This is a genomic window from Sphingomonas gellani, assembly GCF_900110035.1.
In the GTDB taxonomy this organism is placed as follows: Bacteria; Pseudomonadota; Alphaproteobacteria; order Sphingomonadales; family Sphingomonadaceae; genus Sphingomonas; species Sphingomonas gellani.
The window spans coordinates 110669-222594 of record NZ_FOCF01000005.1 but is presented as its reverse complement, the minus strand read 5'-3'; the positions used below and the strand labels follow the sequence as shown (position 1 = coordinate 222594).

The following is a 111926-nucleotide window of genomic DNA, read 5'->3' as shown; positions in this document are numbered from 1 at the left end:
ACGCGTCCCACTTTCTTTTCCCGGATGCAAAGAGGTCCGTCACCCGTGGCCAAATCTCCCGTTCGTGCCGCCGCAGAGCCGCCGATCCCCAATCGCGAGCGTCCTGCCGAGCCGCAGCCCTATCAGGCGTCGAAGGACGAACTGCTCGATTTTTACAAGCACATGCTGCTGATCCGCCGTTTCGAGGAAAAGGCGGGGCAGCTGTACGGCTTGGGCCTGATCGGCGGCTTCTGCCACCTGTATATCGGCCAGGAAGCGGTCGCCGTCGGCCTGCAGTCGGCGCTGAACGGCGACACGGACTCGGTCATTACCGGATACCGCGACCACGGCCACATGCTGGCGTACGGCATCGATCCCAAGGTCATCATGGCCGAGCTGACGGGGCGTGCCGCGGGCATCTCCAAGGGCAAGGGCGGGTCGATGCACATGTTCTCGACCGAGCATAAGTTTTATGGCGGCCACGGCATCGTCGGCGCGCAGGTGTCGCTGGGCACCGGCCTGGCCTTCAAGCACAAGTACAGCGGCGACGGCGGCGTGTGCCTGGCCTATTTCGGCGACGGCGCGGCCAATCAGGGCCAGGTGTACGAAAGCTTCAACATGGCGCAGCTCTGGGGGCTGCCGATCATCTACGTGATCGAGAACAACCAGTACGCCATGGGCACCAGCGTCAATCGCGCCTCGTCCGAGGACCAGCTGTACAAGCGTGGCGAAAGCTTCCGCATCCCCGGCATCCAGGTGGACGGCATGGACGTGCTCGCCTGCCGTGGTGCGGCGGAGGAGGCGCTGGCCTGGGTCCGCGCGGGCAAGGGCCCGATCATCCTGGAGATGAAGACCTATCGCTATCGCGGCCACTCGATGTCCGACCCGGCCAAGTATCGCAGCCGCGAGGAGGTGCAGTCGGTCCGCGACAAGAGCGATCCGATCGAGCACGTCAAGAAGCTGCTGAACGAGCAGGGCGTGGCCGAGGACGAGCTGAAGACGGTCGAGCAGGCGATCCGCAAGGCGGTGAACGAGGCCGCCGATTTCGCCGAGCAGACCCCCGAGCCCGAGATGGGCGAACTCTATACCGACGTGCTGGTGGAGCGTTACTGAGATGCCGATTTCGATCAAGATGCCGGCTCTGTCGCCGACGATGGAGGAAGGCACGCTCGCCAAGTGGCTCGTCAAGGAAGGCGACCAGGTCAAGTCCGGCGACATCATGGCCGAGATCGAGACCGACAAGGCGACCATGGAGTTCGAGGCGGTCGACGAAGGCACGGTGTCGAAGATCCTCGTAGCCGAGGGTACCGACAATGTGAAGGTCGGCACCGTGATCCTGGAACTCGCCGGCGAAGGTGAAGCGACCGAGGCGGCCGGCGGTGAGGACGGGTCGCGCGCGGGCGAGGACGCCAACGTGAAGACCAAGGAGGATCAGCCCGCCGACGAGGCGCCGCCCGTTCCCGAGAGCAACACGCCGCACAAGGTGGAAACCGGCGCGCGCCAGCTGTTCAACGCGGCCAGCCACGATGCCGAGGTTGCGGACCCGGAAGTGCCCGAGGGCACGGAGATGGTGAAGACCACCGTCCGCGAGGCCCTGCGCGATGCGATGGCCGAGGAAATGCGAGCCGACGAGCGCGTGTTCGTGATGGGCGAGGAAGTCGCGCAATATCAGGGCGCGTACAAGGTCACCCAGGGTCTGCTGGACGAGTTCGGCGACAAGCGCGTGATCGACACGCCGATCACCGAATATGGCTTTGCGGGCATCGGCACGGGCGCGGCGATGGGCGGCCTGAAGCCGATCGTCGAGTTCATGACGTTCAACTTCGCCATGCAGGCGATCGACCACATCATCAACTCGGCCGCCAAGACCAACTACATGTCCGGCGGCCAGATGCGCTGCCCGATCGTGTTCCGCGGTCCTAACGGGGCGGCGAGCCGCGTCGGCGCGCAGCATTCGCAGAACTACGGTCCGTGGTACGCCAGCGTGCCCGGCCTGATCGTGATCGCGCCTTATGACGCGGCGGATGCCAAGGGCTTGCTGAAGGCCGCGATCCGGTCCGAGGACCCGGTCGTGTTCCTGGAAAACGAGCTGCTCTACGGCCGCAGCTTCGAGGTGCCGAAGCTGGACGACCATGTCCTGCCGATCGGCAAGGCACGCGTGATGCGCGCGGGCAAGGACGTGACGATCGTGTCCTATTCGATCGGTGTCGGCATCAGCCTGGAAGCGGCGGAAACGCTGGCGGGCGAGGGGATCGAGGCGGAGGTCATCGACCTGCGCACGCTGCGCCCGCTCGACAAGAAGTCGGTGCTGAAGAGCCTGGCCAAGACCAACCGCCTGGTCGTGGTCGAGGAAGGCTGGCCGACCTGCTCGATCGCGTCCGAAATCGCTGCCTTCGTCATGGAAGAGGGCTTCGACGATCTCGACGCGCCGGTGCTGCGCGTGACGGACGAGGACGTGCCGCTGCCGTACGCGGCGAACCTGGAAAAGGAAGCGCTGATCAGCGCGGCCAAGGTGGTCGCGACGGTGAAGAAGGTCTGCTATCGCTAAGAGGTGGCAGCGAAGCGCCCGTATGCCGGCGCTGGATCAACAGGTGGACGGGGTGACCCCCGCCACCTTGTAGACGCCGTCCGGATGGGTGGCAGATGATCCAGAGCCGGCGTCGCTGCTGAGGTCGCGACGGTCGCGCACGGACATGGACGCGATCTCCACCATGTCGGCTGCGGGCGTCCAGCGTGTCGATATGAGCGGCTTGTATCGGTAATAGACCTCCACGAACATGGTGGCGTTGTCGTCCAGGGCCGTAACTTGGCGACTGGCAGGCCCTATTCCGCTGAGGTCCGTGGCGCCTGCGACTCCGTAGCTGGAACTGTGGATCTTGGTCCCGTAGCAGCGCTGCCAGACAATCTTGAACTTCCCCGACGTGTTCGGGTTCGCCATCGGCTCCAAATCCGAAAGAATGACGCGGCCGTTGGTTTTCAAGTCAAGGCCGTTGGAAGCCAGCTGCGAGCCCACGAACAGGTCGTTTATGTCGCTTTCGCTGATCGTCTTCGCGACCAGCGGGGAGCCGGTGCCGATACGCGCCGCATTGTCCGCGATCTGTAACGCCAATTGACTGATGCGCATCCGGGTAGTCGCGTAATTTGCGAGCTCAGCGCCGCCGAGCGACAGCGTCACGAACACGGGCAGGACTATGGCGAACTCGATCAACGCCACGCCGCTATCGGACGTGCATATCCGTCCGAGGAAACGAGACATCACGGCGCCTTTCATGGGCAGTTCAGCACGGTCGTGCCGATCGTCGATTGTTCCGAGTAAGGCTGGTTCTGGAGAACGGTCTTGGCCACTATCACCTGGTCCGCAGGCACGTTGATGAAGTGGTTGAGCGGCAGCAGGCGGGCATAGCGAGCCGTCACCGTGTACACCGTCTTGTCCTTGGCACCGCCCTGTGCGCCGTTACCACCATCAGAATCCCACATCTTGTTGTTGTTGGCGTCGACATAGGGCTCATTGTCGTCACACCGACCATCGCCGTTGGTGTCGGTATAGTCCTCCGGCGTCTTGTTGGATGCAGCGGCAAAAGTGCGGTACGATCTTCTTTCAAAGCTGACCTTTGCCTTATTCATCAACATCAGGACTTGTCTCTCGACCTTCTTGTCCAGCGCCGCCTGTATATCAGGTGTCGCGGTTTCAAGGCCACTGTCCCGTGCTGTCTTTTGGACGATGCCTTGCAGCGCCGCCTGAAGGTATAGCGTGTGAGCGATGTCGAACGAGCCAACCAGGAAAAGGCACATGACCGGCGCAACGATCGCAAACTCTACGATCGTGATCCCACGCCGATCCGATCGTAATCGGCGCGAGAGCGTTGGAATCTGGCGCATCAGTTGGTCAGCCGCAATTGTGAGATCTGGTTGGCAATGGATCGAAAAGTGTTCTGAAGATCGGCCTGATTGCGAGCCGCAAAGTAACGATCGGTGGTGGCGCACTTCTTCATCATGTTCTCAATGGTCGCATTCTTCTGACCAAACCAGATGACCCAAAGCGTGATCTGTTCGTTCTTGATCCGCGTGCACAGCGCCTGAGTGCGGGCGTTCACCTGTTCAGTGAGCGTGCCGGTCGTGGTGCAACCATCCGTCGGTACGATCGAGGGATCCGTCTGGCGACGATCGTACCAAGCCAGTCCATAAGCCTGGTAGTTCATCACCGAGGTGCAGGCGTCGCCGTCCGTCATGAAGATCATGTGCCGCTGGATCTCGCCTCCCTGCGGCGTGTATTCGTTTTCGGACCGGAAGATGCCGGTAGGCCACATCAGGCGCGCGCCCCATATCAGGCCGATGTCATGATAGGTGTTGCCACCCGCGGACAGGCTGTCGACATAGGAGTCGAACTGATCGGCATCCCCCCATTTCTCAAGCTTGTGAGCCGCCGTCGGGCAGTAATAGGCTTCACCGGAGTATCGCTGGTAAAAATTGGTGACGGTATCCAGCGTGTAGCTGCCACTGTTGTCGTAACTGTTGCGACGTGGATAGATCACGCTGGGCAACGCCGGACCCCATTGCGTATCCACGTTGCCAGTCGGCGCGCTCTTCAGATCCAGATCGAGGGCGCCGTCCGGAATGGGGTCGTAGCTGTCCTGCCGCACCGTGCGGCGCTCCTCGATGCAGCCATCCCATTTAGCGGCGACGTTGGTTCCGTTGTCGCCGACCGGTAAAACGACGCTGCTGTTCCAGTTGCTGCCGTTCTTCAGGCCCGATACGTTGAGTGTGACCTGCTTGTAAGCCCATGCGCTGAAAGGGAGCGCCCCCGAGCCGTTCGACGAAGCGCGGTCGTAATAGGATCGCCTCTCCACGTTACGCTGTTGCGACTGGAGGCGGCACGCATTGTTGGTCCAATAATATCGAAAATCGACCTGAATATAAGGGGCGTAGGCACGCCATGACGTGGACGTTTCGCTGTCCGGCCACGACGTGGGATTTCCGTTCGCCGTGTAGGTGTCATCGGGCGGCGTGGTCCCGTTGCAGTCTGCCTTTGCAGCGTTGATCGTGGCGCCGGTGCTGACCCAGCCGGACCAGCTTTTCCCGTTGCGTAGCGTCAGGCCGTCATAGCTGTTCCATGTACCATATAGCGTGGCCAGCTCCCGCGATTGGTACGGCCATTGATCGGCTAACCATTCTGGCTTCAACAGGTAACCGACGCGGACGTTGGTAGTATATGGCACGAAGCCGAAGCGAACCTGTACCTGGTCGCTAAGGCCGCCAGATGGTGCGCCGCCCACACACTCTTCGTCGGTGTCCTGGCGTGCGACGATCTCGTAGAAGCACTTGACGGCCGATCGCAGGGCCTGGATCTTTGTCTGGCTATCGCTCGATACCGCCTTGTCGCCCATCGACCCTGTGTTATCGAGCACGAACATGACGTCGGTGTTCGGCAGGCGCATTTCCGCCTCGCAGCTGACAGCCAAATTCACCGAGCGGGCGCCGATCACGCGGGTCAGGGTCATCGGCAGGTCGGCAGAAGCGGTGCCTGTCACCTTACCGGCATTCTCGGCAAAGCCGCTCTTGAGGTTGCCGCTGCCATAGGAACCGGTCGCGAAGTTGGCCGCAAAGAACTGGTTGGCGACACCGGCCGGCATATTGTTGCCCTGCGACCACTGCCCTCCGCCCATCGCCTTACGCCCGGCCAGTGCGGCGGCATCGCACGCGTGTTGCAGCCGGGTCTTGGTCAGGTACATGCGCGCGACATCAATGCCGCTGCCCACCATGCCTGCGAGTGGGATCAGTGCTGCCGCCATGATCGCCAGCGTGTTCCCTCGCGTGTCGCGGGCGAGGCGGGTCATGAACGAACGCGGACGTTCTTCGCAGCCGGTCATGGAGTTCGCGTGTCCTGATGCTAACGGGGTCAGGACACGCCCATGCGCCACCAATGGGTAATTGCTGCTGAAGTGCTATGGTGAATGTCGGAGTAACCTTCGTGTCCGAGCTACCGATTATCCTCGCCTACGCACCTCCGCCACATCGGGAGGCTTTTGAAGCGTTGCTGTCCTTGGACGCGACGCTGGCCGGCATCCTGCGCTCGACCAGAGAGCCGCTGGTCGGGCAGATGCGGCTGACGTGGTGGAATGACGCGCTGCTCCGGCTCGACAACGGGCCGCCACCCGCCGAACCGACCCTCGTGGGCCTAGCGGCGGAGGTGTTGCCATGCGGAGTCAGGGGCGCCGATCTCGCCCGCATGACGTCAGGCTGGGAGATGCTGCTGGTCGAGCCGCTGACCGAGGCCGAGCTTGTCGCGCATGGCGAGATGCGTGGGGGCGGACTGTTCGACGTAGCCGCCAGGACGCTCGGCGGGACGATCGCAGAGGTGGCCTTGGCCGGGCAAGGCTGGGCACTGGCGGATGTTGCCGGCAATCTGAAGGACGAGGCGTTGGCGCAACGTGCGCGCGACCTTGCGGCGGGCCGGTTGTCGCAGGCGTTCGGCCGCCGCTGGCCCAAGCCCTTGCGCGCACTGGGGGCGCTGGCGCTGTCGGCGCGCATGACGCTGGCCGCCAATCCGCGCCCCGCCGGTCACCCGCTGCGTGTGGCGCGGTTGCTGCGATTCCGGCTGACCGGGCGCTGAGGCTCAGGCCATACCCAGATCGGCCGGCCCGAACGCGTCCGGAAGCAGGTCGGAAACGCGGTAGCTGCGGATCGCGTCACCGACCGCCGCGCCGCAATGCACGGGAAGGTCGCGGCCGCTCATCTGTGCCGCTTCGTTCAGCACCTGGCGGCAGCGACCGCACGGGCTGACCGGGGAGGTGCCGGTCGGCCGTCCGTCCGCATCCATGGCGCCGCCGATCACGCCGACCGCGACGATCTCCCTCAGCCGGCCCGCGGCGCTAGCCGTCGCCACCGCCACCGTTTCCGCGCAGAGCGACAGGCCATAGCTGGCGTTTTCCACATTGGCGCCGGTCACGATCGTGCCGTCCCGCATCAACAGCGCCGCACCGACGGCGAAGCGCGAATACGGCGCGTGGGCGTTCAGCGCGGCCTGACGCGCGGCTTCCACCAGTTGGGTCGCCTGGACCGTGTCCTCGCCCTGCATATCCATGCTGTCCTTTTCCATCATGGCGCGACCACGTCCCAGTTCACCGGGCCTTCCACCCCATCAATCCGGCGGACGTCGCTGGCCCGCCACATCCGCCAGGGCCGGCCGGCATAGCCCGGCTCCATGCCGTTGCCCATCACCCAGATCGGTCGGTTGACGGCGCTGGTCAGCTGGTATTCGCGTTCCGCGGCGCGTGACACGCGCACGATCACCGGCTTGCCCGCATGCGTCTCCACACGGGTGGCGAAGCGCCTGATCGCGTCGAGCAGCGCGGCGCGGTCCGGATGTGCCGCGCAATCGTCGCGCAGATCGATGTCGACGGCCGGGGGCAGGGCGTCATCGGTGCGGGGCACGAAGGTATTGAACGCGTCCGCCTGATCCTCCGCAGGCTCGCAGAGTGAAAATAGATGCACCGCGCCGCGCCTCAGCCCCGCCTCGGGAAGGGCTTCCCAGTCGCTCTCGAACTCGGCTTTGCGCTGCCGCGTCCCGGCGGTCGCGGCCAGGTAGGCGAAGTCGGCGCCCGCCGCCCTGACAAAGCCCCACTCGATCCGCTGCGACGTCATGGGCAGGTCGATGCCCTGCAATGCGAAGCGTTGTGTCGAGGGGCGCCAATGCACGGCCAGCGACCAGCCGACCATCCCCAATATCGCCAGAACGGCAAGCAAGGCCGCCGGCTTCCAATACCGTGTCACTCTTATCCCCGAATGTGCAGCGCGCAGATCAATGTGAACAAGCGGCGCGCGGTGTCGAAATCGACCTCGATCTTGCCCTTCAGCCGCTCCTGGAGCAGCTCGGCGGCGTCGTTGTGGATCGCGCGACGCGCCATGTCCACCGTTTCGATGCCCTGGGGCGTCGCCTGGCGGATCGCCTGGTAATAGCTGTCGCAGATCGCGAAATAATCGCGGATCGGCCGCCGGAACCGCCCCAGGGCCAGGATCAGCGTGTCGAGCAGCGTGCCGTCACTGCGGCTGATCTGGATACCCAACCGGTTCTCGACGCACCCGAGCTTCAGCCGGTACGGCCCGGCATAGCCGTCTCCTTGAGCCTTTTGCGGGGCGAAGCGGTTGTTCTCGACCAGATCGAACATGGCGATCCGCCGCTCCTGCTCGACATCGGCGGAGCGCCAGCCGATGCTGTCCTCGTCCAGCTCGACCGCGATGATGCGGGGATCGCTCATGGCGGTGGACTAGGCCGGATGACGCCTGCGGACAAACATTCTCGTTACCCTGTTTCGTCGGCAGGCCCGCTGGGCGTAAGGACGGGGTCATGGCAACCCTTGCATTCCCGACTCCCGCCGCCGCCGCCGAACCGCAGCAGCTTCCCCGCAACGTCGAGGCGGAGGCCGCGATGCTGGGCGCGATGATGATCGACAATCGCCTGGCCGACGACCTGATCGATCGGCTGGAGCCGGCGCATTTCTACGAGCCCGTGCATGGCCGGGTCTTTGCCGCGATCAAGACGCTGCGCGGCAACGACATGCTGGCGACCCCGGTGACGCTGCGCCCGATGTTCGACGCGGATGAGGCGATGAAGGAGTTGGGCGGCCCCGCCTATCTGGCCGGCCTGACCGGGTCGGGCGCCGGGCTGATCGGCGCACGACAGTTCGCGACCCAGATCTACGACCTGGCGCAGCTTCGCGCGCTGGTGACGGTCGGGCGCACGCTGGTCGAGCGGGCGATGGACACATCGGAGGAGGTGAACCCGCGCGCCCAGATCGAGCTGGCTGAGGAGGCGCTGTACAAGGTCGCGGGCGACGGCGGCGCCGAGAGTGCGGTCAAGACCTTCGCCCAGGCGACCACCGCCGCGGTGAAGATGGCGGAGCGGGCGCTTAATTCCGGCGGCAACCTGTCGGGCGTCACCACGGGACTCGATTCGGTCAACGCGAAGATCGGCGGCATGCACCATTCCGACCTGATGATCCTGGCGGGCCGTCCCGGCATGGGCAAGACGTCGCTGGCGACCAACATCGCCTTCAACGCGGCACGGCGCTGGATGCGGGATATGGCGGACGGCATCGCGCCCAAGGACTCGGTTGGGGCGAAGGTCGCGTTCTTCTCCCTCGAGATGAGCGCCGACCAGCTCGCGACGCGTATTCTGGCCGAACAGTCGCGGATCAGCTCCGAAAGCCTGCGCATGGGCAAAATCAGCAAGCAGGAGTTCGCGCAACTCGCGGCGGCGGCGGCGGAGTTGGAGAACCTGCCGCTCTTCATCGACGATACCGGCGGCTTGTCGATCAGCGCGCTGCACACCCGCGTCCGTCGGCTGCAACGCCGCCACAACAACGAGATCGGTCTGGTCGTGGTCGACTACCTCCAGCTGCTGACCGGGGGCGGCAAGGGGTCGGAGAACCGCGTGCAGGAAATCTCCGAGATCTCGCGCGGGCTGAAGACGCTGGCCAAGGACATGAACGTGCCGGTGCTGGCGCTGTCCCAGCTGAGCCGCGCGGTCGAAAGCCGCGAGGACAAGCGCCCGATGCTGTCCGACCTGCGCGAGTCGGGATCGATCGAGCAGGACGCGGACATGGTGTGGTTCGTGTTCCGCGAGGATTATTACACGGCACAGCGCGAGCCGAAGCGGCCGATGGAGGGCGACGAGCACAAGGTGTTCGAGGATCACGCCAAATGGGCGAGCGACATGGAGCGGGTCTATGGCCTGGCCGAACTGATCGTGGCCAAGCAGCGCCACGGTGCGACGGGCAAGGTCGTGCTGAAGTTCGATCCGACGATCACGCGGTTCAGCGACTACGCCGGCTATTGAGGCGGAGCAGGGCGAGGCATGGGATGCGGAACCCCTGCCTCGCCGTACCCTCTAGCGGAAGGTGGGCGGGAACGCATCCCGCCTGATCGCATCAGGGCTGACCCGTGCCGCCCGCCGCGCCATAGACCTGGCCGGTGGCGAAGCTGGCGTCGGATGCCGCAAGCTGGACATAGATCGACCCGAGTTCGGCGGGTTGGCCCGGCCGGCCAAGGGAGGTGTCGCCACCGAATTGTTGCAGCTTCTCCGCCGTCGCGCCGCCCGCTACCTGTAGTGGCGTCCAGATCGGACCCGGTGCCACGCCGTTGACGCGGATACCCTTGGGGCCGAGCTGCTTCGCCAGCGACTTGGTGAAGTTCATCATCGCCGCCTTGGTCATCGCATAATCGACCAGGTTCTCCGATGGGTTGTACGCCTGTTCGGACGTCGTCTGGATGATGGCGGAACCGGCGGGCATGTGCGGCAACGCGGCCTTCGTGATCCAGAACGTCGCATAGATGTTGGTCTTCATGGTCGCATCGAAGTCGTCGCTGGTCAGTTCGGCGAGCGACTGGCGCTGCTGCTGGCGACCGGCATTGTTGACCAGGATGTCCAGGCCGCCCAGTTCCTTGACCGCGCGGTCGACCAGCGTGCGGCACCATTTCTCGTCGCGAATGTCGCCGGGCAACAGCACCACCTTGCGGCCCGCCTGCCGGATCAGGTCCGCCACTTCGCGCGCGTCGGATTCCTCTGCGGGCAGGTAGCTGATTGCGACATCCGCCCCCTCACGCGCGAAGGCGATGGCGGCGGCGCGGCCCATGCCGGAATCACCACCCGTGACCAACGCCCGTCGCCCATTGAGGCGGCCGGACCCCTTGTAGCTGATTTCGCCATGGTCCGGACGCGGGGTCATCTTGGATGCGAGACCGGGAAAGGGCTGCATCGCCGTTTTGAACGGGGGCCGCGGATATTTGGTGGTCGGATCGACCAGCGCCGCCGGTGCCGTGCCGGTCATGCCCTGACCGGTCGCCGCATCGGTCAGCCCAGCCGCGGCCAGACCCGCCGCCGCGCCGCTCATGACCGTGCGTCGCGACACGCCGTTATTGTCGTCCGTCATGTTCCAGTCTCCCTCGATTGCGGTGGCAACGAGCGAGACCGGGGGCGGTTCAACCGTTTGATGTTTGTAAGCTTTTCGGCGCAACCGGCTGATGGATGCCGCACTCGATCTTGCCGAACCCACGCCACCGGCCAGCACGCGGGTCCTCACCGGGGGCGACGGGGCTGGTGCACGGCGCGCAGCCGATCGACGGATAGCCGAGCGCCTCCAGCGGATGGCGCGGCAGGTCGTGGGCGGCGAACCACGTGTCGATGTCGCCACGGCTCCAGTCGGCGAGCGGGTTCAGCTTCAGCCGGCCATCCTCCATCTCGAAGCGGGGCAGGGCGCGGCGGGTGCCCGACTGGAACCCCTTTCGACCGGAAATCCAGGCGGCAAATGGCCGCAGGGCACGGGCGAGCGGCTGCACCTTGCGGATGTCGCAACAGCCATCCGGGTCGTAGCCATGGCGCTCTCCCGCCGGATCGCGTGCGGCGAGAACGGCCGGATCGGGCCGGAACACGCGCACGTCGGTCAGGCCGAGCCGCTTCACCAGCGTATCGCGATAGGCGAGCGTCTCGGGGAACATACGCTCCGTATCGGTGAAGATAACCGGGGTCGCGGGGTCCGCCAGTGCCACCATGTGGAGCAGCACCGCCGACTCGGTCCCGAACGACGACACGGCAGCAATTCGGCCGGCCAGATCGCCGGTCAGCAGCTCGGCGAGCATGTCCGGCGCGGACACGCCGGCAAAGCGCGCCTCCAGCGCCGCCGGATCGAACGCGGGGGCGGTGTCGATGCGGTCGACGGCGCGTGCGGCCTCAGCCATGGCGACGCTTCCACACGGGCACCGCCGCATCGGCCGCGGTCTGGTAGCGGAGATCGTAGCGATCGAGGCTGCGGCGCAGCGTGGCGGCGTCGATCTCCGCCTCCGGTACGAAGCTGTCGAAGCCACACCGGCGCATCAGCGGCAACTGGTCGACCAGCACATCTCCGGCGGCGCGCAGTTCCCCGTGATAGCCAGCCTCACGCAGGATGCTCGCCGCCGAATAGCCGCGTCCGTCGCGAAACGTCGGGAAGCTCACCTCCACCAGCGCGATGCGATCGAGATGGTCGATCAGCGCGCGCGCGTCGTCGCCCGCCTCCAGCCTGACGGCGGTGGCATTGGACTGGCCGGCCAGAAAGGCGTCCAGCGTGACCGCCGGCTCGTCATGCGGCTCATCGTCGCGGAAACGTAGTTGCGGCTCTGCCGCGACGCTCGTCATATCCGGATCAGCCATAGATCGCCTCCTTGAACGGCGCGAAGCCGACGCGGCGGTAGGTATCGAGAAAGCGCTCCCCCTCGACGCGCTCGGCGAGGTAGCGGTCTGTGACGCGCTCGATGGCGTCCACCACGCCGTCCTCGTCGAAACCGGGACCGGTGATCTTGCCGAGCGACACATCCTCCGCGCCCGACCCGCCGAGCAGCAGCTGGTAATTCTCCGTGCCTTTCCGATCCACGCCCAGAATGCCGATATGGCCGGCATGGTGGTGGCCGCAGGCGTTGATGCAGCCGGAAATCTTCAGCTTCAACTCGCCCAGTTCACGCTGCCGGCCGCGATCGGCGAAGCGGGCCTGGATCTTCTGCGCGACCGGAATCGACCGGGCGTTGGCCAGCGCGCAGTAATCCAGCCCGGGACAGGCGATGATGTCGCTGATCAGGTCGAGATTCGCCTCCGCCAGCCCGGCGCCGCTCAGCGCCTGCCAGATGGCATGCAGATCGGCCTTGCGGACATGGGGCAGGACGATGTTCTGGGCATGGGTAACGCGCAACTCGTCAAAGCCGTAGCGCTCCGCCAGGTCGGCCATCAGGTCGATCTGGTCTGCGGACGCGTCGCCCGGAATGCCGCCGATCGGCTTGAGGGAAATGTTGACGATGGCATAGCCCGGCTGCTTGTGCGCGGCGACGTTCTGATCCAGCCACACCGCAAAATCCGGGTCGCTACGGTCGACCGTATCCGGCGCATCGGCGTCGAACGCGGGTGGCGCGAAGAAGGCGGTGATCCGCGCCAGCTCCGCCGCCGGCGGGTCGATGCCCAGCTGCTTGACCAGCGAGAACTCTTCCTCGACCTGACGCCGATATTCGTCGGCACCGATCTCGTGCAGCAGGATCTTGATCCGCGCCTTGTAGATGTTGTCGCGCCGGCCATAGCGATTGTAGACGCGCAGGGCGGCTTCCAGATAGCTCATCAGGTCGTCGGCCGTGACGAAGTCGCGGATCAGCGACGCGATCATCGGCGTACGGCCCATGCCGCCGCCAACGAAGATTCGGGCACCGAGCACGCCGTCCTGCCGGACCAGCTGGATGCCGATGTCGTGCAGCCGCATCGCCGCACGATCCTCATCGGCCGCGATCACCGCGATCTTGAACTTGCGGGGCAGGTAGCTGAATTCGGGGTGGAAGGTGGACCATTGCCGGATCAGCTCCGCCCAGGGGCGCGGATCAGCCACCTCATCGGCTGCGGCGCCGGCATATTGGTCCGAACTGATGTTCCGGATGCAGTTGCCGCTGGTCTGGATGGCATGCATCTGGGTGGTCGCCAACTCTGCCAGGATGTCGGGCGTGTCGTCCAGCTTGATCCAGTTGAACTGGATATTCTGACGCGTGGTGAAGTGGCCGTACCCGCGATCGTATGTCCGCGCGATATGGCCCAGCATCCGCATCTGGCGGCTGTCCAGCGTGCCATAGGGCACCGCGACGCGCAGCATATAGGCGTGGAGCTGCAGGTAGAGGCCGTTCATCAGCCGCAGCGGCTTGAACTGGTCCTCCGTCAACTGGCCCGACAATCGGCGCGCCACCTGGTCGCGGAACTCGTCGACACGCGCGTCGACAATCGCCTGATCATATTCGTCGTAGCGGTACATCAGCTCGTCATTCCGACGCGGCGGGCGATCCGGGGATCGGGGTGCCGCGCTGTGAGGGTCGGGACGCGGGGAGGGTATGCCATGGTCATATGACCCAGCTGCCGGCGTTCGGATCGGCGGGTTTCAGGGTCAGGTCCGGGCGCACGGTCGGGCCGAGTGCACGAATCCGATCCTTGATATGCGCGGGGCGCGGGCCCTCGGCGGTGGGCGCGGCGTCGATGACATAGGCACCGACCACGCGGCGCACGCCCTCTTCGGCGCGAGCGATCGCCTCACCGTCGGTGGCGACGTCGGCGGCATCCTCGACATGGCGCGACCAGGTGGAGCCGGTCCACCAGATCACGTCGCCGCTGCCCAGGTCGTTGCCGGTCAGGATCTTCATGCCGACAGGCCCTCCGCAACGCGCGCCCAGCGGGCCAGGCGATCCTGTGCATCGGACAGGGTCACGACCTCTCCGACCACGATGATCGCCGGGCTCTGCACCCGGTCCCGCTCCACCATGGGCCCGAGATCGGCCAGCAACGTGCGGAGCGCGCGGTGTCCCTCCAACGTGCCCTTTTCCAGTACGGCGACGGGCATGTCGGGCGCGACGCCATCCGCCATCAGCTTGTCCGCGATGGCGGTTGCGGTCGCGACACCCATGTAGATCACCAGCGTGCGGCCCTGGCCGGCCAGGCCCGACCAATCCTGTTCGGACAATCCCTTGCACTGGCCGGCGACGAACGACACCGCCGAGCTGTGGTCACGGTGGGTCAGGGGCAACATCGCCTCCGCCGCACAGCCTAGCGCCGCCGACACGCCCGGGGTCACCTCGACCGGCAGGCCGGCCGCGCGCACCGCCTCAACCTCCTCCCCGCCGCGACCGAAGATGAACGGGTCGCCGCCCTTCAGCCGGATCACGATCGCGCCCGTCTTCACATGGGCGACGATCAGCGCGTTGATCGCCTCCTGCGGCAGGGTGTGGCGCGCGCGTCGCTTGGCGACGGAGATCCGCTGGGCGCTGGCAGGGGCGAGGTCCAGTACGCGCGGGTCGATCAAGCCGTCATGCACGACGACATCGGCGCGTTTGAGTGCTTCCACCGCGCGCACGGTGAGAAGTCCGGGGTCGCCGGGTCCGGCGCCGACCAGGATGACGCGGCCGCGCTGGGCGGGATCGAGCAGGCTTGCCATGCGAGCCGAATGGGCCACCCGCGCATCCGCCGCAATCGACCGTTGCTTGGGCGCGGCCTAGCGCGGCTTTTTCGCGGACTATGCCTCGCGCAGGCCGATGCCGATGGAAGCGCGCGCCGCATCCGCCTCGTTCGACACTACCGGAAAGGCGCAATAGTCGGCCGCGTAATAGGCGCCGGGCCGGTGGTTTCCCGACCAGCCGACCCCGCCAAAGGGCGCCTTTGACGAGGCGCCGTTGGTGGGCCGGTTCCAATTGACGATGCCCGCGCGGACATTGGCCCAGAAGCGGTCGTACAGCGCCGGCGTCTGGCTGACCAACGAGGCGGACAGGCCGTAGCGCGTCGCGTTCGCCTCCTCGATCGCGTCGTCGAAATCCTCGCGGCGCGTGATCTGCAGGATGGGTCCGAACAGCTCCACATCGGGCCGCTCCGCCATGTCGGTCACGTCGATCATCGCCGGCAACAGGAAGGGACGCCCCTCCACCGGGCGCTCCAGATGGCGGATCGGCCGTCCACCACCCATCATCAGCGCCAGGAAGCTTTCCGTTAGCAGTTCGGCGGTTTCGTTGTCGATCACCGGACCCATGAAGGGCGCGGGGTCGGCATGAGGCTCGCCGACGATCAGGCGACGCATCACCGCATCCATCGCCTCGATCAGCGGATCGGCCAGCCGTTCCTGCACGATCAGCCGACGCGCGGCGGTGCAGCGCTGCCCGGCGGAGGTGAATGCGGACTGGATCACCAGCACGGCGGCGGTGTGCAGGTCCGGCGTGTCCCACACCACGATCGGATTGTTGCCGCCCATCTCCAGCGCCAGGATCTTTTCGGGCCGGTCGGCGAACAGGCGGTTCAGTGCCAAGCCGGTGCGCGAGGAGCCGGTGAACAACAGGCCATCGATGCCGCGATGGCTGGCCAGAGCCTTGCCCTCCGCCGGCCCGCCGATCAGCAGGCGCACGCACGCTTCCGGCACCCCTGCCGCGTGGAAACACTCCACCAGGAACGCGCCGGTGGCCAGCGTCTTTTCCGATGGCTTGAAGACCACCGCGTTTCCGGCGAGCAGCGCGGGGACGATGTGGCCGTTGGGCAGGTGTGCGGGGAAATTGTACGGCCCGAGAACCGCCAGCACGCCATGCGGCTTGTGACGCAGCGCCATGCGGCTGCCCATCGGGGAGTCGAGCCGACGCTGCGCGGTGCGGTCGGCATAGGCGGTGACGGAGATGTCGACCTTCGCCACGACGCTGTCGACCTCCGACCGTGCTTCCCACAGGGGCTTGCCCGTTTCGCGCGCGATCAGATCAGCGAACGCCTCGTGCCGCTGCCGGACGACATTGGCGAAGCGGCGCAGCGTCTCGACCCGGAACGCCAGCGGACGCGCGGCCCAGCCGGCCCAGCCAGCGCGGGCGGTGGCGACCTCCGCGTCCACGTCGCCCGCCCGGCCGCGCCAAAGGATGGCGCCGGTTGCCGGTTCTTCCGAAATCAGTTCAGGCACCTGCTTCCCGCTCCCTGCCGTCGGTGACCCGACCCTGCAGTCGCCGCTTGCCCCAATCGCGCGTCCGTGACCAGCGGTCGGATCAAACCGCCAGCGCCGCTCCCATGGCGCGGATCGCCGCGACCTTGGCATGGAAGGGGGACCAGTCGTCGCGCTCCGCGATCGCGGCCCAGATCGACTCGACCTCTTCGATCAGCATCGAACAGGGCTCTCCCGACCAATAGTCGCGTTCCCGAGACTTTCTCGGCGTGAAGCCTGTCATCGCGTCGCGCACGTCGGACCACGCGTCGCCATAGCTGTCCGGCAGGGTGCCCCCAAAGGCGTCGAAGAAGAAGCGATCGAGCCGGGCATCGGTCGTCCGCAGCGTCTGCTCCACCGCGCGCACAAGCCGGCGGTCTTCCTCTGCGTCGCGAGAAGTCAGGCCCAGCCGCCACAGCAGGGCGTCGGCGAGAGCCTGCTGAAACCGTGCGGGAAACGCCTCGAGCAGCGCGATCAGCGGATCACTGTCCGCGATCAGGCGCAGCGACGCGGCAAGCTGCATCACGTCCCAATGGATCGCCTCCGGCTGTCGGCCGAACGCGTACAAACCGGCATGGTCGAAATAGGCGGCGGTGAAGGCGGGGTTCCAGGTCGGTGCGAACCGCCATGGTCCATAGTCGAAGCTTTCGCCCGTGACGTTGATGTTGTCCGAATTGAGCACCCCGTGCACGAAACCGGCCGCCAAGTACGACGCGGCCAGCCGGGCCGTGCGGTCCACGACCAGCTCCAGCAGGCGCAACGGATCGTCGCTCTGCTCGCCGTACAGCTCACGGAGAACGTAGCCGACCAGCCGGCGCATGCCCGCCTCATCCTGATGATAGGCCAGCCTCTGGAAGGTGCCGATGCGGACATGCCCGTGGCTCATCCGCACCAGCACCGCCGACCGGGTCGGGGATGGCTCGTCGCCGCGCTCCAGCGCCTCTCCGGTCTCGATCAGCGACAGGGTGCGCGAGGTGGACACGCCCAACGCCTCCAGCATCTCCGTCGCCAGCACCTCCCGCACGCCGCCCTTCAGCGTCAGTCGACCGTCGCCGAAACGGCTGTAGGGGGTCTGTCCCGAACCCTTGGTGCCCAGTTCCAGCAACCGGCCGCTCGCGTCGCGAAGTTGCGCAAAGGAAAAGCCGCGACCATCGCCCAGATCGGGGTTGTACTGGCGGAACTGATGGCCGTGGTATCGCAGGGCGAGTGGCTGGGGCAGCGTCTCCGGCAACGGCGCAAAACTGGCGAAATGCTCGACCCACTCCCTGTCGTCCAGGGTGTCCAGACCCACCTCCGCCGCCGCGCGGCCGTTGCGGAAACGTAAGGTGGCCTGCGGAAACGTCGCGGCCGCAACTGGGTCGTAGAAGCCGTCGCCCAGCTGGAGCAGGGCGGTGGCCGGACGATAAGCTTGTGGGTGGGCGGGCATGCGGTGATATGGGGCGGCCGATCGGGGGCGCGCAACCATGTCTGATTTCGAAAGCCGGTTCTGGAACCATGACGGGCTGAAGCTGCATTTTCGGGATTATGCCGGACCGGCCGCCGGCGTTCCGGTGCTGTGCCTGCACGGGCTGACCCGCAATGCGCGCGACTTCCATGATCTGGCATGCCGGTTGGCTGCGGGTCGGCGCGTGCTGGTGCCCGACTTCCGGGGACGCGGGCGTAGCGAGCATGCCCGCGATCCGCTCAGCTATGTTCCCGGTTGTTACCTGGGCGACATCCGGTCGCTGCTGGCGGAGCAGGGAATCGGGCGCTTCGGCGTGATCGGCACATCCATGGGCGGCATCGTCGCCATGCTGCTCGCGGCGGGCGGAGCGCCGATCGCGGCGGCGGTGCTGAACGACATCGGCCCGGTTATCGAGCCGGCCGGGCTGGCGCGGATCAGGGGCTATGTCGGACGTGCGTCGAGCTTTCCGACCTGGATGCATGCCGCGCGTGCGGTGCAGGAGGCGAATGCCGATATCTACCCGCATTGGGGATTGTCGGACTGGCTGGCGATGGCGAAGCGGTCGTACCGGCTGACGGGTGCGGGGCGGATCGTGCTCGACTACGACCTGAAGATCGCAGAGCCGTTCCGCGGCCAGGCCGACGCGGAGGCGCCCGATATGTGGGCGGCGTTCTCCGCCCTGGGCGATGTGCCGACCCTGATCGTGCGCGGGGCGCGTTCCGACATATTGAGCCGCGCGACGGCCGAGCGCATGGCGGCGAGCCTGCCGCGTGCCGATGTGCTGACCGTGGCCGATGTCGGTCACGCGCCCATCCTGTCGGAGCCGGGTGTTCCGGAGGCGATCGATCGGGTGCTGGCCATGGCCGATGGTGATAGGGGCGACGCATGACAGCGCCTGTCCGCATCCTGCACCTTCATTCCTCCTTTTCGCTCGGCGGCAAGGAGGCTCGTGCGGTTCGGCTGATGAACGCCTTTGGCGACCGGGCGCGGCATGTGATCGTCTCGGGCGTGCCGGACGCCTTGGGCGCGCGGGACGCGATCGGCGGGGACGTGTCCTATGAGATCGCGCAGAATCCGCCCGCGTTGAAGGGGAAGCCATCGGTCGCCCGGTTCGAGGCGCTGGCGCGGTTCATGCGTGGGTTCGACCTGGTGCTGACCTATAATTGGGGCGCGATCGATGGCGTCATGGCGCGGCGGGTGTTCGGGGCCCGCGCGGGGTCCGGCCTGCCTCCGCTGATCCACCATGAAGACGGCTTCAACGAGGATGAGGCCGGCGGTTTGAAGCGGGAGCGCAACCTGTACCGTCGCATCGCCTTGCCGGCCGCGCACGCGCTGGCGCTGCCATCGGAGACGCTGGAGGCGATCGCGCTGAACGTGTGGAAACAGCCACCCGCGCGGGTGCGGCGCATCCCGAACGGCATCGACACCGCGCTCTATGCGGCGCGTCCCGATCCGAAGGCAATACCGGGGCTGGTGCGGCGAGAGGGAGAGGTGGTGATCGGCACCATCGCCGGCCTGCGTGCGGTCAAGGACCTGCCGCTGCTGGTGCGCGCATGCGGCGGGCTCGCCGGCAAGTTTCGGCTGGTGATCGTGGGAGAGGGGCCGGAACGCGACACGATCGCGCAGGCTGCCGCGGCGATGGGTATCGCCGATCGGCTGGTCATGCCAGGCTTCCTGGATCGGGCCTATCGCTATGCCGGGCTGTTCGACATCATGGCGCTGTCGTCCGCGTCGGAGCAATTGCCGATCGCGGTGGCGGAGGGGATGGCGGCGGGCCTGCCGATCGCGGCGGTGCCGGTCGGCGACGTGGCGCGCATGGTGGCGCCGGAGAATGTGCCCTTCATCGCCCCGTTCCGCAGCGAGATAAAGCTGCGCGATGCGCTCCAGCCGCTGATGCGGGATGCGGCGCTGAGGCGCCAGGTGGGCGCCGCGAACCGGGCGAGAGTGGTGGCGGAATTCGATTCGGCCACCATGATCGCGCGCTACAAGAGCCTGTATGAGGACGCCATGGGACGGCCCGGCGCCCTGGGCTGATCGCCTATTTCGCTGGTTACGCGTCCCTAATCCGCTATAGCGGCGGGTAGTTTCGTCCAAAAGGTGACCCTTTCGTGTTCAAAGGCCTGAAGCCCATCATCTACAACGGCCGCGAGGTCTGGCCGCTGGTCGAGGGCGGCAAGGGTGTGGCTGCGACCAACCATGCTTCCGCGGGCGCGTGGGCGGCGGCGGGCGGAATCGGCACCGTGTCGGCGGTGAACGCGGACAGCTACGACCCCGAAGGTAAGATCATTCCTCAGATCTATCGTGCGCTTACCCGGCGGGAACGGCACGAGGAACTCGTCGAATATGCGATCGAGGGCGCGGTCCAGCAGGTGAAGCGCGCCTGGGAGATCGCGGGCGGAAAGGGTGCGATCAACATCAACGTGCTGTGGGAAATGGGCGGCGCGCAGCGGGTGCTGCATGGCGTCCTGGAGCGCACGCGCGGGCTGGTGGCGGGCGTGACCTGCGGCGCGGGCATGCCGTACAAGCTGTCGGAGATCGCCGCCTCATACCAGGTCAGCTACCTGCCGATCGTCAGTTCGGGCCGTGCGTTCCGCGCCCTTTGGAAGCGGGCTTATTCCAAGGCGGCCGAGTGGCTGGCGGCCGTGGTGTACGAGGACCCGTGGCTGGCCGGCGGCCATAACGGCCTGTCCAACGCCGAGGACCCTTTGCGTCCCGAGGATCCGTACCCCCGCGTCAAGGCCCTGCGCGAAACGATGCGGGAGGGGGGTATTCCGGACAGCACACCGATCGTGATGGCGGGCGGTGTCTGGTACCTGCGCGACTGGAGCGACTGGATCGACAATCCAGAGCTTGGCCAGATCGCGTTCCAATATGGGACACGGCCGCTGCTGACGCAGGAAAGCCCGATTCCCGACGAGTGGAAGCAGCGCCTGCTCGGGATCGAGGAGGGCGAGGTCCTTCTTCATCGCTTCTCACCGACCGGTTTCTATTCGTCAGCGGTACGCAACCCGTTCCTGCGCAGCCTGGAGGCGCGGTCGGAGCGCCAGATCGCCTTTTCCACGCAGGAGGCGGGCGACCACGTGTTCCAGCTGGACGTGGGCGTGAAGGGCAAGAACTTCTGGGTCACGCAGGGCGACCTGCTGCGCGCGCGCGAGTGGTTCGGCCACGGCTTCACCATGGCGCTGAAGACGCCGGATAACACGCTGGTCTTCGTGACGCCGGAAGAGGCGAAGGTGATCCGAAAGGATCAGGCGGACTGCATGGGGTGCCTGTCGCAGTGCCTGTTTTCGAGCTGGGCGGACACCGAGACCAACTCGACGGGCCGCCTGGCCGACCCGCGATCTTTTTGCATTCAGAAGACTTTGCAGGACATCGCGCATGGCGGTGATACCGAGCAGAACCTGATGTTCGCGGGTCATGCGGCCTATAATTTCAAGCGGGATCCGTTTTATTCCAATGGCTTCGTGCCCACGGTGAAGCAGTTGGTGGACCGCATCCTGACCGGCGACTGAGGGTCCGTTTCGCGAAAGGGTTAGCCTGTCGTTCACCCCTTTCCTTGACACTGTCGAAAGCAACTTGGCGGATGATAGGTCAGGAGGGGTGACACATGGCTGATCTCCAACCGAATGGGCGGGCGTTGCGGGCCGCCCGGCGCCGAAAGCTGTTCCAGCCGGCCGAGTTGCGGCACGGGGATATGACGCAGCGCGTGCACCTGCTCGATCTCTCCACTTCCGGCGGCCTCGTGCACATCACCGCGCCGCCCCCCGCCGGGGCGATCGTGACGATATCGTGCGGACCGCTGAGCCGCTCGGCGCGTGTCGCCTGGAGCGCTGAGCGTCGGATCGGTGTGGCGTTCGTGCGGGCCCTCAGCGACCGAGAGCTTGAGGCGGTGATTGGCCGACCGCCCACTTCGGCAGGCGAAACGGTCATGCGTTCGCTCGCAGTCTGAAACACGGCTGTCGCACCGGCGAAGGCCTCCGAATGCCCCTCAATCCCTCTGAAGAAAACGGGTCAGCCGGTGCATCAGCGATGCTTTCGCGGGCGCGGCCTCGTTTGTTAGCGGCGAGCAATCCTCCGGCTCATAATCCTGATGGGACAATTCGATCATCAGGCTGGCGATGCGCGGTTGCAGTTCCTCGCCGTCGGGTGGCTCGAACGTCGAGCGCAAGGACCGACCGATCGGGTCCAGTCGCCCGTCGTTCGAGGGGTGGAACTCGTCATGCGCCGTGTGGAAGCCATCGTTCATTGCACACCTGCCTGTGCATGAAACGACAAAGACGCTGACCGGTTTCGAACTAAATCAAACTTGGGTTAGGAACGACGCCGCCATTTCAGCGGCACAAGGCTGCATTGGCTATCAGACCCAGCCTTCCAGCACCTGATCGGGCGGCCGGTGTCCATCCGCCCAGGCGCGGATGTTGGCGATCACCTTTTCACCCGTCGCCAGCCGTGCCTCCACTGTGGACGATGCGGTGTGGGGCAGCAGGATGACGTTTTCAGCCGCGAGCAGTCGGGGGTCGATCAGCGGCTCGCGCCAGTACACGTCCAGTGCCGCCCCCGCCATTCGACCGTTCTGCAACGCGTCGATCAACGCCTCCTGATCGATGATCTGCGCGCGCGCGGTATTCACCAGAAAGGTATGCCGGCGCAGCAGAGCCAGGCGACGCGCATCCAGCATTCCTTCCGTCTCGGGCGTATGCGGTGCATGGATCGACAGGATGTCCGCCTCCGACATCAGCGCATCGGGATCGGGTAGCCAGCGCGCGTGCAGCTCCTCCTCCAGGGCGGCGGGCAGCCTGCGTCGGTTGTGGTAGCAGAGCGACAGGCCGAACGCGCGTGCCCGTCGTGCCACCGCTTGCCCGATGCGGCCCATGCCCAGGATGCACAAGGTCTTGCCCGCGATGCGATTGCCCAGCATCGCGCCCGGTCGCCAGCCCGTCCAGCCGCCGCTGCGCGCCAGCCGCTCGCCCTCGGCCAGGCGTCGCGGCAGCGCCAGGATCAGCGCCATCGCCATGTCGGCGGTATCTTCGGTCAGCACGCCCGGCGTATTGGTGACCACAATGCCGCGTGAACGCGCTGCGCGCAGATCGATGTGATCGACGCCGTTGCCGAAATTGGCAATCAGGCGCAGGTCCGGGCCGGCACTGGCGATCAGATCGGCGTCGATACGGTCGGTGACGGTCGGAACCAGCACGTCGCACGCTGTCATGGCGTCCGCCAGCTGCCGCCGGTCCAGCGTCTGGTCGCCGCGATTGTTCGTGGTTCGGAACAGAGCGTCCAGCCGATCCATCGTCGCATCCGGCAGCGCGCGCGTGACCATGACGCGGGGCCGAAGGCGCTTTGCTGCATCGGTGCCGGAGGACGTGTCCGCCATGGGGCAAGGCTTGGCTTAGCCGGCAGGCTCCGTCAACGGTGTTGACCGTGCCAACCTGCGCGCTACGGCTTCGTCCACAGGGAGTTTTCGATGTCCAGCGTTGTTCGCCTCGTCGCCGGCATGCTGCTGTGCGCAGCCCTCGCGCCACAGGCGGATGCGGCGGCATCCAAGAAACAGCCGCCCTATTTCGGCTCGATCGCCGCCGGACGGGCGCGGATGCGGACGGGCCCGGCGCGCACCTATCCGGCAAGCTGGCTGTACCAGCGTGCGGACCTGCCGATCCGCGTGGTTGCGGTGTTCAAGGAGTGGCGCCGGGTGGAGGATCCGGATGGCACGCAGGGCTGGATGCAGGCCAACCTGCTGAGTGAACGGCGGACCGCCGTGGTCCGCTCGCCACAGCCGATCCCGATGCTCGATCGTCCCACGCCAGGCGGACACGTCATGTGGCGCGCCGCACCGGGCGTCGTCGGCCGGATCAGCGAGTGCGGCAACGGCTGGTGCCGAATGGACGTGAAGGGGCAGGCAGGTTTCGTCGAGACGAGCGGCCTGTGGGGCGTCGATGCGGGCGAGACGCTGCCTTGACGCCCGCCTGCCCGGGAGGGCGAATGCCCGGTCGTGCCGGGCATCCATGAACCGGCTAGCGCATCAACTCCACCGCCATCGCGGTCGCCTCGCCGCCGCCGATGCACAGCGACGCCATGCCCCGCGACGCGCCCTTGCTCTCCAGCGCCGACAACAGCGTGGCGATGACGCGCGCTCCGGATGCGCCGATCGGGTGACCGAGCGCGCAGGCGCCGCCATGGACGTTGACCCGTTCCGGATCGAGGCCGAGGTCGTGGATCGCAATCATCGCCACGGCCGCGAACGCTTCGTTCACCTCGAACAGGTCGACGTCATCCTTGCTCCAGCCCGCGCGCTCCAGCGCCTTTGTCATGGCGAAGACCGGGGCGGTCGTGAAACGGGCCGGCTCATGCGCATGCGCGGCCGACGACACGACGCGAGCGATCGGCGTCAGGCCCAGTCGATCCGCCACGGATGCGCGCGTCATGACCAACGCGGCGGCCCCGTCGGAAATGGACGAGGCATTGGCGGCGGTGATCGTGCCGTCGCGTGAGAAGGCAGGCTTCAGCGTAGGGATTTTCGCGACGTCGCCGCGCGCGGGTTGTTCGTCCAGCGCCACCAGATCGGCGCCCTTGCGACCGCGGACTTCGACCGGCACGATCTCCCGGTTGAAGCTGCCGTCCTGCTGCGCGCGCTGCGCACGGGTCAGGCTGCGGATGGCGAAATCGTCCATCGCCTGACGGGTGAACTGGTATTCCCCCGCGGTTTCCTCGGCGAAGGAGCCCATCAGCTTGCCCGGCTCGTATGCATCTTCCAGCCCGTCCAGGTACATGTGGTCGTACAGCGTGTCGTGGCCGATCCTGGCACCGGCCCTGTGCTTCTTGGACAGGAACGGCGCGTTGGTCATGCTTTCCATGCCGCCCGCGACCAGCAGGTCCACCGATCCTGCCGCCAGTGCATCCGCCGCCATGATCGCCGCCTGCATGCCGGACCCGCACATCTTGTTGAGCGTGGTCGCCTCCACATGGGCGCCAAGGCCGGCCCTGATCGCGGCCTGGCGCGCGGGCGCCTGTCCCAGGCCGGCGGAGAGGACGCAACCCATATAGATGCGCTCGACATCCTCGGCGGAAACGCCGGCCCGCTCGACCGCGCCACGCACCGCGGCGGCGCCCAGGTCGGTCGCGGACGCGCCCGCCAGAACGCCTTGGAACGACCCCATCGGGGTGCGGGCATAGGACAGGATGACGACGGGATCGGCGGCGGACATGAGGCTCTCCGAGAAAATCTGTCGATGATCTAGGCGGCGGCACGGTCGTTTACAAACGCCCCGCATGTTGCCGCGCCCATCCGCCGTCACTAGACGGCAAAGGCGATGCATCCGCTCGATCTGTCCGGTTCCACGGCGCTGTGGATGGTCATGCTTAGCATCGGCGGTGCGATCATCGGCAGCTTCGTCGCTGCGCTCACGATCCGATGGCCAGAAGGCCGATCGGTGATGCTGGGCCGTTCGTCATGCGATCATTGTGGGCATGTGTTGCGGGCGCGCGACCTGGTGCCTCTGCTGAGCTGGCTCGTCCTCAGCGGCCGTTGCCGCGACTGTGGCGGCGTCATCGATCGGCGGCACGTGACGATTGAGGTGGCGGCGACGGCGATCGGTTTGGTGGCGGGGATGGTGTCGCCCGATCTGGCGGGTCTTGCGGGCGCTGTATTCGGATGGATGCTGCTCGCGCTCGCGTGCCTCGATCTGGCCGCGCTGTGGTTGCCCGATCGACTGACCGTGCTGTTGGCGGTGACGGGTCCGGTCGCGGGCGTGTTCGGCCTTGCCCCGACGCTTGAGGATCGACTGATAGGAGGTGTGGCGGGGTTTCTGGTGCTGTGGTCGGTGGGATGGGCCTATCGCCGGCTGCGTGGGCGAGAGGGGCTTGGCGGCGGAGATCCGAAGCTGCTCGCGGGCATCGGCCTCTGGCTTGGGTGGCGGCTGTTGCCGGGGGTCCTGCTGATCGGAAGTGCGCTGGGACTGGGCGTCGCGATTGGTCTGTCGGCGAAGGGAAGGGCAGTCGGGCGCGACACGCCGTTGCCATTTGGCGCGTTTCTGGCGGCTGCGGCCTATATAATGTGGGTCGCGACGACGTGGGTGCGCCTCTTCGCCGCATAAGGGAAAATGGCTCTTATACAGTATGTTGTAGGGCAATGCTATTAAGCTTCGCTAAGTTCTTAGCACATGGCATCAAGATCATGGGATTGCCGAGCCAGGGTCAGACGTGAGGAGCAATGTCGGTTCTGGGTGGTGTTTTGGTTAGTCAAACGGTTAAAGGTTACCTGCGACATCGTCTTGTCCGGCCTTCGGAAACCATGCCGGGCACCGGACGTTGCAGTTTGGCGGGGTGAGTCGAAAACGACCGCTCCCGAAAAGGGATCGATTGCTCTTGGCTGGTTCTCACCGTCGTCACTACTGGCTCGCCGTCGCCCTGATGGGTGCCGCGCCGGTACACGCGCAGCTTCAGCAGCCGGGCGTCGCCCCGGCGAGAGGACCCGATGCGCCAAAGGCGGATCCTTCGCAGCAGTCGGCAGGGTCGACCGGCCAAGCGGCCGACCCGCAGGCGCCGATCGTGCCCGACAGCGAGTTTTCTGCGGCGCTGCCCCCGCTTTCCGGCGACATCAACGCTCCGCTCGAGCCAATGGATATGACGGAGCGGCCAGAGCAGAGTGCTGCCCAGCCGACTGCCGCCCGGCCGAATGCCGCCGTGCCGGCCGCGCAAACATCGACCGACGCCGCCCTGGTCCCGGTCGGGCCCGAGGATCCGCAGCTTGCGCAGCCGCTCACGCCGCTGGCCAGCTTCGACTCGACGCCGTTGCAGACCGCCGCCGCCGTCGAGGGCAAGGACGCACCGCAGATCCGGTATGAAACGGTCGTCAAGGGCCTAGACGCGCTGGACCTGGATGCACGATTCAAGGCCCTATCCGCCCTGCGTGAAGGTGGCGGCAAGGCGGCGAATGCGACCCAGGTCGCGGCTCGTGCGCGCGAGGACGAGCAGCTTGCCGTGCGGCTGATGAAGTCGCTCGGCTATTACGATGGCACGGCCACGTCCGTGATCGAGCAGAACCCGGCCAACTCCGGGCGCCTGCGCGCGATCGTCACGGCGTCGCCGGGGCGTTTGTACACGCTGAGTTCGGTCACGGTGCAGGCGAACCAGACCGTGCCGGCCGACCTTGTCCGGCGTGAGCTGCCGCTGAAGGTGGGCGATCCGATCCAGGCCGATCGGATTCAGGGTGCCGAGGCGAATGTCAGCCTGAAGCTGCCCCAGCAGGGCTATCCCTTCGTGAAGGTGGGTGAGCGCGACATCCTGTTGGAAGATCAGTCGCCTCAGGCGACGGGCGCCTACACGTTGCCGGTCGACACCGGCCCGCGGTCGTCGTTCGGACAACTCACCACCGCCGGTGATCCGGTGTTCGACCTGGATCACCTGAACGTGTTCCCGCGCTTCAAACAGGGTGAGTTGTACGACAACCGCCTGGCCGACGACCTGCGCGATGCGCTGGTCGCGACCAGCCTGTTCAACGGTGTGTCCGTTGTGCCGCAGCGTACCGGCCGTCCCGGCCCGGACGGCACGGAGCAGGTCGACCTGCTGGTCACGCAGACTCGCGGTCCGGCAAGGAGCCTGTCGGGGGAGGGCGGCTATTCGACCGGCCAGGGCCTGCGGCTGACCGGGTCATGGACCCATCGCAATCTGTTCCCGCCCGAGGGGGCGCTGATCGGCTCCGTGGTGGCCGGCACGCAGCAGCAGGGCCTTTCGGGCACGTTCCGCCGATCGAATGCAGGCAGGCGCGACCGGACGTTCACGGCGATCGCATCCGCCGACCACACGAATTACGATGCCTTCAATGCGTTCACCGGGACCTTGTCCGCGCGCTGGAGTTATGACTCCACGCCCATCTGGCAAAAGCGCTTCACCTATTATTATGGCGGTGAGATCGTCGGCACGAACGAGAGCGTGTACGATTTCGACCAGGGCAAGCGCGTTCGCCGCACCTATGGCATCGCCGCCCTTCCAGGCCAGGTGCAGTTCGACACGTCGGACAATTTGCTCAATCCGACAAAGGGTTACCGCCTAAAGCTCAACCTGTCGCCAGAAAGCGCGGTGGGCGGTGGCGGGTTCCATCCGTACGCACGAACCATGGTCGAGGCGACCTACTATTACGGTGTCAGTCCCAGCCTGGTGATCGCCGGGCGGGCGCGCGCCGGCGGGATCTTCGGCATCGATCGCGACGATCTAGCCCCGTCGCGGCGCTACTATGGTGGCGGCGGCGGGTCGGTGCGTGGCTATGGCTATCAGCGGCTCGGGCCGTTCGATCCCAACGGCGACCCCGTCGGTGGGCGCAGCCTGAACGAGTTCGCGCTGGAAGCCCGTTACCGGTTCGGCAATTTCGGGATCGTGCCGTTCGTGGATGCCGGCAACAGCTATGAGTCGAGCCTGCCTAAGGGCTCCGATCTCAGGTTTGGCGCGGGTATTGGTGGTCGATTCTATACAAACTTCGGGCCCTTGCGGGTCGATGTTGCCACGCCGCTGAACAAGCGTCCCGGTGACGGTCGCATCGCCCTTTATATCTCGATCGGACAGGCATTCTGATGGCGGATGTGTTCGCACCCGAACCGGAGCCCGCCGGCGAGACTGTCGTGGTCGTCGATCGCCGGCCCTTGTGGCAGCGCATCCTAAAATGGATCGCGATCGCCCTTGTCGGGCTGTTGCTGCTGATCGGCGTGGTGCTGTTCGGGATCAACACCGATCCGGGCCGCAGGTTCGTGGCGGACCAGATCGGCGGATACACCACCGCATCGGGGCTGAACATCAAGGTCGGGCGCATCGACGGGTCGCTATATGGCCGCATGGTGTTGAGCGACGTGCGCGTCGCGGACACGCGAGGCGTCTTCGTGACAAGTCCGAAGCTGGCGGTGGACTGGCGTCCGTTCGCCTTTGCCCGCAACCATGTTGACGTACGCGAACTCGACGCGCCGCTTATCACGCTGACCCGCAAGCCGGTGTTGAAGGCGACGCCGCCCAGCGACGAGAATGCGCCGCTGCTGCCGGACATCGACATCGACGTGAACCGGCTCCGCGTCGGGCGCCTGGTGGTCGGACCGGCGGTGACCGGGCAGAAGCATGTGGTCACGATCGCCGGCGCGGTGCACATCGCCGACCGGCGTGCCCAGGTCACCGCGGATGCGACCGCCCTGATCGGCGCTGGGATCAAGGGCGGCGACCGGCTGAAGCTGGCCATCGACGCCGTTCCCGACGCCAACCGGCTGACCGCCGACGTGAAGCTGACCGGCCCGACCGGCGGCGTCATCTCCACACTTGCCGGCTTCAAGGCTCCCTTCGCGCTGTCGATCGACGGGCGCGGCGACTGGAAGGCGTGGAACGGACGCGCGGTGGCGACGCTGGGCGGCGGGCAGCTTGCCAATTTGGGTCTGTCGGCGCGCAACGGCCATATCGAGGTGCGCGGCTTCACCAAGCCCGGCCTGTACCTGGAAGGGCCCGTCGAGCGGCTGACCTCGCCGCAACTGGACGTGGCGCTCGACACGACGCTGGGAGAGCGGGCTGCGGACACGCGCCTGACGCTGCGCTCTTCGGCGTTGAGCGTGGACGCCGGCGGCATGCTGGATCTGGCGAACAGCCGCTTCGGCAACTTCGCGGTCGATGCCCGGCTGCTGACGCCGGGTGCGATCGCCCCGAACCTGCGCGGGCGCGACGTGCTGGCGCGCGTGGTGCTGAACGGTGCGTTCCAGACGCCGACCGTGGATTACAAGGTTCGCGCCGGCCTGATCGGCTTTGGCGAGATGGCCGTCGAGAACGTCTATGCCGAGGGGCTGGCGCGCGTGAATGCCGACCGCATCCTGGTGCCACTGCATGCGCGCGCGCGTCGCGTCGTCGGGTTGAACGCGGCGGTCGGAGGCCTGGCGAACAACGTCCGGATCGACGGCGACCTGGCGATCTCCATGCCCAACATCCTGTCGGACAATCTGCGCATCCGTTCCGACAACATCGACGCAACCGCGATCGTGGTCGCGAACGTCCAGACCGGGCGCTACACCGGCGCGCTGAAGGGGCGGATCAACAATTACCGCGTCGACAGTATCGGCATCATCAACCTGCAGACCGATGCGAAGCTGGTGCCGGGTCCAAACGGTGGCTTCGGCATCACCGGTCGGGTCGTCGCGCGGACGTCTCAGCTGTTCAACGAAGGCGCGCGTAACTTCCTGGGCGGCAACGCGATCGTGCGTGCCGATATCGGCTATAGTCCGGAAGGGATCGTGACGTTCTCCGGGCTTCGCATGAATGCGCCGAAGTTCCGGATTACGCGCGGCAGCGGCCGGTACAATCCCGCCAACGGCGCGGTGCTGGTCGATGCGGACGCCTATTCGAGCGAATATGGCCCGGTCAGCGCACGCGTGACCGGTACGCAGACCGCGCCGGTCGTCGTCGTTCGCGCCGCGCGCCCGGGCGTGGGCGTCGGTTTGTCCAACGTGCAGGCGCGCATCGTCGGACGCAACGGCGCGTATGCCGTGACGGCTACCGGCGGCACCAACTATGGTCCGTTCAGCGCCGACGTGCTGGTCAGGCCGGGCGCGCAGCTGGCGGTCGATATCCGCCGCGTCGTGTTCGCGGGCATCGCGGCAAGCGGCCGGGTGGTGCAGACCGCCGCGGGTCCGTTCGCCGGAGGGTTGCAGTTCGCAGGGCAGGGCCTGTCGGGCAATGTCCGGCTCGCGGCACAGGGCCGCTATCAACGGGCCGACGTTGCGGCGCGCGCCTATAACGCGACCATCCCCGGGCTTGTGGACTTCACAATCGGCCGGGCGCTGGTGAACGCCAGCCTGGTCATGTACCCTAACGCGCCGCAGATCGTCGCCGACGCGCAGGTCGCGGACACCCGCTACGGTCCGACGGTCATCGAGGCGGCGCGGGCGAAGATCAACTACGTCAACGGACGCGGCACGGCGCAGGCGCTGCTGACCGGGTCGAGCGGCGTGCCGTTCCGCGTTGCTGCGAACGCGCAGCTCGCCCCCGGCAACTATCTGGTCGCGGCGCAGGGGCAGGCGAACGGCATTCCGTTCCGCACGGTCAATCCGGCGCGGATCACCGGTGCGGGCGGCGGTTACAAGCTGGCGCCGACCCGCATCGATTTTGGCGGCGCAAATGGCGGCTCCGTGCGCGTGGCCGGCGCCTATGGCCGTGGCATGCAGTTGCAGGCGCGGCTCGACCGGCTGGACCTGGGCTTCGTGTCGGCGTTCATGCCGGGGCTGGGACTGTCGGGTAAGGCGACGGGTAGCGTCGACTTCAATCAGGCGAACGGCACCGCGATGCCGGTGGCGGACGCGCGCGTGACCGTGACCAACTTCCAGCGCACCAGCCTGGCCACCGTTTCGGAGCCGGTCGACATCGTCTTCGCAGGACGACTGGGCGAGGGCGGTGCCGAGGCACGCGCGCTGGTGCGCAACGGCACCAGCGTCATCGGTCGCATGGTGACGACGCTGCGGCCGGTCGCGGCCAGCGGCGGATCATGGACGACGCGGCTGATGGGCGCGCCCCTGGCGGGCGGCATCCGCTACAACGGCCCATCCGCCGTCCTGTTCAGCCTGGGCGGCCTCGCCAACCAGCAGCTGAGCGGGCCGATCGCGGTCGCTGCGGATTTCTCGGGCCGTGTGTCCGAGCCGCGCTTCACCGGCCTGATCCGTGCGGACAACCTGACCTATGACAACGAGGTGTACGGAACTCGGCTGTCGCAGATGCGGATCAACGCGCGGTTCAACAACGATCGGCTGGAGCTGACCCAGTTGCAGGCGCGGGCCGGTGACGGCACCGTGCAGGCACAAGGCACGGTCGGGCTTTCGGCTGCTGCCGGCTTCCCGATGGACCTTACCGCAAAGCTGGACAACGCCCGGCTGGCAAAGAGCGACGCGCTGTCGGCCACCAGCAGCGGCACGTTGCACGTTACGAAGAACGCGAGTGGCGGCCTGATCCAGGGCGACCTCAACATTCCGGAGGCGCGCTACGAGATCATCCGGCAGGGTGCCGCCGAGGTGCCGGAGCTGACGGGCGTGCGGCGTCGTAGCCAGATACGCCCGGCCCGGTCGACCGACCGCCCGGCACCGCCGGCTCCGACAGGCGTGTTCAAGCTCGATATCCGGGTGCGCGCGGAGAACCAGCTGTTCGTGTCGGGCATGGGTCTGGAATCCGAGTGGGAGATGGACCTGCGGATTGGGGGCACCAGTGCGGCGCCGCAGATCAGTGGCGGGCTGGACCTGGTGCGCGGTACCTACTCGTTCGCGGGCAAGCGGTTCGACGTGAACCGGGGCCAGATCCGCTTCCGTGGTGGCGCGCTGACCGATCCGGACATCAACATCCAGGCGACCACGACGACCAACGGGATCACGGCGACGATTTCCATCACCGGCACGGGTCAGCGGCCTCAGATCGCCTTTACCTCCACGCCCGCCCTGGCGCAGGACGAGGTGTTGAGCCGGCTGCTCTTCGGCACCAATCCGGAGAATCTGTCGGCGACGGAGGCGATCCAGTTGGCATCGGCGCTGAACTCGCTACGCGGGTCGGGTGGTGGCGGGTTGAACCCGTTGGGCAAGCTGCGCTCGGCGACCGGGTTCGATCGGCTGCGCATCCTTGGCGCCGATGAGGCCACGGGACGCGGAACGTCGCTTGCGGCGGGCAAGTACCTGACCAACAACATCTATGTGGAGGTCATCACCGATGCCCGCGGCTTCACCGCGACGCAGCTGGAGGTGTCGTTGACCAAGGCGCTGAGCGTCCTGACCTCGACGGGATCGTTCGGCGGCTCCGACGTTCGCCTGCGCTATTCGAAGGACTATTGAGGACGGCGGCGAGCCTCGGCGCTTAGGTGCGCCAGGGGACTCGCCGTCCGGATCTGTCGTGTGCCGGGATAGTCATCTCACCTAAGTGTGAGGCGCCGTTGCGTGGGCCTTTGCGCGCTTCTCTGCTTCGGGAACGCGATCCTCCGGCGTAGGTGGCTCTCCTTCGATGAGCGCAACTCGGCCTTGAGCCCCTTGGCAGGCGATGCCCTACCGGTCACCTTCCCCGACCCTGGCGTCGGCCTGTGACCAAGACGCTCGCCCCTCCCGTGAACCTCGACCGCGCCGTCCGTCGCATTCTCTCGAAACGGATGGACAAGGGGCTGGCGTCCGCCCGCAGGATGCCGGAAGAGGCGAAGAACACCGGACGTGTCGGGCGCGCCGCATGAAGGATCAGGGATGAGCGATCACAAGCAGGACCAGCCGTCCGGCACCGACACGAGCAACGAAGCCGAGGATCGGGGCTCGAAGGGCAACAACGGTGCAGGCGAGGGTCACGACCGCTCCGACAAGAAGGACGAGGACGGCGACCAGGGCGACGAGGAAGACGGTGACGACGGCTCGGGCAAGAGCGACGAGACCGACGACGACGACGACGACGACGACGACGACGACGAGAAGGACAAGAAGCCGTCCCTCTTCAAGCGACCGCTGTTCTGGATCATCCTGATCGCGGTCGTCGCCGCGCTGGTGATCGGCGGCACGCTGTACTGGCTGCACGCGCGGCAGTTCCAGAGCACAGACGACGCCTTTGTCGATTCGCATATTGTGCGGATCTCGCCGCAGGTGGCCGGACAGTTGGTCGCGGTCGCGGACATCGATAACCGCCATGTGGACGCCGGGCGTCTGCTCGCCGTGGTGCAGCCGACCGGGCCGGAGGCGCAGCTGGCCGAGGCACAGGCCGGCGTAGTTCAGGCTCAGGCGCAATATGGTCAGGCGCTCGCCCAGGTCGACGCCGCGCGCGCGACCGCACGGCAGCAGCAGGCCGCGTCGCGCGCGCCGCTGGCTGCCGCGATCAAGGCGCAGCAGGACCTGGCCCGGTACGAGGCGCTGTTGCGCGCCGATCCCAGTGCCGTCGCCGGCCAGCAGCTGGATCAGGCTAGGGCGGCTGCGCGTCAGACTGCCGCTGATGCCGCGGCGGCTCGACGGCAGGTCGACACGGCTCGATCGCAGGTGGATGTCGCGGCGCGCGGTGCGCGTGCAGCAAGGGCCGGCATCGCGACGCAGCGGGCGCGTGTGCAGCAGGCGAATGTGACCTTGGGCGACCTGCGCCTGCGCGCGCCGGTGTCGGGACAGGTGGTCAATCGTCAGGTGAACCTCGGCAGCTATGTCGCGCCGGGGACGCAGTTGATGGCGATCGTTCCCGACCGGGTGTGGATCACCGCCAATTTCAAGGAAACCCAGCTTGCCGAGATGAAGATCGGCCAGCCGGTCACGATCAAGGTCGATGCCTTTCCGGACGTGGAGTTCCACGGTCATGTGGACTCGATCCAGCGTGGTGCCGGCCAGGCCTTTGCCGTGCTGCCGCCGCAGAATGCGACGGGCAATTACGTAAAGGTGGTGCAGCGTGTGCCAGTGCGGATCGAGTTCGATCGCGGCCCTAACAACGATGCTCCGGATCCGCGCCGCTATCCGATCGGCCCGGGCATGTCGGCGGTGCCGACGGTGAAGGTGCGCTGATGGCCGCGACCGGCGCGGCAAAGGGAAAGCGAAAGGCAGCCTCGGCGAAGGGCGGCGGGGGCGGGGGCTGGGACGACAGTCGCTCCGCCGCCGGGCGGTATTCCCCCTGGCTGATCGTCGCGATCATCTCGATCCCGACATTCATGGAGGTGCTGGACACCTCTATCGCCAACGTCGCGCTCGACCATATCGCGGGTGGCCTGTCGGTTTCCAACGATCAGGCGACCTGGGTGTTGACCAGCTATCTGGTCGCGAACGCCATCGTGATTCCGATCTCCGGCTGGTTGTCCGATGCGATCGGGCGCAAGCGCTATTTCCTGATCTCCATCGCGCTGTTCACCGCGTCGTCGCTGGCCTGCGGATTGGCGCCCAACCTGTCGACGCTGGTGATCGCGCGCATCCTGCAGGGCATCGGCGGCGGGGGCCTCGCCCCGGTGGAGCAGTCGATGCTCGCCGACACGTTTCCGCCCAAGCAGCGCGGCATGGCGTTCGCCGCCTTCGCCATCGTGGTCGTGGTGGGACCGGTGCTAGGTCCGACGCTGGGCGGCTGGATCGTCGATTATTCGACATGGCACTGGGTGTTCCTGATCAACGTGCCGATCGGAGTCCTTGCCTGGTTCCTGGCGGAACTGTTCGTGGACGAGCCGGACGCGGTGAAGAAGGATCGCGAGGACAAGCTGAAACACGGGCTTCGCATCGACTATATCGGTGTGGCGCTGGTCGCGCTGGGGCTCGGTTTCCTGGAAATCACGTTCGACCGTGGGGAGCGGGAGGATTGGTTCTCCAGCCCGTTGATCCTGGGATCGGCGATCATCGCAGCCGTGTCGCTGATCTCGCTATTGGTGTGGGAGTGGAACCACAAGGACCCGGTGGTCGACGTCAAGCTGTTGAAAAACCGCAACTTCGCGTTCACGCTGCTGGTGATGGCGATCACCGGCCTGATCCTGTACGGGACGACGCAGCTGATCCCGCAATTGTTGCAGCAGGTGCTGGGCTACTCGTCGCTGGACGCAGGGCTGGCGCTGACGGCGGGCGGCGTGGCGACGCTGGTCGCGGTGCCGTTCGCGGGCCGGCTGAGCGGGGTGGTGGATGTCCGTTTCCTGCTGTTCCCCGCGCTGATGGTGCAGGCAGCGGCCTTGTGGAACATGAGCCACCTGTCGGCGGACATCAGCTTCTGGGATGCCGCCACGGCGCGGTTGTATCAGGCAATGGCGCTGCCGTTCCTGTTCGTGCCGATCAACGCGATCGCCTATGTCGGTCTGAAGCGCAGCCAGACGGCGCAGGCGTCCGCCTTGCTGAACGTCGCCCGCAACCTGGGCGGAACGCTGGGCATCTCCATGTCCCAGACGCTGCTGCAGAACGGCATGCAGACGCATCAGACCGAGCTGGTGCAACGGTTGAGCCCGATCGAGCCCAATTACAACGAATGGATCGCCACGGCCCGCAACGTGGTCGGCGGCATCGGTGATCCGGCGATGACGCCGATGGCGGTGCTATACTCACAGGTGCAGCGGCAGGCGACGATGCTGGCTTTTCTGGACGTGTTCCGGACGCTGATGTTCGTGGTCATCCTGGCGTCGCCTGCCGTGTTCCTGATGAAGTCGGGTAAGACCGGCGGCGGCGCAGAAGGCGGGGGGATGCATTGATGCGCAGACCATGGTGGGGAGCGGCCTCAGCCGCGCTGCTGACCGGGTGCACGGTGGGGCCGAACTATCGCCCGTCCGAGGCCGCCGTGCCGGCGGCGTTCACGGAGGTGCAGGCGGCGCCGGGCGCTACGCTGGACCCGTCCACGTTCTGGCGCTCTGTCGGCGACACTGAACTGGACTCGCTGGTCGCGCGCGCGCTGGTGGGCAATCCGGAAATGGCGATCGCAGCATCGCGTGTGCGGCAGGCGCGCCTGGACGAGATCGCTGCGCGCGCGGCCGGCCTGCCACAGGTCAACGCCTCGGCCGAGACCACGCATGTGGAGTTCAGTAAGAACGCGGGCTTTTCCTCCATCGCGCGGCTGTTCTCCGGCGGATCGGGGGGCGGCGCGTCAGGTGGCGGAACGGGCGGTGGCGGCTCGGGCGGGTCGTCCAGCGGTATCGCGCTGCCGGGCAGTGGGATCACCACCTATGCGCTCGGCTTCGACGCCAGTTGGGAATTGGACCTGTTCGGCGGTGTTCGCCGGCAGGTGGAGGGCGAGCGTGCCCGGACAGAGGCGGCCGAGTGGAGCCGCCGCGATGCGGCCGTCACGCTGAGCGGAGAGGTCGCACAAGCGTATTTCGCGCTGCGGCTGGATCAGGCGCAGCGCGACATCCTGATGGCGGAGATCGCGCGTCAGAACCGGGCGTTACAGATCGCGGGCAACACCGCGCGGGCCGGGTTGGTCCCTCAGGTCGACATCACGCGTCAGCGTGCGCAGCTGACCGGCACCCAGGCCAGGCTGGAGCCGCTGGCGGCGGACATCCGGGTGCGCATTCATGCGCTGGGCGTGCTGACGGGCACCGACCCGGGCAGCCTTGCGACGGAGCTGACCGCCACACCGGCCCCGCTCGGGCCGCTGCCAATGGTGCCGGCCGGCCTGCCGTCGGACCTGTTGCGGCGACGTCCCGATGTGCGTTCGGCGGAGCGGGAACTGGCGGGGGCGACCGCGGACATCGGCGTCGCGGTGGCTGACCTCTATCCCAAGTTCAGCCTGACCGGCATGGCGCAATTGATCTCCACCTCCCTGTCCAGCCTGTTCGAGCGGGACAGCCTGCAACTGACGGGCACCGGCGCGGCGCGGTTTCCGCTGGTCGACTTCGGTCGTCGGCGGGCAGCGGTGCGCGGTCGGGAGGAGGCGCGCGACCAGGCCTATCAGCGCTACCGCCAGGCTGTGCTGGGCGCCCTGCGCGATGTGGAGGATCCGCTGGCGCAACTCGATGCGGAGCGCCGTCGCAACGCCACCCTGATCCGCGCGGTCAACGATGCCGCCGAGAGCGCGCACGCGACGGAGGCGCAATATCGCACCGGCTTCGTGGCGCAGGATGCCTTGTTGAACGCGGAGACTCAGGTGCTCAGCGCGCGGGAGCAACTCGCCGGCAGCGATGCCATGCTGCGTCAGCTGACCGTGACGCTGTTCAAGGCGATCGGCGGTGGGTGGAGCGATCAGGTTTCAGCAACAGCACAGGATAATTAATTTCCTGCTCATCATCATTCCCACTACCACCTGAGACTGTATCGCTTGATATCGAAAGCGGCTTGCCTGATAACATAGGTGCAATGCGTATTTTGATTTTCCGAATTCCGGGTCGATGCTGGACGCGGGCATGATCATCCTGTTCGTCGAGCGCGACCACGCGCCTCGGCGTTGGATGAAGGATTTGCTGGAGGCGGCGGGCGCCCGGATCGTGGAGGCGGAGCTGTCGGGCCGAATGGACGCGGCGGCGTTTGCGCCACAGCTGGTGTTGGTCGAACTATCGAACGCAGAGGACGCGGCCGTGCTTCGGGAGATACGCGGCACGCTCGATCCCGGGACCGCGCTGATCGCACTGGTCGGGGCCGGGGTGGCGGAGGATGTCGTGCTGAGCGTGGAGACGGACGAGGTGCTGGCCGAGCCGGTCTCGATGGACAGCCTGTTCGCGGCGATCGCTGCTCACCTGCCGCCGGCGGACTAGCCGGCGTCTCGGATCAGCGGCCCAGCGCGTCCGATAGCCGGGCGGTGGCGCTGCCTCGACGTGCCGGGACCGGCTGCGACGGATCGGGGGCCCAGCCCGTCAGGAAAACGATGTCGACGCGTTCGCGCGTGCGGCCTCCGCTGCCCGCCGCAGCGAATGCCAGCGCCGCCTCGGCCAGCGCCGCACGGGCAAGGGGACGACGATCGGCGAGGATGTTCGTGGCAGCCATGCCGCGCAAGTCCGCGAGCGCGCGGCCCAGATCGCCATAACCGACGTCCAGGGTTTCCAGATCGGCCACTGGCAAGGCGAAACCCGCCCGCATCAGCAGATCGCCCGCGGCACGTACGTCGACCATGGGATGGACACGCGCGGCGGGTCGCTCGCCGTCTCCGACCCGAAGCGCGGACCGCAGGGTCGGCAAGCTGCCGCCGCCGACGAACGCGCCGAGGAACAGGCCGTCGGGACGCAGCACGCGCCGGATCAGGGCCAGGGCACCGGGCAGATCGTTCACCTGATCGAGCACGCCGGCGCTGATCACGCAGTCGAAGCTGGCGTCGGCGAACGGAAGCCGGTCCTCGTCCGCCTGCACGCCGCCGGACCTGTGCGCAAAGGCGAAGCCGGCATCGCACCGGGCGGTGCGGGCGCCAGGGGGCGCGTGGAAGGCACCGTCGAAGCAACCCAGATCGAGAAAGTCGGTGAACTCCCGCCGCACGGCCCCGAGACGCTCGGTGATACCCTCCAGCATGGCGGCGCGGAGAAAGGCGTGCGCCGGATAGTCGGGTTCCGCCCTGTCGCGGCGATGACGCCGCGCGCTGCGATCGAAGATTTCCGGTGCGGCCATCGGCGTGCTTGTGGGGACGGCGCGCGCGAACCACAAGGGGCGTCGCGCTGTGGCGCGGAGGAGACGGAGCGGCGGTGCGGATCGGAACGGGGCAAGGGTGGACCATCGGACGCACAGGGATCGGCGCCCTAGGGCGGATGCTCGTCCGACTGGTGCTGCCGCCGCGCTGCCCCGGATGCGGCGTGCCGGTGGAGGACGATCACCGCTTTTGCGCGAGTTGCTGGAGCAGCCTGCACTTTCTGGGGCCGCCCTGGTGTGCGGGATGCAATGCGCCGTTCGAGTTCGATCGCGGTGAGGGCGCGTTATGCGCACCCTGTCTGAAAGCGCCGCCGGTGCATGCCGGAGTGCGTGCCGCAGTCGCCTATGGGCCGGTCGCGAGGACGCTTGCCCTTCGGTTGAAATATGGTCGCCGGATGGGCTTTGCGGTCACGGCGGCACGCAGCATGGCCCGGCTTATGCCGACGGATGCCGAGTTGCTGTTGCCGGTGCCGCTGCATCGCTGGCGATTGTGGTCGCGCGGCTTCAACCAGGCCTGGCTGATTGCCCGTGCGCTGTCCGATCATACGGGCGTCCCGGCGAATGGCGAGGCGCTGGTCCGTACGCGTCACACGGCCCCGCTGCGCGGTATCGGCGGCAGCAGGCGGGCACGCGCGGTGCGTAACGCCTTTGCGGTGCCGGGGCGGGCGGCAGTCGAAGGTCGTGCGATCGTTCTGGTCGATGACGTCCATACCAGCGGCGCGACGGCCGACGCCTGCGTGCGTGCACTGCTGGCCGCAGGTGCGGCGTCGGTCACCGTGTTGTGCTGGGCCCGCGTCCTGCCCGACGATTGACAAGCGTCGGCGAAGACCACACCTGATCGCCATGGCACGCGTCGAAATCTACACCAAGGCATTCTGTCCCTATTGCTCGCGGGCCATGCGCCTGCTGGCGAAGAAGGGCGTCGAGCCCGAGGAATATGACATCACTATGGGCGGCCCGCAGCGCGCGGAGATGATTCAGCGGGCGAACGGTCGCACCACGGTGCCCCAGATCTTTATCGACGGGCAGCATGTCGGCGGCTCGGACGATCTGGCGAACCTGGAGATGGACGGCAAGCTGGACAGCCTGCTCAAGGCATGAAGGTCGCGCTGCTGCAGATGACGAGCGGGATAGACCCCGCCGTCAATGCGGCGACTCTGGTTGCCGCGGTCGCCGATGCGTCGGCAGCGGGCGCGGCGATGCTGTTCACGCCGGAAATGTCGGGCCTGATCGACCGCGATCGGGAACGGGCGGCGGCCTCCATCACCGATGAAGCGAGCGATCGGGTCCTTGCGGAGGTGCGCGAGGCAGCGGCCGTGCACGGCCTATGGGTGCAGTTGGGCTCTCTCGCTGTCCGGCGACATGACGGGCGCCTGGCGAACCGCAGCTTCGTGATCGATGCCGCCGGCGTGATCCGGGCCCGGTATGACAAGATCCACCTGTTCGATGTCGACCTGCCCAGCGGCGAAAGCTGGCGCGAGTCGGCGGCATACGCGCCTGGCGAAGGCACCGCGTCGGTCGACACTCCGGCGGGACGGGTCGGACTGTCGATCTGTTACGATCTGCGCTTTCCAGGCCTGTACGCGGCGCTGTCGGGGGCAGGAGCCGATCTGCTGTCCATACCCGCCGCGTTCACCCGGCCGACTGGTCTGGCGCATTGGCATGTCCTGCTAAGGGCGCGCGCGATCGAGAACGCCGCCTATGTGGTCGCCGCCGCGCAGAACGGTCTTCATGAGGATGGCCGGACGACATTTGGCCATTCGCTGGTGGTCGATCCGTGGGGCGAGGTGGTGCTGGACATGGGCGACGATGCCGGCTTGGGCTTTGCCGAACTGGACCCGGTGCGAATCTCCGAGGCACGCGCTCGCATCCCGGTGCTGGCACATCGACGCGTCATCCCGGCGCCTCCGACGTCATGATCGTATTCGACCTGCGATGCGACGCCGGCCATGTGTTCGAGGCGTGGTTCGCCTCGTCAGAGGGGTGGGAAAGCCAGCGGCGTGACCGGCAGGTGCGTTGCCCGACCTGCGACAGTGCGGAGGTGGAGAAGGCGCTGATGACGCCCGCGATCGGGCCGAAGGGAAATCGACGGTCCGGCGGTTCTATCGATGCCGGGCAGCTCAAGCAGGTGATGCAGGCGATGGCCGCGGCGCAGGGGAAGATGTTGGAGGGGTCGACCTGGGTCGGCGGAGGCTTCGCCGCAAGGGCGCGGGCGATGCATGATGGCGATGAGCCTGCCGCGCCGATCCATGGGCAGGCGAGCCTGGCGGAGGCGAAGGCGCTGGTGGACGAGGGCGTGCCGATCGCGCCACTGCCGCTGCCGGTCGTCCCGCCCGATCAGGTCAACTGATCCCGGCCAAGCGCGACGCTGGACCGGCCGTCCGGCTGCGGGTAAGAGGCGTCGGCGTGACTCCGTAGCTCAGCAGGATAGAGCATCAGATTCCTAATCTGAGGGCCACTGGTTCGAATCCAGTCGGGGTCACCACCGTTTCATCCGGTATGCGTGTTCAGGCGGTGGCCGAGCCGCCGCGGCGGGGCAGGGCGATGGTGGCGTCCAGCCCGCCTTCCTGTCGATTGACCAGCAGGATGTCGCCGCCCGCCTCCATCACGATGGCGCGGGCCAGTGCCAGACCAAGGCCGATGCCGCCCGTCTCTCGATTCCGCGAAAGTTCCAGGCGGGTGAATGGCTCGAACACCGCACGCAGATGCTCCGGCGGGATGCCGGGTCCGTCGTCGCTGACGACGATCGCGACACGGTCGGCCGCGGCGTCGATGCGTACGCGCGCGCTTCCGCCATATTTCAGCGCATTCTCGACCAGATTGCGGACCGCGCGGCGCATCAGCGATGGGCGCAGGCGCAGCGGCAAGCGATCCGCCTCCGCAAAGGAGACATCCTGGTCCAGATCGCGGAAGTCCTCCACCACCGCATCGACAAGGGCGGCCAGGTCCACCTCGGTCGCCGGCTCGCTCGGCCGGCCGAGCCGGGCCAGCGAGAGGATGTCGTCCAGCGTGCGGCTCATCTCCGTCACCGTGTCGACCATGCGGGCGCGGTCGGTTTCATCCTCCACCGACTCGATCCGGACCCTCAGTGCGGCGAGCGGCGTGCGCAGGTCATGGCCGATCGCGCCGAGCATCCTGTCCTTTTCGTCCAGCATCGCGCGGACGCGGCCCTGCAACAGGTTGAACGCGACGACGAGCTGACGCAGATCCTCCGGCCCGCCCTCCGCCACGTCTTCCGCCGGGCGTTGCGGATCGAATCGCCCGGCGGCGAGCGTCAGGTCGCGTAACGGACGCGACAGCCGTCGTGCGATCCACAACACCGGCAACAGGATGATACCGTACAGGATCAGCGTCTGGGTCGCGAGCGCCAGCAGCAGGTGCGGGCCGACGCCGGGCCAGGGCAGGCGCACCAGCAGCCAGCGGCCACCCTGTTCCTGGACCGCCAGCATCAGCATGTCGGCCGGGCGGTCGTCCGGGTCGCGGTGCGCCCGCCGGTCCGCCCAGCGGCCCTGTTCCGACGGGGGAACCAGACCCGTGTCGATGCGCAGATGCCGCACGCCGACCTCGTCCAGCTGGCGGCCGAGTTCGTCCGCGATGTTCGGAAAGCGTTGGTAGCCGATGCCGATCGGGTTCGCGTCGACGCGGCGGACGCGGCCGCGATCGGGGGCCAGGATGCGCCCGTCGCGCGCCTCCCGCTCCAGCGCGTCGGCGATGCGCGTCGCCACCGGCCGGGTCGCCTGATCGACGCGAAAGCGGGCGCGTTCGCGCAGGATCAGACCGAAATTGACCGCCTGCGCGACGAACAGGGCGATGGCGATCAGAACGGCCATCTGTCCCGCAAGGCTGCGCGGCCACAAACGGGGCTGGGGATGGTCACAGCCGCGTCACTTCCGCCGCCAGCGTATAGCCGCCACCCCACACGGTCTTGATGATGTCGGGATTGCGGGGGTCCGCTTCGATCTTGCGGCGCAGGCGGCTGATCTGATTGTCCACCGCGCGGTCGAACGCGGCCGCCTCTCGCCCCTGCGTCAGGTCGAGCAACTGGTCGCGGGTCAGCACCTGGCGCGGCCGGGTCGCCAGCGCGAGCAGCAGGTTGTACTCGCCCGTCGACAGCGGCACGGATACGCCGTCGCGGTCCACCAGCGTCCGCTCGCCCGATTTCAGGACCCAGCCGGCAAAGGCGTAGGAGCCGCTTTCCGGAGCATGGTGGCGCGCACCGCCGCCGCCCGCCGCGCGGCGCAGGATCGCCTTGATCCGGGCCGAAAGCTCTCGCGGGGAAAACGGCTTCACCACATAATCGTCGGCGCCCATCTCCAGCCCGACGATGCGGTCCGTTTCCTCGCTCTTTGCGGTCAGCAGGACCACCGGTACCTGGCTGGTCGCGGCGATGTGGCGGCAGAGCGACAGGCCGTCCTCGCCCGGCATCATGATGTCGATGATGGCGAGGTCGATGGCATAGGCCGCCATGCGAGTCCGCGCACCCTCCGCATCGCCCGCCTGGGTGACGCGGAACCCCTGCCGGGTGAGGTACTGGGCCAGTGGCTCACGGATCGAGCGCTCGTCGTCGACCAGCAGGAGATGCGGGGTGTCACCCATCGCGGACGGCTCTAACATGGGAAAAGCTCGCTCAGAAAGCGGGGCGGTTCGCGGGGTGCCGGTCCATCCTGCCGTTCAATAGTCAGGCGGTTGCGGCGCGCTCGCCGATTGGCCGCGTTGGTTCTGACCGGCGGCGATCTCCGCCTGTTCAAGCCGGCCGTCCCGGTTCGTGTCCAGCCGGTCGAAGCGCCGCATCGCGCGTTCGCGGAACTGATCCCGCGTCATCGACGGGGAGGGGGCGGCTTGAGCGTCCGCGCCAGCCTCCGCTCCACGCCCACGTCCCCAACGCGGGCCCTCGTCAGGCCCGAGCACGCCATCGCCGTTGCGATCCATGCGGGCGAAGCGCGCATCGACATCGGCCTGGAACTCCGCGCGGGTGACGATCCCGTCGCCGTTCGCGTCGGCTCGCATCACCGACATGCCACGGCCACGCGGCGCGGCGTCCTGGGCCGTGGCGGCGGTCCCTGTCGCGGCAACGCCCAATGCTATTGCGACCAAACACCTGTTCATCGTCATACCCTTTGAGCGGACACGGCGCCCGCGCGCCGAGAGCGTATGGCGCGCAGGTGTCGCCCGCATGTGTCAAGGCGCGCGCGGAGTTGTCGCAAACTGTGTCGGACGCCGCTTGGCGTCAGCGTGAGCCGCCGGTGCCGCCCTGCCCAAACAGGTTGCGGCGCTGTTCGTCGGTGAGCGGCGTGGGCGCGGGCTGGAGCGCCTTTCCCTTCTCATACGCCGCGATGACGGCGGGGCGTGCGGCGATTGTGTCGAACCAGCGGTGCAGATTGGGATAGTCCTCCAATCGCTGACCCTGCGCCTCGTACGGGACGATCCAGGGATAGGCGGCCATGTCGGCGATCGAATACTCGCCCGCAACGAACGGCCGATCCGCCAGCCGACGATCCAGGACGCCGTAGAGGCGCGCCGTCTCCTTCTGGTAGCGGTCGATGGCGTAGGGGATCTTCTCGGGTGCGTAGCGGCTGAAATGGTGGTTCTGGCCGAGCATCGGGCCAAGGCCGCCCATCTGCCACATCAGCCACTGCACCGCCTCGTACCGGGCGCGGAGATCCGACGGCAGGAAGCGCCCCGTCTTTTCCGCCAGGTACATCAGGATCGCACCGGATTCGAACAGCGACACCGGCGCGCCACCATCCGCCGGTGCGGTGTCGACGATCGCCGGCATGCGATTGTTCGGTGCGATGGCCAGGAACTCTGGGTGGAACTGCTCACCCTTGCCGATGTCGACCGGGTGGATGCGGTAGGGCAGTTCGGCTTCTTCGAGGAAGATTGCGACCTTGTGCCCGTTTGGCGTCGGCCAGTAATGTAGATCGATCATGCGTTGTCTCCGGCGGGTTCGGCCGAAAGCTGGGGACGCGGGACCATCCGCGCAATGATCGCGCATGTGGTGCCGATCAGCGCGGCGGCGACCAGGAAGGCTGCGCCATCGAACGCGTGCCGGCTTCCCCAGGCGAGGCTCTGCGCGGCCAGGATGGGCCCGAGGATCGCGGCGACGGAGTTCATGGAGCCGATGCCGCCCTGCAACACGCCCTGACGTGTCGCGTCGACCCGGCGCGACAGCAGCCCGTTCATCGCAGGCCACGCGACCTGGCCCAAGCCGCCGATCAGGAACAAGGCATAGACCTGCCACCCCTGCGTGGCGAACGCGACGCCGACCAGCGTCGCCGCGCCGGAAAACAGGCCGATCAGCGCGGTGCGATGCTCCCCCAGGCGAGCGACCATCCGCTTGGTCACGAACACCTGCACCAGCGCGGACAACAGGCCGACCCAGGCCAGGCTCCATCCGATCGCCGTCGCGTCCCAGCCGAAGCGGATCGCGGCCCAGAACGCCCATGTCGCCGGGTACACCGCGCCGCCCAATTGCCACAGGAACCAGCCGACCAGCAACGGAGCCGCGTCGCCCGCCTGGAACAAGGGGCGGAAGGCGCCGATGACGTGCGCGTCGCGCAGGCGGAAGGGGCGACGGTTCTCCGGCTTCAGTGTTTCGGGCAGGAAGAACAGCATCAGCAACGCATTGGCTGCGGCCAGCCCGGCGGCGACGATGAAGGGCGTCCGCTCACCCCATTGCGCCGACAGCCCGCCCAGCGCCGGGCCGATGATGAACCCGATCCCGAAAGCGGCGCCGAGCAGCCCGAAGCTGGCGGCGCGCCGTTCCGGCGGCGTGGTGTCGGCGATCACGGCGCTTGCCGGCCCGAAGGTCGCGCCCGCGATGCCGGCGATGAAGCGACCGGCGAACAGCCAGGCGATGGTCGGCGCCATCGCCATCAGCGCGCAGTCGATCGCGAACGCGGTCATCGACGCGACCAGCACGACCCGACGCCCGAACCGGTCGCCCAGATTGCCTAGCACCGGCCCGGCAAAGAACTGCGCGACGGCGAAGCTGGCCATCATCCACCCCGCCACCCGGCTGGCCGATGCCAGGTCCATGTGCCCCAGCCGGGTGATGAGGCTGGGTAGAACGGGCATGACGATGCCGAAGCCGATGATGTCGATCGCGACACCGGCCAGGACCAGCGCCACCGCGCGATTTGCCGGCGCGATCATGCCCGAGCCTCGGCATCGGTGGCGGCCGATGGCAGCCTTGTCGGAATGGGATGAGGCGGCGCTATGTCAAGCATTCAGGCAGCGTGGCACGAAACAACGACCACCGCGAGCCTGCGCGGCAGGTCCGGGCGAGTCGGGGCGCCCGTCACCTCAATCCCCGGGCCTATTCCTGCGCCGGATCAGCCCCTCCTGCGCCACGCTCGCCACCAGGGTCCCGTCGCGTGTGAAGATGCGACCCCGGTTCAGGCCGCGCGCATGTCCTGCCCAGTCGCTGTCGCACGCGTAAAGCAGCCAGTCGTCGGCACGGAAGGGTTCGTGCAACCACAGCGCGTGGTCCAGGCTGGCGCTTTGCACGCCCGGCATCATCCAGTTCATGCCATGGGGCAGCATGGACGTGCCCAGCAGCATCATGTCGGAGGCATAGGCCAGGATCGCGCGGTGCAGGTCGGGATCGTCCGGCGCCGGGGCGACGAGACGAAACCAGCTGAACTGGCGTGGCGGCGACGCCTCGGTCTTGAACCAGATGCCGGGGTTGACCGGCCTGATCTCGATGGGTCGGGCGCGCATCAGATAGCGGCGTATACCCTCCGGCACCCGGCCCGCGAGCACATCCCGCAACTCGGCCTCCGATCGCAGATCCTCCGGCGCGGGGACGTCGGGCATCGCATCCTGGTGCGCGACACCATCCTCGCGCGTCTGGAACGAGGCGGCGAGGTTCAGGATCGGCTGGTCGCCCTGAGTCGCGATCACGCGACGCGTGGCGAAGCTGCGCCCGTCGAAGTCGCGCACGACCTGATAGGTGATCGGGAAGTTCTCGTCACCCGGCCGCATAAAATAGGCGTGCAGCGAATGCGCGTCCTTGCCCTCGACCGATCGCTGCGCGGCTTGCAGCGCCTGGGCGATGACCTGGCCGCCGAACACGCGGCCGACCCCGCCCGGCTGACGACCGCCGCGGAACAGGTCGGTGCCGACCTGCTCCACATCGAGGAGATCGATCAGTTCACGGGCAAGCGCCGCGGGTTCGGGATGGACGATGTCGCTCATCGCCGAATCACAGGGCCAAAGCGGTGACGGCGTCAAGTGCCGCCGTGCCGGGGGATCTGTCGCAGCGCGCCGCCACGCAACTTTTTACAAGTAGGGTGCCCAGTGTGAAAAAGATCAATTCAAATTATCGCAAATAGCCGACCTGTTGTCTAAGGTGCTGCGACAGATCGTCAGTCGGAGTCGCGGTTTCCTTATGCTCGACCGTAACATCCATGCGGATATCGCCGGTCTGCGCGAGCAGATGGAGCGGGCGAACAGCGCCGAAGAGCGCGTCATGCTGGATTTCATCCTGCGCGACCGCCAGGCCGATCTGGAACTGAGCCTGATCCGTCGCGGTGACCGTTGCCTGCCGCCAGGACGCGGCGGGCACTGACCTCGCCCCTCAGCGGGTACTCCCCAGCGGGGGCCGGGGCGGGACCCCGGCAAAGGTGACCAGGCTCTCCGACCCATCCGCGGCCAGCGCCGACACACCAAAAAAATGATCATCAATGTTGACGTGGGACAGGTCCAGCCCGGTCGCCGTGGCGGGCACGTCGCGGCTGTCCGTCCATGCGTACAAGTCGGCGCGGCGCCAGCGGATGCGGTAACCGGCCGCCGAGCGCACGGGTGACCAGTCGACATGCGTGTCGTCGCTCAGCGCGCCGGCGATGGAGGCGCGGGCTGGCGCGGGCGGGGCGCCCGCCAGTTGCCGCAGCAGCGCAACGTTCAGCGCGGTGACGCGGGCGAGGTAGGGAAAGTCGACGAACTCAACCGTGTCGCCATATCGCCGGACACCCTCCGTGCGGACGGTCTGATGCTGTCTGTCGTAGTTCTCGGTCGCCTCGGTGAAGCGGATCGCGGGGTAGCCCAGTTCGAGGAAGGGCAGGTGATCGCCCCCGCGCTGGAACCGGTCGGGGCGGCGGATCGCGATCGCCTCGAGGCCGATCGTCCGGTCGGTGGCGGCGGCCTTCACCGCCGCCTTGGCGAGAGCGCGTGAGGGGCCGTCATCCTCTCCGCCGATCGCTCGCTGTCCCTTCGTATCCGCGTGGGCACCGGAGCCGATCCCTTCGGAGAAGATGCGCACGCGATCGGTGACGTGCTCGCCGCCGATCCCGTGCGTGTTGCCGACGATGTCATTGTTCAGCACCGCCGCGACGTGCCAACCGCGGGCGCGGGCCGTCTCCGCCAGCAATTGTCCGCCCCAAAGCCCCTGTTCCTCGCCCGACAGCGCGGCGTAGACGATCGTCCCGGCAAGTTTCTCGCGGCTGAGCAGGCGTGCCGCCTCCATGACCAGCGCGACGCCGGACGCGTCGTCGTTCGCGCCCGGTGCGTCGGTGGTGGCATCCATCACGTCGTTGACGCGGCTGTCGATATGGCCCTGCACGATCACCACCCTGTTCGGGTCGCCGGTCCCGCGCTGGATCGCGAGCACATCCTCCACCCGGATTCCGTCCGGCGCGCGCGGCCCGGTGAAGTCACGGCCGATCGTCTCCACCACCAGGCAACCGCCGCAGTCGCGGCCGATCTGCCCGAATCGCTCCGCCGCCCACCGCCGCGCCGCGCCGATGCCACGCAAGGGATCGGTGGTGGTGGACAGCGTGTGGCGCGTGCCGAAGCCGACCAGCCGCTCCACGCTGGACCGTAGCGCGGCCGGGTCCGGACGCGCGGCGGGACCGCGTGCGAATGCGGGAGCGGCAAGGGCGACGAGCGCGAGGCCCGCGGCGGGGAGGGAGAGTTTCGACGCCATGATGCCGGCGTTGGTGCCCGGCCTCCGCCAAGAGGGCAAGTGAAGTGTTTGTTCGCGAAGCGTTCGTCATGACGCTGGCACCCGCCCCGCTGCGCCGCTAAGACCGGAGGCCATGGACAGCCCCGGTGAAACCCGACGCCGTATCGATGCCGACAAGGGCGTGCCGGCTGCGCCCGCGGCCGCCGTGGTCGATGAGATGGGAGAGGCCGGCCCGGTGGCGGAGCGGCGCGACCGGATGCTGGCCGGGCTGACGCTGGTGGCAACGGCCGGGCTGGTCCTGGCGCTTCCGTTCGCGCTGAAGTCGGGGGCCGAATTCTTCCTGCCGCTGACGGTGGCGCTGGTGATCGCGATCGCGCTGGTTCCGGTGCTGGAGTGGCTGGAACGGCGGCGGGTCCCGTCTGCCTTGGCTGCGATCCTGTGCCTGTTGGTGTTCATCGTCGCGGCCAATGTCGCGGTGGCGGCGATCCTGGTGCCAGCGACCGACTTCTTCCGTCTGTTGCCCAGCCGGATCGATCGCATTCAGAGCAACCTGGCGCCGCTGCTGGATCTATATTCCAATCTCGAGAAGTATGTGAACCGAACCCTGCGAACGGTGGCCGATACGCCGATCCGCCGCACGCCCAACGCCGCCGTGTCTCCGCCCAGTTCGTTCCTGGAGCTGGCGGCGACGTCGGCACCCGCCGTTATCGTCCAGGTGCTGTTCGGCGTCCTGGTGATCTTCTTCTTCCTGTCGGGCTGGACTCGGATGAGGAAGCGGACGATCGCCGGTCGCACCAGCTTCGACGGCGCGATGGCGACCGCGCGGGTGATCCAGGATGTGGTCGACGACGTGTCCGCCTATCTGGGCACGATCACGGTCATCAACCTGTTGCTTGGGGCGATCGTCGCGGGCGCCCTGTACCTGCTCGGCATGCCCTACCCGGTGATGTGGGGCGGCATCGTCGCCCTGTTCAACTACGTTCCGTATTTCGGGCCGGTGGTCGCGGCGTTCCTGCTCGCGATCGGCGGGCTGATGACCTTTGCCGATATCTGGACCGCGCTGTTGCCGCCGGCGATGATGTATGGATGCCATTTGATCGAGGCGAACGCGGTCACGCCGTTCGTGGTCGGGCATCGACTGACGATCAGCCCGCTGCTGATTCTGGTGTCGCTCAGCTTCTGGGGGTGGGTATGGGGGACCGCGGGCGCGTTGCTGGCGGTGCCGTTGCTGATCATCATTCAGACGGTGCTGAACGCCGCGGGCAAGCCGGATATCGCCGGTTTCCTGTTCGAACGCGGCACGCTGGTCCGGCCTGTTCGGGAGCGTCGGCGCTGGCCGTTCGGCGGTGCCGAAGAAAGTGGCGCGGGGAACGGTTGACACCCCCCGGCGGCTCGCCTAGTTGGCGCGCCTCAACGCTTCCAAGCGGGTGTAGCTCAGTTGGTTAGAGCGCCGGCCTGTCACGCCGGAGGTCGCGGGTTCGAGCCCCGTCACTCGCGCCACCTTTCGTAGAGAAGGGCGGCCGGAAAGTCAGCGAATTGCCAGCCCAGCCCGAATATTGTCGGGCCTGCCTGGCCACCCTATGCGCGGGTGTAGCTCAGTTGGTTAGAGCGCCGGCCTGTCACGCCGGAGGTCGCGGGTTCGAGCCCCGTCACTCGCGCCATTGCAGAAATCGTCGGGCCCTCCTCACCGCCAGCGACCGGTTTCCATCCAGCGCAGCAGCGGCTTCAACGGCGCGATCCAGACGATCCCGGTGACGAGGTAGAAGGCAAGCTGCGATAGCGCCGGCCAGCGCCCGATCATGGCCGAGCCGCTCGCGATAATCACGCACCACACCGCGATCAGCCCGAGGATGACGAACATACCGGCAGGTTTGCGCCAGCTGGGGGTCATGGGACGATCCATTCCTTTTCAGTCGCGACGGCGTGCAGCGGCACATCCCACGGGTCGGGCGTCAGCGCCTCCACCTCCTGCACCGACAGGGCGATGCCGATGCGCCACGCAGCCGGATAGGCGGCAAAGGCCCGATCGTAATGGCCGGCACCCTGGCCAAGCCGGTTGCCCCGCCGGTCGAAGCCGACGAGCGGCGTCAGGATGATGTCGGGTGGCACCTCCTGCGCGATGGAGGCCGGCTGGCTGAGCCCGAACGGGCCCGCCGACAAGGCGCCGCCATCCCATTGCAGGAAGCGCAGCGGGGTTTCCCGATCGATCACGTGCGGCAGCGCCATGGCGCATCCCGCGTCGCGAGCGGCGGCGACCAGTGCGGCGGGATCGGCCTCTCCGCCGACCGGATGGTAGCTGGCCACGATCAAACCCGGTCGCAACCGTGACACGAACGGGCTCGGCGGGGGAACGGCACGCGTCGGGCACGCCGCACGAGCCGCCCGCAAGGCACGGCGGAGCGCGGGCTTAGGAGTAGGGGCGGGTGGCGGGACCGCCATGGTCGTTTGCCGGAGTATCCACTGACGCCCAGTACGTCAGGTGGGGACCATGTACGTCAGACCAGGATCTGCGCAGGGACAGCCCCCATGGATGATGAATAGCCTCAGGGATAAAATAAGCTCGTACCGGGCAGAACCCGCCGCCCGATGATCTAGGCGTTCGGGTTCGCTTGCTCAAGGGCATCCGCCATCCTTTCCAGTCGGTCGGCGATGCGGGCGAGCGCGGTGTCGGTGACGGCGGCGCCGACAGGTGGGCGGGTCTCCGCCTCGTCCAGGTCGTCCGCCAGCATCAGCGCCACGAAGAGCAGCGCGCGTTCGGCGTTGAGGCCGCCGGCGGCACGGTTCGCCGGAGCCCAGCGTTCGTCGATCATCCGGCCGAGCATCTGCACGCGCTGTTCCTCGCCATCGCGACAGGCGACCTTGTGCGGGCGCCCGCCGATGACCAGCGTCACCTCCGCCATCAGTTCGCGTCCGCTTCGCTGCGCGTGCCGGGGGTCCGGGCGATAACGTCGTCCAGCGCCGTCAGGGCCTCCGCCATGCGCGCCTTCAGTGCGGCGTGACGATCGGACAGCGCGCGCGCCTCCGCCGCGCGCGCGGACACGGCCGCCTCGATCCGGATGATGGCCGCGTCGATACGATCGGCGGCGCTGGGTTCCTCTGCGTCCGGGACGGTGACGGGGGTTGCCTGTGCCATAGGCACGCCGCGATAGCATGACAGGGCGGGGCGACAAGCGGATTTGCGGACGGCCGGTCCCGCGTGCGCAACGGTTGACAGCCGGGCGGCCGGACCGCCAAAGGCTGGCGCGAAATCGACGCTGTCTGGCGGCAGTCCGGGTGGGCTCCGCCAGCATCAGGAGTGAGCAAGCGATGACGGTCAAGGTGGCGATCAATGGCTTCGGGCGCATCGGCCGCCTGGTCGCGCGCGCGATGCTGGAGCGTGGCGGCAGCGATCTGGAACTGGTAGCGATCAACGACCTGGCGGACGCGAAGTCGAACGCCTGGCTGTTCAAGCGCGACAGCGTGCACGGCAAGTGGCCGGGTGACGCGCATGCCGAGGGCAACGATCTGGTGATCGACGGAAAGCGCATCCGCGTGACGGCGGAGCGTGATCCGGCGAACCTGCCGCATGCCGAACTGGGCGTGGACCTGGTGCTGGAATGCACCGGCTTCTTCACCGACCGTGCAAGCTGCCAGAAGCATCTGGATGCCGGCGCCAAGAAGGTGCTGATCTCCGCGCCCGGCAAGAACGTCGACCTGACCGTGGTGTTCGGCGTCAACCACGACAAGCTGTCGGCCGATCACACCATCGTGTCCAACGCCAGCTGCACCACCAACTGCCTGGCGCCGGTGGCCAAGGTCCTGAACGACTCGATCGGGATCGAGCGCGGTCTGATGACGACCGTGCACGCCTATACCAACGACCAGAAGATCCTGGATCAGATCCATCCCGACCTGCGCCGTGCGCGGGCCGCCGCGATGAGCATGATCCCGACCACGACAGGCGCGGCCCGCGCGGTGGGCGAGGTCCTGCCGGAGCTGAAGGGCAAGCTGGACGGCTCTGCGATCCGCGTGCCCGTGCCGGACGGCAGCCTGGTCGACCTGACGTTCCAGCCGGGTCGCGACACCACGCGCGAAGAGGTGAACCAGATCCTGAAGGCGGCGTCGGAGTCCGGCCCGTTGAAGGGCGTGCTGGAATTCTCCGACGAGCCGCTGGTGTCGATCGACATCCAGCACACGCCGGCGTCCTCCACCGTCGACAGCCTGGAGACGGCGGTGATCGACGGCAAGCTGGTCCGCGTGGTCAGCTGGTACGACAATGAATGGGGCTTCTCCAACCGCATGGTCGACACCGCGACCGCGATGGCGAAGTTCCTGTAAGCTACGGGACGCCCCGTTGCTGTCGCCTTCGCCGTTGATCGCGACCGGAACGGGGCTGGGGACGGGTGTGCTGGCGGGTATCGCCCGGCATGCCTATCCCAAGGCGCCGATGGAGCTTCTGGCGGCCGCCGAGGTGACGGTCGAAGGCGGTCTGCACGGTGACTATCGTGGCGCGGTGAAGCCAGGCGGGCGGGGACGGCGTCAGGTCACGCTGATGGAACGGCGAGATTGGGACGCGGCGATGGCCGAGCTGGGCCATGCCATCGGTTGGCAGGAGCGGCGCGTGAACCTGCTGGTCGACGGCATCGACCTGCCGCAGCGGCCCGGAGCGCTGATCGTGATCGGCACGGTGGTGCTGGAAGTGACGGTGGAATGCGACCCGTGCAGCCGGATGGAGCTGGTCGCACCGGGTTTGAAGGCCGCGCTGTTGCCCGACTGGCGGGGCGGCGCGTGCACCAGGGTGAGGCAAGGCGGCAACATCGCCGTCGGTGACGCAATCAGGATCGAGATGCCATGAGCAAGCCGTTTCAGACGCTGGATGACGCCATCGCCCAGTTCGGCGACCTGACCGGCAAGCGGGTACTTGTCCGCGAGGACCTGAACGTACCGATGGCGGATGGCGCGGTGAGCGACGACACCCGGCTGCGCGCGACGGTCGCCACCGTGTCCGAACTGGCGGATCGCGGCGCGATCGTGCTGGTGCTGGCGCATTTCGGCCGGCCCAAGGGGCAACCGAATCCCGACATGTCGTTGGCGCTGGTGACCAAGCCCTATGCGGCGGTCCTGGGGCGGCCCGTGCGCTTCGTCGATTGGGACGGGGCTGAGGACGCGGTGGCGACCATGCAGCCCGGCGACATCGCGGTGCTGGAGAATACGCGCTTCTTCGCCGGTGAGGAGAAGAACGCGGCCGATGTGGTCGAGCGGTTCGCGACGCTGGGCGACCTGTACGTCAACGACGCATTCTCGGCCGCGCACCGCGCCCATGCCTCCACCGAAGGACTGGCGCATCGTCTGCCGGCCTTTGCCGGGCGGGCGATGGAGGCCGAACTGGATGCGCTGGAAAAGGCGCTGGGCAATCCGGAGCATCCCGTGGCGGCGGTCGTCGGCGGCGCGAAGGTGTCCACCAAGCTGGACGTGCTGAAGCATCTGGTCAGCCGGGTCGATCACCTGATCATCGGCGGCGGCATGGCCAACACCTTTCTGGCCGCGCGTGGCGTGGATGTCGGCAAAAGCCTGTGCGAACATGACCTGACCGGCACGGCCGACGCGATCATGGAGGCGGCGGACAAGGCCGGATGCACGGTCCACCTGCCGTACGACGTGGTGGTGGCGACGGAGTTCAAGCCGAACCCGGCGACCCGCACGGTCAACGTGCACGAGGTTCGCGCGGACGAAATGATCCTGGATGTCGGCCCCGCCGCCGTCGAGGCGTTGGGCGACGTGCTGAAGAATTGCCGGACACTGGTATGGAACGGTCCGCTCGGCGCGTTCGAGACGCCGCCCTTCGACATGGCGACCGTGTCGTTGGCGCGGACGGCGGCGGCGCTGACCGGCGACGGCAGCCTGGTGTCGGTCGCGGGCGGCGGCGACACGGTGGCGGCGCTCAATCAGGCCGGGGTCGCGGATCAGTTCACCTTCGTGTCCACAGCCGGCGGCGCCTTCCTGGAGTGGATGGAAGGGCGCGAACTGCCGGGCGTGGCCGCTCTGGCACGCTGACCGGGACGGTCAGGCGGGTGGCCGCTCCGACAGGAGCGGCAGCAGCAGCTGGTTGAGGCTGTCGAGATCGAACGCACCCGCCTTCGCATACCGCACGACGCCCGACCGATCGATGATGTAGTTGGTCGGCACGGCCGGCATCTCATCGGACATGCCCTTGATCCGTTTGGCGGACGGGATCGCCATGGCGGCGAACAGTGACTTCATCTTGTAAACCGGCACGGAGCCCTCGGTCGCGATCGCGAAGACGCGCAGGCCGTGCTTTGCCTGGAGTCTGTAATAGGCGTCGAGCAGCGGCAGTTCCTGCCGGCAGGGTCCGCACCATGTCGCCCAGAAATTCAGCACCACGACCTGCCCCTTCAGGTCCGCCAGCGTCGTCGTCGTACCGTCGACCAAGGTGAGTTCGAAGGGCGGGGCGGGCTGTCCGACCTTGGGCTGCTTTGCGTCGGCCGCGCTGGCGAGGAGCAGCAGAAGCGCTGCGGCGACCTTGCGTTGCAATCCCATCGACCTTGTCCCCCCGCCCTAAGGTTGGCGCGGGTTGCCGCTGGGGGTCAAGTGGGTTGCCGGACTTGCCGCACAGTCGATCGCCAGCTATGTTGAACATGTTAAACGGAGGCGGCATGCTGGGCGTCAGATTGGACGAAGACCTGGAGCGGCGGCTCGCGGCGGTGGCGCGGTCGCAGGGCCGCAGCAAGAGCGACATCGCCCGTGAGGCCGTGCGCCGCTATGTCGACCTGCACGACGAGGCGTATCGTCGCGAGGCGCGTCGCCAGTCGCTGCGCGCGACGCGGCGTGACGCGGGCGCCCAGCCGTTGGGCGAGGACACGCCATGACGGAACTGACGCGCGGCGCGATCGTACTGGCACGGACGCATGACGCCGTCGGGGACTTGGTCGCATGTCTGGTGATCCAGTCGGACCTGTTCAACGACACGCATGGAACGATCACGGTATGTCCGCTGACCCAGGTCATCGGTGGGGAGACGCTGTTCCGCGTGACGCTGTCCCCGCAGGAGCATACCGGCCTGACCGCGGAGAGCGAGATCCAAGTCGACAAGCTCGTCTCGATCCGGCGCGAACGGCTGGACCGCGTGATCGGGCATGCATCGCCGACCCGCATGGAACAGGTCGATCAGGCGTTGCGCCGCTGGTTGATGCTGTGACCCCCCTTTCTTCCGCACCATAGGAGCTATCTGATGACCCCCGCAGTCAAGGCGATCCTGGACAAGTATGAGGGCACCAGCCCCGCGGTGAAGCAGAAGCTCGCGCGCATCCTGATGCATGGCCGCCTGGGCGGGACGGGAAAGCTGGTGATCCTGCCGGTGGACCAAGGCTTCGAGCATGGGCCTGCACGCTCCTTCGCGGTCAATCCGCCGGCTTATGACCCCCACTACCATTACCAAATGGCGGTCGACGCGGGGCTGTCGGCCTTTGCGGCGCCGCTCGGGATGCTGGAGGCGGGCAGCGAGACCTTTGTCGGACAGGTGCCGACCATCCTGAAGCTCAACAGTTCGAACAGTTGGGCGACCTCGATCCAGCAGGCGATCACCGGCAGCGTCGACGACGCGCTGCGCCTGGGCTGCGCGGCGATCGGCTTCACCATCTATCCGGGATCGGACCTGATCTTCGAATCGATGACGCAGATCGCTGAGCTGCGTGCGGAGGCAGAGGCGGCGGGCCTGGCGACGGTGATCTGGAGCTATCCGCGCGGCGGCGAACTGAGCAAGGACGGGGAACTGGCGCTGGATGTCGGCGCATACTCCGCCCACATGGCCGCCCTGCTCGGCGCGCACATCATCAAGGTGAAGCTGCCGACCGCGCATATTGAACAGGCGGAGGCAAAGGAAGCTTACAAGGGCACCGACTGGTCGAACCAGGCCGACCGGGTCCGCCATGTGGTGCAGTCCAGCTTTGCCGGGCGGCGGATCGTGGTGTTCTCCGGCGGTGCGTCCAAGGGAACGGACGCCGTGTTCCAGGATGCGCGCGACGTGCGTGACGGCGGAGGCAACGGCTCGATCATCGGACGCAACACGTTCCAGCGCTCCCGCGAGGATGCGCTGGCGATGCTCGACAAGCTGATCGCGATCTACAGGAACGAGGAATAAGGCCGCCGCGGCTTTCGTCCGGGCGGGTGAGCGGCTAGTCGGTGGGCATGACATCTGACGATCCGCTCGGCCCGCTCGATCCCGACTTCGCCATCTCGTTCAAGCGGGACGATCGCCGGCCGCCGTGCCAGCTGTACCTGATCTCTCCGCTGGATGTCGGGGGCGCGTTCCCGGACCGGCTGGTGCGGGCGCTGGATGCCGGGCCCGTCGCGGCGTTCCAGTTCCGGGTCAAGGACATGGACCAGCACATGGCGGCGCGGCTGGCCGAGCCGTTGCAGCGGATCTGCGCCGACCGGGACGTCGCGTTCATCGTCAACGACTCGATCAGCCTGGCCAAGCGATTGGGCGCGGACGGCGTCCATCTGGGCCAGGAGGACGGCGACCCGCGCGAGGCGCGCGACGTGCTGGGCCCCAACGTGCAGGTCGGCGTCACCTGCCACGACAGTCGCCATCTGGCGATGGAGGCGGGTGATGGCGGCGCCGACTATGTCGCGTTCGGCAGCTTCTTTCCGACCACGACGAAGGAGGTGAAGCATCGCCCCGACCCGTCGGTGCTCAGCTGGTGGTCCACTCTGTTCGAGCTGCCCTGCGTCGCGATCGGCGGGATCACGCCGGACAACGCGCCGTCCCTGATCGCGGCGGGTGCGGACTTCCTCGCGGTGTGCGGTTCGGTGTGGAACGGCGACGAGGCGGCGGCGGTTCGCGCGTTCGATGCTGTCCTGACGAAATGACGGCGGGCCGGATACGCCCGTGACACGCGTCGGCTGGATCATGCTGGCATTGGTGCTGCTGGTCGTCGCCGGCTTTGCCAGCACCGTGCGTTTCGGCGGCCCGTCCGCCACGCGGTTTCGGATGTCACGAGCCGCGCCCGCGGTCGAGGGCGTGTCCCCGGGCATGCTGACCATTCCCGTCCGGGGCGTGCGCCCGTCGCAGATCGCCGACAGTTGGGGCGACGCACGCGGCGATGGCACGCGCGAGCATCATGGCACGGACATCATGGCGGCGGCGGGGACGCCGGTCCTGGCGGTCATGCCCGGACGAGTCGAAAAGCTCTTCGCCAGCCGGTTGGGGGGCACGACGCTGTACCTGCGGTCGGCGGATCGGCGCTGGATCTATTATTATGCCCACCTGTCGGGCTACGCGCCGGGCGTGAGCGAGGGGCAGGTGGTGCGCGCGGGCGAGCCGTTGGGCTATGTCGGCGATACCGGCAACGCGGGCGCGGGCAATTACCACTTGCATTTCGGCGTGCAGAGGATGCTGCCGACCCAGCACTGGTGGGAGGGACAGGACGTGAACCCCTACCCGCTGCTTGCCGGACGGGCCGCGCAACGCTAGATCGCGGGGCACCGGGGCCTGATTGGTCCCTTTCGCTCTTTCCAGCAGGTTCATCCCATGAAGATCAGCGGCGTGGACATTCGTCCCGGCAACATCATCGAGTATGAAGGCGGCATCTGGCGCGCCGTGAAGATCCAGCACACGCAACCCGGCAAGGGCGGTGCGTATATGCAGGTCGAGCTGAAGAACCTGCGCGACGGGCGCAAGAACAACGTCCGCTTCCGCTCGGCGGAGACGGTGGAGCGCGTTCGGCTGGATACCAAGGACTTCCAGTTCCTGTTCGCCGATGGCGACAGCCTCGTATTCATGGATAAGGACACCTACGATCAGGTCAGCCTGCCGCGCGACCTGTTGGGCGATGCGGCCGCGTTCCTGCAGGACGGCATGGATGTGGTCATGGAACTGTACGACGAGGAGCCGATCAGCGTGCAGCTGCCCGATACGATCGAGGCGACGATCGTCGAGGCGGATGCGGTGGTGAAAGGTCAGACGGCCTCTTCCTCCTACAAGCCGGCGGTGCTCGACAATGGCGTGCGCGTCATGGTCCCGCCCCACATCGCGGCGGGTACGCGTATCGTGGTCGACGTGTACGAGCAGACATATGTGCGCCGAGCCGATTGAGACGAACAGCCGGGCTGTTCGCGCAGTCGGCCGGCCGGCCGGCGAGCGAAGCTCGACCTACGACGCGGGCTTCGCCCGCGGCGAATGACCCTTATGACCCTCCCCGAAAGGGGAGGGGGAGTTCTTTACGATGCCTTCCCATTCCGGCCTGTTCACCATCATCGAACGTGCGGCGCGCAAGGCGGCTTCGCGGCTGCGTCGCGACTTCAATGAGGTGCAGAACCTGCAGGTCAGCCGCAAGGGGCCGGCGGACTTCGTGTCGATCGCCGACAAGCGCACCGAACAGACCCTGTATGAGGAACTGAGCAAGGCGCGGCCGGACTGGGGCTTCCTGATGGAGGAGCGTGGCGAGATCGCGGGCGATCCGTCCAAGCCGCGCTTCATCATCGATCCGCTCGACGGCACCAGCAATTTCATCCACGGCATTCCCCATTTCGCGATTTCCATCGCGGTCGAGGAACCGTTGCCGTCGGGCAAGCGGGAGGTGACGACCGCGCTGGTCTATCAGCCGCTGACCGACGAGAGCTTCTGGGCCGAAAAGGGGCGGGGCGCCTGGCATACCGACCAGCGGTTGCGCGTGTCGTCGCGCCGCGACCTGGCGGACAGCCTGATCGCGACCGGCATTCCGTTCATGGGCCATGGCGACTTCGCCCAGTGGAGCCGTATCTTCGGTGCGGTGGCGCCGGAGGTTGCGGGCATTCGCCGTTTCGGCGCGGCGGCGCTGGACCTCGCCTGGGTCGCGGCGGGACGGTTCGACGGATTCTGGGAATCGGACCTGAAGCCCTGGGACGTCGCGGCCGGCGTGCTGCTGGTGCGTGAGGCGGGCGGTTACGTCACCGACTTCCGGGGTGGCGACAAGCCGTTCGAGCGCAACGAATTCCTGGCTGCCAATGACGGTCTGCATTCGAAGCTCCACAAGCTGGTGGCCAACGCGCTCCGCTGACGCTCACTGACCGGGTGGGGCGGCGTGTCGATTGAGAGTGATTCGCAACGGCTCGCACGCCTTGCCCGGTACCGTTCACCGGCCTAAAGCGGGCCCGTTCCGTTCGCACCTGCGAGAAGCGTTTTGGTCGACCTGTCGCAATATCTGCCGATCCTTCTGTTCCTGGGCGTGGCCCTGGCACTGTCGTCGGCTTTCGTGTTCCTACCCATCCTGGTCGCTCGCCTGACGGGTGCGGCCAAGCCGACGCCTGAGAAGCTGAGCGAGTATGAGTGCGGGTTTCCCGCGTTCGAGGACCCGCGCAGCCAGTTCGACGTCCGCTTTTATCTCGTCGCCATCCTGTTCATCATCTTCGATCTGGAGGCGGCGTTCCTATATCCTTGGGCTGTAAGCGTTTTCAGCCTCGGCTGGACCGCTTGGGCCGCGATGATGATCTTCATCGGCGAGCTTGCGCTCGGGCTCGTCTATGCGTGGAAGAAGGGAGCGTTGGATTGGGAGTAGAGCTTCACTCCGGTCCCGTTGAACTGGATCGCTCGACCTCTTCGGCGGCGGTGATCCCGCCGGATCAGGGGTTTTTCGACAGCCTGAACGGCGAACTGACGGATAAGGGCTTCCTGGTCACCTCGACCGAGGAGCTTTTTCAGTGGGCCCGTACCGGTTCGCTGTGGTGGATGACGTTCGGTCTGGCGTGCTGCGCCGTGGAGATGATCCACGTCAACATGCCGCGCTACGACCTCGAACGATTCGGCGCCGCGCCGCGCGCATCGCCGCGTCAGTCGGACGTGATGATCGTCGCGGGAACGCTGTGCAACAAGATGGCGCCGGCGCTGCGCAAGGTCTACGACCAGATGTCGGAGCCGAAGTACGTCATCTCCATGGGCAGCTGTGCAAACGGCGGCGGCTATTACCATTACAGCTATTCGGTGGTGCGTGGTTGCGACCGCGTGGTGCCGGTCGACATCTACGTTCCGGGCTGTCCGCCGACGGCGGAGGCTTTGCTGTACGGCATCATGCAGTTGCAGCGTAAGATCCGCCGCTCCGGGAGCGTCGAGCGTTGAGGGCGCCGGCTCCTGCCTTTGCGGCCGACCGGAACGGCGAGACGATCGAGCGGGCGCAGGCCGCGCTCGGCGGTGATCTTCTCGAGGCGCGCGAGCGTGTCGGCGAGGTGCAGCTGTGGGTCCAACGCGATCGGCTGGTACAGGCCGTGACGGCGCTGCGCGACACGCCGGGGCTGGAATATCAGCAGCTGATGGAGATCGCGGGCGTCGACTATCCCGAGCGCGCGGAGCGGTTCGAGGTCGTCTATTGCCTGCTGTCGCTGACCCGGAACCACCGCATCCATGTTCACGTCACTACGGATGACGTGCAGCCGGTGCCGTCGGTCACGTCCGTGTGGCCGGTCGCCGGATGGCTGGAGCGTGAGGTTTTCGACCTGTACGGCGTATTGTTCGCCGGCAACCCGGACCTGCGCCGCATCCTGACCGATTACGGGTTTACGGGACATCCGCTACGCAAGGACTTCCCGATGACGGGCTATGTCGAACTGCGCTACTCCGAGGAAGAGAAGCGGGTCGTCTATCAGCCGGTCAGCCTGCAGCAGGATTTCCGCAATTTCGACTTCATGAGTCCCTGGGAAGGTGCCGAGTACGTGCTGCCCGGCGATGAGAAGGCGGCGCTTCCTCAGGCGAAGGGCGCGCCGACACCATTGTCGGCCGACACAGTGCAAAAGGCGGACGCGACCAAGACGCCGGTTGCGGCGCCCGCCGGCGACAGCGGCAGCTATGCCAAGGGCACCAACGTGTCCGCAGACGCGAGGGCGAACGCGAAGCCGGCCGATCCCAATGTGGTGCCGACGCAAGGCAAGGGACAGAATCAGTGAGCGAGCCCGCCACGACCACGATGGATCCTTATATCGAGGAGCTGCTGGGTGAAACCAGCGCGGCCCACCCGGACACCGGCGACGTCACGATCCAGAACTACACGATCAACTTCGGCCCGCAGCACCCTGCGGCGCACGGCGTGCTGCGCCTGGTCATGGAGCTGGACGGCGAGTTGATCGAGCGGATCGATCCGCATGTCGGCCTGCTGCACCGCGGCACCGAAAAGCTGATCGAGGCGAAGACCTACGCGCAGGCGCTGCCGTATTTCGACCGGCTCGATTATTGTTCGCCGATGTGCATGGAGCACAGCTTCGTGTTGGCGGTGGAGAAGCTGCTCGACATCGAGGTGCCGGTGCGGGCGCAGTATTTGCGGGTGTTCTTCGCGGAACTGACGCGCATCTGCAATCACATGCTGAACCTGGGCAGCCATGTCATGGATGTCGGCGCGATGACGCCGAACCTGTGGCTGTTCGAGATCCGCGAAGATTGCATGAACTTCTTCGAGCGGGCGTCGGGCGCTCGCATGCACCACAATTACATGCGGCCCGGCGGTGTGCATCAGGACGTGCCGCTGAAGCTGCTGACCGACATCGACGATTGGCTCGACACGCGCCTGCCGCGCCTGTTCGAGGATGCGATCAGCCTGGTGGCCGACAACCGCATCTTCAAGCAGCGCAACGTGGATATCGCGACGGTCAGCCGCGACGACGCGATCGCCTGGGGTTTTTCCGGACCGATGATCCGTGCCGCCGGCATCCCGTGGGACCTGCGCAAGTCGCAGCCCTATGATGTCTACGACCGCATGGAGTTCGACGTGCCGGTCGGAACACGCGGCGACTGCTATGATCGGTTCATGGTGCGCGTCGAGGAGGTTCGTCAGTCCGCGCGGATCATGAAGCAGTGCCTGGCGCAGATGCCCGAGGGTCCGATCGCCTCGCTGGATCGCAAGGTGGTTCCGCCGAAGCGCGCGGAGATGAAGCAGTCGATGGAAGCGCTGATCCATCACTTCAAGCTCTACACCGAGGGATTCCACGTGCCCGCCGGTGAGGTCTATGTCGCGACGGAAAGTCCCAAGGGCGAGTTCGGCGTGTATCTGGTCGCGGATGGCAGCAACAAGCCGTACCGGTGCAAGATACGTCCCACTGCCTTCAGCCATCTGCAGGCGATGGACTTCATGAGCCGCGGGCACATGCTGGCGGACACCACCGCCATCCTGGGCGCCATGGATATCGTTTTTGGTGAATGTGACCGCTGATGGCTGACGCACCCAACATCCACGACGAGGCGGAAGTCCGCGCGCGCTGGGGCGCGTTCGCCTGGACCGACGACAATCAGCGCAAGGCGAACGAGGTCATCGGGCGCTATCCGGCCGGGCGTCAGCAGTCGGCGTCGATCCCGTTGCTCGATCTCGCACAGCGGCAGGTCGGGGCTGAGACGAGTACGCAGGGCTGGTTGCCGGTGCCGGTGATCGAGTTCGTCGCGCGGCAGATCGGCGTGCCGTACATCCGCGTGTACGAGGTCGCGACCTTCTACACGATGTTCAACCTGGCTCCGGTCGGGCGCTATCACGTGCAGGTGTGCGGTACGACGCCGTGTGTCCTGGGCGGCAGCGACGACGTGTTCGCGGCCTGCAAGAACCACGGGTTGGTCAAGGGCCGCACGACTCCGGATGGCCTGTTCACGCTGACCGAGGTGGAGTGCATGGGCAATTGCTCCAACGCGCCCATGATGCAGATCAACGACGACAATTTCGAGGATCTGGACTACGACTCCACGACCCGCATCCTGGAAGCGCTGGCGCGCGGCGACACGCCGACGCCGGGATCGCAGACGGGACGCCGGTCGAGCGAGCCGGCGGGGGGGCCGACTACGCTGACCGCGATGGTCCAGGACAATCACGATTACCGGGGTGAATGGAACACGGCCCATGCTGGCTGACAAGGATCGCATCTTCACCAACTTGTACGGGTTCCAGCCGTGGAACCTGGATGCGGCGCGTGCGCGCGGCGACTGGGACAACACCAAGGCGCTGCTGGAGCTGGGCCAGGACAAGATCATCGACGTCGTCAAGGCGTCGGGTCTGCGCGGGCGGGGCGGGGCGGGGTTCCCGACCGGCACCAAATGGTCGTTCATGCCCAAGGAGCCGAAGCCGGACCGGCCCAACTTCCTGGTCATCAACGCCGACGAGTCCGAGCCGGGTTCGTGCAAGGACCGCGAGATCATCCGCCACGATCCGCACAAGCTGATTGAGGGCGCGCTGGTCGCCGGCTTCGCGATGCGGGCGCGGGCGGCGTACATCTACATTCGCGGTGAGTACATCCGCGAGGCCGAGACGCTGTTCGCGGCGGTGGCGGAAGCGTACCAAGCCGGCCTGATCGGCAAGAACGCCTGCGGTTCGGGCTACGACTTCGACGTGTTCGTCCACCGGGGTGCCGGCGCGTATATCTGCGGCGAAGAAACCGCGATGCTGGAAAGCCTGGAGGGCAAAAAGGGGCAGCCGCGCCTGAAGCCGCCGTTTCCGGCCGGCGCCGGGCTGTACGGATGTCCGACCACCGTCAACAACGTCGAGTCGATCGCGGTCGCGCCGACGATCCTGAGGCGCGGTGCCGAGTGGTTCTCCAGCTTCGGTGCGGAGAACAACAAGGGTACAAAGCTGTTCCAGATCAGCGGGCACGTGAACAAGCCGTGCGTGGTCGAGGAGGCCATGAGCATCAGCTTCCGCGAGCTGATCGAGACGCATTGCGGCGGCATCCGGGGTGGCTGGGACAATCTGCTCGCGGTGATTCCTGGCGGATCGTCGGTGCCGCTGGTGCCGGCAGCGCAGATCATCGATTGCGCGATGGACTTCGATGGCCTCAAGGCGGTCGGCTCCGGCCTTGGCACGGCCGCGATCATCGTCATGGACAAGTCCACCGATGTGGTCCGCGCGATCAGCCGCATCAGCTATTTCTACAAGCATGAAAGCTGCGGCCAGTGCACGCCGTGCCGCGAAGGCACCGGCTGGATGTGGCGGGTGATGGAGCGGCTGCGCACCGGCGAGGCCGACATCGGCGAGATCGACATGTTGCAGCAGGTGACCAAGCAGGTCGAGGGCCACTCAATCTGCGCGCTGGGCGATGCGGCCGCATGGCCGATCCAGGGCCTGATCCGGCATTTCCGCCCCGAGCTGGAGCGGCGGATCACCGAACGTGGCAACGGACTGGGCGGCGGCATGGCCCCCATGCAGGAAGCGGCTGAGTAATGCCCAAGCTGAAGGTAGACGGGATCGAGGTCGAGGTGCCGCAGGGCGCCACGGTCCTTCAGGCATGCGAGGCGGCGGGGAAGGAAATCCCGCGCTTCTGCTATCACGAGCGGCTGTCGATCGCGGGCAATTGCCGCATGTGCCTGGTCGAGGTGAAGCCTGGTCCGCCAAAGCCGCAGGCGTCGTGCGCGCTGCCGGCTGCGGACAACCAGGAAGTCTTCACCACCACGCCGATGGTGAAGAACGCCCGTGAGGGCATCATGGAATTCCTGCTCATCAACCATCCGCTCGACTGCCCGATCTGCGATCAGGGCGGCGAGTGTGACCTGCAGGATCAGTCTGTCGCCTATGGCCGTGGGCACAGCCGCTATGCCGAAAACAAGCGCGCGGTGACCGAGAAGTACATGGGTCCGATCGTCAAGACGATCATGACCCGTTGCATCCAGTGCACCCGCTGCGTCCGTTTCGCCGAAGAGGTCGCGGGTGTGGAGGAGATCGGCGCGATCTATCGCGGCGAGAACATGCAGATCACGTCCTATCTGGAAGAGGCGGTGACCAGCGAGCTGTCTGGCAACGTCGTCGACCTGTGCCCGGTCGGTGCGCTGACCAGCAAGCCCTACGCCTATGAGGCGCGGCCCTGGGAATTGAAGAAAACGCTGACCATCGACGTCATGGATGCGGTCGGCACGAACATCCGCCTCGACAGCCGTGGGCGTCAGGTTCTGCGCTGCGTTCCTCGCATCAACGAGGACGTGAACGAGGAATGGGCGCACGACAAGACGCGCCACGCGGTCGACGGGCTCGTTCGTCGTCGGCTTGACCGCCCCTATGTGCGTCAGGGCGGGAAGCTCGTTCCGGTCAGCTGGGACGAGGCATTCCGCGCGATCGCGGCGGTCGATCATGGCTGCAGCGTCGCGGCGGTCGCGGGCGATCTGGTCGATTGCGAAACGATGTATGCGGCCAAGGCGCTGGTTCGCGCCTTGGGCGGCGATCGGTTCGAAGGGCGCCAGACCGGCATGGACTATGACACGTCCAGCCTGGCGGCGGTGAACTTCAACACCACGATCGCGGGCACCGAGCGGGCGGACGCGATCCTGCTCGTCGGCACCAACCTGCGCTGGGAAGCGCCGCTGGTGAACACCCGCGTGCGCAAGGCGATCAAGAAGGGTGCCAAGGTCTTTGCGATCGGCCCAGAAACGGAGCTGACCTACAAGGCCGAGTGGCTTGGCGACGACCTGTCGCTGCTGAACGATCTGCCCCAGGCCGTGCGTGACGCCTTTGGTGGTGCGGAGCGGCCGATGGTGATCGTCGGTGGTGCCGCGCTGAAGGGGGGCCATGGTGCCGCGCTGGGGCTGGTGGCGGCGTTGGGCCTGATCAAGGACGGCTGGAACGGCTTCAACGTGGTGCACATGGCTGCGGCGCGTATGGGCGGGCTGATGCTGGGCTATGCGGCGAAGGGCGGCATCGCGGACCTGCACGACGCCAAGCTGACCTTTTTCCTCGGGGCGGATGAGGTGGACTATACCCGCTTTACCGGCTTCAAGGTCTATGTCGGGCATCATGGCGATGCCGGCGCGCATCACGCCGACGTGGTTTTGCCGGGCGTGAGCTATGCGGAAAAGTCCGGCACGTACGTCAATCTGGAGGGGCGGGTGCAGCGCGGCGAGCGCGCGGTGTTCGCGCCAGGCGACGCGCGCGAGGACTGGAGCATCTTCCGCGCCATGTCGGACGTGCTTGGCTGCACGCTTCCGTTCGACAGCCTGGCGGGGCTGCGCGAGGAGATGTTCGCGGCGGTTCCGGCGCTGCGCCACCAGGGTCTTGCCCAATATGACTGGACCATGCCCGCGGTTGGCGGCTCTGCGTCGGGTACGATAGCGGGCTATCCGATCAAGGACTTCTATCTGACCAACGCGATCTGTCGCGCGAGCCCGACTATGCAGCGCTGTTCAGCCGAACTTGTCCACGGACAGGACTTCGCGGAGGCGGCGGAATGACCGGCTTCTTCCAGAACACGGTCGGCCTGCCTTATGGGTGGGCATGGTTCGTCGCAACGATCGTCGGCATCCTCGTGATCGCCTTGCCGCTGATGCTGGCGGTGGCGATGATCATCTATGCCGATCGCAAGATCTGGGCGGCGATGGCGCTGCGCCGCGGTCCCAACGTCGTCGGCCCATTCGGCCTGCTGCAGAGCTTCGCCGACGGCCTGAAGGTCTTCCTGCAGGAAACGATCATCCCGTCGGCAGCCAACCGGGCGCTGTTCCTGCTCGCGCCGATCATCACCTTTACGGTGGCACTGATCGTGTGGGCGGTGATCCCGTTCCAGGCCGGGGTTGTCTTGGCCGACATCAACGTCGGTCTGCTCTACATCCTCGCGGCGTCGTCGCTGGGTGTGTACGGGATCATCCTGTCGGGCTGGTCGTCCAACTCCAAATACCCATTCTACTCCGCGCTTCGCGCCGCGGCACAGATGGTCAGCTACGAGGTCGCGATCGGCTTCGTATTGATCACGGTCGTTCTGTGGGCCGGCAGCTTCAACCTGTCGCACATCGTGCTGGCACAGCAGAACCTGTTCGGCGTCCACCTGAACGGCTTCGGCTTCAACCCGCTGCTGTTTCCGATGGCGGTCGTGTTCCTGATCTCGTCCATGGCCGAGACTCAGCGCGCGCCATTTGACCTGACCGAGGCGGAGTCGGAACTGGTTGCCGGCTATCAGACCGAATACAGTTCGATGAGCTTTGCGCTGTTCTGGCTGGGTGAGTACGCCAACGTCATCCTGATGTGCGTGCTGAATGCGACGCTGTTCTGGGGCGGATGGCTGCCCCCGGTCGACTGGGCGCCGCTCTACTGGGTGCCAGGGATCATCTGGCTGTTTGGGAAGATGCTGTTCTTCTTCTTCGTGTTCAGCTGGGTGAAGGCGACGGTGCCGAGGTACCGGTACGACCAACTGATGCGTCTGGGATGGAAGGTATTCCTGCCGCTGTCGCTGTTGTGGGTCTTCCTGGTGTCGGGCGTGTTGATGCTGGACCGGGTCGGCACCTCTGGAGCACCGCTTCAGCCGGTCGCGATGACGGCGACGCCGGCGGGTCGTTCGTGAGCGTGGCGACGGGTTTTCTGACGCGGGTCGGCAGCGGCCATCGCGCGTTGATGCGCCGGGCGCTCGCTGGCGTGATCTTGGGTTTGACGGTCGTGGCGATCGATCGGGTAATGGGGTTCGGATCGTGACGGTAGGTCAGCTGGTCAAGTCGTTTACGCTTTGGGAGTTCGTGAAGGCGCACGCGCTAACGCTGCGCTATTTCTTCAAGCCCAAGGCGACGATCAACTATCCGTATGAGCGCAATCCCGTCAGCCCCCGCTTTCGGGGTGAGCATGCGCTGCGCCGGTATCCCAATGGCGAGGAACGCTGCATCGCGTGCAAGCTGTGCGAGGCGGTATGCCCGGCACAGGCGATCACGATTGAGGCGGAGCCGCGTGATGATGGCAGCCGTCGCACGACCCGCTACGACATCGACATGACCAAGTGCATCTATTGCGGATTGTGCCAGGAGGCATGCCCGGTGGATGCGATCGTCGAGGGGCCGAACTACGAATTCGCGACCGAAACGCGCGAGGAGCTGATCTACAACAAGCAGAAATTGCTCGATAACGGCGATCGTTGGGAAGCCGTGCTCGCGCAGAACCTTGCCGCGGATGCGCCGTACCGTTAAGCGCGCCGATTAATCGCTTGGCCGGCCTCCGAAACGGGGCCGGGCAGAATCTAGGGCTGGACCCCGGCGGCGTGTCGGGGTGAGAACAACAGGGACCGGTCTTGATCCAGGCCATTGCCTTTTACCTCTTCGCGGCCGTGGTCATCGTTTCGGCGGTGATGACGATCGCGTCGCGGAACCCCGTCCATTCGGTGATGTGGCTCATCCTCGCGTTCTTCAACGCGGCGGGCCTGATGGTGCTGGTCGGCGCCGAGTTCATCGCGATGCTGCTGGTCATCGTCTATGTCGGCGCGGTGGCGGTGCTGTTCCTCTTTGTCGTCATGATGCTCGACATCGACTTCGCGGAAATGCGGGCCGGCGTAGCGCGCTATTTCGGCATCGGTCTGGCGCTGGCGGTTGCACTGGCGGCGGAGGTCATGGTGGCGGTCGGCGCGTGGAGCGCGGGTCAGATCGATCTCAGCCGGCGGGCCGCGCCGATCGACCCGGCGGTGCCGAACATCGCGGCGATCGGACAGCTGCTGTACACTCGCTACCTCTTCATCTTCGAGGCAGCCGGACTGGTCCTGCTGGTCGCGATGATCGGGGCGATCGTGCTGACCCATCGCGAGCGTGGGGGTACGCGCTACCAAAACATTTCCCGCCAGAACGCGCGTCGCCCGCAGGACGCGGTCCGCAACGTCGATCAGCCGGTCGGGCAGGGGGTTCAGCTGTGATCGGACTGACGCATTATCTGGTCGTCGCGGCGATCCTGTTCACGCTGGGCGTGCTGGGCATCTTCCTGAACCGGAAGAACCTGATCGTCATCCTGATGGCGATCGAGTTGATCCTGCTGGCCGTCAACATCAACCTAGTCGCCTTTGCCGCGTATCTGCATGATCTGGTCGGGCAGGTGTTCGCGATGTTCGTGCTGACTGTGGCCGCAGGCGAGGCGGCGATCGGCCTGGCCATTCTGGTGATCTATTTCCGGGGCCGGGGCACCATCGCGGTCGACGACGTCAACCGGATGAAGGGGTAACAAGTCGGTGACGTCGATCCTGTTCATCGTTTTCCTGCCGTTGCTGGCTGCGATTGTCGCAGGTCTGGGCAACAAGGCGATCGGCTTCGTGCCGGCCAAGGCGGTCACTACGGGCGCTCTGTTCTTGTCGTGCGCGCTGTCCTGGCCGATCTTCGTTGGGTTTCTGTCGGGCGCAAACAGCGCCACGGTCGTGCCGGTGCTGGAGTGGATTCATTCCGGCGACATGAACGCCGCCTGGGCGCTCCGCGTCGACGCGCTGACGGCGGTGATGCTGGTCGTCATCACCAGCGTGTCCGCATTGGTCCACCTGTATAGCTGGGGCTATATGAGCGAGGATCCGGACCAGCCGCGCTTCTTCGCATACCTGTCGCTGTTCACCTTCGCGATGCTGATGCTGGTCACGGCTGATACGCTGGTGCAGATGTTCTTCGGCTGGGAAGGCGTTGGACTGGCGTCGTACCTGCTGATCGGGTTCTGGTTTCGTAAGCCCAGCGCCAACGCCGCCGCGATCAAGGCGTTCGTGGTCAATCGCGTCGGCGATCTGGGCTTCATGCTCGGAATCTTCGGCACTTTCCTGGTGTTCGGCACGGTGTCAATTCCAGCGATCCTGGCCGCCGCGCCTGCTCATGCGGGATCGACGATCGGGTTTCTGTGGTTCCGTGCCGACACCATGACGGTGCTGTGCCTGCTGCTGTTCGTTGGCGCGATGGGCAAGTCTGCTCAGCTCGGCCTGCATACCTGGTTGCCGGACGCGATGGAGGGACCGACGCCCGTCTCGGCGCTGATCCATGCAGCGACGATGGTGACCGCCGGCGTGTTCATGGTGTGCCGCCTCTCACCGATGTTCGAGGTCAGCCCGGCAGCGCTGGACGTGGTGAAGTTCGTCGGCGCGGCGACCTGTCTGTTCGCCGCGACGTGCGGCATGGTTCAGACCGATATCAAGCGGGTGATCGCCTATTCTACCTGCTCGCAACTCGGTTACATGTTCTTCGCGGCCGGTGTCGGTGCCTATGGCGCGGCGATGTTCCACCTGTTCACGCACGCCTTCTTCAAGGCGTTGCTGTTCCTGGGCGCGGGATCGGTGATCCATGCCATGCATCATGAGCAGGACATGCGTTACTATGGCGGGCTGCGGAAAAGCATCCCGGTCACTTTTTGGGCGATGATGCTTGGCACGCTGGCGATCACCGGCGTGGGCATCCCGGCCGTTTTCGGGAACCCGTTGGGTATCGGCTTTGCTGGCTTCCACTCCAAGGACGCCATCATCGAGGCAGGCTGGGCGGCGAACGAGACCGGCGTGTGGTTCGTCGGCGTACTGGTTGCCGCGATCACCAGCTTCTACTCGTGGCGCCTGATGTTCCTGACCTTTTGGGGTACGCCGCGTTGGACCGCGTCGGAGCACATCCAGCATGCGCTGCACGATGCGCACGGGCACGATGCACACGGGCACGGTCACGACGCACACCATGCCGACGAGGCGCACGGCAATCCGGCGCAGGCGGAGGACGGCGGGGACCGGCCGTCGGAGCATGGCCCGTCTCAGCAGGATCTGCCTGCCGGGACCGGCGGCTATCATCCGCATGAGAGCCCGTTGCCGATGCTGATCCCGCTGATCGTCCTGTCGATCGGTGCGGTGGCAGCCGGTTTCGTGTTCCACGGCTATTTCATCGAGCCGACGTCGGGCGAAACCTATTGGAAGGGTGTGATCGCGTTCCGCGAACACCTGATGCACGCAATGCACGAGGTTCCGGTGCCGGTGAAGCTGTCGGCGACGATCGCGATGCTGCTCGGCCTGCTGACCGCGTGGTACGCCTATATCCGCTCGCCAGAGACGCCGAAGGCCGTCGCGAACCAGCTGCCGCTGTTGTACCGCTGGTTTCTCCACAAATGGTACTTCGACGAGCTGTACAACCTCATCTTCGTACGTCCGGCGTTCGCCATCGGCAGGTTGCTGTGGCATCGCGGCGACGAGAAGACGATCGATCGCTTCGGCCCGAACGGCTCCGCCTTCCTGGTACAGGTCGGCAGCCGGGCAGCGGCTCGGCTCCAGTCAGGATATGTCTATACCTATGCTTTCGTCATGCTGATCGGGCTGACCGCCGCGGTCACCTGGGCCATTGCGCGGTGATCGGGTGATGCAAGGCTTTCCCATCCTTTCCGTCATGCTGGCGGTTCCGGCTATCGGCGCGCTGGCGTGTTTGTTCTTGCCGGCGCAGACCGCTCGCCTCGTCGCACTGGCTGCGACGCTGATCGATCTCGCGCTGGGCGTGCTGCTCTGGGCAAATTACGACATCGGCGGGGCGCAGTGGCAGTTCGTCGAGAGCGCCCCGATCTTCGGCCGGTTCGGCTGGGCGTTGGGCATCGACGGCTTCGCGCTGATGCTGATCATGCTCAGCGTGTTCCTGATGCCCATCTGCATCGGTGCGAGCTGGCGTTCGGTGACGGAGCGCGTGCCAGAGTACATGGCGGCGTTCCTGTTCACGGAGGTGCTGATGATCGGCACCTTCGCCGCACAGGACCTGCTCCTGTTCTACGTGTTCTTCGAGGCCGGGCTGATCCCGATGTACCTGATCATCGGCATCTGGGGCGGGGCCAACCGGATCTACGCGTCGTACAAGTTCTTCCTGTACACGCTGCTCGGTTCCGTTCTGATGCTGGTGGCGATGCTGTACATGTCGCAGACCGCCGGCACGACCAGCATCCCGGCGCTGATGGCCTACGACTTCCCGGCGCATGTCCAGACATGGTTGTGGCTCGCCTTCTTCGCATCGTTTGCGGTGAAGATGCCGATGTGGCCGGTGCACACCTGGCTGCCGGACGCGCACGTTCAGGCGCCGACGGCCGGCTCGGTGATCCTGGCGGGCGTTCTGCTGAAGCTTGGCGGCTATGGTTTCCTGCGCTTCAGCCTGCCGATGTTCCCGGAGGCGTCGGGACAGCTGACGTGGCTGATCTTCGCCCTGTCGGCGGTGGCGGTGGTGTACACCAGCCTTGTGGCGCTGGTGCAGTCGGACATGAAGAAGCTGATCGCTTATTCATCGGTGGCGCACATGGCGATCGTGACCGTCGGCCTGTTCGCCTTCAATCGGCAGGGTATCGAGGGCGCGATGATCGTGATGCTCAGCCACGGGTTGGTGTCGGGCGCCCTATTCCTGTGCGTGGGCGTCATCTACGACCGGCTGCACACCCGCGAGATCGCGCGGTATGGTGGCCTCAGCATCAACATGCCTCGCTATGCGCTGTTCTTCCTGCTGTTCACCATGGCGTCGATCGGTTTGCCGGGGACCAGCGGCTTCGTGGGCGAGTTCCTCAGCCTGATGGGCACGTACCGCGTCTCGACCTGGGCCGCGCTGATCTGCACGACGGGCATCATCCTCGGCGCGGCGTACGCCCTGTATCTGTACCGGCGCGTCGCTTACGGCGAGATCAAGTCGGAAGAGGTTCGGGCGATGCCGGACCTGTCCTCGCGTGAGCTGTGGCTGCTGGCGCCGATCGCGGCGGTGGTGCTGTGGATGGGCGTCTATCCCGAGAGCTTCCTGGCGCCGATGCGCAACGATGTCGGTCGGCTGCTCGCCCGTATCGAGCGTGCGACGCCGCATAGCGATTCCAACCCGACCGCCGGCAAACCCGGCCTGATCCCCGCCGCGCGGGCAGAGACGCACGAATGAGCATGGCCGCCGATTTCGCGATGGTTCTGCCGGAGGAGATCCTCTCGGTATCCGCCATCCTCCTGATGCTGGTGGCCGCTTGGGGTGGACAGCAGTCGACGCGGCTGGTGTCGATTGCATCGGTTTTCGTCCTGGTGGGCGCGGGCATCGCGCTTACCGGGCCGGCATCGTACGGCGGCAACGCCTTTGGCGGGCTGTTCCGCGCCGATGCGTTCTCCGCCTTCTGCAAGGTCCTGATCTATCTGGCGTCGGCCATTGCCATCGTGATGGCGCCGGCGTTCTTCGCCCGGACAAGCGGTGACGACCTGCGGCCGGAATATCCGGTGCTGATCCTGTTGTCGGCGGCTGGCATGGGCATGATGGCGTCGGCAGGCGACCTGCTGACCCTGTATGTCGGGTTGGAGCTGCAGAGCCTTGCAGCGTACGTGCTCGCGAGCTTCATGCGGCGTGATGGCCGGTCGGCCGAGGCTGGCCTGAAGTATTTCGTGCTCGGCGCGCTGGCCAGCGGCATCCTGCTCTACGGCGTTAGCCTGGTTTACGGCTTTACCGGCACGACCTTGTTCAGCGGGATCGGCACGGCGTACGCCGGGGCGCGGTCCACGGGATTGCTGTTCGGGCTGGTGTTCGTGTTCGCAGGCATCGCCTTCAAGATTTCAGCCGTCCCGTTCCACATGTGGACGCCGGACGTGTATGAAGGCGCGCCGACACCCGTCACCGCGTTCTTCGCATCCGCGCCGAAGGTTGCGGCGATGGCTATGGCGATCCGCGTGTCGGTCGGTGCGATGGGGCCCGCGGTCGATCAGTGGCGCCAGATCGTGATCTTCGCGGCCCTGGCCTCGATCATCCTCGGCGCGGTGGCGGCGATCGGGCAGACGAACATCAAGCGTCTGTTGGCATACAGCTCGATCAACAATGTCGGTTTCGCGCTCGTCGGTCTCGCGGCCGGTACGGCGCAGGGCGTGTCGGCGGTGCTGGTGTACCTGACCATCTACGTCGTCATGACATTGGGCAGCTTCCTGGTGGTCGTGCAGATGCGCGACGGCGCGGGTCAGCCGGTGGAGACGCTGGCCAGCTTGTCGGGCCTGTCGCGGACCCGGCCAGGTCTGGCGCTGGCGATGGCGATGTTCATGTTCTCGCTGGCTGGTATTCCACCATTGCTGGGCTTCAACGCCAAACTGGCGGTGTTCGACGCCGCGGTGCAGGCCGGGCTGTTCCCGCTCGCGGTGATCGGTTTCGCTGCTTCGGTGATCGGCGCCTATTATTATCTGCGCGTCGTCAAGGTCATGTATTTCGACGAGCCGGCGCCCGCTTTCGAGCGGCAGGATAACGTCGTGGAGGGCGGACTGATCGCGCTGAGCGCGGCGTTCGTGTCACCGCTCGGCTGGCTGTTGCTGGCGCCGCTCGGCATGTGGACCCTGCACGCGGCGCGGGCGCTGTTCTGACGATTATCCGGACGGTCGCCGAGACGGGATCGACCAACGCTGATCTCTTGGTACTGGCGGTGGACGGCGCCGTCGACGAGGGTGTCTGGTTGCGTGCCGAGCGTCAGCACGCGGGGCGCGGGCGGGAGGGGCGCAACTGGCTCTCTCCTGCCGGCAACCTGTACGTCAGCACGGTCGTGCGGATGCGTCCGACCGACCCGGCCGCGTCCGGTCTGGCACTGATAGCGGCCGTTGCCCTGGACGACGCTGTGGGTGTCTTCCTCGACCGGAGCGGATCGACTGTCCAGCGCTGGCTGAAATGGCCGAACGATCTGTTGATCGATGGCGCCAAGCTGTCGGGTATCCTGCTTGAGCGACAGGGGCCGGCGGTCGTGGTGGGTTTCGGCGTCAATCTCCACCATCATCCCGACTTGGCCGGTCGACGGACCACCAGCCTGACAGCAGTTGGTGTGCCGGTAGAACCCGATGTGTTCCTGGAGGTGCTTGGAGACAGCTTTGCGCGCTGGCTGCAACGCTGGCGGGTCGAGGGGCTAGGGGCGGTTCGTCAAAGGTGGCTCGCACGGGCGCACCCGATCGGCACCGGCCTGACGGTACGATCGCCGGATGGCGAGGTCCTGGACGGGCTGTTCGACGGACTGGCCGACGACGGAGCGTTGCTGCTGCGCTTGGCGTCGGGCGAGCGGCGTGTCATCCACGCCGGCGATGTCTTTCACCTGTAGGGAGGCGGAATGCTGCTAGCGATCGACGCCGGCAACACCAATGTTGTGTTCGCCCTGCTGCAAGGGACCGAGATCGTCGGGCGATGGCGCATCGCCACGGACCCGCGCCGGACCGCGGACGAATATGCGGTCTGGCTGCACCAGTTGTTCGCGCTTCAAGGTTTTCGTCGTGAGGATGTCACCGGCGTGATCGTGGCGACTGTGGTTCCGCGTGCGCTCCACAACCTGCAGGTGCTGAGCGCGAAGTATTTCAACACCGAGGCGCTGATCGCGGGGCAGCCGCCGGTCGAATGGGGCATCACCATCGACGTCGAGGAACCCTCGTCACTGGGTGCCGATCGCGCCGTCAACACGGTGGCGGCGCATGCGCTGCATCCGGGCGACCTGATCGTCGTGGATTTCGGCACGGCGACGACATTCGACGTCAGCGACTTTTCGGGCACGTACAAGGGCGGCATCATCGCGCCCGGCATCAACCTGTCGCTGGATGCGCTGGTGACGGCGGCCGCCAAGCTGCCCCGCATCGCGATCGAGGCCCCGCCAAGGGACGGGACGGTGATCGGGCGCAACACGGTGACCCAGATGAACATCGGCATCTATTGGGGCTATGTCGCGATGATCGAGGGCCTGGTCGCGCGACTGAAGGCGGAGATCGGACGCCCGGCGAAGGTGATCGCCACGGGCGGCCTGGCGACCCTGTTCGAGCCCAACACCGCCGTGTTCGACGCGATCGAGCCGGACCTGACCATCAAGGGGCTGGCGATGCTGTGGCATCGCGCCCATATCCGACACTAGGCGCATCGGCGCGCGGGCAGATGCTTTCGGCATCGGTTCGACTCTTCAAGGAATTTCATGACTCCCTCCAATCAGGAACTGTTGTTCGTCGCGCTCGGCGGGTCGGGCGAGATCGGCATGAACGTCAATCTGTACGGCACGCGCGGCAAGTGGGTGATGGTGGATTGCGGCATCACCTTTGCCGATCCCCATTACCCGGGCGTCGACGTGATCCTACCCGATCTGTCGTTCATCGAGGATCGGTTGGACGACTTGGTCGGCATCGTCCTGACGCACGGGCACGAGGATCATATCGGCGCACTGCCGTATCTGGCCGAAGATCTGGGTGTGCCCATCTATGCCACGCCGTTCACGGCCGGGCTGGTCCGGGGCAAGCTGGAAGAGGAGCGGATCGCGAACGCCGTCGAGTTGAAGATGGTCGATCCGGGGCGGCGGTTCGCGGTGGGGCCGTTCAACTTCACCTTCGTGCCGCTGTCGCACTCGATCCCGGAGGCGAACGCCCTGTTGATCGAGACGGAAGACACGCGCGTGTTCCACACCGGCGACTGGAAGATCGACGCGACGCCCGTGATCGGCAATCCGGCGACTGGGGAACAGCTGACCGCGATCGGGGATACCGGTGTCGACGTGCTGGTGTGCGATTCGACCAACGTGTTCAATCCGCAGGCGTCCGGGTCAGAGGGCGATGTGCGGCAGGGTCTGATCGACACGGTCGCCGCGGCGCGTGGCCGGGTGCTTGTCACGACCTTCGCCTCCAACGCCGCGCGGTTGTCGACGCTGGGTGACGTGGCGCGAGAGACGGGGCGCAAGCTGTGCGTGGCGGGACGATCGCTGGATCGCATCCTGCGCGTGGCGCGGCAGTGCGGCTACCTGACCGACTTCCCGGAAACGGTGGATTTCGACGCGGCGATGCGGCTGCCGCGCAACGAGGTGCTGATCGTGGCCACCGGAGGGCAGGGCGAGCCGCGCGCCGCGCTGGCTCGCGTCGCTGACGGCAGCCATGCGATCAAGCTGGATGCGGGCGACACGGTGGTCTTCTCGTCGCGCCAGATTCCCGGGAACGAGGTTGCGATCGGACGCATCCAGAACACGCTAGCTGCCAAGGGCGTGATCATGGTGACCGAGCGGCAGGCGCATGTTCATGTGTCCGGCCACCCCGGACGTCCCGAGTTGGCGGAGATGTATCGCTGGATCCGCCCCGATCTGGTGCTGCCGGTGCACGGGGAAGTACGCCACCTGACCGAACATGCCCGCTTCGCGGTCAGCCAGGGTGTGCCGGCCGCGCTGGCGCAGAGCAATGGAGAGATCGTCCGGCTGGCGCCCGGTGCCGCGCAAAAGATCGGGCATGCGCCGATCGGCCGGCTGGTGCTGGATGGCGATGTGATCCTGCCTTCCAACGGTGCGACCATGAACGAGCGGCGCAAGCTGGCGGTGAATGGCCAAGTGTCGGTGGCTGTCGCGCTGGGGCGTGAAGGGCGCATGATCGGGCGACCACAGGTTCGCGTGCAAGGCGTACCCGTGGAAGAGGATCGCGACGCCTTCATCGCGGACGCAGTGGATGCCACGATCGAGGCGGTGAAGGGCCGCAACAAGGGCGAACGGCTGCGAGAGGACATTCGGCTGGCGGTCCGGCGGGCTGCGACGCGCTGGACGGGCAAGAAGCCGGTCGTGGACGTGTTGCTGATCGAGGGGTAAGCGGCATGCTCTGGACGTCGATGGTCGCCATCTACATCCTCTTCTGGGCGTTTTCCGTGTTCCTGGTGCTGCCATGGGGGGTACGGACGACGCATGAGGCGGGCGGGGAGGTCGTGCCGGGCCAGGCCGAAAGCGCGCCCCATCAGTTCGACGTCGGGCGGATCGCCGTCCGCGTCACCATCGTCGCGACCATCCTGTTCGCGCTGTTCCAGCTGAATTACCGGATGGGCTGGATCGCGGTCGACAGCTTCGATATCTTCGGCAGGATCGACGCGAACACGACGCGCTGAGCGCCGGTCGCTGACCGCCCGGCCGGCGCGGACCACATGTCTTTGCCTTGTTCGGCACCGCGTTAACCGGACGCTGGACGATGCGGTCTTGGCGTCGTTGCCGCGGTTGGTCGAGGGTACCCGGCTTTGGGTGGCGATCGACGTGCCCAGCGGGGTGCAGGCGGCCACCCACGCGGTACTAGGTTAGTTCCTTCCATGGCCCTGACGCTGGCGCTAGGAGCGGCAGAGCCTGCGCATCCGCTTCAACCTTCGGCCCCGCCCGACGACTGTCAACGCAGGCGTTCGATCGCCTGTGCCAGCGCCACGTACAGCTTGCCCATATCGGACGAAAGCAGGGTGACGCCGATCGGCGACCCCTCCGGCTGCGCCAAGACCGTCCGCAGCATCGCCTCGAAATCGTGGATGTAACGGTTCACCTGTTCGCGGAACATCACATTGTCGTCGTACAGCCGCGCCACGTCGCGCGCGACCGCAGCGTCGATGACCTTTACCGCGCGGCGCGTGAACACGCCCCTGTCCCCCTTCAGATACGCCGCCCAGGCGCTGTCGGAGATATCGGGTGCATAGGATTTGGTGATGTCGATCGACGCGGAGTTCAGCGCCTCGATCAGCAGCGAGACACGGCGGGCAAAGGTGTTGCTGTCCGCTTCCTCGCGCTCGGCCCGGGCCACCTCCAGCCGGCTTTCGACCAGCGCGGTCTGGTCCGCGATCGTGTTGATGTGGCCGGCCAGCCGCTCCGCCGCCCGCTCCGATGCAGCGACGGCGGTGTCGGTCGCGCGGGAAAGCGCGGAGATCTGCGCCTCCACCGTTTCGCTGGTCGCGCGTCGCATCGCGTCGCCGCTGGCTGTGCCGAGTGCCTGAGCCGCCTCTGGAATGACGGTCGCCAGCGTCTCCCGTGCGCGTTCCGCGGCCACGGTGGCGGTGTCGCGTACCCGCAACAGCGCCTCCACCAGGCGAGGCGCGGCCTCTTCCGCAAAGCGATTGGCGCGGCCGATCGTCTCGTCGACCATGTGGCCGAGCTGGTCCGCCTTGCCGCGACCAGCGTTGAGCGTGTCGAGCAGCGTGCCCGACAGCGTGTCCGCCGTGCGGCGCTGTTCGGCCATGACGTCCGCGATCGCCTCGATCGCGTCGTGGGTGCTCTCCGCCGCCGTCACCAGCGCCAGCAGCTCGGGCTTGGCCTGGCCGACCACCGACCGGCTGGCGGTGACCCGTGCGTCCAGCCGCGACAACGCGTCGGGCAGCGTTTCATCGATTTCCCGCGCGGCGGCGTCCAGCGCGATGAGGAGCGATTCGGTCGTGCCGATCGTTCGTGTCGCCATCGTCTCGCCGGCGCGCAGCGCCTCGGTCATCGCGTCCGCCGATCCGCCCAGCGCGCTGATCGAGGCGGCCAGCATCTGCGAGCGCTCGACACCCTGACGGTGCAGCGTGTCCAGGCGCCCTTCGACACGGGCCAGACCGTTGTCCAGTTCGCCGACGATGCTGTCGCCGGCGACACGCTGCCGCTCCAGCAGGGTCGTGACACGGTCGATCGTCTGTTCGACCGAGGCGATGCGGGTCGCCAGCGTATCGGCACTGTCGCGGGCGGCGCTGCCCAGCGCGGCCTGGCTGGCGCCGATCATCGCGAGCATGGCATCGCCCTGTGCCGCGATCCCCTTGCGCGCCTCGTCCACCGCGTCGGCGGTGCGGTCGAGCAGGGCGTCCACGGCGGTCGACATCTCACCCGTCACGCTTTCCAGGCGGGCGCCGGCAGTTTCGCTGGTCGCCTCCATCCGGGTGATGTGCGCGGCCAGCTTCTGTGCCGCGCCACCCGCGACGGCGTCGGCCTCCCGCCCACGATCGGCCAGTGCGACAAGCTGCGCGTGAAGCGCCGCCGCATGCTCGCTGGCGAGCAGCCCGGCCCGCTCCAGCAGGCGCGTCGCGTCCTCCGTCTCCGCCTTGGCGCGGGGCAGGGATGCAAGCAGGACCGACAGGCTCGACTGCGTACCCGATGTCGACTCAGCAAGGATGTGGGCGTGACCATCGATCTCCGCGATGTCCTCCGCCAGCCTGCGGCCCAGATCGGCAAAGCGCCCGGCGGCGACATTGCTGGCCGACGTCATCAACTCGATCTGTTCGGCCAGTGCCGCGCGATTCTCGGACAGGATCTGGCGGGCTGCGGCGGCGGATCGTTCCAGTGCGCCGGCCTGGGCCCGCATCGCGGCCGCCGTGCGGGCGAAGCGCCGTTGCTCGACCCGGCTGGTGCGCTGAGCCAGCAACCACGCGATGCCGATCAGGGCCGGGACGACGGCGAGAGCGGCAATGAACTCGACGGCCGCGACGCGGGTAAGCCCCGCCCACTCGGCGCGCACGAGCCACAGCGCAATCCCGATCCACAGCACGGCCAGAGCCGCCGCAGCGGCCGGCGCGACCCAGTGTGCGCCGTTCACCGGCCCCTCATGTGCGAAACCCGTCGATTCGGACGCAAAGCCGTCCGCCGGGTCGGGCCGGGACTGCCCGAGGCCCTCCTGCGTGTTAGCGTCTCCATCGCGGGCATTCGCCCACGCGCTCATTTCTGCGGCGCCCCCGTTCATGCATCGGCGTTTACCATGTCTTCGCACCCCGCAAAGCGAATAGCGCAACGAGTTGTTAAGCCGTGCTTTCTACAAGCCGAGCATGGCCTACGACCCTGGAGCGATCGACGCGGCGCTAGCCGCCGCGGTGGGAGACGAACCGGGACTGGTCGCGGAACTGCGGCTGGCCTTTGTGGATAGCGCCACCCGCGTCGTCGCCGGCCTGGAAACTGCATCGGATGCAACGGCCTGGCGGGACGGAACGGCGCGCCTGCGTGGGTTGGCCGCCAGCTTCGGCGCGGTCCGCCTGATGGCGCTGGCGGCGGATGCGGCAAAGGCGAACCCGGCCGACCCCGCCACGCTGACCCGCCTCAAACGCGCCATCGCCCGCTTCTAAGCGGCTTGCATCCCCGGCGTGGGCGGATAACAGCCCGTGCATGCTTGCCGGCCTTCTTTTCGCGAACCACGATGCCGAGGATCGACCGGACCGCCTGATCGCGACCTTGCCCTTCGCCGGCTCCACCCTGATCGAGTATCAGGCGCGCCAGCTGATCGGCGCGGGCGCGGCGCAGTTGATCGTGGTCGCGGACCGCCTGACGCCCGACCTGCTTGGCGCGATGTCCCGCATCGGACGGCGCGGGGTATCGGTCGATGCGGTCCGATCGGCGGACGAGGCGGCGGAGAAACTGCACCCGCTCGCCTGTGTGCTGGTGCTGGCCGACGGGCTGGTCGCGACCGACATGGCGGTCGGCGCACTGGCGCGGGAGGGTGGCGACGCCCTGCTGGTGGTTCCCGGTGACAAGGCCGATGCCGATTATGAACGCGTCGGCGGACGGCTCGCCTGGGCCGGCGTCGCGCGTGTCCAGCCTCAGCGGGTGGCGGAGGTCGCGGCCCTGCCGCGGGATTACGACATGCAATCGGCGCTTGTCCGCGCGGCCGAACAGGCGGGCGCGACGCATCTGAGTTCGCCCGCCGATCTGGACCGTCAGGGCCATGGCTTCGCGTTTGATGAGAGGACGCTGGCGCAGCGTGGGCGGCGTGTCGTGGCCTCGCTGTTTGCTGGGCGCACCAACTGGTTCGACCGCTGGATCGTCGCGCCGGTGGCGCGATCGTTGCTGCCGGTACTGGTGGCGCGCGGATTGTCGGGCGTGGTGATGGCGGCGCTTGCTGCTTTGCTGGGCATCGCCGGGTGTGCGGCGTTGATCTGGAATTTGCCGGCGGCCGGCGCAGGCATGGCGTTGGTCGGCAGTCTGGTTGCAATTCTGGGAGAAACGCTGGCGGCCTTGCGCGGTGAGGACCGGGTCGAACCCTGGCTCAGGGCCGAAGGGCGTGTGATCCCGCTGGTCGCCTTGCTCGTCCTGGGCTGGACATTGGGGCTGGACGGCGTCGATGACGGGCCGCTGGTCGGTGGGATCGCGACGGTCGTGGTCGCCGCCCTGGCGGAGCGCGCGATCGCCACGCGGGCGCTGTGGTGGGGCAGCCCGATCGCCTATCTGCTGCCGGTGGTGGTGGCGGCGCTGGCGGGTGCTCCGCTTTTCGGTACGGCGGTAGCTGGCGTGTACGCCGCGGCGACGCTGGGTGCGGCGATCGAGGATCTGCGCACGCGCGGTTAGCGCCAATTTAACGACACGCGGTCTAGCTCCACCGGCATGATCGCGGACCCGCAATCCGGTACAGCCTCCGACGCGACCCATGGCGTGGGTCGTGCCGAGCGACTGTTGCGGCGCGCCGCCGGTGCACGGCAGCGCGCGGCTGACCGGATGCGACTGCACCTGGCCGATCTGGGGCAGGACGAGTCGGCCCGGCTGGACGACCAGCTTCGCGCCCTGTGCGAGCATCACCTGCGCGCGTTAGTGGCGGTGGTGGATGCGCAGTTGCGAGAAGGCGCGGCACGGTTGCTGGTGGCGCGTGGCGATGCCGCTCATGCAGTACGTCTGCGCGACGGTGCGCAGGCCGGAAGCGACACCACGGCTGCGCACGGAGTGTCGGCACGGAGTGTCGCGGACGCGCCGATTGCCGCCGAGCTGATTGCGCGCCTGCGCCATGACCTGATCGCGTCGCGCCTGCCCGACAAGGCGGCCGCGGAGGACGAGCCGAGCCTGCTGGTTCGGCTCGCCGATGTGGCGCAACCGACGGTTGGCGCCGCTGCCCGTGCGTTGCTTGCGGCTGAAAGCCGCCGGCGCGAGGCATTGGCCTTTCACGGGCCGACCGCCACCGAATTGCCGGCGGAACTTCATCACCGGCTGGTGTGGCGGGTCGCCGCATCGCTGCGCGGGGATGGATCGCCCGCTCTCGACCGGGCGCTGGCCGACGCCGCGTTGCAGGCGCTGGCCAGCTATGACGAGGGCGAACGGGCAGAGGCGGTGGCGATGCGGCTGGCGCTGGCGATCGATGCGCGGCCGCACGAACTCGCCCCTTTGATCGAGGAGGCGCTGAACGACCGGCGCCTGTCGCTGATCGTGGCAGTGTTGGCCCAGGCGGCCAGGCTTTCCTTCGAACAGGTGCGTGGCCTGCTGGTCGAGGCGGATGATGAGCGCTGGTGGTTGTTGCTGCGATCGGTGGCGCTGGATCCGTTGCTGATCGCGCGAATCGGTTTGGCGTTGGCGCAGGCGGACCCGCGCCGCCATGCCGGCGACCTACCCGACCTTCTCGATGCCCTGCATCTGATCGATGTGGAGGACGCGCGTGCGGCGCTGGCGCCGATGCGCCTGCCGGAGGATTTCCGCATAGCGGTCGAAGCGATGGAGCGCGGCGCGTGACCGTGTCCCATGCCACCGTCGACGAGGTCGGGCGCCTCGTCGCGGCCGATGAAGCGTTGCTGACGCTGAACGAGCGCGCTGGGGGTGTGCTAGGCCAACCCTTTGCACTGGCGCCCCTGGCGGGAGTCGCCCGACTGGCGCGAAGGCTTGGCGTCATCGTGTCCCGGTCCGTGCGCGTGGCGGAGGGCGAGAGCGATCTGGAATTGTGGGTCCGTGCGCAGCCCGAGGCCGGGCAGGTCCGTCTGGCCGTCAGTGGATGGCGCGCGCAGCAGCCATGGCCCGGCCCGTCCGGCACGACGATGCCCGATGTGGATGCCTGGCGGTGGGAAGCGGATGGCGCGCTGCGTCTGACGCACCTGTCGGCAGAGCTTGCGGCCCGTGAGGGCGTGCGGCTGGAAGAAGTGCTGGGCAAGCCGCTGACGGTGCTGTTCACGCTGGAGCCGGATGCCGAGGGCCAGTTGCCGCTGGTCGACGCCCTTTCCCGGCGGGAGCCGTTGCACGGGCAGCGCGTGCGGTTGCGCGGCTTTTCGGGACGTGCGGCGGTACTCAACGCCCGCACGCGCCACGATGCGTCAGGCGCGTTCTGTGGCTTCAGCGGCACGATCGGCGAGGTGGACGATCGCCCCGCAAGCGCCGATCCGGCGCTGCCCGAAGCGTTTACGCAGGGGCTGGATCGCGCGCTGCGCCGGCCGCTGACCCGGATCGTCGCCAATGCCGACAGCATCAACGCGGAGGCGGAGGGGCCGATCGCACGCGACTATGCCGATTACGCGGCCGACATCGCGGGCGCGGGGCGGCACCTGTTGTCGCTGATCGACGATCTGGTGGACCTTCAGGCCATCGAGCGGCCGGACTTCACACTGGAGAGCGAGCCACTCGACCTGGCCGACCTCGCGAGGCGTGCGGCGGGGTTGCTGTCAGTGCGTGCCGACGATGCGGGCGTGATCGTCGATCGCCCATCGGTCGAGGCCACACTGCCGGCGCGAGGGGCGTTCCGGCGTGTGCTGCAGATCCTGGTCAACCTGATCGGCAATGCCGTGCGCTATGCGCCGCATGGGTCGCACGTGAGCATCGCACTGGCTAGCGACGGGCCGATGCAGACCGTGTCGATCGTGGACACCGGCCCCGGCATTGCGGCGGAGGATGCCAGTCGCATCTTCGACAAGTTCACGCGGCTGGACCCGGCCGAGGCGGGGGGCAGCGGCCTGGGGCTGTATATCGCCCGGACCCTGGCCCGCGCCATGGGCGGCGACCTGACGGTGGAAAGCGAGCCGGACCGGGGCGCGCGATTTACGCTGGCCCTGCCGCGCGAGTGAGCGGCTAGACGATCAGCGGCGCGGCAGGCGACGTGCGATCAGGATCAGCACCAATCCGACCACCGCGAGTACCGTGCCCCGATTGGCCCAGACGGCCCGGTCCAGCATGAAGCTGGACGCGGGCCAGTGGATGTAGCCGAGACCCTGGCCGATCCACAGCATCCCCATCAGCGTCATTGCGGCGCCGAGGAGCAGCAGGATCGGCCGCAGCATGGCGGATCAGCGCTCCCCGACGGGAACGAAGGTGCGCTGGGTCGGGCCGGTGTACAGCTGGCGCGGACGGCCGATCTTCTGATCCGGATCGGTGATCATCTCGTTCCACTGCGCCACCCAGCCGACCGTGCGGGCCAGCGCGAACAGCACGGTGAACATGGAGGTCGGGAAACCGATCGCCGACAGGATCACGCCCGAATAGAAGTCGACGTTCGGGAACAGCTTCTTCTCGACGAAATACTCGTCGTTCAGCGCGATCTCTTCGAGGCGGAGCGCCGTCTCGAACAGCGGATCGTTGACCTTCAGCGCGTCGAACACCTCACGCACCGTCTTCTGCATCACGGTCGCACGCGGGTCGTAGTTCTTGTACACGCGGTGGCCGAAGCCCATCAGGCGGAACGGGTCGTTCTTGTCCTTGGCGCGCGCGATGAATTCCGGAATGCGGTCCGGCGTGCCGATCTCGCGCAGCATGTTGAGCGCCGCCTCGTTGGCACCGCCATGCGCGGGCCCCCACAGGCAGGCGATGCCCGCCGCGATGCATGCGAACGGGTTCGCGCCCGAAGAACCCGCCAGACGCACGGTGGAGGTCGACGCGTTCTGCTCATGGTCGGCGTGGAGGATGAAGATGCGGTCCATGGCCCGCTCGACGGCCGGATTGACCTCATACGGCTCCGCCGGCACGCCAAAGGTCATGCGCAGGAAGTTGCCGGTGTAGCTGAGCGAGTTGTCCGGATACAGGAACGGCTGACCGACGCTGTACTTGTACGCCATCGCCGCCAGAGTCGGCATCTTCGCGATCAGGCGATGCGACGCGATCGTCCGCTGCTGAGGATCGCGGATGTCGGTCGAATCATGGTAGAAGGCGGACAGGGCGCCGACCACGCCGCACATGATCGCCATCGGATGCGCGTCGCGTCGGAAACCCCGGAAGAAGGTCGCGAGCTGTTCGTGCACCATGGTGTGGCGCGTGATGGTACGGCTGAACCCGTCCAGTTCGCCCTGGCTGGGCAGCTCGCCGTTCAGCAGGAGGTACGCGACCTCCATGAAGCTCGACTGTTCGGCCAGTTCGCCGATCGGATAGCCGCGGTGGAGCAGGACACCCTGGTCGCCGTCGATATAGGTCAGCTTCGACTGGCAGCTGGCCGTCGAGGTAAAGCCGGGATCGTAGGTGAACGCGTCCGTCTGCCCGTACAGCTTGCGGATATCGACCACGTCGGGGCCGACGGTGCCGGACAGGACGGGGTATTCGACATCCTTGCCGTGAATCGAAAACTTGGCCGTGTCGCTCATAACCATTTCCTTCCTAATCACTGCGCCATGCGGTCGGCGATCCGGCCCAGGCTTTCGTCCCGGCCGAGCAGCGTCAGGACGTCGAAGATGCCGGGCGATGTCTTGCGTCCGGTCAGCGCCGCTCTAAGCGGCTGTGCGAGCTGGCCGAGCTTCACGCCGGCGTCTTCGGCGACCCGCCGAACCGCGGCGTCGAGCGTCTCCGTATCCCAGTTGTGCACTGCGTCAAGCGCCGCGTGGGCGGCGGCCAGCAGTTGCCGCGCGTCATCGGTGAGCAGCGCGGCGGCCGCCTCGTCCAGCGTCACGGGGCGAAACGCGAACAGGAACTCCGCGCCGGCCGACAGCTCGTTCAGATTGGCGGCGCGCGGCTTCAGGAACGGCATCGCGCGCGCGATCAGCGGGACCGCGTCGACGCTCCGGCCGCCGATCGCCGCCGCCAGCGTGGCGAGCCGCTCGTCATCCGCCTCGCGGATATAGTGGCCGTTCAGGTTCTCCAGCTTCTTCAGGTCGAAGCGCGAAGGGCTTTTTCCAACCCCGGCCAGGTCGAACCAGCGGATCGCATCGTCCAGGCGGATGATCTCCGCGTCGCCATGCCCCCAGCCAAGGCGCAGGAGATAGTTGACCATCGCCTCCGGCAGGATGCCCAATTCGTCGCGGTACGCCTCGATCCCCACCGCGCCATGCCGCTTCGACAGCTTGGCGCCATCGGATCCGTGGATCAGCGGGATGTGGGCGTAGACGGGCTGCGGCCAACCGCCCTCGACCGCATCCATGGCGCGATAGATCGGCAGCTGGCGGAACGCGTTGTTCAGATGGTCGTCGCCGCGGATGACATGCGTGACGCCCATGTCATGATCGTCGACCACGACGGCCAGCATATATGTCGGCGTGCCGTCGGAACGGAGCAGGACCAGATCGTCCAGCTCGCTGTTCTGCACGGTGACCGGACCCTGCACCTGATCGTCGATCGTCGTAGCGCCCTCACACGGAGCCTTCAGCCGCACCACGAAGGGCTGTCCCTCCGGCGCTTCGCTGGCCGAGCGGTCCCGCCAAGGGCTGCGGATGCGCAACGGCTTTTTGGCGGCTTCCGCCTCGGCGCGCATCGCGGCCAGCTCTTCCGCGGTCATGTAGCAGCGATAGGCGTGGCCGGCCGCGACCATCGCGTGCGCAACCTCCGCATGCCGGTCGGCGCGCGCGAACTGATAGGTCGCGTCGCCGTCCCATTGCAGGCCCAGCCACTGCATGCCGGACAGGATCGCGTCGATCGCCGGTTGCGTCGAGCGGGCGCGGTCAGTGTCCTCGATACGCAGCAGGAATCGGCCGCCATGATGGCGCGCATACAGCATGTTGAACAGCGCGGTGCGTGCGCCGCCCAGATGCAGGAACCCGGTCGGCGACGGCGCGAAGCGGGTCACGACGTTTGCCGAAGATACGGGGATGACGGATGCGGCAGCAGGTGCCGCAGGATCGGTTGTTGCGCTCAAGCGCGCATGCTCCCAAGCTGAGATGGATGGCCAGTGTCGCGGCGGCTCCTAGCATGCACCCTCCGGTCCGACAAATCGGCGCGGCCGCAATGGCCGCCGCCGCGTCGGGCGCAGTGGAGCGATGGCTTGAGGCGGAGCGCGAGCAGCTTCCGCTTTGGTTGCCGGTCATGCTGGGCGCGGGCGTCGCGCTGTGGTTCATCCTGCCCGACGATCATGCGTGGACTGCGGCGCTGCTCGGCTTGGCGGCGGCGGGGCTAGCGGGAACCGCGGTGGCGCGTAGCGGCCGGCTGGCCCGCTCCATCGTCATCGCGGTGTCCTTGGCGGCGCTCGGTCTCGGATTGGCCTGGTGGCGGGCGGAGCGGGTCGCGGCACCCATTCTGGCTGGTACGGCGGTGGCCAGCTTTACCGCCAGGGTAGAGCGGGTCGAGGTGCTCGGCGCGCGCGACCTGCTGCGGCTGACGCTGCGGCCCGGCGATGGGGCCAAGGACGGACGCGGGCAGGCATTGCCGCTGCCGCCGCGCATCCGGGTCAATGTGGCCGTCGGTGACGCTCCGACGAGTGGCCTGGCGGCCGGTGCGACGGTGGCCATGCGGGCGCGATTGATGCCGCCACCAGCAGCGGCCATCCCCGGCGCCTATGACTTCGCGCGGGTGGCGTGGTTTGCGGGGATCGGGGGCACGGGACGTGGCTTGCGAAAGGTCACGCTGATTCAGCCGGCGTCCGAACCGGGGGGTGACCTGCGCCGGCGGCTCACGCGCCACATCACGCATCGGCTGCCGGGAAGCAGGGGCGGGATCGCCGCCGCGCTCGTCACCGGAGATGAAGGCAATATCGAGGAGGCGGACGATCAGGCCATGCGGCGGGCAGGGCTGGCGCACCTGCTGTCGGTCAGCGGGCTGCACATCACCGCGACCGTAGGCGCAGCCATGTTCGTGGTGCTGCGCCTGCTCGCGCTCAGTCCCTGGCTGGCGATGCGCGTGCGGTTGCCGCTGGTGGCGGCGCTGGCCGGGGCGGCGGCGGCGATCGGGTATACGCTGTTGACGGGAAGCCAGGTGCCGACGATCCGGTCGTGCATCGCGGCGCTCCTGGTGCTCGCTGCGCTTGCGTTGGGGCGAGAGGCGATGACGCTGCGGCTGGTGGCGGCGGCCGCGTTCGTGCTGATCGCGATCTGGCCGGAGGCGCTGGCCGGACCCAGCTTCCAGCTGTCGTTCGGGGCGGTGACGGCGATCATGTCGTTGCATGGGCATCCCCGTATCGCCGCCTTTTTCGGTCCGCATGAGGAAGGGTGGGTGCCGCGACAGGTACGCGCGCTGGGATCGTTGCTGTTGACCGGGCTGGCGGTGGAATTGGCGCTGATGCCCATCGCGGTGTTCCACTTCCACCAGGCGGGGCTGTACGGCGCGATGGCCAACATCGTCGCCATTCCGCTGACCACCTTTGTCATCATGCCGCTGGAGGCGCTGGCGCTTCTGCTCGATGCGATCGGTATAGGCGGTCCGGTCTGGTGGCTGACGGCGCAGGCGCTGACGGCGTTGCTGGCGCTGGCGCACGGCGTGTCCGACATGCCCGGCTCGGTCACCGCCTTGCCCGCGATGCGGACGGATACGTTCGCGCTGATGGTGGCGGGCGGTTTGTGGCTGTTCCTTTGGCGGACGCGGGTGCGTTATGCCGGGTTGGTCGCTCTGGTCATCGGTGCGGCGTGGGCGCTGGCAACGCCGGCCCCCGACCTGTTGGTGACGGGGGACGGACGCCACCTTGCCGTTCGCACTACGTCCGGCGCGTTGGCGCTGCTGCGCGACAGGGCGGGGGATTATACCCGTGGCATGCTGGCGACCAATGGCGGCCTGGACGGTGAGCCATTGCTGTTGTCGGAACAGCGGGATGCCCGGTGCAGCGCCGATCTGTGCATGACCGATCTGGTGAGGGACGGCCAACGCTGGCGCCTGCTCGCGACCCGCAGTGCCTATTCGGTCGAATGGTCGGCCCTCGTTGCCGCCTGTGCCTCAGCCGACATCGTGGTCAGCGACCGGCGCCTGCCGAGGGGATGCAAGCCGCGCTGGCTGAAGCTCGACAAGGCGACGCTCACCCGCAGCGGGGGCGTCGCGCTGACACTGAAGACGGGGCGGATCGTTACGGTTCGCAACTCCGATGACCAGCACCCGTGGATCGCACCGCCATTGCTGCCGCGACCGGCCATGACCCGATCGCGGTTTCCGTTCAATCGTAGCGGCGCAGGATACCCGACAGCTTACCCTGGATCCGAACCTGACGCGGGGCGTAGCGTTGCGGATCATAGGCCCGGTTGGCCGGATCGAGACGGATCATAGCGCCCTCCTTGCGGAAGAACTTCAACGTCGCCTCGGCCTCGTCGATCAGCGCCACGACGATCTCGCCATCCCGCGCGACATCGGTACGACGGACCAGCGCATAGTCGCCATCCAGAATGCCAGCCTCCACCATCGAGTCGCCCGCAACCTCCAGCGCATAGTGTTCGCCGTTGCCGAGCAGCGCGGCCGGAACGGCGAGCATCGCGCTGTCCTCGAACGCTTCGATCGGAACACCTGCGGCAATCCGGCCGTGCAGCGGAATTTCTATAACGTCGTTAGCGACCGGCGGGACCGACCGGACGTTGTCGCCCTCCCGCTTCCCCGATGCAGTGACCGCTGCCGACAGGGCATCGCCGCCAGCCTTCTCGGCCGCGGGCCGCTCCGGCATGCGCAGCACCTCCAGCGCGCGCGCGCGATTGGGCAGGCGGCGGATGAACTGACGCTCCTCCAACGCACTGATCAACCGGTGGACCCCAGACTTCGACTTGAGGTCCAGCGCCTCCTTCATCTCCTCGAACGAGGGGGAGACGCCGGTTTCAGCCAGCCGATCGTTGATGAAGCAGACAAGCTCATGCTGCTTGCGGGTGAGCATCGCGGTTCTCCAACGGGAACAGACGCGGAACCTATATGGAACGCGATGATCGGCGTCAAGCGATCATCAGGATTTCCGCCGAGTCGCCTGCTGCTGCCGCCGGAGCATGGGGCGCACGGACGATCAGGCAGCTGGACCGGGCCAGGGTGAGCAGCATCGAACTGTCCTGAATGGACGACGCGAACACCATGCCATCGCGCACCTCTGCGCGAACATAGTCGGTGCGCGGCCCGTTTGCCGCGAGCGCCTCGCCAAGTCGCGCGGCGACGGGGCTCGGCAAAGGGTCGGCGGCGCCCGCCAGCCGCATCACCAGCGGCCTGACGAACAACAAGGCGGTGACGAAGGCGGACACAGGGTTGCCCGGCAGTCCCAGCACGGCGGTGCCCCGCATCCTGCCCGCCATCATAGGTTTGCCCGGCCGGAGAGCGATACGCCAGAAATCGATGACGCCGCCCGCTGCCTCGAGCGCGGGGCGGATCAGATCATGGTCGCCGACCGACGCGCCGCCGGTCGTGACGAGCAGGTCCGCGTCGACAGCCCCGAACGCGTCGCGCAGCACGTCCAGCCGGTCGGGCAGGATGCCCAGGTCCACGGTCTCGACCGGCAGATCGGCCAGCATCGCGCGCAGCATCAACCGGTTCGACTCGGGCAGCGCGACACCGGATGCGGGCTGTCCCGGCGCGACCAGCTCGTCTCCTGTCGCGACCAGCGCCACCCGGACCGGGCGCGCGATCGGGGCGTCGCCATGACCGCCGGTCGCAAGAACCGCCAGCCTCGCTGGCGTCAGCCGCTCGCCGCGGCGGACCAGCACATCGCCTTCGTGAAAGTCCAGGCCCCGCGCGCGCGTGTTGCGGCCGTGATAGGGCGGCCCTTCGCCGGCAAGGATCAGGCGATCGCCGTCACGCGCGGCTTCTTCCTGAACCAGCACCGTGTCGGTTCCCTCCGGCATGGCAGCACCGGTGAAGATGCGGGTGGCCTCACCGACGCTGACACGCCCGGTAAATGGAGCGCCCGCCGCGCTCTCCCCGATCACGCGCCATGGACCGGGCATGTCGGCGAACCGCAGCGCATAGCCGTCCATCGCCGACAGCGTGGCCGCCGGCTGCGTGCGACGGGCGGTCAGGTTCTCGCCCGTCCAGCGTCCGATCGCCCGTTCCAATGGCACGTTTTGAACGGGGAGGGGGTTGACGCTGGCGAGCAGGCGCGCCTGGGCCTCCTCCACGGGGAGCAGCGCGGCGGACGGCGAGGGGGTTGGCGGGTTCACGCTACCGGCCGTGCAGGTGGAGCGCAGGGCGGTCAACCGCCGTATGCGAACATAGATCCCCTAGACCGCGCTACCGGAAACGACCATGCCACCGGAGGTTAGGTCGATGGGCGAAGATGCCTCAGTCTGTGCGCCAGTCGCCCGATCGGCCGCCGCTCTTGGCCAACAGCCGCACGCCATCGATCACCATGGCCCGATCGACCGCCTTGACCATGTCGTACACCGTCAACAACGCCGTGGTGCAGGCGGTCAGCGCCTCCATCTCGACCCCGGTCTTGCCCTCCGTCGCGGCCACCGCCTCCACGGTGATGCCGCTCGCATCGGGGCGCAGGTCCACCGACACGCGGGTCAGGGGCAGGGGGTGGCAGAGCGGTATCAATTCGGCGGTCCGCTTCGCCGCCATGATCCCGGCGACACGTGCGACGGCGAGCACGTCGCCCTTCCTCGCGGACGCATGGGCGACCAGGTCGAGTGCTTCGGCGGACAGGGAGATGCGGCCGGTCGCGGTCGCCTCTCGCCGGGTCGCGTCCTTGCCACCCACATCCACCATGCGCGCGGCGCCGGTGTCGTCCAGATGCGTCAGCCCGCTCATCCGACCAGCGCCCGCGTCGCGGCCTCGACATCGTCGTGGCGCATCAGGGCCTCCCCGATCAGGAAGCAATGCACGCCCTTGTCGAGCATCGAGTCGATGTCCGCGCGGGTCGACAGGCCGCTTTCCGCCACAAAGGTGCACCCCGCCGGGGCACGCCCGGCGAGGCGCGCCGTGCGGTTCAGGTCGACGCTGAAATCGCGCAGGTCGCGGTTGTTGACCCCGATCAGGCGCGTGCGCAACCGCAGTGCACGGTCCAGTTGCCGCTCGTCATGCACCTCCACCAGCACGTCCAGCCCGCATTCGCGCGCAGCCGCCTCTATCTCCGCCATCTGGTCGTCGTCCAGCGCCGCCGCGATCAGCAGGATGGCGTCCGCACCAAGAGCCCGCGCCTCGGTCGCCTGCCACGGATCGACGGTGAAATCCTTGCGCAGCACCGGCAGCGACACGGCGTCCCGCGCGGCGACCAGATAGGCGTCCGCGCCCTGAAACCATTGCTCGTCGGTCAGCACCGACAGGCATGCCGCACCCCCGGCCTGATAGGCACGGGCATGAGCGGGAGGGTCGAAGTCCGGCCGGATCAGCCCTTTGGAGGGACTGGCCTTCTTGATCTCCGCGATCAGGGCTGGGCCACTACGCGCGTCGAGTGCCGCCCTGAACCCGCGCGGCGCCGATTGTTGCGCGATGCGGGCGTCCAGGTCGGCAAGCGACGTGGTCGCCTTGCGCACGGCCACCTCCGCGCGCTTGGTCTGGAGGATACGGTCGAGAATGTCGGTCATCTAGAATGCGATCCAGCGGTCGAGCAGTGCGGCGGCCTGCCCATCGTCCAGCGCCGCGGTGGCAAGGGCGGCGCCATGTTTCAGGTCGGGCGCGCGGCCCGCGACGGCCAGTGCTGCGGCGGCATTGAGCAGCACCGCGTCGCGGTACGCGCCGGCTTCGCCCGCCAACAGCCGCCGCAGCGCCGCGGCGTTGTGCGCGGGATCGCCGCCACGAATGGCGTGGATGGGATGGCGGGACAGCCCGGCATCGCCCGGCGAGACGCGCGATGGCAGCTGGACGCTGCCGACGGACACGGCGACGCTGTCACCGGCCCCCGACAATTCGTCTAATCCCTCGTCCCCGGACACGACCAACGCCGCCTCCGTACCGAGCTGTTCCAACGCCGCGGCGTAGACCGGGGCATAGTCCGGCCGGGCGATGCCGATCAGCTGTCGCGTCACGCCCGCGGGGTTGGCGAGCGGACCCATCAGGTTGAAGATGGTGCGCCGGCCGATGCGGCGGCGGATCGGTGTGATCCGCTTCATCGCGGGGTGGTGGTTGGCCGCGAAAAGAAAGGCGATGCCGATCTCGTTCAGGCTTTCCTCCGCCGTGGCGCCGACCCGATCCATGTCGAGGCCGAGCGCCTCCAGCGTGTCGGCGGCGCCGGCCTTCGAACTCGCGGCCCGATTGCCATGCTTGGCCACGGGAACGCCGCACGCCGCGACGACCAGCGATACGGCAGTGGACACGTTCAGCGTGTGGTGACCGTCGCCGCCGGTGCCGCACACGTCCACCGTGCCCGCCGGCGCCTGGATCGGCAGCAGCCGTTCGCGAAGGGCGCGGGCCGCCTCCGCGATCTCGATGCTCGTCTCGCCCCGATCAGATAGCCCGATCAGGAAGGTCGCGATCGCATCGTCCGACGCGCGCGCGTCCAGGATGTCGCAAAAGGCAAGGCGTGCGCTTTCCCGCGACAGGGGCGTCGCGGGATCGGGCAGCAGAGCCAGCGTCGTCACGCTGCCCTGTGCTCCTTCACCGGAAGGCCGGCGATGCGCAGGAAGTTGGCCAACATGGCATGGCCATGTTCCGTCGCGATGCTTTCGGGATGGAATTGCACGCCGTGAATGGGGAGCGAGACATGGCGGAACCCCATGACGCTGCCGTCCTGCGCGCGTGCGTTGACGCTCAGCGCGTCCGGCACGTCGTTGACGATCAGCGAATGATAGCGGGTCGCGGTGAACGGGCTGGGCAGGCCATCGAACAGCCCGGTCGCATCATGGATCACGGGCGATGTCTTGCCGTGCATCAGGCCGCCACGCTCGACACGGCCACCGAAATGCTGACCGATCGCCTGATGGCCCAGGCACACGCCGAGCAGCGGCCGCCCTGCCTCCGCCGCGGCGGCCACCAGGTCCAGGCTCACTCCGGCCTCGTTGGGGGTGCACGGACCGGGAGAAATCAGGAACGCGTCCGCGCCCGACGACAGCGCCTGTCCGGCGGAGATGGCGTCGTTTCGTACCACCTCCACGGCCGCACCCAGTTCCTGAAGGTAATGGACCAGGTTCCAGGTGAAGCTGTCGTAATTGTCGACGACCAGGATGTTGGCGGACCCGCTGTCGGGAGCAGAAAGGTCGGATCGGGCATTCATGGAGGCGACATAGCGCTTTGTCGCTGCGCTGCAATCACGGCTGGGACCTGCGCGACACGGGATGTGCGTTAATCGCGGAGCCATGGTCGATTCCGCACGTTGATCAATGACCATGAAGGAGTCCGCATCGATGTTTCGCCCCGTTCTCGCGCCAGCCGTCATCGCGCTCGCGCTTCTTGGCACAACGGGGGGCGCAGCCGCGCAGCAGATGCCCGATCAACAGGCCGAATCCGGACAGCCGCCCAAGCGCATCCGCGACGTGACGATCAAGCGGGGCGAGCCATGCCCGCGTTCGACATCCGACGAGGTGGTCGTGTGCCGGACTCTGGAAGAGCCGTACCGCATCCCCAAGGCGCTGCGCGACGATCGACCGGTGTCGGCCGCGAACCAGAGCTGGGTCAACCGCGCGGCGACGATGGACGAGGTCGGCCGCGTTGCAGGTGGCCTGCCGGACACCTGCTCGCCGGTCGGCACCGGCGGTCAGTCGGGCTGCGCCTTGCAGCGGGCAAAGGCGTATTCTGCGGAAAAGCGCGCGAACGCCGCTGCGGCGTCGCAAGTGCCCTGAACCCAAGGCACGGGCGGCTTACTGACCGAAGCCGCCCTCGTTCGCTCGCGTCACCGCATCCCTGGCAGCTGCCAGGATCGCGCCGGCCTTCGCCTCGCACTCCCGCTGTTCGGATGCCGGATCCGAATCGGCGACGATCCCGGCGCCGGCTTGCGCATGGATCATCCCGTCCTTCACCACCGCCGTGCGGAGGACGATGCACGAGTCCATCGACCCGTCCGGCGAGAAATATCCGACGCCGCCCGCATATGCCCCGCGCCGCTCCGGCTCCAGTTCCGCAATGATCTGGCAGGCGCGAACCTTTGGCGCGCCCGAGACGGTCCCGGCCGGAAAGCCCGCGAACAGCGCGTCGACCGCATCGCGATCCGGCGCGAGCCGCCCGACGACGTTGGACACGATGTGCATGACGTGGCTGTAGAATTCGACCGTGTAGCTGTCGGTGACCCGCACGCTGCCCGGCTGTGCCGCGCGACCGACATCGTTTCGGCCGAGGTCCAGCAGCATCAGATGCTCGGCCCGCTCCTTGGGATCGGCGAGCAGGGAGGCGCGGTTCGCCTCATCCTCGGCAGCGGTACGGCCGCGCGGGCGCGTACCCGCGATCGGACGGATGGTGATCTCCTCATCCCGGACTCGCACCAGGATTTCTGGCGATGACCCGATCAGCGCGAACCCCGGCAGGTCCAGATGATACAGGAAGGGTGAGGGATTGATCCGCCGCAAGGAGCGATACAGCTCGAACGGCGGCAGGGTGAACGGCGCGCTGAACCGCTGTGCCAAAACCACCTGGAATATGTCGCCGGCCGCGATGTACTCCTTCGCAGCCGCGACCATGCGGCCATATTCGGCCGGGTCGAGCGCTGGCGTGTAGTAGGGATCGGGAAGTTGAGCGCGCGCCGGCTGTGGCAGTGCGGCGGCAGCGAGCCGGGCTGCGACCGCGTCGATCCGGTCCTCCGCCTCACGCACCAGCGCATCTGCATCGCGCGTCGCGTCGGCCCATGCGGGCGCGACAAGGAACAGGGTGTCGGCCAGACGGTCGAAGACCAGGATCACCGTCGGCCGCACGAACATCATGTTCGGCAGGCCAAGCGGATCGGCATTGGGGAGGGGCAGCGTCTCCACCAGGCCGATCGTCTCATAACCGAAATAGCCGACCAGGCAGGCCAGCGCAGGCGGCAGCTCTGCCGGCACATCCGCCCGACATTCCGCGACCAGGTGGCGCAGTGCGTCCAGCGCCGGGGCCGGATGCGAGGTGAACGCATCGCGGTCGGTGTGCCAGTGGCGATTGACCTCCGCGCGGTTACCCTGGGCGCGGAACACGAGATCGGGGTCCAGCCCGATCAGGCTGTGCCGACCCCGGGTGGAGCCGCCCTCCACCGACTCCAGCAGGAAGTCGCCACGACCCGGCTCGATCAGCTTCAGCGCGGCAGCGACCGGCGTTTCCGTGTCGGCAACCTGCTTGCGCCATACCAGCGCCGACCGACCAGAGGCCAGCGCCGCGACCTGTGCCGCTCGCTCATCCGCGCGATGATCCGTCACGGGCTTGGCCTCAGTTCGCGCCGGAACCGTTGGCGCCGGTCAGGTCGGCCTTCAAGCGTGCTACCGCTCCGGCGTCGATCTTGACGCCGACGGTCGTGCGGACCGCGCGCGCGAACTGCTCGGCCAGTTCCCGACCGGCGTTGCGCGCCAGATCGCCGCGGGCGGCGGCGACCACCGCCGGCTGCTTGGTGGCATCGGCGGGCGTCACGCTATTCAGGCGGACGATGGCCCAGCCGACTTGCGGCACTTCCAGCATCTTGGCCGTGCCCTGCGCCATGCTGAACATCAGAGCCAGCGCCGGCGGCACCGCGCCCGGATTTGCGCCGAGCTGCGCGCGGGTGGCGGCGGCGGGGCGCGGCGCCGGCAGCCGCGCGGCGGCGAGCGCCTGAGCCAGTGGCATGCCGCTCTTGACCTTTTCGAGCAGACCGTTCGCGATCTGGTGCGCGGCACGGTGCGCGCGGTCGGTCGCAAAATCGCGTGCCACGGCCGACCGTATCTCAGCCAGCGGACGCGGTGCCGCCCGGATCACGCGGCCAAGCGCGACCACGGCGAAGCTGCCGTCGGGGCCGGTCGGCACGATCTGCGGATCGTCGCCTTCCTCTGCCTGGAACGCCGCCTGCAACACAGGCGCCAGCACAGGAGTCGGCTTGAAGCCGGGGTTGAGCGGGTCGGAGCCGTTGGCGACCAGCGCCGGCGTCGTCTGGGGCGACAGCTTCTGGTCCGCGACAACCTCATCGAAGGTGGCGTTGCGGCCCAGCGCGCCGTCGATGGCATCGCGCATCGACGCCAGTGCGTCGTTGGTCTTGCGCTTGCTCACTTCCTCGACAAGCTCGCCGCGCGCCTGATCCAGGGTCTTGCCCGCGACATCCTGCGTGGCGGTGACGCGGGCGACGGCCCAGCCGATCGGCGCACGCACCGGTCCGACCAGCGCACCCTTCGCAGCGGCGAAAACCGCGTCCGCCACCGCAGGGGCGGTCGCGCCGGCATAGGCGGCCTTGGTCACGCCGGCCTGGGTGGACGCTTCCAGCCCAGCGGAACGGGCCGCATCGGCGAGTGAGGCGCCGCCCCTGACCTTGTTCGCAATGGTGTTGGCGGTCGCCTGGTCCAACGCGATCACCTGTTCCACCGTGCGCTTCTGCGTGGCGGCGAAGCGGGTCTTGTCCGCGCTGTAGGCGGTGGCGATCTCGGCGTCCGTCGGCGCCGCGCGCGCCTTGACCGCGTCGGGCGTCACCACGGCGTAGCGGACCTGGCGGCGCTCCGCGACGGTGTAGCGATTGGCGTTGCGCTTGTAGAACGTCGCGACCTCCGCATCGGTGGGGGCAGCACCCGTGCCGCCGGCCGCGTCCGGGATCATACCGACCAGACCCTCACGACGTTCCAGCAGCAGCGACGCGTACGGCACCGCGACCTGATCGGGCACCTGGGTCGCGCCCTGAACGGGCAGGATCAGCTGTTGTGCGATCATCTGACGCGCGATGTCGGCGCGTACGCCCGCGTCGGTCAGGTGCCGGTCTGCGAGCAGGCGCTGATAGGTGGCGGGATCGAACTTGCCGTTGGGACCCTGCAGGCCGGGGATGCTGGCCAGTTGCCCGTCCACGCTGCGTTTGCTGACCACCATGCCCTGCTTGGCAGCAAACTGCTCGAACGCGACGCCCGTCACCAGCTGATCGAGATTGGCGTCCAGGCCGCCCTGCGCGATATACTCACCCACGTTCACCGACGGCTGTTGCTGGCGGATCGAGTCGAGCTCGGCCTGAACGCGGCTGCGCAATTCGGCCACGCCGATGCCGGTCCCGCCGACCTTTGCCACGGAGTTGCCCGACAAACCGCCCATGCCGGTGGTGCGCAGTCCGGTTACGTCGCCCGCCGCAAAGGCGATGGCGATGACCGCCAGCACACCCAGGGTGATGATCACGCCCAGGCGCGAATTGATGATACGCCGAAAGAAGCCGAGCATGGGGTTGGGTGGCGCTCCGAAGGGAAAGGATCGCCCGCTTTAGGGACGCGAGCCGCCGCCAGCAAGCTTGTGCGGGGCGGTGGGGCCGCTATCCCGTCCGCCACACAGGGAGGGCGATATGACAAGGCGCAAGCTGGTCGCGGGAAATTGGAAGATGAACGGCACGCGCGCCGACCTGGGCGAACTGGACGGCATCGCGGCGTCTGCGCTCGCGCATCCGAACGTCGATGTGGCCGTGGCGGTGCCATTTACCCTGATCGCGGCGGCTGCGGAGCGCGTGCCCACCCTCGCGATCGGGGCGGAGGACGTGCATGAAAAGCCGTCCGGCGCGCACACCGGATGCGTGTCGGCGGGCATGGTGCGCGAGGCGGGCGCGCGGTTCACCCTGTCCGGCCATTCCGAACGCCGTGCCGACCAGCACGAAACCAGCCACGACGCATGGGCGAAAGCGATGGCCGCGCATGGCGAAGGGCTGTCGGTGATCCTGTGCTGTGGCGAGACGGAGGCGGAGCGGGACGCGGGCCGGGCCGAGCGGGTGGTGCAGGCACAGATCGAGAAGTCGGTGCCCGATAATGCGCATGCCGACTGGTTCACGCTCGCCTACGAACCGCGCTGGGCGATCGGCACGGGCAAGACCCCGACCGAGGAGGACATCGCCTCCATCCACGCGATCGCGCGGGCGAAGCTGCGCACCATGATCGGCGACGCCGCAAATGCGATCCGCATCCTGTATGGTGGTTCGGTCACGGGCGACAACGCCGCGCGCCTGTTGTCGGTCGACAATGTCGACGGCGCGCTGGTCGGCGGCGCGAGCCTGACCGCGGCCAAGTTCGTGCCCATCATAGAAGCCGCCGCCGGCCTGCCGCTGGTTCAGGCGTAACGATCGCTCAGCACCTGAAAGGCGGCGCGCAGGGCATAGGCGTCGCCGCCCTTCGGCCGACCCGGTTTCGCGGTGGGCCTCCACGCAAACACGTCGAGATGCGCCCAGGCCGTGCCCTTCGGCACGAAGCGGCGCAGGAACAGCGCGGCCGTGATCGCACCGGCAAAACCACCATCCGGTGCGTTGACCATGTCGGCCACATCCGACTTCAACAGGCTGTCGTACCCGTTCCACAGCGGCATCCGCCACATCGGGTCGCCCAGCCTCTCACCCGCGGAGAGCAGTTCGCTGGCCAGCGCCTCGTTATCGGTGAACAGTGGCGGCAGGTCGGGGCCGAGCGCGACGCGAGCGGCGCCGGTCAGGGTGGCGAAGTCGAGGATCAGTTCCGGCTTGTCCTCGCCCGCGCGACATAGCGCGTCACCCAGGATCAGGCGCCCCTCCGCATCGGTGTTGGTGTTCTCCACGGTCAGCCCGGCGCGCGTGGACAACACGTCGCCGGGGCGAAAGGCATTGCCGGCGATCGCGTTCTCGACCGCCGGGATCAGCAGGTGGAGGCGCAGCTTCAACCCCGCCGCCATGACCAGCCCGGCGAGCGCCAGGGCATGCGCCGCGCCGCCCATGTCCTTCTTCATCAGCCGCATGCCCGACGCGGGCTTGATGTCGAGGCCACCGGAATCGAAGCACACGCCCTTGCCGACGATCGCCACCCGCGGATGCGCCGCGTCACCCCATTCCAGTTCGACCAGGCGCGGCTGGCGATCGCGCGACGCGGCCCGGCCGACCGCATGGATCATCGGATAGCCGGTCGCGAGCGCGTCGCCCTGGGTCACGCGCAACGTCGCGCCGAAACGCCTCGCCAGCGCCTCCGCCTCCGCCTCCAGCTCCGCGGGGCCGAGATCGGACGCGCCGGTGTTGACCAGGTCTCGGACCTGCGCGGTCGCCGCGGCGAGGCGCAGCGTTTCGTCGATCCGGCCCGGCTCGCCGGTCAGCAACACGCGCGCGCCCTGATCGGCAGGTTTGGTGTAGCGGTCGAAGCGATATTGCCCGAGCACCCACCCGAGCATCGCCGCGCCCGGCTCCCCATTGGCCAGCCGGTACAGCCCTGGCGGGAGAAACCCCGGCATGGACGCGATCTTCCACGGCGAGGATGCGTCCTCGTCGCACACCAGCAGGGCGGACCAGTCCTCCACCCCGTTGCCAGGTAGGATCACCCGGTCGCCGGCCTTGCCGGTCAACTGATGCGCGGCGACCGCTGTGCGGGTCCGTGGCGACTGGTTGCCGAGCCAGCCGGTCCAGTCGTCGGGATGCACCACGGTGATGCTGTGCGCGGCCTGGCCGCGGTCGGGATGAAGAAGGATGTCGGCCATGGATCTCAGCTCGCCGGTTGAACCAGGAATTGCTCGTACCGGCCCGCCTCGCCAGGCTCGGCATAGGTGATGATGTTCAACGTGCGGTCGCCATAGGTCACGCGGTAGTTGCGGTTGACGAAGCCGCCGCGCAGCCTTGGTCCGCGAACAGCCTCGAACCCGGTCGGCTCACCGAGGGCCGACAGGCTGGCGCGATAGTCCGCCAGTGCCTCCGGCGTGAAATAATAGGCGGCATCCTGCGTCAGCAGCGCGCGGTCCAGCGTGCCGCCACGCAGCATGTCGAACACGCGACGGGCGGCGGCTGTCCGGGCGCTCTCGTCGCCTGTCGCCGCACCTGGCGCGACCGGTGGCAGCACCAGCTTCGCGATGTCGCGCGCGATCACCGTCTGGGCGTTGCCGAAGTCGGAGTTGGTCAGCACCACCACGGCGGTCTTGCTGTCGGAATAGACGACGTTCTCCGACAGGAAGCCGACGGCTTCGCCGCCATGTTCGACGATGCGGCGGCCGTCCTGTTGCCCGACATCGACGCCCAGGCCGTATCCCGTGTCCTTGCCATCCGACAGCTTGATCGCGCTTTCCTGTTCGGCCCATTCAGCCGGGGTCAGCAGGGTGCGGTTCAGGCGTGCGATGTCCCATTTGGCGAGGTCCGTCGGGCTCATCGCCAACTCGCCGGCGGCGTACAGCCAGCCCGATGCGGCGGGTTTCTCCACCCGCACCGGGCCCAGCGCATAGCGGTGATACCCCTGTGGATAGCGCGGGCCGACGGCCAGGTCCTGATCCATCGCCTTCATGCCCAGCGGCTTGAACACGCGCTTCTGCAGGAAGGCGAGCAACGGCTCTCCCGCCACCTTTTCCACGATCATACCCGCGACGACATAGCCGGTGTTGGAATATTGCCACTGGGTGCCGGGCGCGAAATCGAGCGGCTTCTTGGCCCAGCGATCGACGATCTGTTGCGGGGTGGTCGGCCGCTCCATCGCGGCGAAGCTGTAATCCTGCGGCCAGTAATCCTGCAGGCCGGACGTGTGGCTCAGCAACTGGCGAATGGTGATGGTGTCGCCGCCGGTGATGCCCGGCACGTACTTCGCCACCGTGTCTTCCAGCGACAGCTTCCCGTCGCGGCGCAGCAGCAGCACGGCGGCGGCGGTGAATTGCTTGGAGATGGACGCGATCTGATAGGGCAGGTCGGTACGCGCCTGCGGGATCGTCTCCGACGCCTTGCCATAGGCCTTGGCCAGCACGATGCGGCCGTCCCGTACCACCGCGATCGATGCGGAGGGCGTGCCGGTGGCCGCCAGCGCCTTCGACACGGAATCGTCGATCGCGCGGGTCTGTTCGGCAGTCAGCGATTGGGCGGAAAGGGGCGCGGCCACGCACATCGCGGCGGCACCCAGCATCAGGCGGAGTTTCATGGTACCAACGAACCAGAAAAGACCGACCGGCGCAATGTGGTTGGCGGCCGGACCGCGCGGTCAGTTCGCCCCGACCGGCACCCCGAACAAATCATGTTCGTCCGCATCCTCGACCAGGACCGGCACGATATCACCGGGGTGCAGGTGAGCGGAGTCGCGCAGGAACACCTCCCCGTCGATTTCGGGCGCATCCGCCTGCGACCGGCCGGTTGCGCCGCCCTCGTCGTCCACCGCATCGATGATGACCGACAGCGTCCGCCCGACCTTTGCCTCCAGCTTCGCCGCGGAGATGGCTGCCGTCTTTTCCATGATCCGGGCGTAACGCTCTTCCTTCAGCGCCTCCGGCACCGGATCGGGAAGCAGGTTCGCGCTCGCCCCCTCCACGGGCTCGAAACGGAACGCGCCGACCCGGTCGAGCTGCGCCTCGTCCAGCCAGTCGAGCAGGTACTGGAAATCCTCCTCGGTCTCACCGGGAAAGCCGACCACGAAGGTGGAACGGATCGCGATATCGGGACACACGGAGCGCCAGCCACGGATGCGGTCCAGCACCTTGGCATCGTTAGCCGGGCGCTTCATCCGTCGCAGCACCGACGGGGCGGCATGCTGGAACGGAATGTCGAGATACGGCAGCACCAACCCCTCCGCCATCAACGGGATCACGCTGTCGACATGCGGATAGGGATAGACATAGTGCAGCCGGACCCAGGGCGCGATCCGGCCCAGCTCCCGCGCCAGATCGGTCATGTGCGGGCGCACCTCCGCCCCCTTCCACATCCGCGGTTCGTTGCGGATGTCGATGCCATAGGCCGACGTGTCCTGGCTGATGACCAGCAACTCGCGCGTGCCCGCCGCGACCAGCTTCTCCGCCTCGCGCAGGATCGCGTCGGGCCGCCGGCTGACCAGGTCGCCGCGCAGGGAGGGGATGATGCAGAAGGAGCAGCGGTGATTGCAGCCCTCCGAAATCTTCAGATAGCTGTAATGACGCGGCGTCAGCTTCAGGTCGGTATCCTCGACCGACCCTCCGGGCACCAGATCCAGATAGGGCGACCGCGTGGCAGGCGCGGCGTGGTGGACCGCATCGACGACCTGTTCGTACTGGTGCGCGCCGGTGATCGCGAGGACCTGGGGAAAGCGGGCGCGGATCGCCTCCGCTTCCTTGCCCATGCATCCCGTCACGATGACGCGGCCGTTCTCCGCGATTGCCTCTCCGATCGCCTCCAGGCTTTCCTCCTTGGCGCTGTCGAGGAAGCCGCAGGTGTTGACGAGCACCACATCGGCCCCGGCATAGTCGGGGGACATCTGGTACCCCTCCGACCGAAGCTGTCCCAGAATGCGCTCGCTATCGACCAGGTTCTTGGGACAGCCGAGCGAGACCATGCCGACGCGCGGCGGGGAGGGGAGACGGGTTGCCATGGGAGGCGGCGCACATAGGCGATTTGCGCAGCTTTTTCCAGCGTCGGCGCAAGACCTTGCGTTTGCTGGACGAAGGGGGGAGGAGAGCGGCCATGCTAGCCATCGGCCTCATGTCCGGAACCTCGCTCGACGGGATCGACGCGGCGTTGATCGAAACCGATGGGGAGGCGCTGGTCCGCCCCGTCGCCTTTCGTGGAGAGGCGTATTCGGACGTGGCCCGGCGGGAACTGGCGGAGGCGACCGCGATGGCGCTGACGTTCGAGCGTCCGCGCGCCAGCCCGCCGCTGGTCCGCGCCGGCGAACTGATCGACCGGACGCACGCCTTGGTGGTGCACAAGCTGCTGCGCGATGCGGGTGTGTCGGCGGACGAAGTGGGGGTGATCGGCTATCACGGCCAGACCGTCGCCCACCGCCCGGATCGCGGCTGGACATGGCAGATCGGTGACGGCGCGGTGCTGGCTGCCGCGACCGGGATCGTCACCGTGTCCGACTTCCGCAGCGCCGATGTCGCCGAGGGCGGGCAGGGTGCGCCGTTGTTGCCTGTCTATCACGCGGCTCTGTGCGCCGATTTCGAGAAGCCTGTCGCGGTGCTCAATCTGGGCGGCGTCGGGAACATAACGGTTGTGGGTGGCGATGGGGGGCTGGTCGCGTTCGATACCGGGCCGGCGAACGGGCTGATCGATACCTGGGTCGAGGCGGAAAGCGGCGCGCGTTTCGATGCGGATGGTGCGCTGGCGGCGAGCGGGCGGGTGGATCATGCGGTGTTGACCGCGATGCTGGACCATCCCTTCTTCGACGCACCCCCGCCCAAGTCCCTCGATCGCAGCGACTTCACGATACAACCGGCGCGGGGATTGTCGGCCGCCGATGGCGCAGCGACGCTGACCGCCTTCACCGCCGCCACGGTGGCGGAGGCGTTGGGTGTGCTGGAAACACAGCCGCGGCGCCTGATCGTCGCTGGCGGTGGCCGTCACAACCCGACGTTGATGCGGATGATCCGGGAGAGCACCGGTATTCCCTTGGAGGCCGCCGACGCACTCGGCTGGAACGGCGACGCGCTGGAGGCGGAAGGGTTCGCCTATATGGCGGTACGGACGCTGAAAGGGCTGCCGATCAGCTTTCCCGGCACCACCGGTGTTCCGATGGCGATGCCGGGCGGAGTTATCCACCGCCCGGCATGACGTTGAAAGGCGCTCAGGCCTTCTTCTGGCCCTTAGCCTTCTTGCGCTTGGCGCGGCCGGTGTCTTCCGGCTCGTTCAGGAACGGCAGAACGGCTGCGGCCGCGATGCCGCCGACCAGAGCGGCCGCGCCCAGCACCTTGGCATAAGTGGGCAGCGCGTTGACCTTTCCGGCCGCCGTCTTTGCTGCCTCACCGGTGGCAGTGGCGGCGCTGCTGGCCTTTTGCGAAGCGGTGTCTGCGGCGGACTTCACCGCATCGCCGGCGGTTCCTGCAAACGACCCAATGGCTTCGCCCGCGGCATGCGCTGCGTGGCGTGCCTGGTCGGCAAGCGCGTCGACCCGATCCGCTGACCCTTCGGTCGTGTCGTTGGCCTTGCCAGCCTCTCCGGATGTCGTCGGCGTGTTGCTCTTTGCCGGGTCGTTGTTGGGCAGGTCGTCGTGCGACTGGGCGTGCGGCATGGCGGAGGCCGGAATATGTGACATGTTTGGGTAACCCTTGTTACGCTTGCGATGCGAACGCAAACGATGCCGATACCTGCGCGGTTCCGGACGGGCGGCAGATCGTCAGGGTTGACGCTCGTACAGGGCCCAATGCGTGCCCGACATGCCGCGCACGTACCGGCGGCCAATGGATCGGTACCGCGCGCCGCATCGGGCGAGGCGCAGCGGCATGGTTTCTCCGCCGAACCGGTCAAGGAACACGAAGCGGCTGGGGGGACAGGGACCGCGTGCGGCGATCAACGCATAGCGGCTTTGCGAGGCAGCGACCCGCAGCACACCTTCACCAGTCTCGCGATCGAACAGCACGGTTGCCCCACTCGGTGCCCGCGCCCGCAACGACGCGATCGCGACCATGGGATCGGCCCGGAGGTTCACCGCCAGCACCGCGTCCTGCCACAGCGCGGCGACCAGCAGCGCGCCCAGCGTCCCGCTAGCCACGCGCCTCGGCCAGCCAGTCGTAGAAAGCGCCCGTCCGACGACCTCCCCCAGCAGGAGCAGCAGCGCGAGTGCGACGAGCAGATAATAGCGCGCGTGCCCCGGATTGATCGATCGTAGAACAGCGATCGAGAGCGGAAAGCCGACCATCGCCAGCAGGTACAAGGGCATGCGCGAGGCACCGAGCCGCGGTGCGACCACAAGCAGCGCCAGTGCCGCGGCGATGAGCAGCGGGCTGAGAAGCGGCACACCGACCGAGAACCCCAGCACCTCCACCAAGGCGCGAAGCCACGCCATGGTCGTGAACGCCTCATACGAGCCGAAGTGAAAGCCGGTTGGGCTACGCTCCGCAACGATCCACAGCACGCTCAGCGTACCGCCCAGCGCGAGCAATGCCGGGCCGAACAGCCCCGCGACCCGGCGCGCCGCCACAGCTGCACCATGGTCCCGCCACAAGGTGTACGCGGCCCAGCCGATCAGCGCGACCACCCCGAACACCATCGTCAGCTGTGCCAGTACGCCGACGACGAAGCATATTGCCATGCCCAGCGACCGCTCCCCGGCGACCCCTTCGGCCAGCGCCCTGTCCGCCAGCCGGAGGGCAAGCAGGAAGCACAGCGTCATCGGCGCGTAGCCACGGGCCTCCGACCCCAGCGTGACCAGGATCGGGGCGGTCGCGAAGAGCAGGGCCGTGACGAGCGGGGGCCAGCGTCCCTGTCGCACGGCTAGGTTCGCCGCGACCGGGATGGCCGCCGTGCCGGTCGCGATGGACAGCGCGCGCTGGATCAGCGGCGACGCGCCCATGCCGACCCATTGCAACCACAGGCTGTTAAGAAAGTGGTTGTTGTCGTGGTTGATCGACAGGAACACGCCGGCCGGGGTGCCGACCTCATGCACCATCAACACGGACCAGGCCTCATCCAGCCACAGGCCGCCCCGCGCGCAGATGAGTCGGAGCGCCAGACCGAACAGGGTGATGGCAGCGACCGCGATCCAGCCCGAACGCGGGTGTACGCGACCCGACATGGTCACCCCCGCTGTCACGATGTCAGGGCGCGTAGGCGTCGATCAGCGCCCCGACATCATCCGGATGGCGCCCGGTCAACTCGCGTGCCGCCTTGCCCTGGCCATAGATGAATCCGTTCACGGGATAGACGCTGCCGCCCAACCCGTCCGAGTCGCGGTACCAGACCTTGACCGAGCTCCAGTCGTTGCGTGGCGAGACGTCGAACAGCGTCACGTCCTGTTCGGCATGTCCGCGCTCGCCGTTCTGGCGTGACCAATTCGCGTGAGTCAGCATCACCACGCGTTTCTCCACGACGCGGCTGACCACCGCAACATGGCCGAGCGGCAGGCGAGCGGAGCGCGGGAACACCACCACCGCGCCGACCCTCGGCGTGTGTCCCCGGTCGTAGCGGCCATCGGCCTGATCCCACCATGTCCATGCATCGCCATAGATCGCCACCCCCGACGCGGCCCGCGCGAACGGGACGCATTGCCCGACATAGTCGAGCAGGGACGCCGTGGCCGTTCCGCCAGAACACACGGCGGAGGCGGCGGTGATCGCCAGAAAGATTCGCATAGCAACTCCCGCCGGTAAGGCGCTGGAACAGGACGATAGCGGAGGAGGGTTGTGGTGAGGTGAACGAGCCGACGCGATTGGTCGCGTCCGCGGGGCAGGTGGGCGACTTCGGTTCAGGCGCCGCGCGCCGAGGCTCGTGCTTCCAGCAGCGACCACAAGCCGCGATGCTGGGCGAGCAGTTGCTGGGCGCCGAAGCTGACGGCGCGTTCGGCGGCGGGCCCGGTGACGAACGCATCCATTGCGCGGCCGACCACCGCCATTGACGGCTGGGCGGTGACCTCCACCGGGGCGCCGAACCGGTCGGCGGCGATGTCCAGCATTTCGCGTATGCGGGTCCAGTCCATCACCAGCGCCGCCACCGTGCCGACCGCGCAGCAACTGCGTTCCGATCGGGCCAGCACCGACAGGGCGTGGCGCTGACCGGTGATTGCCGCATGCGCCGCGGCATGACCCGGCGTCGACGGCAGAGGCCCGGCGCAGGCGGTCAGATGGGCGAGATGCCGCCGCTCCTCCGCGAACCGCTCCACCGCCTCGGCCATCCAAGCGTCAGCCGTCGGCGCGGCGCCATGAGAGTGCGCTTCATCGATCAGGCTGGGATGGTGGCTGTACAGCGTGCAAAGGAAATGCACGGCGTCCGCCAGATCGCGGGGCCGTGCGTTGACGCTGTTAAGCTGGCGGAACCAGGCATGGGACCCCGATCCGTCCGCGTTCACCAGGCGCAAGACGACGCTCCAGGCGCCATCCTGCATCCTCAGTGCGGGGGTTGTGGCTCGATTGTCCATGCTTCCTTCCGACCGGGCTCCCGCGCCCCTTTCGGCGCCACCGCTCCTTGTCTGTCGATCTTGTATACCGAAGCACGTAAAGACATGGTTATCATGGGGTTAGGAACCACAAATCGGCTCATTTGGCCCTGCACCGGACGGCACCAACGAAACGGCCGGCGAAGCGCATCCGCTTCGCCGGCCGTCGAACGAACCGAAGTGCCCGCCAGCTTACTGGTCGAGGAACGACCGCATCTTGCGGCTGCGGCTGGGGTGCTTCAGCTTGCGCAGCGCCTTGGCCTCGATCTGGCGGATACGTTCGCGCGTGACCGAAAACTGCTGCCCGACCTCTTCCAGCGTGTGGTCGGTGTTCATGCCGATGCCGAAGCGCATGCGCAGCACACGTTCCTCACGCGGGGTGAGGGAGGCAAGCACGCGCGTCACCGTTTCCTTCAGGTTCGCCTGGATCGCTGCATCCACCGGGATGATCGCGTTCTTGTCCTCAATGAAATCGCCCAGGTGCGAGTCTTCCTCATCGCCGATCGGCGTCTCGAGGGAGATCGGCTCCTTGGCGATCTTCATCACCTTGCGAACTTTCTCCAGCGGCATGGAGAGGCGCTCGGCCATCTCCTCCGGGGTCGGTTCGCGGCCCTGCTCGTGCAGGAACTGGCGGCTGGTGCGGACCAGCTTGTTGATCGTCTCGATCATGTGAACCGGGATACGGATAGTCCGCGCCTGGTCCGCGATCGAGCGGGTGATCGCCTGACGAATCCACCAGGTGGCGTAGGTCGAGAACTTGTAGCCGCGGCGATACTCGAATTTATCCACCGCCTTCATCAGGCCGATATTGCCCTCCTGAATCAGGTCCAGGAACTGAAGGCCGCGGTTCGTGTACTTCTTGGCGATGGAGATGACGAGGCGCAGATTGGCCTCCACCATTTCCTTCTTGGCGATCCGCGCCTCGCGCTCGCCCTTCTGCACCATGTTGACGATGCGGCGGAACTCGATCAGCGCCATGCCGGTCTGCTGTGCGATCTCACCGATCTCGGTACGGATACGGTCGGCCGCGGCGCCTTCGTTGGTGACGAAGTTGCCCCACTTCTTGTCGACCTTGCCCACCGTCTGCAGCCAACTGTCGTCCAGCTCGTGCCCGACATAGCGGTTCAGGAAGTCGGCCCGGCTGACCTTGTGCCGCTCCGCCAGGCGCAGCATCTGCCCGCCGAGCGCGGTCAGGCGCTTGTTGAAGGCATAGAGCTGGTCGACGAGATACTCGATCTTCGCGTTATGGAACTGGACGCTCTCAACCTCGGCGGTCAGTTCCTCGCGCAGCTTGTGGTACTTCTTCTCATCCGACGCCGACAGTTCGCCGCCGCCGCCCATGGCGTCCAGGCGGCTCTGCTGGATCTTGGAGAACTTCTTGTACAACGACGTGATGTTGGCGAACCGCTCCAGCGCCTGCGGTTTCAGCTGCTCTTCCATCTGGGCGAGGGAGAGCGTGTTGTCTTCCTCCTCGTCATCGGACGGCCGCGGCGCGCGGCGCTCGGTCAGGTCGTCCTCGTCGTCGTTGGATGCCTCTTCCTTGACCTCGTCCTCCTCCTTGTAGGACGGGCCGGCGGCGGATTCGCTGATTTCCCCGGAATCGTCGTCCTCTGCGCCCTCGACCTGCTCGGCGGACGGCCCCTTGGACAGCATGGCGTCGAGATCCAGGATCTCGCGCAGCTGCATCGTCCCTTCGTTCAGCGCGGTCGACCAGTCGATAATGGCGTTGAACGTGATCGGCGACTCGCACAGGCCCAAGATCATCGTGTCCCGGCCCGCCTCGATCCGCTTGGCGATGGCGATCTCGCCTTCACGCGACAGCAGTTCCACCGCGCCCATTTCGCGCAGGTACATGCGCACCGGGTCGTCGGTGCGATCGACCGTTTCCTTCTTCTTCTCGACGGCAGGCGCATCCGCGTCGCCAGCTTCCGCCTCGGGCTCGTCAGTGTCGTCGGCGCGCTCCTCGGGCTCGCCGTCCTCGCCCTGTTCCTCGTTCTCGACGATGTTGACGCCCATTTCGTTGAGCGCAGCCATGACGTCCTCAAGCTGATCGGACGACATCTCCCCTTGCGGCAGCGCCTCGTTCAGCTGGTCATAGGTGATGTAGCCGCGCTTCTTCGCACGGGCGATCAGCTTCTTGACCGATGCGTCGTTGAGATCGATCAGCGGCGCATCCCCGGTTTCCGTGCTCTCGGGGGCATCCGCCATGTTCGCCTTCGCCATCAATTTTCCTCAGGTCCCAACGCGCGGGCGTCTTCGTTCGCCTGCACCAGATTTGCAAGCCGAAGCTCCAACGCCTGTTTTTCCCTCACCAATGCGACCTGCCGTTCGAACGCGTCGTCGGTGAAGCGTGACTGCATGGCCGATGTCGCATCCGCCAGCATCATGTCCACTTCGGGCCTCGCGACCAGGATCGCGATCGCCTCGTCCAAATCGGCCTGCGCCCTGACGGGATCGGCCGACTTTTGCGTAAACGAATAGGGCATGGTGTCCGCCCTCAGCAGCTCGCCGGCCACGTCGCCGAGGCCGGATCGTGCCAATATGGTAACCAGCCGCGTGCTATCAAGCGCCTGTTCTTCCACCGCAAGATCGACCACCGCCTCGAACAGCCGGCCCAGCGCGCCGTCCGCCAGTCGCAGCGATCCGAGCACCTCCATGTGCCGCGCGATTTCCGCAGGATGGCGGATCAAGCCGGCAAGAACCGCCTTGGCCAAGACGCGGTCGATCCCCGCGGCGTGGACCTTCTTCGCGTCTTCGGTCACCGGCAGCGCCGGCTGCCAGCCGGACCGCCCGGCCGGTCGCTTGCCGCCGGTCCGTTTCTCGAAGGGGACGAAGGGGCGACGCTGCGGCGAGAAATGCGCATCGAAGCGGCGGCGGAATTCGGCCTGATACTCGTATTTGACGGAAGCATCGGTGATCGGCCGAATCAGATCAGCCAGCCTTTGCTTCAACCCGGCACGCTGCTCCGGCGTGTCGAGCGGCTCGGCGGCCAATTCCGCCTGCCACAGCCGGTCGACCAAGGGTTGTGTTTCTGCGAGCAGCTTTTCCATCGGCGCCGCACCCTTCGACCGCACCAGATCGTCGGGATCCTGACCATCGGGCAGCGTGACGAACGCCAGGCTCTTGCCCGGCGCCAGCATCGGCAGCGCCCGGTGGGCGGCACGCATCGCCGCCTTTTGCCCCGCCGCATCGCCGTCCAGGCAGACGATCGGAACGTCCACCATGCGCCACAGCC

At 67.2% G+C, this 111926-nt stretch carries 110 protein-coding genes and 3 tRNA genes (1 of these 113 cut by a window edge); 62 read left to right on the top strand and 51 right to left on the bottom strand.

What is annotated here, in order from left to right:
- Window positions 1–24: 24 nt before the first annotated feature.
- Both pdhA and BMX37_RS11440 read left to right on the top strand, forming a co-directional pair.
- Window positions 25–1092, top strand: a complete 1068-nt coding sequence (pdhA, locus tag BMX37_RS11445) for a pyruvate dehydrogenase (acetyl-transferring) E1 component subunit alpha (RefSeq protein WP_093665875.1) — start codon at window positions 25–27, stop codon at window positions 1090–1092.
- Between the two features lies 1 nt (window position 1093).
- Entirely contained in the window at window positions 1094–2527 is a 1434-nt protein-coding gene (locus BMX37_RS11440) for a pyruvate dehydrogenase complex E1 component subunit beta (protein WP_093665874.1), read from the top strand.
- Window positions 2528–2563: 36 nt separating this feature from the next.
- Here the strand turns inward: BMX37_RS11440 and BMX37_RS11435 are convergent, their stop codons facing one another.
- From BMX37_RS11435 to BMX37_RS11425, 3 genes are read right to left on the bottom strand one after another with little or no spacing between them, the layout of a single operon-like run.
- Window positions 2564–3250, bottom strand: coding sequence for a TadE/TadG family type IV pilus assembly protein (locus tag BMX37_RS11435; RefSeq protein WP_093665873.1), 687 nt, complete (start codon window positions 3248–3250; stop codon window positions 2564–2566).
- Window positions 3247–3858 (bottom strand): TadE family protein, encoded by a 612-nt coding sequence (locus tag BMX37_RS11430; RefSeq protein WP_093665872.1) that lies wholly within the window; start codon window positions 3856–3858, stop codon window positions 3247–3249. Before BMX37_RS11430 ends, BMX37_RS11435 begins: the two co-directional genes overlap by 4 nt.
- Window positions 3858–5846, bottom strand: a complete 1989-nt coding sequence (locus tag BMX37_RS11425; protein WP_093665871.1) for a TadE/TadG family type IV pilus assembly protein — start codon at window positions 5844–5846, stop codon at window positions 3858–3860. Before BMX37_RS11425 ends, BMX37_RS11430 begins: the two co-directional genes overlap by 1 nt.
- A 77-nt stretch (window positions 5847–5923) precedes the next feature.
- Between BMX37_RS11425 and BMX37_RS11420 the strand changes: the two genes are divergently transcribed.
- The gene (locus BMX37_RS11420) at window positions 5924–6589 is read left to right on the top strand and encodes a squalene/phytoene synthase family protein (protein WP_093665870.1); all 666 of its coding nucleotides are present in this window, start codon (window positions 5924–5926) and stop codon (window positions 6587–6589) included.
- A gap of 3 nt (window positions 6590–6592) precedes the next feature.
- Here the strand turns inward: BMX37_RS11420 and BMX37_RS11415 are convergent, their stop codons facing one another.
- The 3 genes from BMX37_RS11415 to BMX37_RS11405 are packed head-to-tail and all read right to left on the bottom strand — an operon-like array spanning window position 6593 to window position 8234.
- Entirely contained in the window at window positions 6593–7060 is a 468-nt protein-coding gene (locus BMX37_RS11415; protein WP_244501540.1) for a cytidine deaminase, read from the bottom strand.
- 14 nt (window positions 7061–7074) lie between these two features.
- The gene (locus BMX37_RS11410; RefSeq protein ID WP_244501539.1) at window positions 7075–7749 is read right to left on the bottom strand and encodes a glycoside hydrolase family 25 protein; all 675 of its coding nucleotides are present in this window, start codon (window positions 7747–7749) and stop codon (window positions 7075–7077) included.
- Between the two features lie 2 nt (window positions 7750–7751).
- Entirely contained in the window at window positions 7752–8234 is a 483-nt protein-coding gene (locus tag BMX37_RS11405; RefSeq protein WP_093665867.1) for a UPF0262 family protein, read from the bottom strand.
- Between the two features lie 89 nt (window positions 8235–8323).
- On the opposite strand from BMX37_RS11405, the gene BMX37_RS11400 reads away from it, so the two are divergent.
- The gene (locus BMX37_RS11400; RefSeq protein WP_093665866.1) at window positions 8324–9814 is read left to right on the top strand and encodes a replicative DNA helicase; all 1491 of its coding nucleotides are present in this window, start codon (window positions 8324–8326) and stop codon (window positions 9812–9814) included.
- 91 nt (window positions 9815–9905) lie between these two features.
- On the opposite strand, the gene BMX37_RS11395 is transcribed toward BMX37_RS11400, so the two are convergent.
- From BMX37_RS11395 to BMX37_RS11360, 8 genes are all read right to left on the bottom strand, one after another.
- A complete protein-coding gene (locus BMX37_RS11395) occupies window positions 9906–10907 on the bottom strand; it encodes an SDR family oxidoreductase (RefSeq protein WP_093665865.1) in 1002 nt (333 codons plus the stop codon).
- 49 nt (window positions 10908–10956) lie between these two features.
- The gene (locus BMX37_RS11390; RefSeq protein ID WP_093665864.1) at window positions 10957–11712 is read right to left on the bottom strand and encodes a phosphoadenylyl-sulfate reductase; all 756 of its coding nucleotides are present in this window, start codon (window positions 11710–11712) and stop codon (window positions 10957–10959) included.
- Window positions 11705–12148, bottom strand: coding sequence for a DUF934 domain-containing protein (locus BMX37_RS11385; protein ID WP_093666003.1), 444 nt, complete (start codon window positions 12146–12148; stop codon window positions 11705–11707). The genes BMX37_RS11390 and BMX37_RS11385 overlap by 8 nt, the downstream gene beginning before the upstream one ends.
- Window positions 12149–12155: 7 nt before the next feature.
- On the bottom strand, window positions 12156–13787 hold the full coding sequence (locus BMX37_RS11380) for a nitrite/sulfite reductase (protein WP_093665863.1): 1632 nt from the start codon (window positions 13785–13787) through the stop codon (window positions 12156–12158).
- 85 nt (window positions 13788–13872) lie between these two features.
- Window positions 13873–14169, bottom strand: a complete 297-nt coding sequence (locus BMX37_RS11375) for a DUF2849 domain-containing protein (protein WP_093665862.1) — start codon at window positions 14167–14169, stop codon at window positions 13873–13875.
- Window positions 14166–14957 carry a uroporphyrinogen-III C-methyltransferase gene (cobA, locus tag BMX37_RS11370; RefSeq protein ID WP_093665861.1) on the bottom strand — a complete coding sequence of 264 codons (792 nt, stop codon included), beginning with the start codon at window positions 14955–14957 and terminating at the stop codon, window positions 14166–14168. Before cobA ends, BMX37_RS11375 begins: the two co-directional genes overlap by 4 nt.
- A gap of 78 nt (window positions 14958–15035) precedes the next feature.
- Window positions 15036–16577: a succinylglutamate-semialdehyde dehydrogenase gene (gene astD / locus BMX37_RS11365; protein WP_093665860.1), complete on the bottom strand. Its 1542-nt coding sequence runs from the start codon at window positions 16575–16577 to the stop codon at window positions 15036–15038.
- Complete coding sequence (locus BMX37_RS11360) at window positions 16528–17889, bottom strand: protein adenylyltransferase SelO family protein (protein ID WP_093665859.1); 1362 nt, start codon at window positions 17887–17889, stop codon at window positions 16528–16530. The genes astD and BMX37_RS11360 overlap by 50 nt, the downstream gene beginning before the upstream one ends.
- Before the next feature lie 37 nt (window positions 17890–17926).
- Here BMX37_RS11360 and BMX37_RS11355 point away from each other — a divergent pair, with 37 nt between their 5' ends.
- From BMX37_RS11355 to BMX37_RS11340, 4 genes are all read left to right on the top strand, one after another.
- Complete coding sequence (locus BMX37_RS11355; RefSeq protein ID WP_093665858.1) at window positions 17927–18796, top strand: alpha/beta fold hydrolase; 870 nt, start codon at window positions 17927–17929, stop codon at window positions 18794–18796.
- On the top strand, window positions 18793–19941 hold the full coding sequence (locus tag BMX37_RS11350) for a glycosyltransferase family 4 protein (protein WP_093665857.1): 1149 nt from the start codon (window positions 18793–18795) through the stop codon (window positions 19939–19941). The genes BMX37_RS11355 and BMX37_RS11350 overlap by 4 nt, the downstream gene beginning before the upstream one ends.
- Window positions 19942–20015: 74 nt before the next feature.
- The gene (locus BMX37_RS11345; RefSeq protein ID WP_093665856.1) at window positions 20016–21419 is read left to right on the top strand and encodes an NAD(P)H-dependent flavin oxidoreductase; all 1404 of its coding nucleotides are present in this window, start codon (window positions 20016–20018) and stop codon (window positions 21417–21419) included.
- Between the two features lie 95 nt (window positions 21420–21514).
- Window positions 21515–21856: a PilZ domain-containing protein gene (locus BMX37_RS11340; RefSeq protein ID WP_093665855.1), complete on the top strand. Its 342-nt coding sequence runs from the start codon at window positions 21515–21517 to the stop codon at window positions 21854–21856.
- A 39-nt stretch (window positions 21857–21895) separates the two neighbouring features.
- Here BMX37_RS11340 and BMX37_RS11335 read toward each other — a convergent pair whose 3' ends face one another.
- Window positions 21896–22153 (bottom strand): hypothetical protein, encoded by a 258-nt coding sequence (locus tag BMX37_RS11335; RefSeq protein ID WP_093665854.1) that lies wholly within the window; start codon window positions 22151–22153, stop codon window positions 21896–21898.
- Between the two features lie 111 nt (window positions 22154–22264).
- Window positions 22265–23281, bottom strand: a complete 1017-nt coding sequence (locus BMX37_RS11330; protein WP_093665853.1) for a 2-hydroxyacid dehydrogenase — start codon at window positions 23279–23281, stop codon at window positions 22265–22267.
- Window positions 23282–23371: 90 nt separating this feature from the next.
- On the opposite strand from BMX37_RS11330, the gene BMX37_RS11325 reads away from it, so the two are divergent.
- Window positions 23372–23863: an SH3 domain-containing protein gene (locus BMX37_RS11325; RefSeq protein ID WP_093665852.1), complete on the top strand. Its 492-nt coding sequence runs from the start codon at window positions 23372–23374 to the stop codon at window positions 23861–23863.
- 55 nt (window positions 23864–23918) lie between these two features.
- On the opposite strand, the gene BMX37_RS11320 is transcribed toward BMX37_RS11325, so the two are convergent.
- Window positions 23919–25109: an acetyl-CoA C-acyltransferase gene (locus tag BMX37_RS11320; RefSeq protein ID WP_093665851.1), complete on the bottom strand. Its 1191-nt coding sequence runs from the start codon at window positions 25107–25109 to the stop codon at window positions 23919–23921.
- A gap of 105 nt (window positions 25110–25214) precedes the next feature.
- Between BMX37_RS11320 and BMX37_RS11315 the strand changes: the two genes are divergently transcribed.
- The 8 genes from BMX37_RS11315 to BMX37_RS11285 all read left to right on the top strand — a co-directional run bounded on the left by BMX37_RS11315 (window position 25215) and on the right by BMX37_RS11285 (window position 38038).
- Window positions 25215–25997, top strand: a complete 783-nt coding sequence (locus BMX37_RS11315; protein WP_093665850.1) for a prepilin peptidase — start codon at window positions 25215–25217, stop codon at window positions 25995–25997.
- 316 nt (window positions 25998–26313) lie between these two features.
- Complete coding sequence (locus tag BMX37_RS11310) at window positions 26314–28470, top strand: BamA/TamA family outer membrane protein (RefSeq protein WP_093665849.1); 2157 nt, start codon at window positions 26314–26316, stop codon at window positions 28468–28470.
- The gene (locus BMX37_RS11305) at window positions 28470–32723 is read left to right on the top strand and encodes a translocation/assembly module TamB domain-containing protein (RefSeq protein ID WP_093665848.1); all 4254 of its coding nucleotides are present in this window, start codon (window positions 28470–28472) and stop codon (window positions 32721–32723) included. Before BMX37_RS11310 ends, BMX37_RS11305 begins: the two co-directional genes overlap by 1 nt.
- 242 nt (window positions 32724–32965) lie before the next feature.
- Entirely contained in the window at window positions 32966–33109 is a 144-nt protein-coding gene (locus BMX37_RS18820) for a hypothetical protein (RefSeq protein ID WP_170841944.1), read from the top strand.
- Between the two features lie 10 nt (window positions 33110–33119).
- Window positions 33120–34400, top strand: coding sequence for an HlyD family secretion protein (locus BMX37_RS11300; RefSeq protein ID WP_093665847.1), 1281 nt, complete (start codon window positions 33120–33122; stop codon window positions 34398–34400).
- Window positions 34400–36046, top strand: a complete 1647-nt coding sequence (locus tag BMX37_RS11295) for a DHA2 family efflux MFS transporter permease subunit (RefSeq protein WP_093665846.1) — start codon at window positions 34400–34402, stop codon at window positions 36044–36046. Before BMX37_RS11300 ends, BMX37_RS11295 begins: the two co-directional genes overlap by 1 nt.
- Window positions 36046–37560: an efflux transporter outer membrane subunit gene (locus tag BMX37_RS11290; RefSeq protein ID WP_093665845.1), complete on the top strand. Its 1515-nt coding sequence runs from the start codon at window positions 36046–36048 to the stop codon at window positions 37558–37560. The genes BMX37_RS11295 and BMX37_RS11290 overlap by 1 nt, the downstream gene beginning before the upstream one ends.
- A 130-nt stretch (window positions 37561–37690) precedes the next feature.
- The gene (locus BMX37_RS11285) at window positions 37691–38038 is read left to right on the top strand and encodes a DNA-binding transcriptional response regulator (RefSeq protein WP_139198079.1); all 348 of its coding nucleotides are present in this window, start codon (window positions 37691–37693) and stop codon (window positions 38036–38038) included.
- 13 nt (window positions 38039–38051) lie between these two features.
- Here BMX37_RS11285 and BMX37_RS11280 read toward each other — a convergent pair whose 3' ends face one another.
- Window positions 38052–38879 (bottom strand): class I SAM-dependent methyltransferase, encoded by an 828-nt coding sequence (locus BMX37_RS11280; RefSeq protein WP_170841943.1) that lies wholly within the window; start codon window positions 38877–38879, stop codon window positions 38052–38054.
- A 137-nt stretch (window positions 38880–39016) separates the two neighbouring features.
- Between BMX37_RS11280 and BMX37_RS11275 the strand changes: the two genes are divergently transcribed.
- The 5 genes from BMX37_RS11275 to BMX37_RS11255 all read left to right on the top strand — a co-directional run bounded on the left by BMX37_RS11275 (window position 39017) and on the right by BMX37_RS11255 (window position 41382).
- The gene (locus BMX37_RS11275; protein WP_093665842.1) at window positions 39017–39709 is read left to right on the top strand and encodes a ComF family protein; all 693 of its coding nucleotides are present in this window, start codon (window positions 39017–39019) and stop codon (window positions 39707–39709) included.
- 31 nt (window positions 39710–39740) lie between these two features.
- On the top strand, window positions 39741–39998 hold the full coding sequence (gene grxC, locus BMX37_RS11270; RefSeq protein WP_093665841.1) for a glutaredoxin 3: 258 nt from the start codon (window positions 39741–39743) through the stop codon (window positions 39996–39998).
- Window positions 39995–40816, top strand: a complete 822-nt coding sequence (locus tag BMX37_RS11265) for a carbon-nitrogen hydrolase family protein (protein ID WP_093665840.1) — start codon at window positions 39995–39997, stop codon at window positions 40814–40816. Before grxC ends, BMX37_RS11265 begins: the two co-directional genes overlap by 4 nt.
- Window positions 40813–41247: a DUF1178 family protein gene (locus tag BMX37_RS11260; RefSeq protein ID WP_093665839.1), complete on the top strand. Its 435-nt coding sequence runs from the start codon at window positions 40813–40815 to the stop codon at window positions 41245–41247. Before BMX37_RS11265 ends, BMX37_RS11260 begins: the two co-directional genes overlap by 4 nt.
- A 58-nt stretch (window positions 41248–41305) precedes the next feature.
- Window positions 41306–41382 (top strand) — tRNA-Arg (locus tag BMX37_RS11255).
- Window positions 41383–41404: 22 nt separating this feature from the next.
- On the opposite strand, the gene BMX37_RS11250 is transcribed toward BMX37_RS11255, so the two are convergent.
- From BMX37_RS11250 to BMX37_RS11225, 6 genes are all read right to left on the bottom strand, one after another.
- Complete coding sequence (locus BMX37_RS11250) at window positions 41405–42727, bottom strand: sensor histidine kinase (protein WP_093665838.1); 1323 nt, start codon at window positions 42725–42727, stop codon at window positions 41405–41407.
- 43 nt (window positions 42728–42770) lie between these two features.
- On the bottom strand, window positions 42771–43493 hold the full coding sequence (locus tag BMX37_RS11245) for a response regulator (protein WP_093665837.1): 723 nt from the start codon (window positions 43491–43493) through the stop codon (window positions 42771–42773).
- Between the two features lie 75 nt (window positions 43494–43568).
- Entirely contained in the window at window positions 43569–44003 is a 435-nt protein-coding gene (locus BMX37_RS11240) for an EF-hand domain-containing protein (protein WP_170841942.1), read from the bottom strand.
- 121 nt (window positions 44004–44124) lie between these two features.
- Window positions 44125–44826: a glutathione binding-like protein gene (locus BMX37_RS11235; protein ID WP_093665835.1), complete on the bottom strand. Its 702-nt coding sequence runs from the start codon at window positions 44824–44826 to the stop codon at window positions 44125–44127.
- Entirely contained in the window at window positions 44823–46052 is a 1230-nt protein-coding gene (locus tag BMX37_RS11230; protein WP_244501537.1) for an MFS transporter, read from the bottom strand. Before BMX37_RS11230 ends, BMX37_RS11235 begins: the two co-directional genes overlap by 4 nt.
- 150 nt (window positions 46053–46202) lie before the next feature.
- Window positions 46203–47096: an acyl-CoA thioesterase gene (locus tag BMX37_RS11225; RefSeq protein WP_170841941.1), complete on the bottom strand. Its 894-nt coding sequence runs from the start codon at window positions 47094–47096 to the stop codon at window positions 46203–46205.
- A gap of 193 nt (window positions 47097–47289) precedes the next feature.
- Between BMX37_RS11225 and BMX37_RS11220 the strand changes: the two genes are divergently transcribed.
- The gene (locus BMX37_RS11220; protein ID WP_093665834.1) at window positions 47290–47469 is read left to right on the top strand and encodes a hypothetical protein; all 180 of its coding nucleotides are present in this window, start codon (window positions 47290–47292) and stop codon (window positions 47467–47469) included.
- 9 nt (window positions 47470–47478) lie between these two features.
- Here the strand turns inward: BMX37_RS11220 and BMX37_RS11215 are convergent, their stop codons facing one another.
- On the bottom strand, window positions 47479–48822 hold the full coding sequence (locus BMX37_RS11215) for a M20/M25/M40 family metallo-hydrolase (protein WP_093665833.1): 1344 nt from the start codon (window positions 48820–48822) through the stop codon (window positions 47479–47481).
- Between the two features lie 196 nt (window positions 48823–49018).
- Here BMX37_RS11215 and BMX37_RS11210 point away from each other — a divergent pair, with 196 nt between their 5' ends.
- From BMX37_RS11210 to BMX37_RS11200, 3 genes are all read left to right on the top strand, one after another.
- Window positions 49019–50179, top strand: a complete 1161-nt coding sequence (locus BMX37_RS11210; RefSeq protein WP_244501554.1) for an AI-2E family transporter — start codon at window positions 49019–49021, stop codon at window positions 50177–50179.
- A gap of 45 nt (window positions 50180–50224) precedes the next feature.
- Window positions 50225–50301, top strand: a tRNA-Asp gene (locus BMX37_RS11205).
- 84 nt (window positions 50302–50385) lie between these two features.
- A tRNA-Asp gene (locus BMX37_RS11200) sits at window positions 50386–50462 on the top strand.
- 23 nt (window positions 50463–50485) lie between these two features.
- Here the strand turns inward: BMX37_RS11200 and BMX37_RS11195 are convergent.
- From BMX37_RS11195 to BMX37_RS11180, 4 genes are all read right to left on the bottom strand, one after another.
- Entirely contained in the window at window positions 50486–50692 is a 207-nt protein-coding gene (locus BMX37_RS11195; RefSeq protein ID WP_093665831.1) for a DUF2842 domain-containing protein, read from the bottom strand.
- Window positions 50689–51240 (bottom strand): 5-formyltetrahydrofolate cyclo-ligase, encoded by a 552-nt coding sequence (locus BMX37_RS11190; protein WP_093665830.1) that lies wholly within the window; start codon window positions 51238–51240, stop codon window positions 50689–50691. Before BMX37_RS11190 ends, BMX37_RS11195 begins: the two co-directional genes overlap by 4 nt.
- Before the next feature lie 152 nt (window positions 51241–51392).
- Entirely contained in the window at window positions 51393–51701 is a 309-nt protein-coding gene (locus BMX37_RS11185) for a cell division protein ZapA (protein ID WP_093665829.1), read from the bottom strand.
- Window positions 51701–51934, bottom strand: a complete 234-nt coding sequence (locus BMX37_RS11180; protein WP_093665828.1) for a hypothetical protein — start codon at window positions 51932–51934, stop codon at window positions 51701–51703. The genes BMX37_RS11185 and BMX37_RS11180 overlap by 1 nt, the downstream gene beginning before the upstream one ends.
- A 173-nt stretch (window positions 51935–52107) precedes the next feature.
- Here BMX37_RS11180 and gap point away from each other — a divergent pair, with 173 nt between their 5' ends.
- From gap to BMX37_RS11165, 3 genes are all read left to right on the top strand, one after another.
- The gene (gap, locus tag BMX37_RS11175) at window positions 52108–53118 is read left to right on the top strand and encodes a type I glyceraldehyde-3-phosphate dehydrogenase (RefSeq protein ID WP_093665827.1); all 1011 of its coding nucleotides are present in this window, start codon (window positions 52108–52110) and stop codon (window positions 53116–53118) included.
- A 109-nt stretch (window positions 53119–53227) separates the two neighbouring features.
- Window positions 53228–53635: an MOSC domain-containing protein gene (locus BMX37_RS11170; protein WP_093666000.1), complete on the top strand. Its 408-nt coding sequence runs from the start codon at window positions 53228–53230 to the stop codon at window positions 53633–53635.
- The gene (locus BMX37_RS11165; RefSeq protein WP_093665826.1) at window positions 53632–54834 is read left to right on the top strand and encodes a phosphoglycerate kinase; all 1203 of its coding nucleotides are present in this window, start codon (window positions 53632–53634) and stop codon (window positions 54832–54834) included. The genes BMX37_RS11170 and BMX37_RS11165 overlap by 4 nt, the downstream gene beginning before the upstream one ends.
- A 9-nt stretch (window positions 54835–54843) precedes the next feature.
- Here the strand turns inward: BMX37_RS11165 and BMX37_RS11160 are convergent, their stop codons facing one another.
- Complete coding sequence (locus BMX37_RS11160) at window positions 54844–55338, bottom strand: TlpA family protein disulfide reductase (protein WP_093665825.1); 495 nt, start codon at window positions 55336–55338, stop codon at window positions 54844–54846.
- A 116-nt stretch (window positions 55339–55454) separates the two neighbouring features.
- Between BMX37_RS11160 and BMX37_RS11155 the strand changes: the two genes are divergently transcribed.
- The 25 genes from BMX37_RS11155 (at window position 55455) to BMX37_RS11035 (ending at window position 78280) form a co-directional block, all read left to right on the top strand.
- Window positions 55455–55667 carry a ribbon-helix-helix protein, CopG family gene (locus tag BMX37_RS11155; protein ID WP_093665824.1) on the top strand — a complete coding sequence of 71 codons (213 nt, stop codon included), beginning with the start codon at window positions 55455–55457 and terminating at the stop codon, window positions 55665–55667.
- Entirely contained in the window at window positions 55664–55996 is a 333-nt protein-coding gene (locus BMX37_RS11150; protein ID WP_093665823.1) for a type II toxin-antitoxin system PemK/MazF family toxin, read from the top strand. Before BMX37_RS11155 ends, BMX37_RS11150 begins: the two co-directional genes overlap by 4 nt.
- Window positions 55997–56029: 33 nt before the next feature.
- Entirely contained in the window at window positions 56030–56938 is a 909-nt protein-coding gene (locus BMX37_RS11145) for a class I fructose-bisphosphate aldolase (protein WP_093665822.1), read from the top strand.
- 47 nt (window positions 56939–56985) lie between these two features.
- Complete coding sequence (thiE, locus tag BMX37_RS11140) at window positions 56986–57669, top strand: thiamine phosphate synthase (RefSeq protein ID WP_093665821.1); 684 nt, start codon at window positions 56986–56988, stop codon at window positions 57667–57669.
- Window positions 57670–57688: 19 nt separating this feature from the next.
- Window positions 57689–58273, top strand: coding sequence for a M23 family metallopeptidase (locus tag BMX37_RS11135; protein ID WP_093665820.1), 585 nt, complete (start codon window positions 57689–57691; stop codon window positions 58271–58273).
- A gap of 57 nt (window positions 58274–58330) precedes the next feature.
- Window positions 58331–58894, top strand: coding sequence for an elongation factor P (gene efp / locus BMX37_RS11130; RefSeq protein WP_093665819.1), 564 nt, complete (start codon window positions 58331–58333; stop codon window positions 58892–58894).
- Window positions 58895–59024: 130 nt separating this feature from the next.
- Window positions 59025–59837, top strand: a complete 813-nt coding sequence (locus tag BMX37_RS11125; RefSeq protein WP_093665818.1) for an inositol monophosphatase family protein — start codon at window positions 59025–59027, stop codon at window positions 59835–59837.
- Between the two features lie 123 nt (window positions 59838–59960).
- Window positions 59961–60335 carry an NADH-quinone oxidoreductase subunit A gene (ndhC, locus tag BMX37_RS11120; protein ID WP_093665817.1) on the top strand — a complete coding sequence of 125 codons (375 nt, stop codon included), beginning with the start codon at window positions 59961–59963 and terminating at the stop codon, window positions 60333–60335.
- Window positions 60336–60358: 23 nt separating this feature from the next.
- Window positions 60359–60892 (top strand): NuoB/complex I 20 kDa subunit family protein, encoded by a 534-nt coding sequence (locus BMX37_RS11115; RefSeq protein ID WP_093665999.1) that lies wholly within the window; start codon window positions 60359–60361, stop codon window positions 60890–60892.
- Window positions 60889–61713 (top strand): NADH-quinone oxidoreductase subunit C, encoded by an 825-nt coding sequence (locus BMX37_RS11110; protein ID WP_093665816.1) that lies wholly within the window; start codon window positions 60889–60891, stop codon window positions 61711–61713. Before BMX37_RS11115 ends, BMX37_RS11110 begins: the two co-directional genes overlap by 4 nt.
- A 20-nt stretch (window positions 61714–61733) precedes the next feature.
- The gene (locus BMX37_RS11105; RefSeq protein ID WP_093665998.1) at window positions 61734–62969 is read left to right on the top strand and encodes an NADH-quinone oxidoreductase subunit D; all 1236 of its coding nucleotides are present in this window, start codon (window positions 61734–61736) and stop codon (window positions 62967–62969) included.
- Window positions 62969–63652, top strand: a complete 684-nt coding sequence (locus tag BMX37_RS11100; RefSeq protein WP_093665815.1) for a complex I 24 kDa subunit family protein — start codon at window positions 62969–62971, stop codon at window positions 63650–63652. Before BMX37_RS11105 ends, BMX37_RS11100 begins: the two co-directional genes overlap by 1 nt.
- On the top strand, window positions 63642–64955 hold the full coding sequence (nuoF, locus tag BMX37_RS11095; protein WP_093665814.1) for an NADH-quinone oxidoreductase subunit NuoF: 1314 nt from the start codon (window positions 63642–63644) through the stop codon (window positions 64953–64955). The genes BMX37_RS11100 and nuoF overlap by 11 nt, the downstream gene beginning before the upstream one ends.
- On the top strand, window positions 64955–66949 hold the full coding sequence (gene nuoG / locus BMX37_RS11090; protein WP_093665813.1) for an NADH-quinone oxidoreductase subunit NuoG: 1995 nt from the start codon (window positions 64955–64957) through the stop codon (window positions 66947–66949). The genes nuoF and nuoG overlap by 1 nt, the downstream gene beginning before the upstream one ends.
- The gene (nuoH, locus tag BMX37_RS11085) at window positions 66946–68049 is read left to right on the top strand and encodes an NADH-quinone oxidoreductase subunit NuoH (RefSeq protein ID WP_093665812.1); all 1104 of its coding nucleotides are present in this window, start codon (window positions 66946–66948) and stop codon (window positions 68047–68049) included. Before nuoG ends, nuoH begins: the two co-directional genes overlap by 4 nt.
- A gap of 121 nt (window positions 68050–68170) precedes the next feature.
- Complete coding sequence (nuoI, locus tag BMX37_RS11080) at window positions 68171–68659, top strand: NADH-quinone oxidoreductase subunit NuoI (protein WP_170841954.1); 489 nt, start codon at window positions 68171–68173, stop codon at window positions 68657–68659.
- 101 nt (window positions 68660–68760) lie between these two features.
- A complete protein-coding gene (locus BMX37_RS11075) occupies window positions 68761–69372 on the top strand; it encodes an NADH-quinone oxidoreductase subunit J (RefSeq protein ID WP_093665810.1) in 612 nt (203 codons plus the stop codon).
- Window positions 69369–69674: an NADH-quinone oxidoreductase subunit NuoK gene (nuoK, locus tag BMX37_RS11070; RefSeq protein ID WP_093665809.1), complete on the top strand. Its 306-nt coding sequence runs from the start codon at window positions 69369–69371 to the stop codon at window positions 69672–69674. Before BMX37_RS11075 ends, nuoK begins: the two co-directional genes overlap by 4 nt.
- 7 nt (window positions 69675–69681) lie before the next feature.
- Window positions 69682–71802, top strand: coding sequence for an NADH-quinone oxidoreductase subunit L (nuoL, locus tag BMX37_RS11065; protein ID WP_093665808.1), 2121 nt, complete (start codon window positions 69682–69684; stop codon window positions 71800–71802).
- Between the two features lie 7 nt (window positions 71803–71809).
- Window positions 71810–73339 (top strand): NADH-quinone oxidoreductase subunit M, encoded by a 1530-nt coding sequence (locus BMX37_RS11060; RefSeq protein WP_093665807.1) that lies wholly within the window; start codon window positions 71810–71812, stop codon window positions 73337–73339.
- Complete coding sequence (gene nuoN, locus BMX37_RS11055) at window positions 73336–74781, top strand: NADH-quinone oxidoreductase subunit NuoN (protein ID WP_093665806.1); 1446 nt, start codon at window positions 73336–73338, stop codon at window positions 74779–74781. The genes BMX37_RS11060 and nuoN overlap by 4 nt, the downstream gene beginning before the upstream one ends.
- Window positions 74782–74783: 2 nt before the next feature.
- Entirely contained in the window at window positions 74784–75500 is a 717-nt protein-coding gene (locus tag BMX37_RS11050) for a biotin--[acetyl-CoA-carboxylase] ligase (protein ID WP_093665997.1), read from the top strand.
- Window positions 75501–75509: 9 nt separating this feature from the next.
- Entirely contained in the window at window positions 75510–76295 is a 786-nt protein-coding gene (locus BMX37_RS11045) for a type III pantothenate kinase (protein WP_093665805.1), read from the top strand.
- A 57-nt stretch (window positions 76296–76352) separates the two neighbouring features.
- Window positions 76353–77990: a ribonuclease J gene (locus BMX37_RS11040; protein WP_093665804.1), complete on the top strand. Its 1638-nt coding sequence runs from the start codon at window positions 76353–76355 to the stop codon at window positions 77988–77990.
- 5 nt (window positions 77991–77995) lie between these two features.
- Window positions 77996–78280, top strand: a complete 285-nt coding sequence (locus BMX37_RS11035; RefSeq protein ID WP_093665803.1) for a DUF1467 family protein — start codon at window positions 77996–77998, stop codon at window positions 78278–78280.
- A 269-nt stretch (window positions 78281–78549) separates the two neighbouring features.
- On the opposite strand, the gene BMX37_RS11030 is transcribed toward BMX37_RS11035, so the two are convergent.
- A complete protein-coding gene (locus BMX37_RS11030; protein ID WP_093665802.1) occupies window positions 78550–80829 on the bottom strand; it encodes a coiled-coil domain-containing protein in 2280 nt (759 codons plus the stop codon).
- A 103-nt stretch (window positions 80830–80932) separates the two neighbouring features.
- Between BMX37_RS11030 and BMX37_RS11025 the strand changes: the two genes are divergently transcribed.
- Genes BMX37_RS11025 through BMX37_RS11010 form a run of 4 tightly spaced genes read left to right on the top strand, consistent with a single transcriptional unit; the run spans window position 80933 to window position 84904 of the window.
- Window positions 80933–81226, top strand: coding sequence for an Hpt domain-containing protein (locus tag BMX37_RS11025; protein WP_093665801.1), 294 nt, complete (start codon window positions 80933–80935; stop codon window positions 81224–81226).
- Window positions 81227–81266: 40 nt separating this feature from the next.
- Window positions 81267–82442 (top strand): hypothetical protein, encoded by a 1176-nt coding sequence (locus BMX37_RS11020; protein ID WP_093665800.1) that lies wholly within the window; start codon window positions 81267–81269, stop codon window positions 82440–82442.
- Between the two features lie 36 nt (window positions 82443–82478).
- Window positions 82479–83588 (top strand): hypothetical protein, encoded by a 1110-nt coding sequence (locus BMX37_RS11015; RefSeq protein WP_093665799.1) that lies wholly within the window; start codon window positions 82479–82481, stop codon window positions 83586–83588.
- Window positions 83585–84904, top strand: a complete 1320-nt coding sequence (locus BMX37_RS11010) for a sensor histidine kinase (RefSeq protein ID WP_093665798.1) — start codon at window positions 83585–83587, stop codon at window positions 84902–84904. The genes BMX37_RS11015 and BMX37_RS11010 overlap by 4 nt, the downstream gene beginning before the upstream one ends.
- A 12-nt stretch (window positions 84905–84916) precedes the next feature.
- Here BMX37_RS11010 and BMX37_RS11005 read toward each other — a convergent pair whose 3' ends face one another.
- From BMX37_RS11005 to gltX, 3 genes are read right to left on the bottom strand one after another with little or no spacing between them, the layout of a single operon-like run.
- Complete coding sequence (locus BMX37_RS11005; protein ID WP_093665797.1) at window positions 84917–85117, bottom strand: hypothetical protein; 201 nt, start codon at window positions 85115–85117, stop codon at window positions 84917–84919.
- Window positions 85118–85123: 6 nt separating this feature from the next.
- Window positions 85124–86407: a citrate synthase gene (locus tag BMX37_RS11000; RefSeq protein ID WP_093665796.1), complete on the bottom strand. Its 1284-nt coding sequence runs from the start codon at window positions 86405–86407 to the stop codon at window positions 85124–85126.
- Window positions 86408–86424: 17 nt separating this feature from the next.
- Window positions 86425–87888, bottom strand: a complete 1464-nt coding sequence (gltX, locus tag BMX37_RS10995; RefSeq protein WP_170841940.1) for a glutamate--tRNA ligase — start codon at window positions 87886–87888, stop codon at window positions 86425–86427.
- Between the two features lie 89 nt (window positions 87889–87977).
- Between gltX and BMX37_RS10990 the strand changes: the two genes are divergently transcribed.
- Complete coding sequence (locus BMX37_RS10990) at window positions 87978–90215, top strand: ComEC/Rec2 family competence protein (protein WP_170841939.1); 2238 nt, start codon at window positions 87978–87980, stop codon at window positions 90213–90215.
- Here BMX37_RS10990 and lexA read toward each other — a convergent pair.
- From lexA to BMX37_RS10960, 6 genes are all read right to left on the bottom strand, one after another.
- The gene (lexA, locus tag BMX37_RS10985) at window positions 90106–90807 is read right to left on the bottom strand and encodes a transcriptional repressor LexA (RefSeq protein WP_093665795.1); all 702 of its coding nucleotides are present in this window, start codon (window positions 90805–90807) and stop codon (window positions 90106–90108) included. The two genes, BMX37_RS10990 and lexA, sit on opposite strands and share 110 nt — an antisense overlap.
- A gap of 55 nt (window positions 90808–90862) precedes the next feature.
- Window positions 90863–92071: a molybdopterin molybdotransferase MoeA gene (locus BMX37_RS10980; RefSeq protein WP_093665994.1), complete on the bottom strand. Its 1209-nt coding sequence runs from the start codon at window positions 92069–92071 to the stop codon at window positions 90863–90865.
- Window positions 92072–92192: 121 nt separating this feature from the next.
- Complete coding sequence (gene moaC / locus BMX37_RS10975; RefSeq protein WP_093665794.1) at window positions 92193–92663, bottom strand: cyclic pyranopterin monophosphate synthase MoaC; 471 nt, start codon at window positions 92661–92663, stop codon at window positions 92193–92195.
- The gene (gene trpC / locus BMX37_RS10970; protein ID WP_093665793.1) at window positions 92660–93439 is read right to left on the bottom strand and encodes an indole-3-glycerol phosphate synthase TrpC; all 780 of its coding nucleotides are present in this window, start codon (window positions 93437–93439) and stop codon (window positions 92660–92662) included. The genes moaC and trpC overlap by 4 nt, the downstream gene beginning before the upstream one ends.
- Window positions 93440–94432, bottom strand: coding sequence for an anthranilate phosphoribosyltransferase (gene trpD, locus BMX37_RS10965; protein WP_093665792.1), 993 nt, complete (start codon window positions 94430–94432; stop codon window positions 93440–93442).
- On the bottom strand, window positions 94429–95064 hold the full coding sequence (locus BMX37_RS10960; protein ID WP_093665791.1) for an anthranilate synthase component II: 636 nt from the start codon (window positions 95062–95064) through the stop codon (window positions 94429–94431). Before BMX37_RS10960 ends, trpD begins: the two co-directional genes overlap by 4 nt.
- A 130-nt stretch (window positions 95065–95194) precedes the next feature.
- Here BMX37_RS10960 and BMX37_RS10955 point away from each other — a divergent pair, with 130 nt between their 5' ends.
- On the top strand, window positions 95195–95629 hold the full coding sequence (locus BMX37_RS10955; protein ID WP_093665993.1) for a hypothetical protein: 435 nt from the start codon (window positions 95195–95197) through the stop codon (window positions 95627–95629).
- Between the two features lie 18 nt (window positions 95630–95647).
- On the opposite strand, the gene trpE is transcribed toward BMX37_RS10955, so the two are convergent.
- Window positions 95648–97165, bottom strand: a complete 1518-nt coding sequence (gene trpE, locus BMX37_RS10950) for an anthranilate synthase component I (RefSeq protein WP_093665790.1) — start codon at window positions 97163–97165, stop codon at window positions 95648–95650.
- A 10-nt stretch (window positions 97166–97175) separates the two neighbouring features.
- Window positions 97176–99122 carry a peptidylprolyl isomerase gene (locus BMX37_RS10945; RefSeq protein WP_093665789.1) on the bottom strand — a complete coding sequence of 649 codons (1947 nt, stop codon included), beginning with the start codon at window positions 99120–99122 and terminating at the stop codon, window positions 97176–97178.
- 118 nt (window positions 99123–99240) lie between these two features.
- On the opposite strand from BMX37_RS10945, the gene tpiA reads away from it, so the two are divergent.
- Window positions 99241–100002 (top strand): triose-phosphate isomerase, encoded by a 762-nt coding sequence (gene tpiA, locus BMX37_RS10940; protein WP_093665788.1) that lies wholly within the window; start codon window positions 99241–99243, stop codon window positions 100000–100002.
- On the opposite strand, the gene BMX37_RS10935 is transcribed toward tpiA, so the two are convergent.
- From BMX37_RS10935 to rimO, 3 genes are read right to left on the bottom strand one after another with little or no spacing between them, the layout of a single operon-like run.
- Window positions 99993–101369: a leucyl aminopeptidase family protein gene (locus BMX37_RS10935; RefSeq protein ID WP_093665787.1), complete on the bottom strand. Its 1377-nt coding sequence runs from the start codon at window positions 101367–101369 to the stop codon at window positions 99993–99995. The genes tpiA and BMX37_RS10935 overlap by 10 nt on opposite strands.
- A gap of 5 nt (window positions 101370–101374) precedes the next feature.
- Entirely contained in the window at window positions 101375–102781 is a 1407-nt protein-coding gene (locus BMX37_RS10930; protein ID WP_244501536.1) for a serine hydrolase domain-containing protein, read from the bottom strand.
- 60 nt (window positions 102782–102841) lie between these two features.
- Window positions 102842–104194: a 30S ribosomal protein S12 methylthiotransferase RimO gene (gene rimO / locus BMX37_RS10925; RefSeq protein WP_093665786.1), complete on the bottom strand. Its 1353-nt coding sequence runs from the start codon at window positions 104192–104194 to the stop codon at window positions 102842–102844.
- 92 nt (window positions 104195–104286) lie between these two features.
- On the opposite strand from rimO, the gene BMX37_RS10920 reads away from it, so the two are divergent.
- The gene (locus BMX37_RS10920; protein WP_093665785.1) at window positions 104287–105375 is read left to right on the top strand and encodes an anhydro-N-acetylmuramic acid kinase; all 1089 of its coding nucleotides are present in this window, start codon (window positions 104287–104289) and stop codon (window positions 105373–105375) included.
- Window positions 105376–105388: 13 nt separating this feature from the next.
- Here BMX37_RS10920 and BMX37_RS10915 read toward each other — a convergent pair whose 3' ends face one another.
- From BMX37_RS10915 to dnaG, 6 genes are all read right to left on the bottom strand, one after another.
- Window positions 105389–105856 carry a hypothetical protein gene (locus BMX37_RS10915; RefSeq protein ID WP_139198078.1) on the bottom strand — a complete coding sequence of 156 codons (468 nt, stop codon included), beginning with the start codon at window positions 105854–105856 and terminating at the stop codon, window positions 105389–105391.
- Window positions 105857–105937: 81 nt separating this feature from the next.
- On the bottom strand, window positions 105938–107335 hold the full coding sequence (locus BMX37_RS10910) for a hypothetical protein (RefSeq protein ID WP_139198077.1): 1398 nt from the start codon (window positions 107333–107335) through the stop codon (window positions 105938–105940).
- Window positions 107336–107357: 22 nt separating this feature from the next.
- Window positions 107358–107891: a CHAP domain-containing protein gene (locus BMX37_RS10905; protein ID WP_093665782.1), complete on the bottom strand. Its 534-nt coding sequence runs from the start codon at window positions 107889–107891 to the stop codon at window positions 107358–107360.
- Between the two features lie 113 nt (window positions 107892–108004).
- Entirely contained in the window at window positions 108005–108673 is a 669-nt protein-coding gene (locus tag BMX37_RS10900; protein WP_244501535.1) for a DUF6975 family protein, read from the bottom strand.
- A 210-nt stretch (window positions 108674–108883) separates the two neighbouring features.
- On the bottom strand, window positions 108884–110914 hold the full coding sequence (rpoD, locus tag BMX37_RS10895; protein WP_093665781.1) for an RNA polymerase sigma factor RpoD: 2031 nt from the start codon (window positions 110912–110914) through the stop codon (window positions 108884–108886).
- Window positions 110914–111926 carry the 3' portion of a DNA primase gene (dnaG, locus tag BMX37_RS10890; RefSeq protein WP_093665780.1) on the bottom strand. The gene runs 868 nt beyond the window's last position, so 1013 of the gene's 1881 nt are visible here — the last part of the coding sequence; its start codon lies off the right edge, out of view — the gene reads right to left on this strand; it ends in the stop codon at window positions 110914–110916. Before dnaG ends, rpoD begins: the two co-directional genes overlap by 1 nt.

Bases quoted from the DNA above. Each gene is read 5' to 3' on its own strand.
- BMX37_RS11395 (WP_093665865.1), bottom strand. From the start codon at position 10,907: ATGACGGACGACAATAACGGCGTGTCGCGACGCACGGTCATGAGCGGC.
- BMX37_RS11165 (WP_093665826.1), top strand. From the start codon at position 53,632: ATGAGCAAGCCGTTTCAGACGCTGGATGACGCCATCGCCCAGTTCGGC.
- BMX37_RS11320 (WP_093665851.1), bottom strand. From the start codon at position 25,109: ATGTCCGCCGCCGATCCCGTCGTCATCCTGTCCTATGCCCGCACCCCG.
- BMX37_RS11275 (WP_093665842.1), top strand. From the start codon at position 39,017: ATGCTCGTCCGACTGGTGCTGCCGCCGCGCTGCCCCGGATGCGGCGTG.
- BMX37_RS11400 (WP_093665866.1), top strand. From the start codon at position 8,324: ATGGCAACCCTTGCATTCCCGACTCCCGCCGCCGCCGCCGAACCGCAG.
- BMX37_RS11385 (WP_093666003.1), bottom strand. From the start codon at position 12,148: ATGACGAGCGTCGCGGCAGAGCCGCAACTACGTTTCCGCGACGATGAG.
- BMX37_RS11250 (WP_093665838.1), bottom strand. From the start codon at position 42,727: ATGGCCGTTCTGATCGCCATCGCCCTGTTCGTCGCGCAGGCGGTCAAT.
- BMX37_RS10990 (WP_170841939.1), top strand. From the start codon at position 87,978: ATGGCCGCCGCCGCGTCGGGCGCAGTGGAGCGATGGCTTGAGGCGGAG.
- BMX37_RS11405 (WP_093665867.1), bottom strand. From the start codon at position 8,234: ATGAGCGATCCCCGCATCATCGCGGTCGAGCTGGACGAGGACAGCATC.
- BMX37_RS11440 (WP_093665874.1), top strand. From the start codon at position 1,094: ATGCCGATTTCGATCAAGATGCCGGCTCTGTCGCCGACGATGGAGGAA.
- BMX37_RS11210 (WP_244501554.1), top strand. From the start codon at position 49,019: ATGGGAGAGGCCGGCCCGGTGGCGGAGCGGCGCGACCGGATGCTGGCC.
- trpC (WP_093665793.1), bottom strand. From the start codon at position 93,439: ATGACCGACATTCTCGACCGTATCCTCCAGACCAAGCGCGCGGAGGTG.
- BMX37_RS11190 (WP_093665830.1), bottom strand. From the start codon at position 51,240: ATGGCGGTCCCGCCACCCGCCCCTACTCCTAAGCCCGCGCTCCGCCGT.
- BMX37_RS11310 (WP_093665849.1), top strand. From the start codon at position 26,314: ATGGGTGCCGCGCCGGTACACGCGCAGCTTCAGCAGCCGGGCGTCGCC.
- BMX37_RS11260 (WP_093665839.1), top strand. From the start codon at position 40,813: ATGATCGTATTCGACCTGCGATGCGACGCCGGCCATGTGTTCGAGGCG.
- BMX37_RS11225 (WP_170841941.1), bottom strand. From the start codon at position 47,096: ATGAGCGACATCGTCCATCCCGAACCCGCGGCGCTTGCCCGTGAACTG.
- lexA (WP_093665795.1), bottom strand. From the start codon at position 90,807: ATGCTCACCCGCAAGCAGCATGAGCTTGTCTGCTTCATCAACGATCGG.
- BMX37_RS11215 (WP_093665833.1), bottom strand. From the start codon at position 48,822: ATGGCGTCGAAACTCTCCCTCCCCGCCGCGGGCCTCGCGCTCGTCGCC.
- BMX37_RS11265 (WP_093665840.1), top strand. From the start codon at position 39,995: ATGAAGGTCGCGCTGCTGCAGATGACGAGCGGGATAGACCCCGCCGTC.
- BMX37_RS11290 (WP_093665845.1), top strand. From the start codon at position 36,046: ATGCGCAGACCATGGTGGGGAGCGGCCTCAGCCGCGCTGCTGACCGGG.
- BMX37_RS10955 (WP_093665993.1), top strand. From the start codon at position 95,195: ATGTTTCGCCCCGTTCTCGCGCCAGCCGTCATCGCGCTCGCGCTTCTT.
- BMX37_RS11380 (WP_093665863.1), bottom strand. From the start codon at position 13,787: ATGTACCGCTACGACGAATATGATCAGGCGATTGTCGACGCGCGTGTC.
- BMX37_RS10920 (WP_093665785.1), top strand. From the start codon at position 104,287: ATGCTAGCCATCGGCCTCATGTCCGGAACCTCGCTCGACGGGATCGAC.
- BMX37_RS11390 (WP_093665864.1), bottom strand. From the start codon at position 11,712: ATGGCTGAGGCCGCACGCGCCGTCGACCGCATCGACACCGCCCCCGCG.
- BMX37_RS10945 (WP_093665789.1), bottom strand. From the start codon at position 99,122: ATGCTCGGCTTCTTTCGGCGTATCATCAATTCGCGCCTGGGCGTGATC.
- BMX37_RS11045 (WP_093665805.1), top strand. From the start codon at position 75,510: ATGCTGCTAGCGATCGACGCCGGCAACACCAATGTTGTGTTCGCCCTG.
- BMX37_RS11155 (WP_093665824.1), top strand. From the start codon at position 55,455: ATGCTGGGCGTCAGATTGGACGAAGACCTGGAGCGGCGGCTCGCGGCG.
- BMX37_RS10910 (WP_139198077.1), bottom strand. From the start codon at position 107,335: ATGTCGGGTCGCGTACACCCGCGTTCGGGCTGGATCGCGGTCGCTGCC.
- BMX37_RS11245 (WP_093665837.1), bottom strand. From the start codon at position 43,493: ATGGGTGACACCCCGCATCTCCTGCTGGTCGACGACGAGCGCTCGATC.
- BMX37_RS11430 (WP_093665872.1), bottom strand. From the start codon at position 3,858: ATGCGCCAGATTCCAACGCTCTCGCGCCGATTACGATCGGATCGGCGT.
- BMX37_RS10915 (WP_139198078.1), bottom strand. From the start codon at position 105,856: ATGTCACATATTCCGGCCTCCGCCATGCCGCACGCCCAGTCGCACGAC.
- BMX37_RS11015 (WP_093665799.1), top strand. From the start codon at position 82,479: ATGATCGCGGACCCGCAATCCGGTACAGCCTCCGACGCGACCCATGGC.
- BMX37_RS11145 (WP_093665822.1), top strand. From the start codon at position 56,030: ATGACCCCCGCAGTCAAGGCGATCCTGGACAAGTATGAGGGCACCAGC.
- BMX37_RS11195 (WP_093665831.1), bottom strand. From the start codon at position 50,692: ATGACCCCCAGCTGGCGCAAACCTGCCGGTATGTTCGTCATCCTCGGG.
- BMX37_RS11185 (WP_093665829.1), bottom strand. From the start codon at position 51,701: ATGGCGGAGGTGACGCTGGTCATCGGCGGGCGCCCGCACAAGGTCGCC.
- BMX37_RS11025 (WP_093665801.1), top strand. From the start codon at position 80,933: ATGGCCTACGACCCTGGAGCGATCGACGCGGCGCTAGCCGCCGCGGTG.
- BMX37_RS11350 (WP_093665857.1), top strand. From the start codon at position 18,793: ATGACAGCGCCTGTCCGCATCCTGCACCTTCATTCCTCCTTTTCGCTC.
- nuoN (WP_093665806.1), top strand. From the start codon at position 73,336: ATGAGCATGGCCGCCGATTTCGCGATGGTTCTGCCGGAGGAGATCCTC.
- BMX37_RS11340 (WP_093665855.1), top strand. From the start codon at position 21,515: ATGGCTGATCTCCAACCGAATGGGCGGGCGTTGCGGGCCGCCCGGCGC.
- rpoD (WP_093665781.1), bottom strand. From the start codon at position 110,914: ATGGCGAAGGCGAACATGGCGGATGCCCCCGAGAGCACGGAAACCGGG.
- BMX37_RS11005 (WP_093665797.1), bottom strand. From the start codon at position 85,117: ATGCTGCGGCCGATCCTGCTGCTCCTCGGCGCCGCAATGACGCTGATG.
- BMX37_RS11420 (WP_093665870.1), top strand. From the start codon at position 5,924: ATGGTGAATGTCGGAGTAACCTTCGTGTCCGAGCTACCGATTATCCTC.
- BMX37_RS10960 (WP_093665791.1), bottom strand. From the start codon at position 95,064: ATGAATGCCCGATCCGACCTTTCTGCTCCCGACAGCGGGTCCGCCAAC.
- grxC (WP_093665841.1), top strand. From the start codon at position 39,741: ATGGCACGCGTCGAAATCTACACCAAGGCATTCTGTCCCTATTGCTCG.
- efp (WP_093665819.1), top strand. From the start codon at position 58,331: ATGAAGATCAGCGGCGTGGACATTCGTCCCGGCAACATCATCGAGTAT.
- BMX37_RS11315 (WP_093665850.1), top strand. From the start codon at position 25,215: ATGCATCCGCTCGATCTGTCCGGTTCCACGGCGCTGTGGATGGTCATG.
- rimO (WP_093665786.1), bottom strand. From the start codon at position 104,194: ATGGCAACCCGTCTCCCCTCCCCGCCGCGCGTCGGCATGGTCTCGCTC.
- BMX37_RS11230 (WP_244501537.1), bottom strand. From the start codon at position 46,052: ATGATCGCGCCGGCAAATCGCGCGGTGGCGCTGGTCCTGGCCGGTGTC.
- gap (WP_093665827.1), top strand. From the start codon at position 52,108: ATGACGGTCAAGGTGGCGATCAATGGCTTCGGGCGCATCGGCCGCCTG.
- BMX37_RS10905 (WP_093665782.1), bottom strand. From the start codon at position 107,891: ATGCGAATCTTTCTGGCGATCACCGCCGCCTCCGCCGTGTGTTCTGGC.
- BMX37_RS11030 (WP_093665802.1), bottom strand. From the start codon at position 80,829: ATGAGCGCGTGGGCGAATGCCCGCGATGGAGACGCTAACACGCAGGAG.
- BMX37_RS10935 (WP_093665787.1), bottom strand. From the start codon at position 101,369: ATGGCCGACATCCTTCTTCATCCCGACCGCGGCCAGGCCGCGCACAGC.
- BMX37_RS11000 (WP_093665796.1), bottom strand. From the start codon at position 86,407: ATGAGCGACACGGCCAAGTTTTCGATTCACGGCAAGGATGTCGAATAC.
- nuoH (WP_093665812.1), top strand. From the start codon at position 66,946: ATGACCGGCTTCTTCCAGAACACGGTCGGCCTGCCTTATGGGTGGGCA.
- BMX37_RS11125 (WP_093665818.1), top strand. From the start codon at position 59,025: ATGCCTTCCCATTCCGGCCTGTTCACCATCATCGAACGTGCGGCGCGC.
- cobA (WP_093665861.1), bottom strand. From the start codon at position 14,957: ATGGCAAGCCTGCTCGATCCCGCCCAGCGCGGCCGCGTCATCCTGGTC.
- BMX37_RS11170 (WP_093666000.1), top strand. From the start codon at position 53,228: ATGGAGCTTCTGGCGGCCGCCGAGGTGACGGTCGAAGGCGGTCTGCAC.
- moaC (WP_093665794.1), bottom strand. From the start codon at position 92,663: ATGAGCGGGCTGACGCATCTGGACGACACCGGCGCCGCGCGCATGGTG.
- BMX37_RS11375 (WP_093665862.1), bottom strand. From the start codon at position 14,169: ATGAAGATCCTGACCGGCAACGACCTGGGCAGCGGCGACGTGATCTGG.
- BMX37_RS11180 (WP_093665828.1), bottom strand. From the start codon at position 51,934: ATGGCACAGGCAACCCCCGTCACCGTCCCGGACGCAGAGGAACCCAGC.
- BMX37_RS11280 (WP_170841943.1), bottom strand. From the start codon at position 38,879: ATGGCCGCACCGGAAATCTTCGATCGCAGCGCGCGGCGTCATCGCCGC.
- pdhA (WP_093665875.1), top strand. From the start codon at position 25: ATGCAAAGAGGTCCGTCACCCGTGGCCAAATCTCCCGTTCGTGCCGCC.
- BMX37_RS11040 (WP_093665804.1), top strand. From the start codon at position 76,353: ATGACTCCCTCCAATCAGGAACTGTTGTTCGTCGCGCTCGGCGGGTCG.
- BMX37_RS10930 (WP_244501536.1), bottom strand. From the start codon at position 102,781: ATGAAACTCCGCCTGATGCTGGGTGCCGCCGCGATGTGCGTGGCCGCG.
- astD (WP_093665860.1), bottom strand. From the start codon at position 16,577: ATGCCAAGGTCGCGGCGATCCGCGCCATGGGAGCGGCGCTGGCGGTTT.
- tpiA (WP_093665788.1), top strand. From the start codon at position 99,241: ATGACAAGGCGCAAGCTGGTCGCGGGAAATTGGAAGATGAACGGCACG.
- BMX37_RS11360 (WP_093665859.1), bottom strand. From the start codon at position 17,889: ATGCCCGCCCACCCACAAGCTTATCGTCCGGCCACCGCCCTGCTCCAG.
- BMX37_RS11105 (WP_093665998.1), top strand. From the start codon at position 61,734: ATGGATCCTTATATCGAGGAGCTGCTGGGTGAAACCAGCGCGGCCCAC.
- BMX37_RS11305 (WP_093665848.1), top strand. From the start codon at position 28,470: ATGGCGGATGTGTTCGCACCCGAACCGGAGCCCGCCGGCGAGACTGTC.
- BMX37_RS11060 (WP_093665807.1), top strand. From the start codon at position 71,810: ATGCAAGGCTTTCCCATCCTTTCCGTCATGCTGGCGGTTCCGGCTATC.
- thiE (WP_093665821.1), top strand. From the start codon at position 56,986: ATGACATCTGACGATCCGCTCGGCCCGCTCGATCCCGACTTCGCCATC.
- BMX37_RS11035 (WP_093665803.1), top strand. From the start codon at position 77,996: ATGCTCTGGACGTCGATGGTCGCCATCTACATCCTCTTCTGGGCGTTT.
- nuoG (WP_093665813.1), top strand. From the start codon at position 64,955: ATGCCCAAGCTGAAGGTAGACGGGATCGAGGTCGAGGTGCCGCAGGGC.
- BMX37_RS11240 (WP_170841942.1), bottom strand. From the start codon at position 44,003: ATGAACAGGTGTTTGGTCGCAATAGCATTGGGCGTTGCCGCGACAGGG.
- BMX37_RS11435 (WP_093665873.1), bottom strand. From the start codon at position 3,250: ATGAAAGGCGCCGTGATGTCTCGTTTCCTCGGACGGATATGCACGTCC.
- BMX37_RS11325 (WP_093665852.1), top strand. From the start codon at position 23,372: ATGTCCAGCGTTGTTCGCCTCGTCGCCGGCATGCTGCTGTGCGCAGCC.
- BMX37_RS11285 (WP_139198079.1), top strand. From the start codon at position 37,691: ATGATCATCCTGTTCGTCGAGCGCGACCACGCGCCTCGGCGTTGGATG.
- BMX37_RS11355 (WP_093665858.1), top strand. From the start codon at position 17,927: ATGTCTGATTTCGAAAGCCGGTTCTGGAACCATGACGGGCTGAAGCTG.
- BMX37_RS11415 (WP_244501540.1), bottom strand. From the start codon at position 7,060: ATGGATATGCAGGGCGAGGACACGGTCCAGGCGACCCAACTGGTGGAA.
- BMX37_RS11220 (WP_093665834.1), top strand. From the start codon at position 47,290: ATGCTCGACCGTAACATCCATGCGGATATCGCCGGTCTGCGCGAGCAG.
- BMX37_RS11295 (WP_093665846.1), top strand. From the start codon at position 34,400: ATGGCCGCGACCGGCGCGGCAAAGGGAAAGCGAAAGGCAGCCTCGGCG.
- BMX37_RS11020 (WP_093665800.1), top strand. From the start codon at position 81,267: ATGCTTGCCGGCCTTCTTTTCGCGAACCACGATGCCGAGGATCGACCG.
- nuoF (WP_093665814.1), top strand. From the start codon at position 63,642: ATGCTGGCTGACAAGGATCGCATCTTCACCAACTTGTACGGGTTCCAG.
- BMX37_RS10900 (WP_244501535.1), bottom strand. From the start codon at position 108,673: ATGGACAATCGAGCCACAACCCCCGCACTGAGGATGCAGGATGGCGCC.
- BMX37_RS11160 (WP_093665825.1), bottom strand. From the start codon at position 55,338: ATGGGATTGCAACGCAAGGTCGCCGCAGCGCTTCTGCTGCTCCTCGCC.
- BMX37_RS11425 (WP_093665871.1), bottom strand. From the start codon at position 5,846: ATGACCGGCTGCGAAGAACGTCCGCGTTCGTTCATGACCCGCCTCGCC.
- BMX37_RS11150 (WP_093665823.1), top strand. From the start codon at position 55,664: ATGACGGAACTGACGCGCGGCGCGATCGTACTGGCACGGACGCATGAC.
- BMX37_RS11330 (WP_093665853.1), bottom strand. From the start codon at position 23,281: ATGGCGGACACGTCCTCCGGCACCGATGCAGCAAAGCGCCTTCGGCCC.
- BMX37_RS11335 (WP_093665854.1), bottom strand. From the start codon at position 22,153: ATGAACGATGGCTTCCACACGGCGCATGACGAGTTCCACCCCTCGAAC.
- BMX37_RS11300 (WP_093665847.1), top strand. From the start codon at position 33,120: ATGAGCGATCACAAGCAGGACCAGCCGTCCGGCACCGACACGAGCAAC.
- BMX37_RS11100 (WP_093665815.1), top strand. From the start codon at position 62,969: ATGGCTGACGCACCCAACATCCACGACGAGGCGGAAGTCCGCGCGCGC.
- BMX37_RS11235 (WP_093665835.1), bottom strand. From the start codon at position 44,826: ATGATCGATCTACATTACTGGCCGACGCCAAACGGGCACAAGGTCGCA.